Source organism: Paracoccus sediminicola (assembly GCF_027912835.1).
GTDB classification, from domain to species: domain Bacteria; phylum Pseudomonadota; class Alphaproteobacteria; order Rhodobacterales; family Rhodobacteraceae; genus Paracoccus; species Paracoccus sediminicola.
In genome coordinates this window covers 2,926,295-3,040,046 of the sequence record NZ_CP115768.1, presented here as the reverse complement: position 1 = coordinate 3,040,046, position 113,752 = coordinate 2,926,295, and the positions used below count along the sequence as shown (strand labels likewise).

Annotated in this window: 105 protein-coding genes, 2 pseudogenes and 2 riboswitches (2 of these 109 cut by a window edge); of the genes and pseudogenes, 46 read left to right on the top strand and 61 right to left on the bottom strand. The window is 63.9% G+C overall.

All coding sequences use genetic code 11. From position 1 onward, the window contains the following. The 4 genes and pseudogenes from PAF18_RS14890 to PAF18_RS14875 form a co-directional block, all read left to right on the top strand. A protein-coding gene (locus PAF18_RS14890) for a glycosyltransferase family 4 protein (RefSeq protein ID WP_271116471.1) crosses the window boundary here: on the top strand, positions 1-577 show its end. The gene continues 653 nt to the left of window position 1, outside the view; only the last 577 of its 1,230 coding nucleotides appear in the window; the start codon falls outside the window, past its left edge; the stop codon is at positions 575-577. 80 nt (positions 578-657) lie between these two features. After that, positions 658-1,650, top strand: coding sequence for a glycosyltransferase family 2 protein (locus tag PAF18_RS14885; RefSeq protein ID WP_434802263.1), 993 nt, complete (start codon positions 658-660; stop codon positions 1,648-1,650). After that, positions 1,647-3,326: pseudogene (locus tag PAF18_RS14880) on the top strand (DUF5927 domain-containing protein). Before PAF18_RS14885 ends, PAF18_RS14880 begins: the two are co-directional and overlap by 4 nt. Continuing rightward, positions 3,319-4,707 carry a hypothetical protein gene (locus PAF18_RS14875; protein ID WP_271116469.1) on the top strand — a complete coding sequence of 463 codons (1,389 nt, stop codon included), beginning with the start codon at positions 3,319-3,321 and terminating at the stop codon, positions 4,705-4,707. Before PAF18_RS14880 ends, PAF18_RS14875 begins: the two are co-directional and overlap by 8 nt. On the opposite strand, the gene PAF18_RS14870 is transcribed toward PAF18_RS14875, so the two are convergent. From PAF18_RS14870 to PAF18_RS14830, 9 genes are read right to left on the bottom strand one after another with little or no spacing between them, the layout of a single operon-like run. After that, positions 4,698-5,063, bottom strand: a complete 366-nt coding sequence (locus tag PAF18_RS14870) for a hypothetical protein (RefSeq protein ID WP_271116468.1) — start codon at positions 5,061-5,063, stop codon at positions 4,698-4,700. The genes PAF18_RS14875 and PAF18_RS14870 overlap by 10 nt on opposite strands. Before the next feature lie 20 nt (positions 5,064-5,083). Then, the gene (gene flhB / locus PAF18_RS14865; RefSeq protein ID WP_271116467.1) at positions 5,084-6,175 is read right to left on the bottom strand and encodes a flagellar type III secretion system protein FlhB; all 1,092 of its coding nucleotides are present in this window, start codon (positions 6,173-6,175) and stop codon (positions 5,084-5,086) included. Then, positions 6,172-6,891, bottom strand: a complete 720-nt coding sequence (locus tag PAF18_RS14860; RefSeq protein WP_271116466.1) for a flagellar biosynthetic protein FliR — start codon at positions 6,889-6,891, stop codon at positions 6,172-6,174. The genes flhB and PAF18_RS14860 overlap by 4 nt, the downstream gene beginning before the upstream one ends. Positions 6,892-6,924: 33 nt before the next feature. Beyond that, entirely contained in the window at positions 6,925-9,006 is a 2,082-nt protein-coding gene (locus PAF18_RS14855) for a flagellar biosynthesis protein FlhA (protein WP_271116465.1), read from the bottom strand. Continuing rightward, positions 8,996-9,295 (bottom strand): hypothetical protein, encoded by a 300-nt coding sequence (locus PAF18_RS14850; protein WP_271116464.1) that lies wholly within the window; start codon positions 9,293-9,295, stop codon positions 8,996-8,998. The genes PAF18_RS14855 and PAF18_RS14850 overlap by 11 nt, the downstream gene beginning before the upstream one ends. Continuing rightward, a complete protein-coding gene (gene motA, locus PAF18_RS14845; protein WP_271116463.1) occupies positions 9,292-10,158 on the bottom strand; it encodes a flagellar motor stator protein MotA in 867 nt (288 codons plus the stop codon). Before motA ends, PAF18_RS14850 begins: the two co-directional genes overlap by 4 nt. A gap of 8 nt (positions 10,159-10,166) precedes the next feature. Continuing rightward, positions 10,167-10,700, bottom strand: a complete 534-nt coding sequence (locus PAF18_RS14840) for a MotE family protein (RefSeq protein ID WP_271116462.1) — start codon at positions 10,698-10,700, stop codon at positions 10,167-10,169. After that, positions 10,693-11,037, bottom strand: a complete 345-nt coding sequence (locus PAF18_RS14835; RefSeq protein ID WP_271116461.1) for a hypothetical protein — start codon at positions 11,035-11,037, stop codon at positions 10,693-10,695. The genes PAF18_RS14840 and PAF18_RS14835 overlap by 8 nt, the downstream gene beginning before the upstream one ends. Beyond that, a complete protein-coding gene (locus tag PAF18_RS14830; protein ID WP_271116460.1) occupies positions 11,034-11,501 on the bottom strand; it encodes a flagellar basal body-associated FliL family protein in 468 nt (155 codons plus the stop codon). The genes PAF18_RS14835 and PAF18_RS14830 overlap by 4 nt, the downstream gene beginning before the upstream one ends. 111 nt (positions 11,502-11,612) lie before the next feature. On the opposite strand from PAF18_RS14830, the gene fliF reads away from it, so the two are divergent. The 10 genes from fliF to PAF18_RS14780 all read left to right on the top strand — a co-directional run bounded on the left by fliF (position 11,613) and on the right by PAF18_RS14780 (position 21,111). Continuing rightward, positions 11,613-13,211, top strand: a complete 1,599-nt coding sequence (gene fliF, locus PAF18_RS14825) for a flagellar basal-body MS-ring/collar protein FliF (protein ID WP_271116459.1) — start codon at positions 11,613-11,615, stop codon at positions 13,209-13,211. After that, the gene (locus tag PAF18_RS14820; RefSeq protein WP_271116458.1) at positions 13,208-13,756 is read left to right on the top strand and encodes a hypothetical protein; all 549 of its coding nucleotides are present in this window, start codon (positions 13,208-13,210) and stop codon (positions 13,754-13,756) included. The genes fliF and PAF18_RS14820 overlap by 4 nt, the downstream gene beginning before the upstream one ends. Then, positions 13,757-14,014: a FliM/FliN family flagellar motor C-terminal domain-containing protein gene (locus PAF18_RS14815; RefSeq protein WP_271116457.1), complete on the top strand. Its 258-nt coding sequence runs from the start codon at positions 13,757-13,759 to the stop codon at positions 14,012-14,014. It abuts the gene before it with no gap. A gap of 14 nt (positions 14,015-14,028) precedes the next feature. After that, positions 14,029-14,814, top strand: a complete 786-nt coding sequence (locus PAF18_RS14810) for a flagellar type III secretion system pore protein FliP (RefSeq protein WP_271116456.1) — start codon at positions 14,029-14,031, stop codon at positions 14,812-14,814. A gap of 141 nt (positions 14,815-14,955) precedes the next feature. Beyond that, on the top strand, positions 14,956-15,972 hold the full coding sequence (gene hslO / locus PAF18_RS14805) for an Hsp33 family molecular chaperone HslO (RefSeq protein WP_271116455.1): 1,017 nt from the start codon (positions 14,956-14,958) through the stop codon (positions 15,970-15,972). Beyond that, positions 15,969-16,655, top strand: coding sequence for an NUDIX hydrolase (locus PAF18_RS14800; RefSeq protein WP_271116454.1), 687 nt, complete (start codon positions 15,969-15,971; stop codon positions 16,653-16,655). The genes hslO and PAF18_RS14800 overlap by 4 nt, the downstream gene beginning before the upstream one ends. Further along, positions 16,652-17,812, top strand: coding sequence for a CCA tRNA nucleotidyltransferase (locus PAF18_RS14795; protein ID WP_271116453.1), 1,161 nt, complete (start codon positions 16,652-16,654; stop codon positions 17,810-17,812). The genes PAF18_RS14800 and PAF18_RS14795 overlap by 4 nt, the downstream gene beginning before the upstream one ends. Continuing rightward, a complete protein-coding gene (locus tag PAF18_RS14790) occupies positions 17,809-19,695 on the top strand; it encodes an ABC transporter ATP-binding protein (RefSeq protein ID WP_271116452.1) in 1,887 nt (628 codons plus the stop codon). The genes PAF18_RS14795 and PAF18_RS14790 overlap by 4 nt, the downstream gene beginning before the upstream one ends. Positions 19,696-19,724: 29 nt before the next feature. After that, positions 19,725-19,880: a hypothetical protein gene (locus PAF18_RS14785; protein WP_271116451.1), complete on the top strand. Its 156-nt coding sequence runs from the start codon at positions 19,725-19,727 to the stop codon at positions 19,878-19,880. A 4-nt stretch (positions 19,881-19,884) separates the two neighbouring features. Next, positions 19,885-21,111 (top strand): class I SAM-dependent RNA methyltransferase, encoded by a 1,227-nt coding sequence (locus tag PAF18_RS14780; protein WP_271116450.1) that lies wholly within the window; start codon positions 19,885-19,887, stop codon positions 21,109-21,111. Between the two features lie 25 nt (positions 21,112-21,136). On the opposite strand, the gene pncB is transcribed toward PAF18_RS14780, so the two are convergent. Next, positions 21,137-22,450: a nicotinate phosphoribosyltransferase gene (gene pncB, locus PAF18_RS14775; protein WP_271116449.1), complete on the bottom strand. Its 1,314-nt coding sequence runs from the start codon at positions 22,448-22,450 to the stop codon at positions 21,137-21,139. Continuing rightward, the gene (gene pncA, locus PAF18_RS14770) at positions 22,447-23,043 is read right to left on the bottom strand and encodes a bifunctional nicotinamidase/pyrazinamidase (RefSeq protein ID WP_271116448.1); all 597 of its coding nucleotides are present in this window, start codon (positions 23,041-23,043) and stop codon (positions 22,447-22,449) included. The genes pncB and pncA overlap by 4 nt, the downstream gene beginning before the upstream one ends. A gap of 109 nt (positions 23,044-23,152) precedes the next feature. On the opposite strand from pncA, the gene trhO reads away from it, so the two are divergent. The 4 genes from trhO (at position 23,153) to PAF18_RS14750 (ending at position 27,312) form a co-directional block, all read left to right on the top strand. Then, on the top strand, positions 23,153-24,076 hold the full coding sequence (trhO, locus tag PAF18_RS14765; protein ID WP_271116447.1) for an oxygen-dependent tRNA uridine(34) hydroxylase TrhO: 924 nt from the start codon (positions 23,153-23,155) through the stop codon (positions 24,074-24,076). Between the two features lie 261 nt (positions 24,077-24,337). Continuing rightward, on the top strand, positions 24,338-25,264 hold the full coding sequence (locus tag PAF18_RS14760) for an AEC family transporter (RefSeq protein ID WP_271116446.1): 927 nt from the start codon (positions 24,338-24,340) through the stop codon (positions 25,262-25,264). Between the two features lie 2 nt (positions 25,265-25,266). Further along, positions 25,267-26,070 (top strand): crotonase/enoyl-CoA hydratase family protein, encoded by an 804-nt coding sequence (locus PAF18_RS14755; RefSeq protein ID WP_271116445.1) that lies wholly within the window; start codon positions 25,267-25,269, stop codon positions 26,068-26,070. Positions 26,071-26,130: 60 nt separating this feature from the next. Next, positions 26,131-27,312: an acetyl-CoA C-acyltransferase family protein gene (locus PAF18_RS14750; protein WP_271116444.1), complete on the top strand. Its 1,182-nt coding sequence runs from the start codon at positions 26,131-26,133 to the stop codon at positions 27,310-27,312. A gap of 254 nt (positions 27,313-27,566) precedes the next feature. Here the strand turns inward: PAF18_RS14750 and PAF18_RS14745 are convergent, their stop codons facing one another. The 3 genes from PAF18_RS14745 to PAF18_RS14735 form a co-directional block, all read right to left on the bottom strand. Further along, positions 27,567-28,016 carry a DMT family transporter gene (locus PAF18_RS14745; protein ID WP_271116443.1) on the bottom strand — a complete coding sequence of 150 codons (450 nt, stop codon included), beginning with the start codon at positions 28,014-28,016 and terminating at the stop codon, positions 27,567-27,569. Beyond that, positions 28,013-28,540 (bottom strand): GNAT family N-acetyltransferase, encoded by a 528-nt coding sequence (locus tag PAF18_RS14740; RefSeq protein ID WP_271116442.1) that lies wholly within the window; start codon positions 28,538-28,540, stop codon positions 28,013-28,015. The genes PAF18_RS14745 and PAF18_RS14740 overlap by 4 nt, the downstream gene beginning before the upstream one ends. Positions 28,541-28,621: 81 nt before the next feature. After that, on the bottom strand, positions 28,622-29,185 hold the full coding sequence (locus PAF18_RS14735; protein ID WP_271116441.1) for a helix-turn-helix domain-containing protein: 564 nt from the start codon (positions 29,183-29,185) through the stop codon (positions 28,622-28,624). Between the two features lie 158 nt (positions 29,186-29,343). On the opposite strand from PAF18_RS14735, the gene ilvA reads away from it, so the two are divergent. Next, the gene (ilvA, locus tag PAF18_RS14730) at positions 29,344-30,594 is read left to right on the top strand and encodes a threonine ammonia-lyase IlvA (RefSeq protein WP_271116440.1); all 1,251 of its coding nucleotides are present in this window, start codon (positions 29,344-29,346) and stop codon (positions 30,592-30,594) included. A gap of 24 nt (positions 30,595-30,618) precedes the next feature. Here ilvA and PAF18_RS14725 read toward each other — a convergent pair whose 3' ends face one another. Continuing rightward, complete coding sequence (locus tag PAF18_RS14725; RefSeq protein ID WP_271116439.1) at positions 30,619-30,951, bottom strand: Hpt domain-containing protein; 333 nt, start codon at positions 30,949-30,951, stop codon at positions 30,619-30,621. Positions 30,952-31,081: 130 nt separating this feature from the next. Between PAF18_RS14725 and PAF18_RS14720 the strand changes: the two genes are divergently transcribed. Beyond that, the gene (locus PAF18_RS14720) at positions 31,082-32,302 is read left to right on the top strand and encodes an argininosuccinate synthase (RefSeq protein ID WP_271116438.1); all 1,221 of its coding nucleotides are present in this window, start codon (positions 31,082-31,084) and stop codon (positions 32,300-32,302) included. On the opposite strand, the gene PAF18_RS14715 is transcribed toward PAF18_RS14720, so the two are convergent. Beyond that, on the bottom strand, positions 32,247-33,761 hold the full coding sequence (locus PAF18_RS14715) for a reverse transcriptase domain-containing protein (protein WP_271116437.1): 1,515 nt from the start codon (positions 33,759-33,761) through the stop codon (positions 32,247-32,249). The genes PAF18_RS14720 and PAF18_RS14715 overlap by 56 nt on opposite strands. 576 nt (positions 33,762-34,337) lie before the next feature. On the opposite strand from PAF18_RS14715, the gene mog reads away from it, so the two are divergent. Beyond that, positions 34,338-34,880 (top strand): molybdopterin adenylyltransferase, encoded by a 543-nt coding sequence (gene mog, locus PAF18_RS14710; RefSeq protein ID WP_271116436.1) that lies wholly within the window; start codon positions 34,338-34,340, stop codon positions 34,878-34,880. Here the strand turns inward: mog and PAF18_RS14705 are convergent. The 3 genes from PAF18_RS14705 to PAF18_RS14695 all read right to left on the bottom strand — a co-directional run bounded on the left by PAF18_RS14705 (position 34,877) and on the right by PAF18_RS14695 (position 38,805). Then, entirely contained in the window at positions 34,877-36,550 is a 1,674-nt protein-coding gene (locus tag PAF18_RS14705; protein WP_271116435.1) for an ABC transporter permease, read from the bottom strand. The two genes, mog and PAF18_RS14705, sit on opposite strands and share 4 nt — an antisense overlap. Before the next feature lie 43 nt (positions 36,551-36,593). After that, positions 36,594-37,619: a Fe(3+) ABC transporter substrate-binding protein gene (locus tag PAF18_RS14700; protein WP_271116434.1), complete on the bottom strand. Its 1,026-nt coding sequence runs from the start codon at positions 37,617-37,619 to the stop codon at positions 36,594-36,596. A gap of 100 nt (positions 37,620-37,719) precedes the next feature. Further along, entirely contained in the window at positions 37,720-38,805 is a 1,086-nt protein-coding gene (locus tag PAF18_RS14695; RefSeq protein WP_271116433.1) for an ABC transporter ATP-binding protein, read from the bottom strand. 247 nt (positions 38,806-39,052) lie between these two features. On the opposite strand from PAF18_RS14695, the gene PAF18_RS14690 reads away from it, so the two are divergent. Genes PAF18_RS14690 through PAF18_RS14680 form a run of 3 tightly spaced genes read left to right on the top strand, consistent with a single transcriptional unit; the run spans position 39,053 to position 43,873 of the window. After that, positions 39,053-39,517 carry a GbsR/MarR family transcriptional regulator gene (locus tag PAF18_RS14690; RefSeq protein ID WP_271116432.1) on the top strand — a complete coding sequence of 155 codons (465 nt, stop codon included), beginning with the start codon at positions 39,053-39,055 and terminating at the stop codon, positions 39,515-39,517. 25 nt (positions 39,518-39,542) lie between these two features. After that, entirely contained in the window at positions 39,543-40,706 is a 1,164-nt protein-coding gene (locus PAF18_RS14685; protein WP_271116431.1) for an efflux RND transporter periplasmic adaptor subunit, read from the top strand. After that, positions 40,703-43,873: an efflux RND transporter permease subunit gene (locus tag PAF18_RS14680; RefSeq protein ID WP_271116430.1), complete on the top strand. Its 3,171-nt coding sequence runs from the start codon at positions 40,703-40,705 to the stop codon at positions 43,871-43,873. The genes PAF18_RS14685 and PAF18_RS14680 overlap by 4 nt, the downstream gene beginning before the upstream one ends. A gap of 216 nt (positions 43,874-44,089) precedes the next feature. Here PAF18_RS14680 and PAF18_RS14675 read toward each other — a convergent pair whose 3' ends face one another. Then, positions 44,090-44,347 (bottom strand): type 2 periplasmic-binding domain-containing protein, encoded by a 258-nt coding sequence (locus tag PAF18_RS14675; RefSeq protein ID WP_271116429.1) that lies wholly within the window; start codon positions 44,345-44,347, stop codon positions 44,090-44,092. Positions 44,348-44,543: 196 nt separating this feature from the next. On the opposite strand from PAF18_RS14675, the gene PAF18_RS14670 reads away from it, so the two are divergent. The 4 genes from PAF18_RS14670 to PAF18_RS14655 all read left to right on the top strand — a co-directional run bounded on the left by PAF18_RS14670 (position 44,544) and on the right by PAF18_RS14655 (position 48,965). After that, positions 44,544-44,690, top strand: coding sequence for a hypothetical protein (locus PAF18_RS14670; protein ID WP_271116428.1), 147 nt, complete (start codon positions 44,544-44,546; stop codon positions 44,688-44,690). Positions 44,691-44,788: 98 nt separating this feature from the next. Further along, positions 44,789-46,531, top strand: coding sequence for a gamma-glutamyltransferase (gene ggt / locus PAF18_RS14665; protein WP_271116427.1), 1,743 nt, complete (start codon positions 44,789-44,791; stop codon positions 46,529-46,531). A 102-nt stretch (positions 46,532-46,633) separates the two neighbouring features. After that, positions 46,634-48,250, top strand: coding sequence for an FGGY-family carbohydrate kinase (locus PAF18_RS14660; protein ID WP_271116426.1), 1,617 nt, complete (start codon positions 46,634-46,636; stop codon positions 48,248-48,250). A gap of 42 nt (positions 48,251-48,292) precedes the next feature. After that, a riboswitch (FMN riboswitch) is annotated at positions 48,293-48,422 on the top strand. Positions 48,423-48,491: 69 nt separating this feature from the next. Continuing rightward, positions 48,492-48,965: a 6,7-dimethyl-8-ribityllumazine synthase gene (locus PAF18_RS14655; RefSeq protein ID WP_271116425.1), complete on the top strand. Its 474-nt coding sequence runs from the start codon at positions 48,492-48,494 to the stop codon at positions 48,963-48,965. An 81-nt stretch (positions 48,966-49,046) separates the two neighbouring features. Here PAF18_RS14655 and PAF18_RS14650 read toward each other — a convergent pair whose 3' ends face one another. Beyond that, positions 49,047-50,816 carry an L-lactate permease gene (locus tag PAF18_RS14650; protein ID WP_271116424.1) on the bottom strand — a complete coding sequence of 590 codons (1,770 nt, stop codon included), beginning with the start codon at positions 50,814-50,816 and terminating at the stop codon, positions 49,047-49,049. A 386-nt stretch (positions 50,817-51,202) separates the two neighbouring features. Next, positions 51,203-52,882, bottom strand: a complete 1,680-nt coding sequence (locus PAF18_RS14645; protein WP_271116423.1) for an aq_1923 C-terminal domain — start codon at positions 52,880-52,882, stop codon at positions 51,203-51,205. Positions 52,883-53,036: 154 nt separating this feature from the next. After that, positions 53,037-53,232: riboswitch (cobalamin riboswitch) on the top strand. 121 nt (positions 53,233-53,353) lie between these two features. Between PAF18_RS14645 and PAF18_RS14640 the strand changes: the two genes are divergently transcribed. From PAF18_RS14640 to PAF18_RS14625, 4 genes are read left to right on the top strand one after another with little or no spacing between them, the layout of a single operon-like run. Continuing rightward, positions 53,354-55,246 carry a TonB-dependent receptor plug domain-containing protein gene (locus PAF18_RS14640; RefSeq protein WP_271116422.1) on the top strand — a complete coding sequence of 631 codons (1,893 nt, stop codon included), beginning with the start codon at positions 53,354-53,356 and terminating at the stop codon, positions 55,244-55,246. After that, positions 55,240-56,019 carry an ABC transporter substrate-binding protein gene (locus PAF18_RS14635; RefSeq protein ID WP_271116421.1) on the top strand — a complete coding sequence of 260 codons (780 nt, stop codon included), beginning with the start codon at positions 55,240-55,242 and terminating at the stop codon, positions 56,017-56,019. The genes PAF18_RS14640 and PAF18_RS14635 overlap by 7 nt, the downstream gene beginning before the upstream one ends. After that, positions 56,016-56,990, top strand: a complete 975-nt coding sequence (locus PAF18_RS14630; RefSeq protein ID WP_271116420.1) for a FecCD family ABC transporter permease — start codon at positions 56,016-56,018, stop codon at positions 56,988-56,990. Before PAF18_RS14635 ends, PAF18_RS14630 begins: the two co-directional genes overlap by 4 nt. After that, the gene (locus tag PAF18_RS14625; RefSeq protein ID WP_271116419.1) at positions 56,987-57,730 is read left to right on the top strand and encodes an ABC transporter ATP-binding protein; all 744 of its coding nucleotides are present in this window, start codon (positions 56,987-56,989) and stop codon (positions 57,728-57,730) included. Before PAF18_RS14630 ends, PAF18_RS14625 begins: the two co-directional genes overlap by 4 nt. A 9-nt stretch (positions 57,731-57,739) precedes the next feature. Here PAF18_RS14625 and katG read toward each other — a convergent pair whose 3' ends face one another. Further along, positions 57,740-59,920: a catalase/peroxidase HPI gene (gene katG, locus PAF18_RS14620; protein ID WP_271116418.1), complete on the bottom strand. Its 2,181-nt coding sequence runs from the start codon at positions 59,918-59,920 to the stop codon at positions 57,740-57,742. Positions 59,921-60,061: 141 nt separating this feature from the next. On the opposite strand from katG, the gene PAF18_RS14615 reads away from it, so the two are divergent. After that, positions 60,062-60,961 (top strand): hydrogen peroxide-inducible genes activator, encoded by a 900-nt coding sequence (locus tag PAF18_RS14615; protein ID WP_271116417.1) that lies wholly within the window; start codon positions 60,062-60,064, stop codon positions 60,959-60,961. A gap of 6 nt (positions 60,962-60,967) precedes the next feature. Here the strand turns inward: PAF18_RS14615 and PAF18_RS14610 are convergent, their stop codons facing one another. Next, on the bottom strand, positions 60,968-61,756 hold the full coding sequence (locus tag PAF18_RS14610; RefSeq protein ID WP_271116416.1) for a siderophore-interacting protein: 789 nt from the start codon (positions 61,754-61,756) through the stop codon (positions 60,968-60,970). 232 nt (positions 61,757-61,988) lie between these two features. On the opposite strand from PAF18_RS14610, the gene PAF18_RS14605 reads away from it, so the two are divergent. The 4 genes from PAF18_RS14605 to PAF18_RS14590 are packed head-to-tail and all read left to right on the top strand — an operon-like array spanning position 61,989 to position 65,596. Next, positions 61,989-62,891, top strand: a complete 903-nt coding sequence (locus PAF18_RS14605; protein ID WP_271116415.1) for a siderophore ABC transporter substrate-binding protein — start codon at positions 61,989-61,991, stop codon at positions 62,889-62,891. Further along, positions 62,888-63,844 carry an ABC transporter permease gene (locus tag PAF18_RS14600; RefSeq protein WP_271116414.1) on the top strand — a complete coding sequence of 319 codons (957 nt, stop codon included), beginning with the start codon at positions 62,888-62,890 and terminating at the stop codon, positions 63,842-63,844. The genes PAF18_RS14605 and PAF18_RS14600 overlap by 4 nt, the downstream gene beginning before the upstream one ends. Continuing rightward, complete coding sequence (locus tag PAF18_RS14595; RefSeq protein ID WP_271116413.1) at positions 63,837-64,841, top strand: iron chelate uptake ABC transporter family permease subunit; 1,005 nt, start codon at positions 63,837-63,839, stop codon at positions 64,839-64,841. The genes PAF18_RS14600 and PAF18_RS14595 overlap by 8 nt, the downstream gene beginning before the upstream one ends. Beyond that, a complete protein-coding gene (locus PAF18_RS14590; protein WP_271116412.1) occupies positions 64,838-65,596 on the top strand; it encodes an iron ABC transporter ATP-binding protein in 759 nt (252 codons plus the stop codon). The genes PAF18_RS14595 and PAF18_RS14590 overlap by 4 nt, the downstream gene beginning before the upstream one ends. A gap of 39 nt (positions 65,597-65,635) precedes the next feature. Here PAF18_RS14590 and PAF18_RS14585 read toward each other — a convergent pair whose 3' ends face one another. Together PAF18_RS14585 and puuE are read right to left on the bottom strand one after the other, a co-directional pair. Further along, positions 65,636-66,124 (bottom strand): ureidoglycolate lyase, encoded by a 489-nt coding sequence (locus PAF18_RS14585; RefSeq protein ID WP_271116411.1) that lies wholly within the window; start codon positions 66,122-66,124, stop codon positions 65,636-65,638. Continuing rightward, on the bottom strand, positions 66,121-67,536 hold the full coding sequence (puuE, locus tag PAF18_RS14580) for an allantoinase PuuE (RefSeq protein ID WP_271116410.1): 1,416 nt from the start codon (positions 67,534-67,536) through the stop codon (positions 66,121-66,123). Before puuE ends, PAF18_RS14585 begins: the two co-directional genes overlap by 4 nt. A 145-nt stretch (positions 67,537-67,681) precedes the next feature. On the opposite strand from puuE, the gene uraH reads away from it, so the two are divergent. Further along, on the top strand, positions 67,682-68,014 hold the full coding sequence (gene uraH / locus PAF18_RS14575; RefSeq protein WP_271116409.1) for a hydroxyisourate hydrolase: 333 nt from the start codon (positions 67,682-67,684) through the stop codon (positions 68,012-68,014). On the opposite strand, the gene PAF18_RS14570 is transcribed toward uraH, so the two are convergent. The 21 genes from PAF18_RS14570 to maiA all read right to left on the bottom strand — a co-directional run bounded on the left by PAF18_RS14570 (position 67,999) and on the right by maiA (position 90,036). Next, a complete protein-coding gene (locus tag PAF18_RS14570; RefSeq protein WP_271116408.1) occupies positions 67,999-68,922 on the bottom strand; it encodes a LysR family transcriptional regulator in 924 nt (307 codons plus the stop codon). The genes uraH and PAF18_RS14570 overlap by 16 nt on opposite strands. Before the next feature lie 97 nt (positions 68,923-69,019). After that, a complete protein-coding gene (locus tag PAF18_RS14565) occupies positions 69,020-71,176 on the bottom strand; it encodes a malate synthase G (protein ID WP_271116407.1) in 2,157 nt (718 codons plus the stop codon). Between the two features lie 180 nt (positions 71,177-71,356). Then, a complete protein-coding gene (locus PAF18_RS14560; RefSeq protein WP_271116406.1) occupies positions 71,357-72,841 on the bottom strand; it encodes a nucleobase:cation symporter-2 family protein in 1,485 nt (494 codons plus the stop codon). A 319-nt stretch (positions 72,842-73,160) separates the two neighbouring features. Continuing rightward, positions 73,161-73,985: a bifunctional allantoicase/(S)-ureidoglycine aminohydrolase gene (locus PAF18_RS14555; RefSeq protein ID WP_271116405.1), complete on the bottom strand. Its 825-nt coding sequence runs from the start codon at positions 73,983-73,985 to the stop codon at positions 73,161-73,163. A 157-nt stretch (positions 73,986-74,142) separates the two neighbouring features. Then, positions 74,143-75,459, bottom strand: a complete 1,317-nt coding sequence (locus PAF18_RS14550; protein WP_271116404.1) for an alginate O-acetyltransferase AlgX-related protein — start codon at positions 75,457-75,459, stop codon at positions 74,143-74,145. A gap of 42 nt (positions 75,460-75,501) precedes the next feature. After that, positions 75,502-77,337: a carbamoyltransferase family protein gene (locus PAF18_RS14545; protein WP_271116403.1), complete on the bottom strand. Its 1,836-nt coding sequence runs from the start codon at positions 77,335-77,337 to the stop codon at positions 75,502-75,504. A gap of 3 nt (positions 77,338-77,340) precedes the next feature. Beyond that, positions 77,341-77,490: a DUF5989 family protein gene (locus PAF18_RS14540; RefSeq protein WP_271116402.1), complete on the bottom strand. Its 150-nt coding sequence runs from the start codon at positions 77,488-77,490 to the stop codon at positions 77,341-77,343. Between the two features lie 27 nt (positions 77,491-77,517). Then, complete coding sequence (locus PAF18_RS14535; RefSeq protein ID WP_271116401.1) at positions 77,518-77,889, bottom strand: SxtJ family membrane protein; 372 nt, start codon at positions 77,887-77,889, stop codon at positions 77,518-77,520. Positions 77,890-78,080: 191 nt separating this feature from the next. Further along, positions 78,081-79,625 carry a carbamoyltransferase C-terminal domain-containing protein gene (locus tag PAF18_RS14530; RefSeq protein WP_271116400.1) on the bottom strand — a complete coding sequence of 515 codons (1,545 nt, stop codon included), beginning with the start codon at positions 79,623-79,625 and terminating at the stop codon, positions 78,081-78,083. A 152-nt stretch (positions 79,626-79,777) separates the two neighbouring features. After that, on the bottom strand, positions 79,778-80,512 hold the full coding sequence (locus PAF18_RS14525; RefSeq protein WP_271116399.1) for a sulfite exporter TauE/SafE family protein: 735 nt from the start codon (positions 80,510-80,512) through the stop codon (positions 79,778-79,780). A gap of 19 nt (positions 80,513-80,531) precedes the next feature. After that, on the bottom strand, positions 80,532-81,851 hold the full coding sequence (locus tag PAF18_RS14520) for a TRAP transporter large permease (protein ID WP_271116398.1): 1,320 nt from the start codon (positions 81,849-81,851) through the stop codon (positions 80,532-80,534). Beyond that, positions 81,848-82,363 carry a TRAP transporter small permease gene (locus PAF18_RS14515; RefSeq protein ID WP_271116397.1) on the bottom strand — a complete coding sequence of 172 codons (516 nt, stop codon included), beginning with the start codon at positions 82,361-82,363 and terminating at the stop codon, positions 81,848-81,850. Before PAF18_RS14515 ends, PAF18_RS14520 begins: the two co-directional genes overlap by 4 nt. A 32-nt stretch (positions 82,364-82,395) precedes the next feature. Beyond that, positions 82,396-83,421: a TRAP transporter substrate-binding protein gene (locus tag PAF18_RS14510; protein ID WP_271116396.1), complete on the bottom strand. Its 1,026-nt coding sequence runs from the start codon at positions 83,419-83,421 to the stop codon at positions 82,396-82,398. After that, complete coding sequence (locus tag PAF18_RS14505; RefSeq protein ID WP_271116395.1) at positions 83,418-84,722, bottom strand: lyase family protein; 1,305 nt, start codon at positions 84,720-84,722, stop codon at positions 83,418-83,420. The genes PAF18_RS14510 and PAF18_RS14505 overlap by 4 nt, the downstream gene beginning before the upstream one ends. An 11-nt stretch (positions 84,723-84,733) precedes the next feature. Further along, on the bottom strand, positions 84,734-85,573 hold the full coding sequence (locus PAF18_RS14500) for a 3-oxoadipate:acetyl-CoA acetyltransferase (RefSeq protein ID WP_271116394.1): 840 nt from the start codon (positions 85,571-85,573) through the stop codon (positions 84,734-84,736). After that, positions 85,566-86,258, bottom strand: a complete 693-nt coding sequence (locus tag PAF18_RS14495; protein ID WP_271116393.1) for a protocatechuate 3,4-dioxygenase subunit alpha — start codon at positions 86,256-86,258, stop codon at positions 85,566-85,568. The genes PAF18_RS14500 and PAF18_RS14495 overlap by 8 nt, the downstream gene beginning before the upstream one ends. A 1-nt stretch (position 86,259) precedes the next feature. Then, complete coding sequence (gene pcaH, locus PAF18_RS14490) at positions 86,260-86,982, bottom strand: protocatechuate 3,4-dioxygenase subunit beta (RefSeq protein ID WP_271116392.1); 723 nt, start codon at positions 86,980-86,982, stop codon at positions 86,260-86,262. After that, positions 86,979-87,359 carry a 4-carboxymuconolactone decarboxylase gene (pcaC, locus tag PAF18_RS14485; protein WP_271116391.1) on the bottom strand — a complete coding sequence of 127 codons (381 nt, stop codon included), beginning with the start codon at positions 87,357-87,359 and terminating at the stop codon, positions 86,979-86,981. The genes pcaH and pcaC overlap by 4 nt, the downstream gene beginning before the upstream one ends. Beyond that, positions 87,352-88,140: a 3-oxoadipate enol-lactonase gene (gene pcaD / locus PAF18_RS14480; RefSeq protein ID WP_271116390.1), complete on the bottom strand. Its 789-nt coding sequence runs from the start codon at positions 88,138-88,140 to the stop codon at positions 87,352-87,354. The genes pcaC and pcaD overlap by 8 nt, the downstream gene beginning before the upstream one ends. Beyond that, positions 88,140-89,309 (bottom strand): 4-hydroxybenzoate 3-monooxygenase, encoded by a 1,170-nt coding sequence (gene pobA / locus PAF18_RS14475; protein WP_271116389.1) that lies wholly within the window; start codon positions 89,307-89,309, stop codon positions 88,140-88,142. Before pobA ends, pcaD begins: the two co-directional genes overlap by 1 nt. A gap of 88 nt (positions 89,310-89,397) precedes the next feature. Next, on the bottom strand, positions 89,398-90,036 hold the full coding sequence (maiA, locus tag PAF18_RS14470; RefSeq protein WP_271116388.1) for a maleylacetoacetate isomerase: 639 nt from the start codon (positions 90,034-90,036) through the stop codon (positions 89,398-89,400). Between the two features lie 279 nt (positions 90,037-90,315). Between maiA and PAF18_RS14465 the strand changes: the two genes are divergently transcribed. Then, a complete protein-coding gene (locus PAF18_RS14465; protein WP_271116387.1) occupies positions 90,316-91,854 on the top strand; it encodes a VOC family protein in 1,539 nt (512 codons plus the stop codon). A gap of 34 nt (positions 91,855-91,888) precedes the next feature. Here PAF18_RS14465 and PAF18_RS14460 read toward each other — a convergent pair whose 3' ends face one another. Further along, the gene (locus PAF18_RS14460; RefSeq protein WP_271116386.1) at positions 91,889-92,428 is read right to left on the bottom strand and encodes an NADPH-dependent FMN reductase; all 540 of its coding nucleotides are present in this window, start codon (positions 92,426-92,428) and stop codon (positions 91,889-91,891) included. 216 nt (positions 92,429-92,644) lie between these two features. Here PAF18_RS14460 and PAF18_RS14455 point away from each other — a divergent pair, with 216 nt between their 5' ends. From PAF18_RS14455 to PAF18_RS14445, 3 genes are read left to right on the top strand one after another with little or no spacing between them, the layout of a single operon-like run. After that, on the top strand, positions 92,645-93,346 hold the full coding sequence (locus PAF18_RS14455) for a gluconate 2-dehydrogenase subunit 3 family protein (RefSeq protein ID WP_271116385.1): 702 nt from the start codon (positions 92,645-92,647) through the stop codon (positions 93,344-93,346). 3 nt (positions 93,347-93,349) lie between these two features. Continuing rightward, on the top strand, positions 93,350-95,119 hold the full coding sequence (locus tag PAF18_RS14450) for a GMC family oxidoreductase (RefSeq protein ID WP_271116384.1): 1,770 nt from the start codon (positions 93,350-93,352) through the stop codon (positions 95,117-95,119). 12 nt (positions 95,120-95,131) lie between these two features. After that, complete coding sequence (locus PAF18_RS14445; RefSeq protein ID WP_271116383.1) at positions 95,132-96,514, top strand: cytochrome c; 1,383 nt, start codon at positions 95,132-95,134, stop codon at positions 96,512-96,514. Positions 96,515-96,587: 73 nt separating this feature from the next. On the opposite strand, the gene PAF18_RS14440 is transcribed toward PAF18_RS14445, so the two are convergent. Continuing rightward, a complete protein-coding gene (locus tag PAF18_RS14440; RefSeq protein ID WP_271116382.1) occupies positions 96,588-98,069 on the bottom strand; it encodes an aldehyde dehydrogenase family protein in 1,482 nt (493 codons plus the stop codon). A 117-nt stretch (positions 98,070-98,186) separates the two neighbouring features. On the opposite strand from PAF18_RS14440, the gene PAF18_RS14435 reads away from it, so the two are divergent. After that, positions 98,187-99,086 (top strand): NAD(P)-dependent oxidoreductase, encoded by a 900-nt coding sequence (locus tag PAF18_RS14435; RefSeq protein ID WP_271116381.1) that lies wholly within the window; start codon positions 98,187-98,189, stop codon positions 99,084-99,086. A 12-nt stretch (positions 99,087-99,098) separates the two neighbouring features. Here the strand turns inward: PAF18_RS14435 and PAF18_RS14430 are convergent, their stop codons facing one another. The 12 genes and pseudogenes from PAF18_RS14430 to PAF18_RS14375 form a co-directional block, all read right to left on the bottom strand. Next, a complete protein-coding gene (locus tag PAF18_RS14430) occupies positions 99,099-99,779 on the bottom strand; it encodes an aspartate/glutamate racemase family protein (protein ID WP_271116380.1) in 681 nt (226 codons plus the stop codon). Then, complete coding sequence (locus tag PAF18_RS14425; protein ID WP_271116379.1) at positions 99,776-100,711, bottom strand: hypothetical protein; 936 nt, start codon at positions 100,709-100,711, stop codon at positions 99,776-99,778. The genes PAF18_RS14430 and PAF18_RS14425 overlap by 4 nt, the downstream gene beginning before the upstream one ends. Beyond that, positions 100,708-102,042, bottom strand: a complete 1,335-nt coding sequence (locus PAF18_RS14420; RefSeq protein WP_271118150.1) for a TRAP transporter large permease — start codon at positions 102,040-102,042, stop codon at positions 100,708-100,710. The genes PAF18_RS14425 and PAF18_RS14420 overlap by 4 nt, the downstream gene beginning before the upstream one ends. 138 nt (positions 102,043-102,180) lie before the next feature. Then, positions 102,181-102,624, bottom strand: a pseudogene (locus PAF18_RS14415) (TRAP transporter small permease); the annotation flags it as partial. Positions 102,625-102,713: 89 nt separating this feature from the next. Beyond that, positions 102,714-103,682: a TRAP transporter substrate-binding protein gene (locus PAF18_RS14410; RefSeq protein ID WP_271116378.1), complete on the bottom strand. Its 969-nt coding sequence runs from the start codon at positions 103,680-103,682 to the stop codon at positions 102,714-102,716. Positions 103,683-103,829: 147 nt separating this feature from the next. Then, entirely contained in the window at positions 103,830-104,594 is a 765-nt protein-coding gene (locus tag PAF18_RS14405; protein WP_271116377.1) for a class I SAM-dependent methyltransferase, read from the bottom strand. A 557-nt stretch (positions 104,595-105,151) separates the two neighbouring features. Beyond that, on the bottom strand, positions 105,152-106,153 hold the full coding sequence (locus PAF18_RS14400) for an ABC transporter ATP-binding protein (protein WP_271116376.1): 1,002 nt from the start codon (positions 106,151-106,153) through the stop codon (positions 105,152-105,154). 10 nt (positions 106,154-106,163) lie between these two features. Then, positions 106,164-107,186, bottom strand: coding sequence for a Gfo/Idh/MocA family protein (locus tag PAF18_RS14395; protein WP_271116375.1), 1,023 nt, complete (start codon positions 107,184-107,186; stop codon positions 106,164-106,166). Continuing rightward, the gene (locus tag PAF18_RS14390) at positions 107,183-108,022 is read right to left on the bottom strand and encodes a carbohydrate ABC transporter permease (RefSeq protein ID WP_271116374.1); all 840 of its coding nucleotides are present in this window, start codon (positions 108,020-108,022) and stop codon (positions 107,183-107,185) included. Before PAF18_RS14390 ends, PAF18_RS14395 begins: the two co-directional genes overlap by 4 nt. Before the next feature lie 10 nt (positions 108,023-108,032). Beyond that, a complete protein-coding gene (locus tag PAF18_RS14385; protein ID WP_271116373.1) occupies positions 108,033-108,953 on the bottom strand; it encodes a carbohydrate ABC transporter permease in 921 nt (306 codons plus the stop codon). Positions 108,954-109,074: 121 nt separating this feature from the next. Continuing rightward, a complete protein-coding gene (locus PAF18_RS14380) occupies positions 109,075-110,334 on the bottom strand; it encodes an ABC transporter substrate-binding protein (protein ID WP_271116372.1) in 1,260 nt (419 codons plus the stop codon). A 53-nt stretch (positions 110,335-110,387) separates the two neighbouring features. Then, a complete protein-coding gene (locus tag PAF18_RS14375) occupies positions 110,388-111,269 on the bottom strand; it encodes an N-acetylmuramic acid 6-phosphate etherase (RefSeq protein ID WP_271116371.1) in 882 nt (293 codons plus the stop codon). A gap of 173 nt (positions 111,270-111,442) precedes the next feature. On the opposite strand from PAF18_RS14375, the gene PAF18_RS14370 reads away from it, so the two are divergent. The 3 genes in view from PAF18_RS14370 to PAF18_RS14360 are tightly spaced (each overlapping or abutting the next) and all read left to right on the top strand, a layout consistent with a single transcriptional unit that may run on beyond the window. Then, positions 111,443-112,282 carry a glucosamine kinase nucleotide-binding domain-containing protein gene (locus PAF18_RS14370; RefSeq protein WP_271116370.1) on the top strand — a complete coding sequence of 280 codons (840 nt, stop codon included), beginning with the start codon at positions 111,443-111,445 and terminating at the stop codon, positions 112,280-112,282. Continuing rightward, the gene (locus tag PAF18_RS14365) at positions 112,279-113,049 is read left to right on the top strand and encodes a GntR family transcriptional regulator (RefSeq protein ID WP_271116369.1); all 771 of its coding nucleotides are present in this window, start codon (positions 112,279-112,281) and stop codon (positions 113,047-113,049) included. The genes PAF18_RS14370 and PAF18_RS14365 overlap by 4 nt, the downstream gene beginning before the upstream one ends. Beyond that, positions 113,046-113,752, top strand: the 5' portion of a protein-coding gene (locus PAF18_RS14360; protein WP_271116368.1) for an SIS domain-containing protein. The gene runs 319 nt beyond the window's last position; the window shows 707 of its 1,026 coding nt (coding positions 1-707); its start codon is at positions 113,046-113,048; the stop codon falls past the right edge of the window. Before PAF18_RS14365 ends, PAF18_RS14360 begins: the two co-directional genes overlap by 4 nt.

Below are 113,752 nucleotides of genomic sequence, written 5' to 3'. Positions count from 1 at the left end.
CGCGCTGGCCCTGCCCGACGCGGCGCAGATCCCGGCGCAGCTCGACCTGTCGCGCCCCTTTTTCGTTACCATCGGGACGATCGAGCCGCGCAAGAACCACGCGCTGCTGCTCGATGCGTGGGAGATATTAGACGCGCGGCTGCCCGGTCCGGACATGCCGCAGCTTGTGGTGATCGGCCGTCGTGGCTGGCGGAACGAGGCGGTTTTCGCCCGGCTGGATACACTGCCACCAGACAGCCCGGTCTTGGAATGTCCCGGCCTCTCCGATGCAAGCGTCGCCGCATTGCTGGCGCGGTGTCATGCTCTGCTGATGCCGTCCCACGCCGAGGGCTTCGGCCTGCCGCTTACCGAGGCGGCCGGGCGAGGCGTGGCCGTGCTGACGAGCCCGCTACCGGTTGCACGCGAATTGCTGGGCGATCATGCGCAGCTCCTGCCGCCGGACCGGCCCGAGGCTTGGGCCGAGGCGGTAGAGGCGCTTGCCGCCTCGCCACCGCAAAGACACGCGCCGCACCCGGTTCCTAGCTGGCAGGCGCATTTCTCGACGGTCGAAGGCGCGCTGGGCTTTCCGAAACCATAGGGTTTCCGATAGAACGGCCAAAACCGCCCGGGACTGGATAGCGACGATTGGCCTCTCGTATCAGATCACTTCTCAACGCGCTGCGCCTCCGGGCGACACGGCAATGGTGCCTTGGCCGCGCGCTCAGGCGGCGGCGTCAGGTGCAGCCGATAGCGCTGCGCGTCGAAAAGATCCGGCCCGACACGATCCTCTGCTTCGCCACGCTGCGCAATGAGCGGGTCCGCCTGCCCTATTTCCTCGACTATTACCGCCGCATGGGCATCGGACATTTCCTGATCGTCGATAACAATTCAGACGACGGCAGCGCAGCCTATCTGGAAGAGCAGCCCGATGTTTCGCTGTGGCGGACGACGACCAGCTATAAGGCGTCGCGCTTTGGAATGGACTGGCTGAACTGGCTGCTGTTCCGCTATGGTGCCGGGCATTGGTGCCTGACCGTCGATCCCGATGAGTTCTTCGTCTATCCGCATTGCGACACGCGTCCGCTTCAGGCGCTGACGCATTGGCTGAGCACGTCGGGAATCAGATCCTTCCCGGCCATGCTGTTGGATATGTATCCGCAGGGGCGGATCGGGGATCAGCCATATCGCGAGGGTCAGGACCCGTTCGAGATCGCGAATTATTTCGACCCGGCCAATTATATGATCCACAAGAACGGGCTTTATGGAAATCTGTGGATTCAGGGAGGCCCGCGCGCGCGGATCTTCTTCGGCAGCGCACCCGAAAAGGCCCCGGCGCTGAACAAGATCCCGCTGATCAAGTGGCGGCGTTACTACGCTTATGTGTCATCGACCCATATGGCGCTGCCGCGCAGCCTGAACCTCGTCTATGACGAGGATGGCGGCGAAAGCGTGTCGGGGGTGCTGCTGCACGCCAAGTTCCTGTCCACCTTCATCGACAAATCCAGCGAAGAGATGGAGCGGGGCGAGCATTATGCCAACAGCCAGGAATACCGCGCCTATAGCACCCTGTTGCAGGATGACATGATCCTTCTCACCCCGGAATCGCGGCCCTTCGAAGGCTGGCGGCAATTGCAGGATCTCGGGCTGATCTCGCAGGGGAATTGGCCATGACCGCGCCGGCCCGCCTTGGCGTCGTGTTCCTTTGCCATGACGAGCTCAAGGTGGCCGCGGCGATGGTCCGGCTCTGGCATGAAAGCGGCGCGGCCTTGGCGATCCATGTCGACAGCCGCACCGCCGAGGATGATTATAACGCCATGTGCCGCGAGCTGGCCGATCTGGACGATGTGGTCTGGGTGGATCGGCGGCGCTGCGAATGAGGCATGTTCTCGATGGTCGAAGCGACCCAGGATGGTTGCCAGACCTTGCTTGAGGAATTCGAGGACGTCACCCATGTCTATGTGGCCTCGGGAAGTTGCCTGCCTCTGCGCCCTGTGCGCGAGCTTTGCGCCTATCTGGACCGTCATCCCGGCGTGGACTTCATCGAGAGCGTCAGCGCGCAGGATGTCGGCTGGACCGTGGGCGGGCTGAATATCGAGCGCTTTCAACGTTACTTCCCCGTATCCTGGCGCAAATTCCGGCGCAGCTTCGACCTGATCGTCGGTCTTCAGCGCCGTCTGGGGATCAAGCGCCGCCTGCCGCGCGGGGTGGTGCCGCATCTGGGCTCGCAATGGTGGTGCCTGACGCGGGCGACGCTCGATGCGATCCTGAACGATCCGAGGCGCGGGCAATTCGACGCGTTTTTCCGCTGGGTCTGGATTCCCGATGAAAGCTATTTCCAGACGCTGGCCCGGCGCCACTCGACGCGCATCGAAAGCCGCTCGCTCACCCTGTCCAGCTTCGACGACAAGGGGAAGCCCTATATTCTCTATGGCGATCACGCCGAGATGCTGTCCATGTCGCGCTGCTTCGTGGCCCGCAAGATCTGGCCGGGCGCGCGCGATCTGCTGACCCGGTTTCCCGAGGATTTCGGCCCGGACCGGATCCATGACGAACCCGATCCCGGCCGGATCGAACGTCTGATCGCGGCCACGGTGGCGCGGCGCAGGCTTGGGCGGCCGGGGCTTTATATGCAAAGCCGCTTTCCGAAGAAGGACCGTGAGAACGGCAAGACCGCGGCACCCTATGCCGTGCTGCAGGGCTTTACCGATCTCTTCCCCGGTTTCGAGCAGTGGTTGCAGGCGCGGGTGGATGCGGATGTGCATGGCCATCTTTTCGCGCCCGATACGGTCGAGTTCGCGGGCCGCCCGCTTGTCGGACCCGGCGCGCTGTCGATCCACACCGAAACCCGCGACTACGATCCGACAGGCTTCCTGACCAGCCTGATCCGGATCAGCGACCGGCCTCAGGTGGTCCAGTTCGGTCCGCGCGATCTGCAGGAGCTCAGCTGGTTCATGGTCACCGACCCCAATGCGACGATCCGAATCGTCACCGGCGCCTGGGTGGTCCCCCTGATGCATTCCGACATGCCGTTCGACGATGTGCGCCGGATTGCCGCCAAGCTGCAGCGCATCGAGCTGGCGCAGCTCAACATCCTCAAATCGGTCTGGGTCAAGGCCGATGTCGAGATATGGGAGCTGTCCGATTTTGTGGCCCGCCCCGGCGCCATCCTGCAACGTATCGTGCGCGATCTGACGCAGGGCAACTGGCCGCTTTACGATCAGGCTCCGGCGCTTCGCGATCTGGAAGGGCTCGGGCGCTTCCTTCAGAAACTGCGCAACGCCGGGCTGCAACCGCGTTTGATGGGAGAGTTCCCGGCCACAAGCTCGGAACAGGAATGGCATGTCTGATTTCCAAAGCTTCGTGATCTTCGCCGAGATGCGGACCGGCTCGAACCTGCTCGAGGCGACGCTGAATGCGGTCAAGGGCGTCACCTGCTTCGGAGAGGCTTTCAACCCCTATATGATGGGCTGGCCTGATACCGACCAGATCCGCGGCATCTCGATGGCCGAGCGCGACGCCGATCCGCAAGCCCTGCTGGCCGCAATCACCGGGCGCGCGGGGCATCTTTCGGGGTTTCGCTATTTCCACGATCACGATCCGCGCGTCTTCGATGCGATCATGCAGGATCGGCGCTGCGCCAAGATCGTGCTGACGCGGAACCCGGTGGACAGCTATGTCTCGACCGAGCTTGCCCGGCTGACCAATCAGTGGAAGCTGAACCAGACCGAGACCCCGATCCCGGCCAGCATCGCCTATGATGGCACCGCCTTCCGCGAGATGCTGGCGGCGATCGAGGCATTTCAGGGGCGCGTGCTGCATGGTTTGCAGATCAGCGGGCAAACGGCGTTCTGGCTGAACTATGAAGATCTGCGTGATGCCGGGGTGATGACCGGGCTGCTGCAATGGCTTGGCCGTGACGATCTCGAACGGGTCCGTCCGGCCTCGGATCAGGTGCCTCAGAACCCGCGCGAGATGGCCGAGAAGGTGGAAAACATCGCCGCCATGCAGGATGATCTGGCCCGGCTCGATCCGTTCTGCCTGTCTCGTATCCCGACCTTCGAGCCGCGGCGCGGGCCCGCGGTGCCCGGCTTCGTTTCCAGCGGCGCGGGCGGCGGGGCTCTGTTCATGCCGGTCCGCGGCGGGCCGACCGAGCGTGTCACGACCTGGCTGGAAAGCTGCGGCGAAACCGAGCGGGATTTCACGCAGAACACGCTTCGCGACTGGCTGCGCGCACATCCGCGCCATCGCAGCTTTACCGTGCTGCGCCATCCTCTGCGGCGGGCCTGGGCTGCGTTTTCGCATCTTCTGGACGGTCAAGGCTCGGATCTGCACGAGCATTTGCGCGAGATTCACCGGCTCGAACTGCCCCACTCCGCCCGGCTGAGCGATCTGACAGAGCATGATCAGGCGGCGCTGTTCGAACAGTTTCTGGGGGTGCTGCGGCGTGTTCTCAACGGGCAGTCCAGCCTGCGGGTGCTACCGATCTGGGCGTCGCAGACCGAGGTGCTCTCGGGGTTCGCGCGGTTCCTGCATCCCGACTTCATCCTGCGCGAAGCGGATCTGGAGCGGGATCTTGGATGGCTTACCGAGGCGGCCGGGCTACCGGCACCGCAGCTCGGTCCGCCCGAGCCGCTCCCTGACTTTCTCGGCGAAAAGTCGATTCAGCAGGCGGCGCGGGCCGCCTATCTGCGCGATTATCTTCAGTTCGGCTTTACAAATCAGCCGTGACGCTGCGCAGGATTGCGAGCGGCCTCGGCCAGTTTCGTCAACGCCTGAACACGACCGAACTCCTGCACCGCCTTCTGCCGCGCCGCCTCGAAGCCGGGCCGCATCCGGGCCATTTCCGCGTCGAGCGCCGCCATCTCGCGCGCCAGCCGCCCTGCCTCGGCATTTGCCAGACGCGCCTCGGCGATGCTGAACGCTTTTGGCTGGGCAAAGGATGCCGAGAGCCGCGCCTCAGCTGCCGCCTTGCGCGCCACCAGCATATCCATATGTGTGCGAAATGCCGAAAACCGTTTCAATTCGGCGTCCGAGCGGATCTCGGCCAGCTTCGCGAGCCTTTTAAGCCTTTCGGTCTGTGTCACCATCCGCCTCCGCCAGATTGCTACCATCCGCGCCGAGCATTTTCGCGCATGGCTTCGGCAAATCTGATCGCCGCGGCGACCGGAGCGAAATGGTCGCGTTCGATTTCGTCTCCGATCCGCACCGTGCCATGAAGCGCGCGCGCACAGGGTGGGTCGGGCCAGACCGGGACGTCATGCGCCGCCGCCCGCTCGCGGATGCGCAGCGCAACCGCATCGACACCCTTCGCGACGCAGACCGGCGCCCGTCCGCTGCCCCGCTTCCATTCCAGGGCGACCGCGTAATGGGTGGGGTTCACGATCACCACATCCGCCTTTTCGACATCGGCCAGCATCGAGCTGAGGACGATCTCCTGCGAGCGCTGACGCCGCGTCGCCTTCATCTGCGGATCGCCCTCGCTGTCCTTCATCTCGTCCTTGAGTTCCTTCAGAGACATGCGATTGCGCCGCCGAAAGTCGAAATGCTTCCAGCCAAGATCGGCCGCCGCAAAGATCACCGAAACGGCAAGCGCCAACAGCAAGCTGTGGTTCATCACCTCTTTGAGACCGGCGACCCAGCCGGTTCCGCCGTGAAAGGCTGTCAGCAGCGGCAGCAACGCACGGAACAGAAACCATCCGCCGAGGGCCACCGCGGCCGCCTTCGCCGCCGAGATGGCAAAGGTCACCAGCCCGCTCTTGCCGAACTTCTGGGCGGCGTTCTTCATCGGATCGATGCGTTTGAGATTTGGCGCGAGCTTGCTTGGCACCAGGACGATGCCGCGCAGCGCGAAAAGCCCGATCAATACCACCGCGGCAGGAATCGCCATTGAGGCAAGGCACATCACCGCCGTAAACCCCCAGCTTTGGACCGCGCCCCGCAGGAGCCCCCCGGAGACCGCGCCGACCGTCCCGCGCGGTTGCAGGGCCTCCCCCATACCCGTCCAGAGCTGCGACGTCGTGCTCAGCCAGCCTGGCACCGCCCAAGCCGCAGCCATCGCACCCGCCGCACAGGCGCCCAGATAGGCGAGCGCGGCGTTGACCTCCTGCGAGCGGGGAATATCGCCCTTTCCGCGTGCCTTTCGAAGCTTCTGTTCCGTGGCGTCGAACTGCTTGTCGTCGCTGTCATCCTCGCTCATGGCGGTGCCGCCGTGCCAAAGACCGCATTGGCCCACCCTGCGAGGATCGCCGGAGACAGGACCGACAATCCGACCAGAGCAAGCAGGATGATGGCCGGTGCCCCGATGAACACGACCGGCAGCGTTGGCATCACCCGGCTGACCACGCCGGTCAGCAGCTGATAAAGAAGCCCGCCCAGAATGAAGGGCGCCGACAGCGCCATCGCCAGCACAAATGACTGCGCCACCATGCCTGTCAGCGCCTCGGGATCCGCGTCACCCAGCCCCAGCTTGCCGGCGGGAAACAGCGCATAGCTCGACGCGATAAGGTCCAGCAGAAGCAGCGGCAGCCCCAGCGCCATGAGCAGAGCCAGACCCGCCATATGCATCAGATTGCCGATCGGATGCGGCGCAGCCTCTGTCCCGGTACCGATGAGTTGCGACAGTGAGGCCGTTGCGCCGATGGCCGAGGTCGCGACATGCAGCGCCATCGCGGTGATCCGCGCCGGGATCGCGATCATCAACCCCACCAGCATCTCGCGCAGCGCGAGAAGCGCGAAGCTTTCAGACACCTGCTGCATTGTACCGCCCGACCAGGCGAAGGCTGACGGAGCGAGAACCACCGCCACCGCCGCCCGCATTCGCGGCGGAACCAGCCGCTCGGAGAAGACCGGGAAGACCAACACCGCGGCTTGCACCCGCAGATAGGCCAGCAACAAAGGCATAAGCTGCGCCATCAGATCGGCTGGAAGAAAGCCCGTCGCCGCCACTCACGACGCCTCGATCGTGGCCACGAGCCGCACCTCGGCCGAAGGATCGATATCCGCCAAACCAAGCACGGGAAGCTTGACGCCATGTGATTGCAGCATGTCACGCAGCTGACGACGCCGGTGATCTGGCACGGCGATCACCGGCTCTTGTCGCGGATCGAGCGCTGCGAGCTGTGTGCGCAGGCCCGAGATGAGCCGTCGGGTCAGGTCGGTGATTGGAACCTCTGATTGGCCGCGCTGAAGCCCGTTTTCGGCGGCGACCATCTCTGCCTCCCAGGCTGGGTGCAGTTGCACGATGTCGAGTTGCCGCGACTGTCCCATCATCGCCTGTGTGATCTGACCGCGAAGCCGGGGGCGGATCGCCTCGTAAACCGCCTCGGCGCTGCCGGCGCTGCGGCACTCATGCACAGCGTCGAGGATAAGGGTCAGATTGCGAATCGAGAGGCCCTCGTCCAGCATCTGACGCAAGACGCCGAGCAGCAGTTCCGGAGCGACCTTTTCCGGCAGCATATTGTCGAAATATGTTTGATAGGCCTTGGATCGCGCCGGGTCCGACATCTCTTCCATCGCGGCCACGATGCGCTGCAACGCCGTCAGGGTAAGCAGCTCTGGCAGGTTCGACTTCACTACCTCCATCAGATGGGTCGAAAGCACCTCCATCGTGGTGACCACCGTTGCGCCCGACATGGCGGCACTGTCCTGATCGACCGGCTCGACCCATTTCGCCTGCGTGCCGAAGACCGGCTCGGAGATGACAGGGCCACCCAGATGCGACAGCGCAGCCTCGTCACCAAGTGCGAGAACCTGACCCTGCTTCAACGTGCCACGCCCCCGAACGACGCCGTGCACGCGGATCACATAGGCGTCGGGCGGGCAATCGCTGTCATCGGTGATTCGAACCTCCGGCAGGATCATGCCGTAGCTGCGCGCGATATGGGTGCGCAGATTGCCGATCCTTGCCGCCAGGCCCCGCCCCGAATCAAGCGCATCCATCACAAGATCCTGCCCGATCTCGACGCAGATATCGTCCATGTCGATCTCGTCGCCGATCCGGCGCGGCGGGTCGACAGGGGGGACCGGCGCGGGAGTGCCTTCGGCGGGCTCTGCCCCGCCGCGATGTCGGGTGCGCCACGCAAGGACGCCAAGCGCGCCGCCCAGACAAAGAAAGATCAAACTCGGCATGCCGGGCACCGCTGACATCGCGGCCAGCGTGGCGGCCACGACGGCAGGGGCGCGCCAGTCCGACGCCGCCTGACCGAGGATCAGCTTGGCCGTTTCTTCGGTGGCACCACCGCGCGACAGCAGAAGCGCTGCTGCCATCGAGGTGATGAGCGAGGGCACCTGGCTGACCAGACCGTCGCCGATGGTCAGCCGGGAATAGTTTTGCAAGGCGGTGTCTATCGGCAGATCATGCACAAAGACCCCCATCGCGATGCCAACCAGAAGATTGATCAGGATGATGACCACCCCAGCAATCGCATCCCCCTTGACGAATTTCGACGCGCCGTCGAGCGATCCGAAGAAACTGATCTCTCGTTGATCGCGCTCTCGCCTGCGCTTAGCCTCTTCGTGGTCTATGGCACCGCAATTCAGGTCTCCGTCGATGGCAAGCTGCTTGCCCGGCAGACTATCGAGCGCAAACCTCGCCGAGACCTCGGCCATGCGTCCGGCGCCCTTCGTGATCACGATGAAATTCACCGCCGATATCACAGCGAATATAGTCAGTCCGACCATCATCGAATCGCCTGCGACGAAGGTCGAGAAGCCGCTGATGACATGACCGGCAGCGCCCTCGCCAGAATGCCCCTCGGTCAGGATCAGCCTTGTCGAAGAGACGTTCAGCGACAGTCGGATCACGAGCGAAACCAGAAGCAGCACCGGAAAGGCCTGGAAATCGGTCGGGCGTTCTACGGTCGAGGCCATGACGAGGATCATGGTGGCGCTTGCGATGGAAATCGCGATGCCGATATCAAGCAATGTCGCCGGGATCGGGATCACCATCGTGAGCACGATCAGCACCAGACCGGCGGTGATGAGCATGCCGCGCATCCCGGCCGAGGGTTGACGCAGTTCAGTCGGCATTCTGCGCGATGCCCTCCCAAGGCTCGGCATCTGTCGGAGCGGGTCCGTCGAAGACAAGCTCGTCCAGAGCGACAGGGTCTCCGGTCAGCATCCCGCTTCGCCGCAGATAGATCAGCGCCAGCATGCGGTCACTGGCGGAAGGCAGGCGCTCGACATCCAGCAGGAAGGCGGGCGGGAGCGACCGCCCCGACAGAACCAGCCCGTCGATCACGCGGGTCAGTTCTTCGAAACCCTGTCCCTGGGCTCCGAAGCCGATGCTGCCCGACAGCAAAACTGCCGCCAGCATCATGCCGCCCTCTTGATTTCGCGCAAAGCGGTCTCCAGCGACACGAAGCTGGGGCGGACATGCTCAGGCGCTGATTGCCGCCCCACCTCGACACAGAGATTGGTCGCATGCTGCTGCAACCCTGCAACCAGCACCGATTTGATGACATCGTAAAACGCCATGTCGTCCTGACGCACCGCGCTTAGCCGCTGCGCGATCGGGGCGACAAGCCCATAGGCCAGGAACACACCCAGAAATGTCCCCACCAGCGCCGAGCCGATCATCTCGCCCAGAACCTCGGGCGGCTGATCGATAGAGCCCATCGTCTTGATCACGCCCAGAACCGCCGCAACGATCCCGAGCGCGGGAAGCGCATCGGCGAGCGACTGGAGCGCGTGTGGCACGTGCATCTGCTCTTCCTTGATCAGGGCAATGCGTTTCGACAGCATATCCTCGACCTGATACGGATCGTCATAGTTCAGGCTGGCAGATCGCATCGTGTCGGCGATGATCGATACCGCCTCGGCATTGTTGAGGATGCGCGGATAGGTCTTGAAGATCTCGCTGTTCTCGGGGTTTTCGATATGCTCCTCGAGTTCGACGGGGCTGCTGCGGGCCATACGAAGCAGCTGGAAAAGAAGGCATAGCAGGTCTTCATGATCCTGCCCGTGCCAGACCGGCCCCTTGAAAGAGCGGATGAGCGACGGGATCGTCTCCTTGAGGATCGCGCCGCTGTTCGACAGGATATAGGACCCGATCGACGCGCCACCGATGATCATCATCTCGAAGGGCAGCGCATGAAGGATCACCCCCATCTTGCCCCCGGCGAGCGCATAGCCCCCGAAGACCATCAGCAGGGTTAGCACGATGCCGAGCGCTCCGAACATGGCGTCTCCTATTCAGACGAGGCGCTGCGGGCGCCCATATAGGTGGTGAGGATGGCGGCCTTCTCCGGCTCGAGCGCCGAGATGATCCTGGCGCTGGTCTCGGGATGCACCCGCATCAGAAGCTCTGCCGAGAACTCCGCCGGAATATCCGAGAGCACCGCCGCGGCTTCCTTTGGCTTCATCGCCTCATAGACAGCGACGAGCCGCTCGATATCGCTTTCGACCGCCTTTTCGCGGTTGGTGAGCGAGCCGCCAGCGCGTTTCTTGGCGGATTTGAGCCGCTTCAGCTCTACCGCAAGCACGGCGCGTGCCTCGCTGACCTCGGCCCGCTCATCGCGAAGGGCGGCCAGCGCCTTGGCGATCCGGGTCTCGCGCAGGCGATACTCCTCTATCAGCGCGACCACTTCGGGCACATCGCCGCAGCCGCGCAGCATATCGTCGGCGGCGATCGCTGCCGGATCGCTGCCGCCGCCGGACTGGATCGACAGCGCGGCAAAGGGCAGCATGCTGGTGATGATAATGGCCGCGAAAACTCTAATCATCAGCGCTCTCCGATATCGCGGCGCGCGGCCGGAGGCGCCTCGACGTAACCGGCGCGGGGCGCGTCAGCTCTTTCTGAAGCGCCCAATAAGCTTTCTCATTGCGTGCGTCCTCAATCGCATGCGAAAGCGCGTTCGTCGCCTGCTCCGCCTCGGCGCGGGCTCGGCGGATCGCCCCATCGAGACGCGAGATTTCCGAAGTCATCACGGCAATTGCGCCGCCCAGACCGCTTTCAAGATCGTTCAGTCGCTTCAGCCGCCGCGAGAGAATATGACAGTAAATCGACAGCGGCAGCGTTGCGGCCACGCAGATTGCCGACAGGATCGTTGCGAGCGTCATTGAACGGCGAACTCCGTAATGAGCAGCTGGTTGATGACATCGGCGCCGAAAATCATGTCGACCCGCGCGCGCAGCTCGCCCCGAATGATGTCCAGAACGCCGCGCCGGTCGATTGCAGCCGGATCGATGGCGCTGAGAAAGCCGGTGAAACTGTCCAGCACGCGCGGCATCAACATGCGCACCTCGGCCGCTTTCTCCGGCTGCACATCGAGCTTCACGCTGAGGATCAGCTGGCGCTCGCGCCCGGCCATGGGCACGACGATCCGCGGCACATCGACAAAGACAACCTGAGGCGTTTCCTGCACCGCTTCCGCCCGCGGCGAAATTAGATCAAGCGGGCTGATGAAGCCCGCATATCCAGCCCCGAACGCGCCCAGCCCGGCGAGGATCGCGGGCAACATCATGACCAGCACAGGCCGGCCGCGTCGCGCGGGAACATCATCTTCCGAGATCGCATCGGTCATGGTGATTCTCCTCGTTCCTTCCGAGGAAATAACACCCGCCAACTAACTAATAATTAACACGGATCATGCAGAAGGAGGGTCAGGCGGACATCGAATCGACGAGGGGCCGAATTGCAAGAACTGCATGAATTCTGGAAAATGCGCACATCGCGTCAGCGTATGGCGATACTCGGCGGCTTCGCGGCAAGCCTGATACTGGTGCTGGCCTTCGTCGCGTTGGCCGGGCGCATTCCGATGGCGCTTCTTTATTCCGGGCTCGACGATCAGCAGGCCGGGCCGGTGGTCGCGCAGCTTGAACAGGGCAATATCGCCTATGAGCTGCGGGGCGGCTCGATCTGGGTCGATGAACGCCAGCGCGATCGGCTGCGTATGGAGCTCGCCGCGCAGAACCTGCCGAGGCAGGGAGGCGCGGGGTATGAAATCCTCGACCAGATGTCGGGGTTCAGCACCACATCGCAGATGTTCGACGCCGCATATTGGCGCGCCAAGGAAGGCGAGCTTGCCCGGACCATCCTGTCGATCCCATCGGTCCGCAGCGCGAGGGTGCATCTGACCGCGCCGCAGGCACGCGGATATCGGGACCGCCAGCCGGGTGCGGCCTCGGTGACCGTGGTCACCGACGGCACACCGCTCACCCCGGCTCAGGCCGATGCGATGCGGTTTCTCATTTCCTCTGCGGTGCCGCAGCTGACCCCGAGCGCAGTCTCGGTCATAGACAGCGTACGCGGGGTCATCCAGCCACCAGGCGAACAAGCCTCGACCGATCGCGCGACTCGGATGAAGGAAAATGTAGAACGGATTCTGGCGCCGCATGTCGGCTCAGGTAACGCGATTGTCGAGGTCAGCGTGGATCTCGTGACCGAGAGCGAGCAACTGACCGAACGCCGTTTTGATCCGACGCAGCGCGCGATGATCTCGCAAGAAACCGAAGAGCTGACCGACGAATCGAGCATGGCCGGGGCGACGGCGGTCACCGCCGCCTCCAACCTGCCGGAGCGAATGAACCAGGAGGGCGATCAGCAAAGCTCTCAGCGTGCCGAAACCCGGCAGAGGGCCAATTACGAAGTCGGCAGCGTCACCCGCCAGGTCGAGCGTCGTCCCGGAGCGATCCGACGGCTGAGCGTGGCGGTCCTGGTCAATGGCGTGGCGCAGGAAGGCGCGGATGGCGAAACGCAGATCGTCGCCCGCAGCGAGGCCGAGCTTGACGAGATGCGAGAGCTCGTCGCGGCAGCGGTGGGCTTCGACGAAGACCGGGGTGACGAGATCACCGTCAAATCAATGGCCTTCATTGCCGGGACAAAGGCTGGCACGCAGGTCGAGCGGTCGCATGGGCTGCTCGACAGGCTGGCGCTTGATTCTCTGGCCCGGCTTGGCCTGGTGGGACTGTTCGCCATCATGGCTCTCGGTTTGACCATGCGCGCCCTGCGCGGGCGCGGCGCTGCGCGCGAACCGGCGAGGCTGGACACATCCTCGCCGCCCTCCGGCGACGGGTCCGCTGCCGCGCTGCCGGATCTTTCCCCAGTCCAGAATCCTGAGTCCTCGGATATGCCGATGATCTCGATGGCCGCGGCGGATTTTGACTTCGACAGCCCCGGCGGCAGCACCACAGAGCCGGTCGAGCGGCTCAAATCGCTGATGAAGGAACGCCGCGAAGAGACCGTGCGCCTGCTCAACGGCTGGATCGGCGAAGATGAGAGATCCGCGACATGAGCCGGGTGCTTCGATTCGAGGATTTTGCCGCCGCGGAGACAAGCGCCCCGGCAGACGCCGACGCCGCGACACTGGCCGCGGAATATGCGCGCGGCCATGCCGACGGGCTCGCTGTTGGCCGTGAGGGTCAAGTCGAAGACTTGATCTCGGCGCTCCGCATGGCTGCAACGCAGGCGCAGGAGCAGGCGGAGATGCGCGAGCAGGCGATATCCGAGACGCTGGAGGCCGTGACACCGGTTCTCAAGGCGGTCACGGCACTGCTTTGCGCGAAGCCCTCCGCGCTGATCGTCGAGACGGTGATAGGCGAGCTGCAAAGGCTTTGCCGCGCCGGTATCCCGGCAACCTGCCAGATTGCCGGGCCGGTCGAACTCATCGAGAGCTTGCGCAGACGCATCGACTTGCTCGGGCTAGAGGGCATCAGGCTGATACCCGGCGAGATCAATGAAATCACCTTCGAGCATGGCCGGATCGCAATCGACCCGAACGAAATCACACAACGCCTCGACCGTCTTCTCGGCGAGGCTTCAACGGATGAGGAGCGCTGAATGGACATGAATGCGACGGTGATGACCGACAATATCCCGGTAGAGATCTCGGTGCGGATCGGACGGCGGCGGATGACGGTGGCGGAGCTGTCGGCGTTGCAGGAAAACGACATCCTGCCGCTTGACCAGACTGTCGATGACGGCGTCGAGATCTGCGTGGGCGAGCATGTCGTCGCAAGAGGGGAACTCATCGCCGACGAAACCGACGGCGACCGCCTGCTGCTGCGCATCGTTCAGGCAGGCGACGGCGAGGAATGAGGTCCGGCTTGGGCATGGATCGCCACGGAATCGCGCCGCTGCCGGCAATGCTGATCTTCGCTGGCGAGCCCGCACTGGCCCAGGCCCTGCCGCCGGGCGCGGCAGGCGGCAATACCGTGCCGCCTGCCCTCGCGCCGGCAGTAACCGAGAATATCGGCCAGGCGATCTCGGGTATGACTGGCGGTGTCGGCGAAAGCTCGATCCTGATCTTTCTCGGGCTGACGATCCTTTCGCTCGCCCCGGCCATCGCGATCACGGTGACCTGCTTTCCCTTCATCGTCACGGTGCTGTCGATCCTGCGCCAGTCTCTGGGCCTCCAGCAATCGCCACCCAATATGCTGATCGTCAGCCTCTCGCTGTTCCTGACCTGGTTCGTGATGGATCCGGTGCTCAGCGAGGCATGGCAAAACGCCGCCCTACCGCTGCGATCGGGCGAGATTGATATAGCCGAGGCGGCGTCGCGGGCGATCCTGCCTTTCGAGCGTTTCATGTCGGCGCGGGTCGATCCGGCGGTGCTCGACCATCTGCGCGCGCTGGTGCCGCCTGATGCGGATGGGGACGGGCTGAGGCTACTGATCCCCTCCTTCATGTTGACCGAGCTGCAACGCGCCTTCGAGATCGGATTTCTTGTGGCGCTGCCCTTTTTGGTCATCGACCTCGTCGTCTCGGCCGTGCTCATGGCGATGGGGATGATGATGCTGCCGCCCGCCATCGTCTCGCTGCCCTTCAAGCTGGCCTTCTTTGTCGTGGTTGACGGGTGGACGCTGATTTCGGCAGCGCTTGTCAGGGGCTATCAATAAGCGCTTGCTCCATGGCCGGCCGTCCCGCGCGGTCCCCCGCCGGAACGGGCCGCGCCGCATTCCCCCTTGGGATCGCGGCCAGTCGTCCTATATTGGGGCCTGACGCGCGCCGGATCGGCGCCAGAGACCCGAAGGACCATCATGACCGAGATCAACCAGATCGCGTGGGACGACACCGTCCTGCCGTTCCAGCTCGACCGTTCCTCGATCCGGGGCAGAGTCGCCCGGCTCGACGGCGTTCTGGACCACATCCTGTCACGCCATGACTACCCCGCCCCGGTCGCCGCCGCGGTGGCCGAACTGGCGCTGCTGACTGCGCTGATCGGGCCGACCATCAAGCTGCGCTGGAAGCTGTCGCTACAGGTGCGTGGCAAGGGGGCGATTCGCACCATCGCCGCGGATTACTACGCGCCCGAGGCCGAGGGTGAACCGGCCCGCATCCGCGCCTGGGCCAGCTTCGACCCCGAGCGGCTGACCGATGGCGCGCATTTCGATCAGATCGGCGAGGGATATTTCGCGATCCTGATCGACCAGGGCGCCGGCAATCAGCCCTATCAGGGCATTACCCCGCTGGATGGCGGTTCTTTGGCGGCATGTGCGGGTGCCTATTTCGCTCAGTCCGAGCAGCTTCCGACCAGCTTCACACTGTCCTACGGCCCCTCTATGCTGCGCGGTCAGCCCAAAGGCTGGCGCGCGGGCGGTATCATGCTGCAAACGCTGCCGGCACAGCCGATGCAGGACAGCGACGGCCCGGATGAGGTCAGGCTCGTCGAGGCGGCCGATATTCTGCAGGGCGAGGAATCCGAGGATTGGAGCCGCGCCAACCATCTTCTTTCCACCGTCGAGGAGATGGAGCTGATCGGCCCCTCTGTCGCGCCGACCGAACTGCTGGTGCGCCTTTTCCATGAGGAACAGCCTCGCGTTTTCGACCCGCAGCGCGTCGAATTCGGCTGTTCGTGCAGCGAGGACAAGGTGCGTGGCACGCTGTCCATCTATTCGCAGAAAGACATCGCGCATATGACCACCGACGAGGGGCTGGTCACCGCCGATTGCCAATTCTGCGGCGCGCATTACGAATTCGACCCGCGCTCGCTGGGGTTCGAGGCCGAGATTGATGCGGATGGCAACCGCCTGCCGCAGGGTGAAGCGGCGGAATGACCGCGCGCGCCGGGCAGGGTCCGGCGACGTCCAGGGGGCCGCGCAACGCCGCGGTGCCCCTGCCCTCCGCGCGCAAGGGCAGCGCGCCGCGGTCGGGTGACGATTTGCGATCAGCACTGACCGCGGCGCTTGAGCGGCAGACCCCGCCGAGCTCGGATTTCGATTTCGATGACCGCCCCATGCCGCCCGACGCCACGCTGCGCGAGGCTGGCGTGCTCGCCGCGTTTCACGAGACCGATGGGCGGCTTTACCTGACCAAACGCGCCGCGACGATGCGGCATCATCCGGGCCAGGTCGCCCTGCCGGGCGGCAAGCTCGATCCCGGCGATGCCGATGTTGTGGCCGCGGCGCTGCGCGAGGCGCAGGAAGAGATCGGTCTGGACAGCGCGCAGCTTGAGATCCTCGGCACGCTGCCCACCCATCGCACCGTGACGCAGTTCCGCATCACCCCGGTTATCGGCATCGTTCGCGGCGACTTCGAGCCCATCGCCGAGCCGGGCGAGGTGGCCGAAGTCTTTGCCCTGCCCTTTTCGCATATTTCCGACCCCGGGCGGTATCGGCTCGAAGGCCGCATGTGGCGCGGCGAATGGCGCGCCTATCGCGTGGCGCCGTTCGGTCCCTATTACCTCTGGGGCGCCACGGCGCGCATTCTGCACGGGCTCGCCGAAAGGCTCCGCGCATGAAGATCGACGGTGATTTTCTGCGCAGCAACGGGCTTCAGGGCGTAATGCAGATGCTGTCACGCGGCGGCCATCATGCGCTGATCGTTGGAGGCGCGGTGCGAAACGCCGCGCTTGGCCTGCCGGTCGGCGATGTCGACATTGCGACGGATGCACGCCCCGAGCGGGTGATCGAGTTGTCCCGCACTGCGGGGTTCAAGCCGGTTCCGACCGGGGTCGATCACGGCACCGTCACCGTCGTCGCCCACGGGATGGCTTTCGAAGTCACCACCTTTCGACGCGATGTCGAGACCGATGGCCGCCGCGCCGTCGTCGCCTTTTCGCGCGAAGTCGCAGAAGATGCCGCCCGCCGAGATTTCACCATGAACGCGCTCTATGCCGATGCGGAAGGCCAGGTGCTCGACCCGGTCGGCGGTTGGGAGGATCTGCACCGGCGCGAGCTGCGCTTCGTGGGCGACCCCGCGGCCCGCATTCGCGAGGATTACCTGCGGGTGCTGCGCTTTTTCCGCTTTGTCGCCTGGTATGCCGATCGCAGCGCGCCCGGCACCACCGAGGCCATCGCCGCCAATCGGGACGGCCTGTCCCGCGTTTCCGCCGAACGGATCGGGGCCGAACTGCGCAAGCTGCTCGCCGCCCCGGACCCGTCAGATGCGGTGACGCTGATGGTCGAAACCGGGGTCATGGCGCAGATCCTGCCGAATGCTGCGGCACAGGGCGTGGCCGGCCTGATCGCTGCCGAGCGCGCGGTGGGTGTCTGCCCCGACTGGCGTCGTCGCCTCGCCGCGCTGCGTGCCGGAGATTGCACCGACCGGTTGCGCCTGTCACGTGCTGAAAGCGCCTATCTGGGCAGGCTGGCCGCCGCCGAGGGCGACCCGTTGGACGAAATCGCCTATCGCCACGGCGCAGAAATTGCCCGGGACACGGCCCTGATCCGGATCGGGCGCGGCGACGCTCCGCCGCCCGGCTGGGCCGAGCGGATCGCGAATGCTGCAACGGCCCGCCTGCCGATCTCGGCCCGAGACCTGATGCCCGCACTCTCCGGTGCGGCTATCGGGCGCGGGCTTGCGGCGGCTGAGCAGCTCTGGATCGACTCCGGCTTCGCGGCACCGAAACCGGCGCTGCTCGACGCGGCCTATCTGGCGGCAGGGGACGACACATGAATCTGCACGCAAGCTTTGCCAATATGATCGACGCGTTCCGCCCCGCCGAGGGCCCGCCGCCGCAAACCATGATGCGATTCATCCGCTGGGCGCTGAAAGGCGCCGGGCGTGGTCTGAGCGTCGCAGCGGTGGCCTCGGCCGCGAGTGGCGCGGCAGATGTCGCCTCGGCCGTGCTGCTTGGCGCGGTGATCGATTCCGTGACCGGAGCCACACCAGAGACGCTGTGGCAGGCAAGCGGCCCTGTCCTGCTGGGATTCGTGCTGTTCTTCCTGGTGCTGCGCCCGCTGATCCTGGCCTTTTCCACCGCCTCTTCCAGCGTCATCATCACGCCGAATATCCTGCCTCTGGTCCTGTCACGGCTCCATCGCTGGACGATGGGCCAGGCGGTAAGCTTTTTCGACAATGACTTTGCCGGACGGCTGGCGCAGAAGCAGATGCAGACCGCCCGCGCGATCACCGATTTCGCGACCGAGATGGTCAATGTCGTCACCTTTGCGCTTGCCGCTGTGATCGGCTCGGCAGCCTTTCTGATCTCGATCGACGCCTGGGTGGCGCTGGCGCTGTTGCTGTGGCTTGCCGCCTATATCGCGCTGATCCGCTTTTTCCTGCCGCGCATTCGCACCCGCTCGGCGGCACGCGCCTCGGCCCGCGCGGTCGTGACCGGCCAGGTGGTGGACACAATCACCAATATCAAGACGGTGAAGCTCTTCGCCCATGACGATCACGAGGACCGCGCCGCGCTGTCCGCCATGGCCGGCTTCCGAGAGCGGGCGCTTGATTTCGGCGTGCTCTCGACCTGGTTCCGGATGTCGCTGATGACGCTTGCCGGGCTGGTGCCGGTGGTGCTGATCTCGGGCGTCGTGCTGCTGTGGCAGCAGGGACAGGCGACGGCGGGCGACATTGCCGCGACCGGGGCCATCGCGCTGCGCCTGTCGCAGATGACCGGCTGGATCAGCATGGCGCTGATGGGGATCTGGGGCTCAATCGGCGAGATAGAGGACGGGATGAAGACCCTCTCGCCGCCACACACGCTGACCGACGCTGCGGATGCCACGGCGCTTCGCCAGGTCGAGGGGTTGATCCGCTTCGATAAAGTCACCTTCAACTATGGCCGCGAAGACGGGCGCGGCGGCGTGCGCGACATCGATCTGACGATCCGCCCCGGCGAGCGTGTCGGGCTGGTCGGCGCCTCTGGCGCGGGGAAATCGACGCTCGTCGCGCTGCTGCTGCGGCTTTACGATGTCGAGCAGGGGCGGATCCTGATCGACGGGCAGGATCTTCGCGCGGTCACGCAGGAAAGCCTGCGCCGCCAGATCGGGATGGTCACGCAGGAGACCGCGATGTTCAACCGCTCGGCCCGCGACAATATCCGCTACGGTACGCCCAACGCGACCGACGCACAGATCGAGGCCGCCGCAGACGCCGCCGAGGCCAGTGGCTTCATCGCGGATATGCAAGACAATGCCGGCCGCACCGGCTATGACGCCCATCTGGGCGAGCGTGGGGTGAAACTTTCTGGTGGTCAGCGCCAGCGGATCGCGCTGGCCCGCGCCTTCCTGAAGAACGCGCCGATCCTGATTCTGGACGAGGCGACCTCGGCGCTCGACAGCGAGGTCGAGGCGGCCATCCAGGATTCGCTCGACCGGGTGATGACCGGCAAGACGGTGCTGGCCATCGCCCATCGCCTTTCTACCATTGCCGAGATGGACCGGATCGTCGTGCTCGAGGACGGGCGCATTGTCGAACAGGGCAGCCACGAGGAATTGCTGGCCGAAGGCGGCACCTATGCGCGCTATTGGAACCGGCAATCCGGCGGCTTCCTCGGCACCGATGAGGATGAGCCAGCGGAGGGCGGGGTTCACCCCGCAGCGCAAACCGCTTAATCTGCGGGCGAACCCGAAAGGAAGCCGCCATGACGCGCCACCTGATCGCCCTTTCCCTGCTGGTCACGCTGGCCGCCTGCACGGGAACGCCCGAACGCGGGGCGCTCGACGAATTCAACGACACGGTCGGCACGGCGAACCGCACGGCGTCGAATATCCGTATGCTGGACCGGCTGTTGAACTGAGCCGATGACCATCTGGACCGTTGAACGGCTCGGTCGGCATGGCGACGGCATCGCCACCGGACCCGATGGCACCCGCGCCTTCGCAGCGCGCGTGCTGCCGGGGGAAACGATTGAGGGCAGGGCCGAGGGCGACCGCATCCCCGCGCCGAAGATCGTCACAGCGTCGCCCGAACGCGTCCGCGCCCCCTGCCCGCATTACGGAAGCTGCGGCGGTTGCGCCTTGATGCATGGCTCGGACGGCTTCGTGTCGGCGTGGAAATCCGGCCTCGTTACATCCGCGCTCGCAGCGCATGGCATTACGGCACAGATCGCTGGCATCGCCACCTCGTCGCCCCGGTCGCGGCGCAGGGCTGTGATGTCCGGGCGGCGCACCCGCAAAGGCGCCTTGCTGGGATTTCATGGCCGCGCCTCGGATCAGATCGTGGACGTCACCGAATGCCATGTGTTGCGCCCCGCCATCCTTGCGGCCTTGCCGGTGCTGCGCGAGATGGTCGCGGCAGGAGCCTCGCGCGGCGGCGAGATCAGCCTCACCGTCACCGAGACGCGCACTGGGCTGGATGTTGCCGCGACCGGAGGCAAGCCGCTCGACCCCGCGCTGTCCGAGCGGCTGACTGCGCTGATGCGCGACGCCGATCTCGCGCGGCTCGACTGGGACGGCACGCCGTTCACGCGGCGCGCGCCGCTGCTGAAAATCGGGCGCGGGCGCGTCACCCCGCCGCCGGGCGCGTTTCTTCAGGCGACAGCAGAGGGCGAGGCGGCGCTTCTCGGGGTGGTTCGCGAGGCTGTGAAAGGGGCGCAGCGGATCGTCGATCTTTTCGCCGGCTGCGGCACCTTCACCCTGCCCCTCGCCGCAGAGGCCGAGATCCATGCCGTCGAGGGGCTGGCCCCGCCGCTAGGGGCGCTCGACGCGGCATGGCGCAACGCGCCCGATCTGCAACGCGTCACCACCGAGACCCGCGACCTCTCCTCTCGCCCGCTACTGCAAGACGAGCTGTCGGGTTTCGATGCCGCCGTGATCGACCCGCCCCGCAATGGCGCGGCGGCACAGGCTGAACATCTCGCAGCTTCAACGCTCGACCGCATCGCCTGGGTCAGCTGCGACCCGGTCAGCTTCGCCCGCGACGCCGCCACGATGATCGCTGCCGGGTGGCAGATCGGGCCGGTCTATGTGGTCGATCAGTTCCGGTGGAGCCCGCATGTCGAGACCGTGACCAGCTTCACCCGAGCCTGAACCTGCCCCGAACAATCGGCGCGGATCAGACGAAGACCTCGACCCGCTCCTGCTCGCCGACGCCGAAGACCCGCTTGTAACGCTGAATCTGATCGGCTGGCCCCATGGCCTTGGCGGGGTTGTCGGACAGCTTCACCGTCGGACGTCCCTCGGCCTCGACCGCCTTGCAGACGAGGCTCAGCGGGTCCAGCCCGTCGCCATCCACCAGCCCGCGGAAATCATTGGTCAGCAGCGTCCCCCAGCCGAAACTGACCTTCACCCGGCCATTGAACTGATTGTAAAGCTGCTCGATCTTTTCCTCGTCGAGCCCGTCGGAAAAGATCACCAGCTTCTGCGTCGGGTCCTCGCCGCGATCCTTCCACCACTGGATCGCAACCTCGGCATTCTCGGCCGGATCGCCGCTGTCCACGCGGATGCCGGTCCAGCCCGCCAGCCAGTCCGGCGCACCGTCGAGGAACCCTTTGGTGCCATAGGTATCCGGCAGGATGATGCGCAGATTGCCGTCGTGCTCTTCGTGCCAGTCCGCCAGCACGTCATAGGGCGCCTGCTTCAGCGCCTCGTCACTGTCGGCGAGCGCGGCATAGACCATCGGCAGTTCATGCGCATTCGTCCCGATCGCCTCCAGATCGCGGCGCATGGCGATAAGGCAATTCGACGTGCCCGTGAACTTGCCGCCGGGCGCATGGCCCAGCCCCTCGCCCATCGCCTGCACGCACCAGTCCTGCCACAGATAGCTGTGCCGCCGCCGCGTGCCGAAATCGGCGATCTTCAGATCGGGCAGCTTGTTCAGCTGGGTGATCTTTTCCCACACCCGCGTCATCGCGCGGGCATAGAGCACCTGCAACTCGAACCGGCCCATATCCTTGGTCACGGCGCGCGAGCGCAGCTCCATGATGATGGCAAGCGCCGGGATCTCCCACAGCATGACCTCGGGCCATTTGCCCTCGAAGCGCAGCTCATACTGGCCGTCGCGCTTGGTCAGCTCGTATTCCGGCAGTTGCACATTCTCCAGCCACTCCATGAAGTCGGGGCGGAACATCTGGCGCTTGCCGTAGAACGTGTTGCCGCGCAGCCAGGTCGACTCCCCCCGGCTGAGCCTGAGCGTGCGCACCTGGTCCAGCTGTTCGCGCAGCTCGCCCTCATCGACCATATCGGCCAGCCGCACCGATTTCGTGCGGTTGATGAGCTGGAAGGTGACATTCGTGTCCGGCTTGTTGCGGAACACCGACTGGCACATCAGCAGCTTGTAGAAATCCGTATCGAGCAGCGAGCGCACGATGGGATCGATCTTCCAGCGGTGGTTATAGACCCGGCTTGCGATGTCGACATTGGGCATCATATCAGTGTCACTCCTGCGGCGCGCATATTGTCCTGCGCGGCCTTTCTGGACCCGTTCAGGTCGATGGCGCGGGTGGCGTCCTCGATCACGCGCACCCCGAAGCCCAGCTTCGCGGCGTCGATAGCCGACCACGCCACGCAGAAATCATGGGCGAGGCCGACGAAATCGAGGCTCAGCAGCCCGCGCTCGCGCAGATACCCCTCCAGCCCGGTGCGGGTCTGGTGATCGTTCTCGAAGAATGCGGAATAGCTGTCGATCTCGGGGCGATAGCCCTTGCGCACCACCATATCCGCCACATCAACGGCAAGCGCTGGATGAAACGCGGCGCCGGGCGAGCCGATCACGCAATGGCGCGGCCACAGCACCTGGGTGCCATAGGCCATCTCGACCGTGGAAAACGGCTCGGCGCCCTCGTGATTGTCGGCAAAGCTGGTGTGATCGTCCGGGTGCCAGTCCTGAGTCAGCACGACAGCATCGTAATCCGCCATCAGATCGTTGATCGGTGCGATGATCTCGTCCCCTCCCTCGACCGCAAGGCGGCCGCCGGGGCAGAAATCGACCTGCGCGTCGATGACGATAAGAGCTCTGCGCATGGAAAATCCTCCGTAGAGGCTTTGGTAGCAGTTGCGGGGCGGGCGTCAATGCTAGCGATAGCAGCACGCCTTGTTTGACGACTCGAGACGCTGGGGGTATGGCCCGCAAATGCTGATCGTCGCCGCGCTTTATCACTTTACGCCTTTCCCCGAACCTCAGGCCTTGAAGGCGCCTCTGGCGCGCATCGCCTGCGGGCAGGGCGTGCGCGGGACGCTTCTGCTCGCGCCCGAGGGGATTAACGGCACCATCGCCGGCACGCGCCAGGGGATCGACGCCGTGATCTCGCATATCCGTGCCCTGCCCGGCTGCGCAGATCTGAGCTGGAAGGAAAGCACCGCCGAAACCATGCCCTTCGCCCGCATGAAGGTCCGCATCAAGTGCGAGATTGTGACCATGGGCCAGCCCGATGTGGACCCGCGCGCCGCGGTGGGCCGCTATGTCGAGCCGCAGGATTGGAACGCGCTGATCGCGTCCGATGACGTGGCACTGATCGACACCCGCAACGATTACGAAGTCGGGATCGGCACATTCGACGGCGCCATCGACCCCGGCACGGTATCGTTTCGCGACTTCCCGTCATGGTGGCAGGCCAACGCCCACCGCTTCGAGGGCAAGCGCGTCGCCATGTTCTGCACCGGCGGGATCCGTTGCGAAAAATCGACGAATTACCTCATCTCGCAAGGCGTGGAAGAGGTGTTCCACCTGAAAGGCGGCATCCTGAAATATCTCGAGGAAGTGCCAGAAGCACAGTCCCGCTGGCGGGGCGAATGCTTTGTCTTCGACCAGCGCGTGAGCCTCGGTCATGGCCTGCAACAAGGCAGTCATTCGCTGTGCCATGCCTGCCGCCGCCCGCTTTCTGCGGCGGATCGGCAACGACCGGAATACGAGGAGGGCGTGTCCTGCCATCGCTGCCTCTCCGAATACAGCGATGCCGACCGCGCCCGCTTCCGCGAACGCCAGCGCCAGGTGGAACTGGCCGAACGCCGGGGTCAGGATCACATCGGCGCGGATCACGGCAAGCCGCGCGGCTAGGCGCCCGACCCGACCCATCGACAGAACAGAGGGCGTGCATCCGGTGGCCGGCTGACGCAGCGCGGTTCGCCGCGCAATGCCCTGCCGTGCGGTCCCTGCGAACGGCCTCGCGGCGGGGTCGGACGCGGCACCGTAGGCGCAAAGCGGCTTGATACCGCGCCAGCATGTCACCATGGGTTCGCATCCGGCGTGATCTTGCAACTCGTCGCGTCGGATGGTCTTGTCTGGCTCGTCGGGGCTGACCCCCGCAGGACCGGACCTATGCTGGCGATTTTCATCAAGACGCTGCCCTTCTTCATGCTGATCGGCCTCGGCTGGGGCGCCGCCCGGTTTCGAGTCTTCCCGCCCGAAGCCGCCGCCTGGCTGACGAAATTCGTCTTTTACTTCCCGCTCTCGGCGATGCTGTTCCGCTTTGCCGCCACACTCGAGATCGGCCAGATCTGGGACCCGCGCTTCACCGCCGCCTATCTGATCGGCTCGCTGGCGCTGTGGGCCATCGGCATCGCCGTCGCACGGGCGCGCGGTCTGCCTATCTCTGAGGCGGTGATGGAGGCGCATTGCTGCGTCATCGGTAATACCGGCTTTCTCGGCGTGCCGATGCTGGTGGTGCTGATGGGCGACGCCGCCGCCGGGCCGGTGCTGATGATCCTCATCATCGACCTGGTGGTATTCTCGACGCTCATCACCCTCATCATCACCGCCGCGCGCCAGGGGCATCTGCGGTGGTCACTGACGGGAAGGCTGCTCAAGGGGCTGGTGGCCAACCCGATGATCGTCTCGATGTCCGCCGGGCTGATCTGGTCTGCCGCCCGCCTGCCCATCCCCGGCCCGGCGATGGAATTCCTGACCCTGCTATCCGCCGCCGCCACGCCCGGCGCGCTTTTCGCCATCGGGGCGAGCCTCGTCGGCCGCCGGGCCGAACGGCCTGCTATCGCCGTCTGGCTCAGCAGCGCCAAGCTGATCCTGCACCCCGCAGCCGTCGCCGCCGCCTGCTTCGCGCTCGGGGTCGAGCCCTTCGCTGCCGGCGTGATGATCGCCGCATCTGCCCTGCCGGTGGCGGGAAATGTCTATATGCTGGCGCAGTATTTCGGCATCGCCGTGCAGCGCGTCTCTTCGGCGATCCTGGTCTCGACCGCCGCCAGTGTGTTTACCATCCCCGTCATCATGCATCTGATCGAGAAAGGCTGACCATGTCCCGCATTGCCGAGCTGAAACTGGAACATACGCTGCTGGATCTCGACGAGGACGGCATCGCCACCGTCACGCTGAACCGCCCCACCAAGCGCAACGCGCTCAATGCCGCCACCATCGACGAGCTGATCGAGATCTTTCGCACCCTGCCCCGCGCCGGGGCGAGGGCCTGCATCCTGCGTGGCGCCGGCGATCATTTCTGCGCAGGTCTGGACCTGGTGGAACATCACGCCGAAGACCGCGCGCCCGAGGATTTCATGCATCTCTGCCTGCATTGGCACGAGGCCTTCAACAAGATGGAATATGGCGGCGTGCCAATCATCGCGGCGCTGCATGGGCCGGTCGTCGGAGGTGGTCTTGAACTCGCCTCGGCCGCGCATCTTAGGGTGATCGACGACACTGCCTATTTCGGCCTGCCCGAGGGGCAGCGCGGGCTGTTCACCGGCGGCGGCGCGACGATCCGCGTCGCCGACCTGATCGGCAAGTCCCGGATGATCGACATGATGCTGACAGGGCGGCTCTATCGGGGCGACGAGGCAGTGACGGTGGGGCTGGCGAATTACCGCGCCCCCGATAGCCTTGCCAAGGCGCAGGAGATCGCGAGGCGCTGCGCCGAAAACCTGCCGCTGTCGAATTTCGCCATCTGCTCGGCGATCAGCCATATGCAGAACATGTCGCCCCTGGACGCAGCCTATGCGGAATCGGTCGTGGCCGGCGTGGTCAACACGCAGAAAGCCGCGAGCGAGCGGCTCGCCGCCTTCCGCGACGGCAGCGGGCCGCGCATCAAGCCGACGCAGGGTTGATCCTATACAGAGGCGGCGCGCCCGCCTAATCTTCACGCAAATCATCTGGGGGAGATCACAATGTCCGATACCGATATCGTCATCCTGTCCGGCGCTCGCACCGCCATCGGTAGCTTCGGCGGCAGCCTCGCCTCCGTGCCGCCAATCGATCTGGCGGCGACCGTCACCCGCGCCGCTCTGGACCGCGCCGGGGTCGCGCCGGACCAGATCGGAACCGTGGTGTTCGGCCATGTCATCAACACCGAGCCGCGTGACATGTATCTGTCGCGGGTCGCGGCGCTGGACGCGGGCATCCCCGACACCACGCCTGCGATGAATGTCAACCGGCTCTGCGGCTCTGGCGCGCAGGCGATCGTCTCGGCCGTGCAGTCGCTGATGCTGGCAGACGCGGATTTCGCGATTGCCGGTGGCGCGGAGTCGATGTCCCGCTCGCCCTATGCGGTGCCGCAGGCGCGGTTCGGGACGAAGATGGGCGACGCGAAGATGCTGGACATGATGACCGGCGCGCTGACCTGCCCGATGGGGACCGGACATATGGGCGTCACCGCAGAGAACGTCGCAGGCGAGCACGGTATCAGCCGCGAGGATCAGGACGGCTTCGCGCTCGAATCCCAGAACCGCGCCGCCAAGGCCATCGCCGAGGGGCGTTTCGCCGAACAGATCACCCCGGTCGAGATCAGCGCGCGCAAGGGGCCGGTCACCTTCGAAACCGACGAACATCCGAAACAGACATCGGCCGAGAAACTCGCAGCACTGCGCCCCGCCTTCCAGAAAGACGGCTCGGTCACCGCAGGCAATGCCTCGGGCATCAATGACGGTGCAGCGGCGCTTGTGCTGGCCCGCGCCGGGGCGGCAGAGGCCGCCGGGCTGACCCCGCGCTTCCGCGTGCTCGGCTATGCCCATGCCGGGGTCCGCCCCGAAGTGATGGGCATCGGCCCGGTCCCCGCCGTTCGAAACCTGCTGGACAGGACGGGGCTGTCGGCGGGCGATTTCGACGTGATCGAATCGAACGAGGCCTTCGCCGCGCAGGCACTCGCGGTAAATCAGGAACTCGGCCTCGACGCCGCCCGTGTGAACCCGAACGGAGGCGCCATTGCGCTGGGCCACCCGGTCGGCGCCACCGGCGCGATCATCACCGTCAAGGCGATGTACGAGCTGGACCGGATCGACGGCAAACGCGCCCTCATAACCATGTGCATCGGCGGCGGTCAGGGCATCGCCCTGGCGATCGAGCGGATCTGACGGCTGAGCGTTCGCCCCGAGCACGACAAAAGGGCGAATGCCTGCCCGTGGGGAGGTGCCGCAGCAGTCAAGCGAAGCGCTCTATCGCGCCGCCCACATCTCTTCACGGCACTGCAAGACCAACATTGCCACAGCGCCAGCCCGCCCGGACGGGCAGGCGCTCGCCCGGCGGCGAGACGCACCTTATTCCGGATTATCGTCTGGGAGGGAATGTCCGCTTTGAGCCCAGAGTAGACAGTCGCCTTAAATCGCCCCTACCGATGGCGTGACACAATGATAAACACGCCGCAGATCAACAGGCCGGCGCCAAGTGCCGCCGTCATGATCCCCTGAATGGTGACGTCATCGGATCGCGCCATATCCCAAGCCAGCCCAACGATAAGCTGGCTGGCGATAAAGGTGGAAATTGTCGCGGCAGCCCCGAGCTGCTGGTATCCGATGATGCTGGCGAAGACGAAGAACGAGCCCAGAAGCCCAGGGATGACAAACCAGGGACGGAACGCACCGGCGATTTCGCTGACGGCGCCGGGACCAGCCCTCCAGAGCAGGAGAGCGGACAGAAACACCAGGCCAACGGCCGAGTTCATCACCAGCGCGATCAGCACGGTCGATACCGATCCGCTTATCTTCGCCATCAGCAGGTTCTGGATGACCAGCGCCGCACCTGCCGCAACAAGCAGGCACAGGGTAATAAGCGGCGTCATCTCCCTTGCTGAAGATCGGGGATCGTCCGCTGGTCGAGCCTAATCTGCAGAAACGCAAGGTCGAGCCAAGTGCCGAACTTGGTGCCTACTTCCGTCAGCAACCCCACTTGCTCGAAGCCTAGTTTCTCGTGCAACCGGATTGATCCGGTGTTGCCGGCCTCAATCCCTGCGACCATCACATGCTTGCCAATGGCTTTCGCGCGCTGGATCAGGGCTTCCATCAGCGCCTTGCCGATACCACCGCCGCGTGCGTCTGCGCGGACGTAGACGGAATGCTCGACCGTGTGGCGATAACCGTCAAAGGCGCGCCAGTCTCCAAAAGAGGCATAGCCGAGGACATCACCATCGTCTCCCACAGCCACAAGCACGGGATATCCTGCGTGACGCCGATCCGCGAGCCATGCCAGCCGGTTCGCAAGATCCACTTTCGTGTCATTCCAGATCGCGGTCGTGTGTTCGACAGCATCGTTGTAGATCGCCATGACCCCTTCAAGATCATGCTCGTCCGCATCGCGGATTTCCATGATTACGCCTCACTGATCACCATAGTGGATTATTTATCCACTATGGTAGACTGACCGTCAACGAGTCTTTGCCAAGGATCGTCAGCTATCGCGCAGAACGATCACGGCATAGGTGCAGGCTCGCTCACCTTTGTTGCGGAAGATGCAGTCGGTGGGTGGACCCAGATGCAAGCAATCCCCTTGGCGCAGTTCATGATGAACATGCCCTTCGATGAATGTCAGATCCCCTTCCAGAACCCAGATCAGCTGACGGATGAAGGCATAGGCCGACGCGGGCATGGGCACCTCCTTTCCCGCCGGCAGGCTCACCTCTACAAGATCAAGTGGCATGTCAGAGCGTGGGGACACCTGCCGCCGGACATACCCTGTTTCCGGATCGGTCCAGAGGGGTTGGCCGTCCCTGCGCAGAAGATGTCCGATCGATGCTTCGGTTCGCGCCAGTAAGGTTGACATGCTGAGGCCAAAGGCCCCGGACAGTTTCCCGAGCAGGTTCGCGGTCGGGCTGCTGTCCCCGCGCTCGATCTTGTGGATCATGGCGCGCGAAACGGCCGCCCGCTCGGCCAGGTCCGTCAAGGACCAGCCGCGGCTTTCCCGTTCGGCCCGGATGCGGGCACCAAGTCTGCTGTCAATGTCATCGTGCTGCATCGTGCTACCATAGTAGACAGATCAGATCCCCGGCAAGTTCGTGTTGGACACCGAACAATGACCGCTTTGTCCCGCAAAGCCGCCACTCTAGCACCACCCGTCATTGACCTCCTCCCCCCGACATGCCACCCATACGGGCGCTTTCTGCAGGTGCCCGCATGTCAAAATTTACCGCCGATGTCACCGCCGCCGAAACCGCGCTGCGTGACCTTTTCCCGGCCACGCCGCTGCAATTGAACGAGCATCTCTCGGCCCGCTACGGCACCGAGATCTGGCTGAAACGCGAGGATTTGACGCCGGTCCGCAGCTACAAGCTGCGCGGCGCGTTCAACGCGATGCGCAAGGCTATGGCGGCGGGCAGCACGCCGCATTTCGTCTGTGCCAGCGCCGGGAACCATGCGCAGGGCGTGGCCTTTGCTTGCCGCCATTTCGGCGCGCGCGGCACGATTTTCATGCCGGTGACGACACCGAAACAGAAGATCGACAAGACGCGGATCTTCGGCGGAGACAGCGTCGAGATCGTGCTGACGGGCGATTATTTCGACCAGACGCTTGCCGCCTCGCAGCAATTTTCCGCAGAACATGGTGCGGCGTTTCTGTCGCCCTTCGACTCCGCCGATGTGATCGAAGGTCAGGCGACCGTCGCGCATGAGCTGATGGCCCAGCTGCCTGCCGCGCCCGATCTGGTCGTGCTGCCGGTGGGCGGTGGCGGGCTTTCGGCGGGGATGACCAGCTATCTGGCGGAAAAATCGCCAGACACGCGCTATGCCTTTGCCGAACCGCAGGGCGGCGCCAGCCTCAAATCGGCGCTGCGGGCCGGGATGCAGATCACGCTCGACCGGGTGGACAGCTTCGTCGACGGTGCCGCCGTGGCGCGGATCGGCGATTTGCCCTTCGCCCGGCTGCGCGGCTTCGCGCCCGAGCAGGTGGTGACCCCGCCCGAGGACCGGCTCTGCATGACCATTCTCGAGATGCTGAATGTCGAGGGCATCGTGCTGGAACCGGCTGGCGCGCTGTCCATCGACGCGCTTCGCGACCTGCACGAGGCCGGCGCCCTTCAGGGTCGCCGCGTGGTCTGCGTCTGTTCTGGCGGAAATTTTGATTTCGAACGCCTTCCCGAGGTGAAGGAACGCGCGCAGCGTTATGCGGGGCTGAAGAAATACTTCATCCTCCGCCTGCCGCAGCGCCCTGGCGCATTACGCGATTTCCTCACCACGCTGGGGCCGGAGGACGATATTGCGCGCTTCGAATATCTGAAGAAGTCCGCGCGGAATTTCGGCTCGGTCCTGATCGGGATCGAGACCACCGAACCGGATAATCTTACCGCGCTGATGGCCCGGCTGGACGCCGCCGGGTTCACCTATCAGGACATCACCCGTGACGAGCTTCTGGCGCAGTTCCTGATCTGAGTGCAGCCGGATCACCGTCATCGATCAGGCCGCCCCGCTGATCCGGTGCGGTGAGGCAACGAATTCCTTTTTCGACGCCGCATAGCAGTCCATCAGAGCGCCCAGATCCACTTCGCCGACGCGGCCGTTCCGCACCTCGATCTCGTTTTGATGGCACAAATTCGCGAAGCTGCCGAAGCCCAGATTCGACGCGCTGCCCTTGAGGAAATACAGATCGCTTTCCAGCTGCGACGGGTCATCCTGCCGCAACCGCATCACGATGCCTTCGATTTCGTCCAGAAACAGTTCGACCACCGAAGCGAAATGATCCGCGCCGAGTTCGTCATGCAGTTCCGCGACCCGCTTCCAGTCGATCATGATCCATCCCGATTCGCCTGTCCGGAACGAGCATAGCGCAACCCGTTTTCACGAGTGTTAACAGCGCTCCAACCCTTGTGAGATTGGTTAAAACAGCCTAATCGGGGGCGAAATACGAAAGGACTCGCCCATGACCGCGCCGAAGAAAGTCGTGCTTGCCTATTCCGGGGGCCTCGACACCTCGATCATCCTGAAATGGCTGCAGACCGAATATGGCTGCGAGGTGATCACCTTCACCGCCGATCTCGGTCAGGGAGAGGAACTGGAACCGGCGCGCAAAAAGGCCGAACTGCTGGGCATCAAGCCCGAGAACATCCATATCGACGACCTGCGCGAGGAATTCACCCGCGATTTCGTCTTCCCGATGTTCCGCGCCAATGCCGTCTATGAAGGTCTTTACCTGCTGGGCACCTCGATCGCCCGCCCGCTGATCTCGCAGCGGCTGGTGGAAATCGCCCGCCAGCACGGCGCCGACGCGGTCGCCCATGGCGCCACCGGCAAGGGCAATGATCAGGTCCGGTTCGAACTGTCCTGCTACGCGCTCGACCCCAATATCCGCGTGATCGCCCCCTGGCGCGAATGGAACCTCTCCAGCCGCACCAGGCTGATCGAATTCGCCGAGGAACACCAGATCCCCATCGCCAAGGACAAGCGCGGCGAGGCCCCGTTCAGCGTCGATGCCAACCTTCTGCACACCAGCAGCGAAGGCAAGGCGCTGGAGGACCCCGCGGTCGAGGCCCCCGAATATGTCTATCAGCGCACCGTGAACCCCGAGGATGCGCCCGATCAGCCAGAACATATCGAGATCACCTTTGAACGCGGCGACGCCGTGGCCATCAACGGCCAGCAGATGTCCCCCGCGACCATCCTGACAGAGCTGAACGATCTCGGCCGCAAACACGGCATCGGCCGGCTCGATTTCGTGGAAAACCGTTTCGTCGGCATGAAGTCCCGCGGCATTTACGAAACCCCCGGCGGCACCATCCTGCTGGAGGCCCATCGCGGGATCGAACAGATCACGCTGGACGCGGGCGCGGGCCATCTGAAGGATTCGCTGATGCCCCGCTATGCCGAGCTGATCTATAACGGCTTCTGGTTCTCGCCCGAGCGCGAGATGCTGCAGGCCGCCATCGACAAATCGCAGGAGCACGTCACCGGCACCGTGCGGCTGAAGCTCTACAAGGGGTCGGCGCACACGGTCGGCCGCTGGTCCGACCACTCCCTTTACTCCGAGGCCCATGTCACCTTCGAGGACGACGCCGGCGCCTATGACCAGAAGGACGCGGCAGGGTTCATTAGGTTGAATGCGCTGCGGTTGAAGTTGATTGCGGCAAGGAATGGGCGGGTTTGAGGGGGGCCTTCCGTTTAGCTACGCCCGATACAATTGCTGATCTAACCCGTTCGCGCATGAAATCATCAAAAGCTCGAGCCTGCCGCAGTATACGGTCTCCCTTGGCACCAAACGCTGCGGCTGATCTTTTAAGATAGGAGTAGAACGTCCAACTACGATAGTCGCTGGTCAAGTTCGACTTCTTGACCTTGCTGAACCGCTGGGAGAACAGCGCGTAGTCAAAACTTCCGATCAATGCAACTGCGTCTATCTCCGCATTCTTCTCAATGTGCCGCCGCGCATCGCGTTTCGCCGCACCAGCTACCTTGCTGTAGAACCTGGAAATAGTGCTGTCACGTACATAGACACGCCGTCCATCGTACCGGAAACCCAAGTACTCGAATCCATTCTTTGCTGCCTCGTCGGGCCTCTGTTTCAAATGGTGGAACCGCAGCCCGCCAGGCGCTCGCTGGAATTGCGCAACACAGGTCTTGGCGTCTTTGATTCGCAGCTCCGGCCCATGCTTGCGCATCTCAGCCGTGGCGAAGTCGATGGCGGCCCGTGCTTCAGGGCTCCCCCCGGGCAGGATCATCAAAATGTCATCCGAGTAACGCATGTAGCGCCCGTCCCTAGCTCGGGCGTACTCAGCCATCACCGCGTCAAACTCCAACATGTAGAAGTTCGCGATCAGGTCTGAGATCGGCGCACCTTGCGGGACACCATGCGGGAGGACGTTCTTCTGGACGAGCGAGGGACCGTGCTTCGGATCACCGCCGCAAATCTTGGCGCGGAAGTCCGCGTTGGAACATAGCTGCTTGGGCATATCGCGGAAGGGCATCAGAAAGCCCGGGATCATGTGCCCGTTGCGCTCCCGCAGCCCAAAATAGCCAAGCCGCGAATAGACAGAGCGCTGATCAACATATCTGTACTTGGTGATGTTCTTGAAGACCGCGTAGTGGTCCGGCGGCAGTTCTTCGACGCCCAGGAGGTCGCACCAAATGCGCTTGATCCGTTTGTGGTCCAAGTTCTCAAAGTAGCCTTTGACGTCGAGCGCAACCGCCACGCAATCCCCGAGCCGGTCGATTTCATCGAAGGCGTCCTTGGCGAGGTCGATGTTGCATTTCCCGCCGCCCCGCCCCGGCTTCAACACCTGCCGGTACGCTATTGGGCAATCCTCAATGCCCATCTCCCGGAGGCGCGCCTCATATAGGCGGGAGAGTTTCCGTCGGTAGAAGGCAAAGAGGTAGGCGTCTCGCCGCGCGCCGTATCGGATCGGTCGCGTCTTCTTATCTGGCTTGGCCGCATCCGTAGAGCGGTACGGTTGCCATGACTCTTCATAGAGGAAGAAGGGGTAGAAAGAGTTGGCTGCCACCTTCTTCGGGTCTGTGACGAGGCGGCGAATTTCTTTCAGCGTGATCGGCGCATCGAAATGCGGATAGTGCTTGAGGTCCTTGGCGGTGAAATCAAACTCGTCTTCCATCGGCCTCCGCGAGAGGGGGCAAGAGCATCGAGTCAACGCACCGACCCTTAACATCTCCGCCCCCGCCGTTCTGCGGTGTGCGTTCGTCTTCGACGTGGTCGTGTATACTGTGAAGCACCTGGCAATGTGGTATTGCCAAATTGCCGCAAAGCCGCCCGCGTGGCTGGCGAGAGGAGCCCGAATGATCGAACTCGCGTCATGCACCGGCTGCGAAACTGGCCTTGACAGTTTAAACACGTAACTGAAACACCCCCAATCGGGCGCCATATGTTAAAGATGTGAGCGGACTTTAGCCAGTTCAAGACATTGCGTACAAATTTTGGAACCCGCCCGTTACAAGCCATTTTAGCACAACGGGCAGCGACGACCGCCGCCCACGCAAAGCCCGCACACACCAAGTCAAACGCAAAATTCCCGTGCACGCCCTGTGTATAACCTGTGTACGCGCGGTGTACGCTCTGTGCGCCCCGAAATCCCGGCAATTTCAGGCCCAACCCCGCCTCACCCCGCCGCCACGCAACACCCTGCGCACGCTCCCCGTTGCGCTTCGCCGCCGCTCCGGTCAGACTGCGCGGCATGAGTGATCCAACCCGCCCCGCCCGCATCGCCATCCTCACCGTCTCGGACCGCACCGCGTCGGGGGAATATGAAGACAAGGGCGGCCCCGGCGCCGAGGCATGGTTGCGCGAAACCATTGTTTCTCCTGTGAAAATCACCCGCGCCATCGTCCCCGACGGGCGCGAGGGCACTGCCGCGAAGCTGCGCGAGCTGGCCGAATTCGCCGACCTGATCCTGGTCACCGGCGGCACCGGCCCCGCCCCCCGCGACCTCACGCCAGAGGCCGTGTCAGACGTCGCAGAACGCGAATATCCCGGTTTCGGCGAAGAAATGCGCCGCGCCTCGCTGCGCGAGGTCCCGACCGCGATCCTGTCCCGCCAGACTGCCGTAAGTGTCGGAAAAACCTTGATAATCACGATCCCCGGCAAGCCCTCGGCCATTGCCACCTGCCTGAACGCCGTCTTTGCCGCGGTGCCCTATTGCCTCGATCTGCTGGGCGCCGGCCACATCGAAACAGACCCCGCGAAAATCAAGGCCTTCCGCCCGAAGAAGCAGCCCTAGTCCCGCCCGCGCCCGACCCGGGCCAGCAGCACCACCGGCAGCAGCCCGACCAGCACGATCGCCAGCGCCGCCAGCGCCGCATCTTCATAGGTGCCGCGCGCGGCCTCTCCGTAAAGATGTGTTGCCAGCGTCTCGAAGTTCAGCGGCCGCAGCAGAAGAGTCGCAGAAAGTTCTTTCATGCAATCGACAAAGACCAAAAGCCCCGCCGCCGCGAGCGCCCCGCGTGACAGCGGCAGATGCACCTGCCACAGCACGCCGGAAACCCCCTTGCCGAGAGTCCGCGCGACATGGTCATAGCTGCGCGGCACGCGGCTGAACCCGGCCTCGACCGAGCCGACCGATATGGCCAGGAAACGTGCTAGATAGGCATAGCCAAGCGCCGCCCCCGAGCCGATCAGGATCAGACCTGTCGAGATGCCCAGAATCTCTCGCGCGGATGCGGCGATCCAGCGGTCCAGCCCCGCGACCACCACGAGGATCCCGAGCGCCAGCACCGTGCCCGGCATTGCGTAACCGAGCGTCGCCACGCGCTGCGCCACCAGCACGGCGCGGCGCGGGAAGGCACGAGCGGCATAGGCAATCACCACGCCGGAGATCAGAACTGCAGAGGTGGCAATCGCCGAGAGCAGGAAGGTATTCCGCGCCTCGATCAGCAGATCGTCCGACAGCCCGGCAAAGCTGAACCGACGCCATGCCTCGATGGCGAGGTAAAGCGCCGGGGCCAGAAAACCGAGGGCCACGGGAAGCGCGCCGATCAGAAAGGCAAATGCGGCTGCCCGCCCATGCAGCTCGCGCGGTGCGAAGCTGCGGCTCCGCTGAGTGCTGCTGGCGTAGCGCTGGCGGCGGCGCGCCCATCGCTCCAGCGAGATCAGCGCCACCACCAGAACCAGCATCGCCAGCGAGATCTGCGCAGCACCCGGCAGGTCGGAACGGGTCACCCAGGTCGTGTAGATCGAGATGGTCAGCGAGCGGACGCCAAGAAATTCTGACGCGCCGATGTCGTTCAGCGTCTCCATCAGCGCGAGGCTCACGCCGACGGCGATGGCCGGGCGGGCCAGTGGAAGGGCGACGCGACGAAACACCTGTCGCCTTGTCGTGCCGAGCGCGCGGGCGGCCTCGACCAGATTGGCCGACTGGGTCATGAACATCGCCCGCGTCGGCAGATAGACGTAAGGGTAGAGCACGAGGCTCAGCAGCAGGATCGCGCCGGGCATCGACCGAATATCGGGAAGACGGAACTCTCGCGGGCTGTCATAGCCCAGCATGTCACGCACCAGCTCCTGCACCGGGCCAAGCGGATGCAGCAGATCGAGATAGGCATAGGCGACGATATAGGTTGGCACGGCGAGCGGCAGCAGAAGCGCCCATTCCAGCACTCGCCGACCGCAGAAATCATAGGCGGTCACCAGCCAAGCGCAGCCTGTGCCGATCACGGCGACGAGCACCCCGACCCCGGCCAGCAGGGTCAGGGTCTGACTGATCGCATGTGGCAGCACATTCTTCGCCAGATGCAACCAGAGACCCTCCGAGCCGCGCGATGCCTCCCATGCCAGAGCCAGCACCGGAAGCAGGACGAGTGCCGCAATCGCATAGGCCGCAAAGACCCAGACCCTCCCGCGCGTGCGAGAGGGTCCGGCGAGCTCGTGCGTCCCGGTGGCGGCGGCAGTCACCTCGTGCCGCCGCGCGCAGATGATTGCGGGAAGCGGCCACGCATCAGTTGTCGAAGCCGACCTTGTCGACCAGCTCGCTGGCCTGATCGCGATATTCGACGATCTCGGTCAGCGGGACACTGTCAACGGTCAGCTCGCCGAAGGATTCGACCATCGGATCGACCGGCGCGCCGGGCTTGACGGGGTGTTCGTAATTCGCCTCGGCATAGATCTTCTGGGCTTCGTCCGAGACGAGATATTCCAGCAGCTGAACCGCCTCATCCTTGTTGGCGGCGTATTTGGCCACCGCAGCACCGCTGATATTCACATGGGTGCCGCCATCTTCGAAAGTCGGCAGGATCACCTTGATCGCATCGCCCCATTCCTGCTGCTCTTCTCCGCCGGCGCCCGACCGCATCCGGCCGACATAATAGGAGTTCGCCACTGCGATGTCGCAGATGCCGCCGAGGATGTCCTTCGCACCGTCACGGTCGCCGCCGCCGGCCTTGCGGGCGAGATTGGCCTTCATGCCGTTCAGCCATTCCTCGGTCGCCTCGGCGCCGTGATGGGCGATAAAGGCCGAGATCAGCCCGGTATTGTAAGGATGCTGGCCCGAACGAATGCACAGCTTGCCTTCCCATTTCGGGTCTGCCAGCTCTTCATAGGTGATCGCATCGAGATCGAGATCCTTCGCCGCATAGACGACGCGGGCACGGGTCGAGAGGGCGAACCAGTTATTTTCCGGACCGCGCAGGTTTTCCGGGATGGATTCTGTCAGGACTTCGGACTCAACCGGCTGGGTCAGGCCCTTTTCGACGAAGTCGGCCAGCTTGCCGACATCGACCGCCATCAGCACATCGGCGGGGGAGGCTTCGCCCTCGGCCTCGACGCGCTCGGCCAGGCCGTCCTTCAGGAACACGGTGTTGACGGTGACGCCGGTGGATTCGGTGAAGGCTTCCAGAAGCGGCTCGATCAGCCCCGGCTCACGCGAGGTGTAGAGGTTGAGCTCCTGCGCCGAGGCGGCGGAAGCGGCGGAAAGCAGCAGGGTGCTCGCCGCGATGGTGCCATGAAGAGCGGTCGATTTGACCATGAGACGGTCCTCCGATGAATGAATGGTAGGGCCAAAGTGAATCAGCCGGTCCCGAATACGTTTACTTAGTTTTTCAGTCAAGTATTATTCGGGCAGTTGCTCAGAGGGGAAGAACAGTCTCTTCTGCGGAAAATTCATCTTCGAAAACATGTATTTGCGCGCCATTCAACCGCAACCCGACCTTTTCGCCGACCTCCATTGGGATGCGCTCATGGCTGTGCATCCGCAGCGGTTCGAACAGCGGATGAACGCTGATCTCGATCTGCTCGCTCTCGCCGGTGAAGGTTTTCGACACGATCCGGGCAGAGATCCCGCCCCCATCCGGCTCTATCGACAGTGCCTGCGGGCGGATGCAGGCCATGACCGCGGTTCCGTCTGCCACCTTCAGCGCGGCGGGGAAGCGCCCGATCGCGGTCTCGATCTCGCCCGCCCGCCAGATCCCGGCGAGCCGGTTGCACGGACCCATGAATTCCGCCGCGTAGATCGAGCTGGGACGGTCATAAATATCGAAAGGCGTGCCGATCTGCTCGATACTGCCCTGTTTCATCAACACGATCAGGTCGCCCACGGCCAGCGCCTCTTGCGGATCGTGGGTGACGAGGATCGCCGTCGTCCCAAGCTGGCGAAGAATGTCCAGTGTCTCGCGGCGGACCCTCTCTCGCAGCCCCTGATCGAGATTCGAGAAGGGCTCATCCATCAGCAGGATCTCGGGCTGCGGCGCCAGGGCACGGGCGAGGGCCGCGCGTTGCTGTTCGCCGCCGGAGAGAGAATGCGGATAGCGGCTGAGCAGATGCGTGATGCCGATCCGCTCGCTGATCCCGGCGATGCGCGCGGCGCGCTCGGCCCGACCGAGCGCTTGCAGACCAAATGCGAGATTCTCGGCAACGCTGAGATGGGGAAACAGCGCATAATCCTGAAACATGAAGCCGATGCGGCGCGATTCCGGTTCGGTGAAGCAATCCGGCCCGACGATGCGCCGCCCGCCAATCTCGATCACGCCGTCATCGGGGCGGTCCACGCCGGCAATCAGCCTCAGCAGCGTGGATTTGCCACATCCGGATTCCCCGAGCAGGCAGGTGATCCGGCCCGCCGGCACAGTGAGCGACAGCGCCGGTAGCACAGTGCGCGTCCCAAAGCTGCGCGAAACCCCGTCGAGACGAAGCGCATCGGGTTGAGCTGAGGACATATTTCGACTCCGTGCCGTTCGCGCGCGACCCCGCAATGCCGCGCGAGGGCTGTCGGCTGTCTTGACCGCCGATCGGAGGCACATACTACGAGCAGACACCCCATCGCAACGGGGCGCGGCGATTCGCGCCGAATGGGCCGACCCCATGCCGTACACGACGCATCACGTTACGTTCAGTCATTTCTGAACGCACTTGACCCGGCACGACCCCCTTCTTACCTCCGCCACATTCAGAACCGGGCCAGGCATGACAGCGATATCCGACATCAGGGCCGATTTCATCGAGAAGGTGGGCCAGATCACGCAGCGTGAAAACATGCCGCGCATCGCGGGGCGCGTGCTCGGCCTGCTGATCTTCGACGGCAAGCCGGTCGCGTTCGGCGATCTCGCGCAGGAGCTTCAGGTCAGCCGCGGCAGCATCAGCTCGAGCGTGCGGATGCTGGAAGATCGCGGAGTCATCCGGCGTATCGGCCTGCCCGGCGAGCGTCAGGATTTTTTTGAACTCGCCGCGCCGCCCTTCGCCGGATTCCTGGAGGGGGCGCTGAGGCGCATCAGACAGACGCGCCGGGAAATCAATGAAACGCTCGACGCCCTGCCCGACGATGCGCGCGGCCCGCAATGCCGCATCAAGGCCTATAGCGATTTCTACGCAACGATCGGCATGGCCCTTGGCCACGCGCTTGAACAGGATTTGGCCGCTGACCGGGTGTGATCCCGTGGCCTCACCGGAGTTTCCGATGACCGATGACACTACCCAACAGGCGGAACGCCACACGCTTTCGTTCAAAGACGACAAAGGCGCATCCCGCTCGACCTGGATCGCTGGGGCGATCCTGATCGGGATCGTCGGCTGGATGGGCAGCGGCTTCATCTTTCCGTCGAGCGATGCATCCGAGCCGCGCAGCGCGCAGACGGAACCCGCCCCGGTCGCGGTGGCGGTGCAGCCCTCGCGCGCCGAAGAGGTCACGCTGTTCTTTCAGGCCGAAGGTCAGGCCATGCCGGATCGCGACACCGCGATCCGCGCCGAGGCGTCGGGCGATGTTGCCGAGTTGCTGGCCAGCAAGGGCGACGAGGTTGCAAAGGGCGAGGTTCTGGCCCGGCTGACCACCGATCAGGCCGAGGCCGATCTGCGTCGCGCCAGACAAGAGCAGGAGCGGGCGCAGCGGGAGTTCGACAATGCCACCGCCCTGCGCGACCGCGGCGTCGCCACGCAGGACCGGGTGTCGCAGGCCACCGCGACGCTGGCCTCTGCCGAGGCCGCCGTGACGGCCGCCGAAGAGGCGCTTGAGCGGACGAGCATCGTTGCCCCCTTCGACGGGCGGATCGAGACGCTCACACTCGACGAGGGCGAATATATTGCCGCGGGCACCGAGATCGGCCGCATCGTCGACAATCGCCCGCTGACCGTCTCGCTTCAGGTGCCGCAGCAGGCGCTGAACCGGATCAGCGACGGCCAGCCGGCGGAGGTCACCTTCATCACCGGCGAGAAACGCGAGGGCGAGGTCAGCTTTGTCGGCACCTCAGCCGCCAGCGAGACCCGCACCTTCCTGACCGAAATCACCGTTCCGAACGAGGATGGTGCGATCCCGGCGGGCATCTCGGCCGAGATCGTCATGCCGACCGGGACGGAGCGCGCGCATTTCGTCTCGCCCTCGGTCATCTCGCTGAGCGCGGAGGGCGCGACCGGCATCAAGACGGTCGAGGATGGCAAGGTCGCCTTTTACGAGGTCGAGCTGGTCCGCGCCGAAGTGGACGGGCTTTGGGTGGCCGGTCTTCCCGACGAGGCTGTCATCATCACCATCGGACAGGGCTTCGTCCGCGACGGTGAGCCGGTGACCACCAGCGAAGCCGAGACCGAACCGGATGCCGCGCGCGAACTGGCGCAGGAGGCCACCGAGTGAACGGGATCATCGACGCCGCATTCTCGCGCAGCCGGGTCATGATCATGACGCTGGTCATGATCCTCTGCGTCGGTGCCGTGGCCTATGTCTCGATCCCCAAGGAAGCCAATCCCGAGGTGCCGCTGCCCCTCGTCTATGTCTCGACGACACTGGAAGGGATCAGCCCGACCGATGCCGAGCGCCTGCTGATCGAACCGATGGAGACCGAATTCGGTGCCATCGAGGGCTTGCAGAAAATGTCGAGCGAGGCGGCAGAAGGCTTCGCCAGCGTCCAGCTGGAATTCACCGCTGGCGGCGATATCGACGAGGCGCTCGACAAGGTGCGCGAAGCAGCGGACAACGTCGAAAGCGAATTGCCCGACGATGCCGACGACCTGAATATCGTCGAGATCAACACCGCGCTGTTCCCCATCATCACCGTGGTGCTGTCCGGCCCCGTGCCCGAGCGGACACTGAACGCGATTGCCGAAGACACGCAGGATGCGCTCGAAGGGCTGCCCGGCGTTTTGGAAGTCGATATGGGCGGCAAGCGCGACGAGTTCCTTGAGGTGCTGATCGATCCGACCGTGTTCCAGACCTATAATCTCAGCTTCGAAGAGGTCATCAGCACCATTCAGCGGAATAACCGGCTGATCACCGCTGGCGCCATCGAGACTGGCGGCGGCCGCATCGTGCTGAAGGTGCCGGGGCTGATCCAGGGTCTGGACGATGTGATGGAGATGCCGATCAAGGTCAGCGGCGATGCGGTGGTGACCTTCGGCGATGTGGCGACCGTGCGCCGCACCTTCGAGGACCCAACCAGCTTTGCCCGCATCGATGGGCAGCCGGCCATCTCGCTGGAAGTCAAGAAGCGGTCGGGCGCGAATATCATCGACACGGTCGCCGATGTGCGCAGCACCATCGCAACGCTTCAGGCTGACTGGCCCGAGACGTTGCGGGTGAACTATCTTCAGGATCAGAGCAAGGAGGTTAAATCCCTGCTCTCGGATCTTGAGGCCAATGTCATCGCCGCCGTGATCCTGGTGATGATCGTGATCGTCTTCGCCCTTGGTCTGCGCTCGGCGATTCTTGTCGGGCTGGCGATTCCGGGTGCGTTCCTGGCCGGTGTGACGGCGCTTTGGGCGATGGGCTATACGATGAATATCGTGGTGCTGTTCTCGCTCATCCTCGTCGTCGGGATGCTGGTGGACGGCGCCATCGTCACGGTCGAACTCGCCGACCGGCGCCTGCAGGAGGGCGCGACCCGCAAGGAAGCCTATGCCTTCGCCGCAAAGCGCATGTCCTGGCCAATCATCGCCTCGACCGCGACCACATTGTCGGTGTTCTTCCCGCTGCTGTTCTGGACCGGACTCGTCGGCGAGTTCATGAAGTTCCTGCCGGTGACCGTTCTGCTGACGCTGTTTGCCTCGCTGTTCATGGCGCTCATCTTCATTCCCGTGGTGGGCGGGGTGATCGGCAAGCGCCAGCCTCAATCCGCGAGCGCCAAGGAAGCGTTGCATGCAGCCGAGCTCGGCGATCCGCGCCGGATGGGGGGCTTTACCGGGGCCTATGTGCGGCTGCTGCAATGGGCGATCCTGCGCCCCGGCGCGACGGTGATTCTGGCCGTGGCGCTGCTGATGGGGGGCTTTGCGCTTTACGGCCAGTTCGGGCGCGGCCTGTCCTTCTTTCCCTCGGTCGAGCCGGAATTCATGCAGGTTCAGGTGCGCGCGCGGGACAATTTCTCGATCTGGGAGCGCGACACGCTGGTGCGCGAGGTCGAGGACCGGCTGCTCGGCTATGACGAGATCGACAGCGTCTATGCCCGCTCGACCATGAGCGCGGGGCAAGGCGATGAAGAAACCATCGGCACGTTGCAGCTCGATCTGATCGAATGGGACGAGCGCCCGACTGCTGCCGAGATCGGCGAACGGATCCGCAGCGATGTGGCCGATATTGCCGGGATCGATGTGCAGGTGCAGACCGAAAGCGGCGGGCCCACGCAGGGCAAGCCGGTGCAGCTTCAGATCGAAATCCGCGACCCCAAGACGCAGAACGCGGCCGTCGATCAGGTTCTGGGCATGATGGCGGAGATTGGCGGCTTTACCGACGTCACCGATACGCGCCCCCTGCCCGGCGTCGAGGTCTCGATCATCGTGGATCGTGCCGAAGCAGCGCGCTACGGCGCTGATGTGAGCATGCTTGGTCAGTCGATTCAGCTTCTGACGCAGGGCATCACCGTGACCGATTACCGCCCCGACGACACCGATGGCGCGCTTGACATCAGGGTGAGGTTCCCGCGCGACCAGCGTTCGCTGGCGCAGCTCGGCAATCTGCGCGTGCCGACCACAGCGGGGCTGGTGCCGATCTCGAACTTCGTCGCCTTCGAGCCGACCGAGCGGGTCGGCATCGTCCGCCGCGTCGACGAACAGCGCGTCGTCACCATCGAGGCGAATGTCGCGCCCGGCCTGCTGGTCAACGATCAGATCAACTCCCTGCAGGCGGCGCTGAATCAGGGCGACCTGCCTGAAGGAATCTCATATTCCTTCGAGGGCGAAGCCGAGGACCAGCAGGAGGCAATGACCTTCCTGATCGGTGCCTTCATCGCGGCGCTATCGCTGATGGTCATAATACTGGTTTTGCAGTTCAACAGCTTCTATCAGGCCTTCGTGGTGATGAGCGCGATCGTCTTTTCCATCGCCGGGGTGCTTCTGGGACTGGTCGTCACCGGACGGCCCTTCGGGGTGGTCATGGGCGGGATCGCGGTGATCGCGCTCGCGGGGATCGTGGTGAACAACAATATCGTTCTGATCGACACCTATAATGATCTGCGCCGCAGCGGTCAGAACCCGCTCGAGGCCGCGCTGCGCACCGGTGCGCAGCGTCTGCGCCCGGTGTTTCTGACTTCGGTGACGACGGCGCTCGGGCTGATGCCGATGGTGATCGGGGTGAACCTGAATTTCTTCACCCGCGAGGTCGTCTATGGTGCGCCCTCCACGCAGTGGTGGACCGAGCTTTCAAGCGCCATTGCGGGCGGTCTGGTGATCGCGACGATCCTGACGCTGGTCGTGACCCCGGCCATGCTGATGCTGGGCGAACGCCGCAGCGAAAAGCGCGCGGCAAATCGTAATGCCCGGCGCGATGCATCGCGCGGGCCGGATGCGCTTGGGGCAGAGGCGGCTGGGTCCTGAACAGGCCGCGCCCATCCCGGCATCAGCGCGCGGCCAATCGCGGTGAGCTGCGAAAGCGTGCCGCCGCGATAGATATCGCATTTCTCAAAGCACACTGAATTATATCGGGAAGCGATGAACTCAGCCGAATTCACCCCCTCGATGAACTAGCATCATTTCAAAGCTGATTGGCTAGGGGCGGCCGTGCGACTGCTCACTCCTTATCAGAACAGGGTCTCAGCAGAGAATGCTCTGAAAGGAGATATGCTGAACCTTCTCGAGATGCTTATCTTCGGGCGCGGGTATGACATGCCATTTCCTTGCTAGGGCAAGACACAATTCGGGGTTCCATTCAACAAGGCCGGTATCCAACTGCGTGTCGGCCGCGCGGTTCCGAAGGCGCTCGTCGATCACTCCCGGGCCGATCTGATGATCCTTCAGAGTTAATACGGCAATTTCAGTTTCGTCGACCTCACCGACACCTTGGGCGGGCATCCCATTACCTCGCTCAACGAGCGGCATCCCCGCGATACTGGCTCTGCCAAGGCGACGCAGCCCTTGCTAGATGCGATGCCGGCGCACATGGCTTGCTGCCCCTGCCCGACAGTCTTTCTTACTGGATCGGCGCGGGTGCGCCGTCCCGCCGGACACCGCCTCCATTCGGCGAGGGTCCGAAACGGGCGCGCCCGATATGTTGCGGCTGTACGAAGCCTATCGCCGTGACATGCCGCCCGATCTTCTGCTGAAGGGCTCGGGCTATCGCTATGACGGCAGCGCGATCCTGTCGAACCGCCAGCGCAATATCGACGCAGCACTCGCGGATTTCGGCGCCTCCTGAGGCAAGTCCCGGTCCTCTGCGCCCCATCAAGGCGGTTGACCCGGCCTTGATTTGCGGTTGTGCTGACCGCTCAGGGATCAAACTGGAGGAGGTGGAAGATGGCGATTCTGGAAAGCCTGCGCAGGACCGGAGCCGCGGCTCTGGCGCTTGCAGCGACGGCGGCGCTGCCGCTGAGCGCGCAGGAGGTGGCGATCTATTCGGGGATGGACCGGATGCACCCCGTCTGGGCGGAAAACGGCATGGTTGCCGCGCAGGAACGCGTCGCCGCCGAAATCGGCCGGGATATTCTTGAACAGGGTGGCAATGCGATAGATGCGGGCGTGGCGGTGGCGTTCGCGCTTGCGGTGACGCTGCCGCGCGCGGGCAATCTGGGCGGTGGCGGCTTCATGCTGGTTCATGATGCCGAAACCGGCGAGACCCATGCAATTGATTATCGCGAAATGGCCCCGGCAGGGGCGACGCGCGACATGTTCCTCGACGCGGAAGGCAATGCCGACAGCGACAAGTCGCGCTTCACCGGCGCAGCCGCCGGGGTGCCCGGCACGGTAGCCGGAATGAAGCTGGTGCTCGATGAATATGGCAGCATGGAGTGGGCCGATGTGATCGCTCCTGCGATCCGGCTGGCCGAGGAAGGGATCGAGGTGACGCCTGATCTCGCCGACAGTCTCGAAGCGCTGAAAGAGCGTCTGACCCGCTATCCGTCGGCGGCAGAGATCTTCTATAAGGAGGGCGGCGAACTTTACCGTCCCGGCGATACGCTCGTGCAGGCGGATCTGGCCGACACGCTCAAGACGATCGCCGAACAGGGCCCCGAGGGGTTCTATACCGGCGAGGTGGCCGAGGCCATCGTCAGCTCGGTGACCGAGGCGGGCGGCTTCATCACCACCGAGGATATGGCGAATTACGAAGCCGTCCAGCGTGAGCCGATCCGCGGCACCTATCGCGGCTATGAGATCGTGTCCATGCCGCCGCCCTCTTCCGGCGGGATCCATCTGGTGCAGATCCTGAACGCGCTCGAAGCCTATCCGATCGGCGCGCTCGGGGCGAACAGCGCCCAGACGATCCATCTCATGGCCGAGGCGATGAAGCTGGCCTATGCAGACCGTTCGGAGTTTCTGGGAGATACGGATTTCGTCGATGTGCCCATCGATATCCTGACCAGCAAGGATTACGCGGCGGATATGCGTGAAAAGATCGACACGAATTTCGCGACCCCATCCGAACAGATCGCGCCCGCCGATCTCGCGCCCTACGAGTCGAACGAAACCACGCATTTCTCGATCATCGACAAGGACGGCAACGCGGTTTCGAACACCTATACGATCAACTTCTCCTACGGGTCGGGGCTGGTCGCGGAGGGCACCGGCGTGCTGATGAACAACGAAATGGACGATTTCTCGGCCAAGCCGGGCGTGCCGAATGCCTATGGGCTGATCGGCGGCGACGCGAATGCGGTCGAACCGGGCAAGCGCCCTCTGTCCTCGATGACACCGACCATCGTCAACAAGGACGGAGAAGTCTGGCTGGTCACCGGATCGCCCGGCGGGGCGCGGATCATCACCACCGTGCTTCAGGTCATCATGAACATGATCGACCATGACATGAACGTGGCCGAGGCGACCGCCAGCCCGCGCATTCACCATCAGTGGCTGCCTGACGAGCTGCGCATCGAGGAAGGGATCAGCATCGACACCCAGCGCGCGCTTCAGGGAATGGGGCAGAACATCTCGCTTCAAGAGGTGATGGGCTCGACCCAATCGGTCATGCGCGACCCCGAAAGCGGCTATCTTCTGGGCGCCTCGGACCCGCGCCGTGCCGGAGCGGCCACGGTCGGATACTGACGCCGGGACCACCGCGAGCCTATCGGGCCGGAGAGCGATCTCCGGCCCTTTCCATGTTCGCATCACCGCCCTACCCTGCGGCATGGTCAGGCCGGAGGGACGATGACTCAGAAGGCAGAGCCGGGACTTTTCCTGGGCGTGGATGTCGGAACCGGCAGCGCGCGGGCGGGGATATTCGATGTCTCCGGACGGATGCTCGGCACGGCCAAGCGCGACATCGCCATCTGGCAGGACGCGCCCGACATCGCCGAGCAATCCGGCGACGACATCTGGCAAGCGGTCTGTATCGCCACGCGCGACGCGGTCGAGCATGCATCCATCGACCCGGCCCGGATCGCGGGTGTCGGATTTGACGCCACCTGTTCGCTGGTGGTGCTCGGCCCCGGCGGAGCGCCGCTCAGCGTCAGTGCCTCAGGCGACGCGGCGCGCAACATCATCGTCTGGATGGATCACCGCGCGACCGGACAGGCGGCACGGATAAACGCGACCGGCCACGACGTGCTGCGCTATGTCGGCGGAACCATCTCGCCCGAGATGCAGACGCCGAAGCTGCTCTGGCTGAAGGAGAACCTGCCCGAGACTTATGACACTGCCTGGCAGTTCATGGATCTTGCCGATTTTCTCAGTTGGCGTGCCAGCGGTGATGCGACCCGCTCGGCCTGCACGGTAACCTGCAAATGGACCTATCTCGCGCATGAGCAGCGCTGGGATGCGGATTATTTTCACGCCATCGGGCTTGGCGATCTTGCCGAAGACGGTTTTGCCCGGATCGGGCCGCGCGTGTTGCCGCCCGGAACGGCGCTGCGGAAAGGGCTGACGACTGACGCGGCCGCCGCGATGGGGCTGCGCCCCGGCATCGCCGTCGCCGCCGGTCTGATCGACGCCCATGCCGGCGGGCTGGGAACCGTCGGGGCTCAGGGACAGCCACAGAGCAATATGGGATATGTGTTCGGCACATCGTCCTGCACCATGAGTTCCACCGATGCGCCGGTCTTCGTGCCCGGAGTGTGGGGGCCGTATTACGGCGCGATGGTGCCGGGGCTGTGGGTGAACGAGGGCGGGCAATCCGCTGCCGGGGCCGCGATCGAGCGGCTGATCTCTCTGCATCCCGCCGAGATGCAGGCGAGGGAGCTGGCCGTTGAGGCAGGTCAGCCGCTGCCGGTCTGGCTTGCGCATCGCGCCGCTGCGAAGGCGGGCCAGCTTTCAGACAGCGCGGCTCTGGCAAAGGGACTGCATGTCGTGCCGGAGTTTCTGGGCAATCGCGCCCCCTTTGCCGACCCCTCGGCCCGCGCCGTGATTGCCGGGCTGGGCATGGATCAGGGTCTGGACAGCCTGATCGCGCTTTACATCGCCGGGCTATGCGGCATCGGCTATGGGCTGCGCCAGATCCTCGATGCCCAGCGCGCAGCGGGGATCGAGACCGAGCGCATCGTCATCTCTGGCGGCGCGGGACAGCTGGATCTGGTGCGCCAGCTTCTCGCGGACAGCGCCGGCAAACCAGTGCTGGCCGTGACAGCAGAAGAACCGGTGCTGCTTGGCTCGGCAATGCTTGGCGCGATTGCCTGCGGTCGCTTCGGCGGGCTGCCCGAAGCGATGGGGGCGATGTCGCACCCGTCGCAGGTTTTTGCACCCTCAGACGCTCATGCCGCGCTTCACGATGCCAGATACGCCGCCTTCCGCGCCTTGCAGGACGCCGCGCGTAGCGCAAGCGACGCATAGACGAAATCGCTTTGACCGCATCCCGCCCAGCGGCTAATTTCGACCCATTCTCAGGGCGGGGTGAAATTCCCCACCGGCGGTTATAGCCCGCGAGCGCCGTCTTCGGACGGGTCAGCAGATCCCGGTGAAATTCCGGAGCCGACGGTCACAGTCCGGATGAGAGAGAATGGGGCGGGCGGGCCAGCAGGTCCTTCCGTCTTGTGCGCTCTGGGATCTTGTCATGTGGAAAGGACCCAGAGCTGTGACAAAATCCCCCAATTTCGCCTTCATCAAGGCAGGCTGGCATGCCGATATCGTCGATCAGGCGCTGGTCGGCTTCAAGGACAGGCTGACCGAGCTGGATGTTGACGCCGAGGTCGACATATTCGATGTGCCCGGTGCCTTTGAAATGCCGCTCTTGGCGCAGAAACTGGCCGCAAGCGGAAGATACGATGCCATCGCGGCGGCGGCGCTTGTGGTGGATGGCGGGATCTATCGCCACGAATTCGTGGCGCAGTCCGTCGTCAGCGGGCTGATGGAGGCAGGGCTGAACACCGGCGTGCCGGTGCTGTCCGTGTCGCTGACCCCGCATCATTTCCAGCCGGGCGCGGCGCATGAGGACTTCTTCCGCGCGCATTTCGTCACCAAGGGGCGCGAGGCAGCCGATGCTGCGCTTCGCGTGATGAGACTGCACGCGACATTGCACGACGCCGCGCCATCGTCTGCGGCGGCCTGATCGCGCCTTCCGCACCATCGCGACCGACGAAAAAGGCGGGCCCGACGACCGGGCCCGCCCGAATCGCGCCGTGCTGATCCCTCAGGCGATCGCCGCCTTCGGTGCAGCGCCACGGTTGCGCGACATGGCGAACAGCACCGCCGCCGCCCAGATCACCGCGGCAAGCCACCACATGTTCAGCCCGCCGGTCAGCAGCGCCAGACCGATCAGCCCACCCTGCACGACATAATAGCTCATCGGGATCAGCGTCTTGCGGATCAGCTCGCCCTCACGGTCCACAAGGCCGACCGTGGCCGAGGCAGCGACGACATTATGCACGCAGATCATGTTGCCCGCAGCACCGCCCACCGCCTGAAGCGCAACGACAGTGCCCGCGCCCGCCGCGCCAAACCCGATCTGCTCGGCGGTCGAGAACTGGAACAGCGAGAACATCATGTTGCTGATCGTGTTCGATCCGGCGACGAAGGCGCCGAGCGCACCGATCAGCGGCGAGAACATCGGCCAGGCGCTGCCGACCAGCGACGACACACCCTCGGCCAGCCCGATGGGCATGCTGGCCAGGCGCTCCGAGGCCGAGTTCAGAAAGACCTGCACCATCGGCACAGCCAACAACAGCGCCGGCGCCGCCGCGATCATCGCCGTCCCGGACGAGCGCAGCGCCCGCGCATAGTCGCGACCCTTCATGCCGTGCACAAAGAAGGTGAACAACGAGCCCAGGATCAGGATCGTGCCAGGCAGCCACAGGATCTGCACGCTGGAATTGATGCCCGATCCGAAGAGATCCGTGAAGCTCAGCGTGAAGCTCGGCGAGGTGAGGAACGCCTTCAGCGGTGCAATGGTCCGGGTCAGGATCAGCAGCAGTACGACGAAGATATAAGGCGACCAGGCCCGAACCAGCGACATCAGCGGCTGATCGGCGCGGTGGTCCTCGATATCGTCCAACTTGCCGACCCAAGCGTCATCCCAATCCTTCCGGTTCGGAAACTCGAACACGTCATCAGGGATGAAAAGCCCGCGCCGCGCTGCCGGAACGACGATCATCAGCCCGATGATGCCGCCGACGAGAGAGGGGAATTCCGGGCCGAGCAGAGAGGCGATGATGTAATAGGGAATGGTAAAGGCCAGTCCCGCGAACAGCGCGAATTTCCAGATCCTGAACCCTTCCGAAAAAGAGCGGCTGGCGCCGAAGAACCGGGTCAGCATGCCCACCATGATAAGCGGGATGAGGAAACCGATCAGCCCGTGGATCATGGCGACGCGGGCGGCGATCTCGAAAAGATATTCGGTGAACGGCATCGGGTCGATGGCCGTCTCGACCGCCGCTTGTCCCGACAGCCCGGTATTCACCCCGACCAGGATCGGCGTGCCGACAGCGCCGAACGAGACCGGCGTGCTCTGGATGATCAGCGACACCATGACCGCCGCCATGGCCGGGAAGCCGATGGCAACCAGCAATGGTGCCGCGATGGCTGCCGGTGTGCCGAAGCCTGACGCGCCCTCGATCAGCGAGCCGAACATCCATGCGATGATGATCGCCTGCACGCGGCGGTCGCGCGAGATGCTGGTGAAGCCGCTGCGGATCGACCGAATGCCGCCGCTTTCCTCCAGCGTATACAGCATCAGGATCGCGCCAAAGACGATGTAAAGCAGGCTTAGCGCGGTCACCACACCGTTCAGCGTCGCGCCGAGCACCTTGTTGAACGCGGTCCCCCAGATCAGCAGCGCTGACACCGAGGTCACGAGATAGGCGATCAGCATCGAAAACTTGGCCGATTTCGCCAGCACCACGAGCAGCACGAACACCGTCGCAATCGGCAGAAGCGCCACAATGAATGTCAGAAATTCAGGCATGTGTCGTCCTCCAAGAGGGGGCGGAACGGCCCCGGACCAGTCATTTCCGGCACGGCGGAAGAACCGCCCTGACGTCAGCTTCGCCCACCCGACCCCGGTCCGTCGCCGGATCGAAAGGCCCGTTCGGGGTGAGGAGGTCCTGCACGGAACCAGCGGCGCGGTTGCGTTTCCGCCAAGCGACCCCGGACCAAGAATCGCAGGTCATTCCGTCGCACGCCGCCCTGTCGCTCCCCCCGGATGCGCGCCAGCTTGGCGCCACACTATGACGGCGATTCGCAAATCACCAGTGGCTGTCACTCAGCGTTTCGGCGGTTATCTGCAACATGACGATAGTCGGACGGCTCATCGGTCGGTGGGACTGACCCGCCGACCTCGCGCGCTGGCAGTTACTGCGCAGCGACACTTCCCGAGAAGCTTTCGGCGAGGCCGCGCCCGGTCCAATCCTCAAGCGCCGCATCCGAGGCCGCCTGCCGCGACTCGATCCAGGCCGGGTCGCCGCCGAACCGCGCATCGAGCCGATCCATCAACACCCGCGAAAGCCCGTCGCCTGCCGCCGCAGCCGAAGCTGCGAGCCGCCATGCCAGCGCATAGCTGCGGCGGACCTGCTTGCCTTCTTCGTAATCGGCTGCCGCATCTCTCAAGCTCAGCGGAGAGGCAAACATCGCGTCTGGCAGCTCGGTGTCGGCCGCAAGCTGAGCCTCCAGTATCTCGGATGTCGTCAAGCGCCGCTCAATGCTGTCAAGCAGCGCGGTCGCCGCGGGAGCCCCCATCTCTGCGGCGTCGAGAGCTTGGGCATAGCCGGTCTCCGGATCGGTTTCGGCGCTGAGCCGCGCCAATGCCGCGACTGCCTCGGGGTTGTCGCTCAACCCCGACAGGATCTCGGTCGCACGCGTGAGATTGCGCGGGATGCCACGTCCTTCGGCGAAGGCCATCGCCAGTTCCAGCGAGTCGCCTTCGGCTTGCGCATCGGCGAGCAGCGGCACAGCCGGGCTCGGCAGTTCATTCGAGAAACGCGGCTTCAGCACAGCGACCGCATCCTCAAGCTCGATCCAGTCGGTCGTGTCGAAGCTGACCGGGGTTTCGGGCCGGAACTCGACCGTGACGCGGCCCGGCTCGGCGAGAAATCTGGTGAGGGTCTCTGCCAGAGCTTGTTGCGCCGCATGCAATTCCGTCCCGGGCTCGGCGGTGATCAGGGCCTGCACACCCTCCGGGCTTGAGATATCGGGCGGCAGCATGGGCTGTAGACGGTTCCAGACACCCAGATCCTCAACCGACAGATGTGCCGCGTTCAGGGTCGCGCGCAGCCCGATTTCCGGCGTTTCACTCTGATCCGCCCAAGGATCCACCTCGGGGTCGGCGTCGTTGCCCTGCGGCATATCTTGCATGTCGCCGAACTCGTCATCCCCTTCGATCGCGCTCTCCAGAGCACCGGGCACGACAAGAGCTGCATAGTCGAAATCGGCACTGCCGTCGATCCGTGCGATGCCGGGGCTGATCGCCTCTATATTCAGTTTCACCGCGCCGCTGCCCACCACCTGCTGCATATCAATGGCCAGCGTATCGAGCGGAATCCGGTCCGTCCCGGTCACCACGCCGATCATCGCTGCGCGCGGGCCAAAGCAATTATTTGCGATGCTCAGATCGGTGGCGTCGATCCGGCCCTGCATCTCCTCCGCGCCCCAGAATGTCAGACCCGAGAGTTGCAGCCGCCCGAGCGTGATCTCGCAATTCTCATACGGTCCAAGCCCCCTGATCCCAAGATTGCGCAGCACCACCGCCCCGCGCCTGCTGTCGGTTTCGAACCCGTCATAGCGGATGTCGGCGATCATCCGGCCATAGGAGACCCCGGCCCGCAAAAGCGCGCCGACAACGGTAACGGTCGAAAAACCCTGATCGTCTGCCTGTTGTGCGGCGGCTGGGGCTGCGCCGGTCAGCAATGACGCGGTAACGAGGCTGGCAGGCAAAGCGGATTTCCAGCCCGAACGGGTGAAAAAGCCACGCCCACCATGTTCAGTTGCCGCGAATGGCGACTTTTGAGCGATGAAATCGCCAGAGACTAAGCGCATGAAAAAACTCCCTCGTTACAGTCGTTGACAACAGAAACCGGCAAGACGATTCGCGCAAGCCCACAGGCTCCGCCTGCGGCATAATATGCCGCAACACGCGGAACCGGAGATTTTCGCAGAATGATGAAACACTTGACCGGCGCAGGCTCTGCGGTCATTGAGAGCCTGCTCAGGTTCCGGTGCCGTACGCTCCGGTGAAAAGGGAACACGCACGGCATCGCGCCGCAACCGTGGCTGCCCCCGCAACTGTAAGCGGAGAGCGACGCCGATCACGCCACTGGGTCCGCCCGGGAAGGCCGGCGAAGCGACGACCCGCCAGCCAGGAGACCTGCCCGGGCGATCACCCTTTCCGTGGTGCGGGGTGCGCCTTGGAAGCGGCTTGATCCGCAGCGGTGACACTCTCACCCTGCGGGCCGCATCCCGCAGACGCAACTCAGACTACGGGCCGAGGCCCGATCAAGGAGCATGCCGATGCGCCACTCTCTGCTATCGACAACCACATTTCTCAGCTTTGCACTGCTTCCCGGCCTCGCCGCGTCGCAAGAGACCCCGATCATGCTGGACATGATCTATCTCGATGCTGGGCTGAGCCCGCTCGAAGCGCAGGCCTATGGCCGCGCCCACAGCGTCGTCACCCGTGATGAGATCGAGGCGCGCGGCGTCCGCAGCGTGCAGGACGCGCTGCGCGGCCTGCCGGGGCTGGCGGTCAGTTCCAGCGGGGCCAGCAACACCCAGCTTCGCATTCGCGGCGCCGAGGCCAACCACACGCTGATCCTGATCGACGGCGTGCGGGCCTCGGCCGGGGATGAGGAATATTTCCTCTCTGGCCTCGATACTGCGAATATCGAGCGGATCGAGGTGCTGCGCGGTCCGCAATCGGTGTTTTTCGGGGCGGATGCCTCGGCGGGTGTGGTGAATATCGTTACCCGAGAGGCTGAACAGGGCGTCAGCGCCGGCGGCACTGTCGAGATCGGCAATGGCTGGGCAGCATCGCTTCACGCCAGCCGACGCGACGACCGCGGCGGGCTCAGCTTCACCGCGATGAAACGGGACGACGAGGGCTATGACCATTCCGGCGATCAAGGCGATAAGGACGGTATCCGGCGCAACCAGCTACAGTTTTCCTTCGATCGGCAACTGACCGACACCATCCGCGCCGGGATCATGCTGCGCCGCGCCGATGAGGAATACGACTATGACGCTTCCTCGTGGACCGCGACGACTGCCGATGACTACATCATTGACAGCAATGATTTCGCCGAGCGCCACGAGACGGCAGGCAGGATCTGGGCCGAGGCCGAGACCGCCGAAGGCAGGATGCTGCATCGTCTGTCCTACGATCAGACCCGCTTCGCGCTGCGCCAGAACGGCGGCACAGCGGACAAGGCCCGCACCGAGTTTCTGCGCTATCGCGCGATCTACGGGATCGATGGCGCGCATGACACGGCCAGCCAGACCCTCGCCTTCGGGCTTGAGCGGCGCGAGGACGAAAACAGCCTCGCCTCGAATGAAAACCGCAGCAGCAACTCGATCATCGCCGAATATCGCGGTGCCTATGATAACGGTCTGGATGTGCAGCTGGGTCTGCGCCATGACGCGAATGACGTATTCGACGACGCGACGACCTGGTCGCTCGGCCTGTCCTGGCAGCTTCCCAACGCGCCGCTTCGGCTGCATGCCTCGGCCGGAACGGGCGTCGTCAATCCCCGCTATGGCGAGCTGTTCGGCGAATATGGCTCGGTCGGCAACCCGAACCTGCAACCCGAGGAAAACCGGGGGTTCGATCTCGGCGTCGAGGCCACGATCCTCGATGGGCGCGGCACGGTAGATCTCACCTATTTCCATGAGGATCTGGAAAGCGAGATCACCTATGTCTGCGTGCCGACCGCCGACCCATACACATGCGGCACCTTGTCCAATGGCACGAATTACGAGAACCAGAGCGGCACGAGCCAGCGCCGCGGGGTCGAGATCGCAGCCAAGATGCAGGTGAACGACGCGTTCCGGCTTGGCGGCAGCTATACCTATCTCGACGCGAGCGATCCCGGCGGAAGCCGGGAAATCCGCCGTCCGCGCCATACGCTCGGCCTGAATGCAGAATATCTGTTCGCGCAGGGCCGAGGCAGCATCTCTGGCGATGTGACCCATGTGGCGGCCAACGCCGACAGCCAGTTCTTCGGCAGCTATGTCACCAAGGATCTGCCGGATTATACCGTGGTGAATGTCGCCGCCGGATATGACCTGACAGACCGGGTGCGGCTGACCGGCCGCGTGACCAACCTGCTTGACGAGGAATACAGCGAAGTCTGGGGCTATAGCGCACCGGGCCGCGAGGCCTATCTGGGGTTGAGCGCCAGATGGTAATCCGGCTCGCCGCGCTGCTGCTGTGCCTCGCCGCTCCCGGCTGGGCCGCGCCGCAGCGCGTCGTGTCGGTCAATCTCTGCACCGATCAGCTGGCCATGCTGATCGCGGCATCGGGACAGCTTGTCTCGGTGTCGTGGCTGGCGGGGGACGCGACGGTGTCGCTGATGCCGGATCAGGCGCGCGCAATCGGGCTGAACAATGGCGGGGCGGAGGAGATTTATCTCTCGCGTCCCGATCTGGTGCTGGCGGGACCCTATGCCGCGCGGCCCACGGTTCAGATGCTGGAAAGGCTGGGGGTGCGCGTGGAAACGGTGCCACCTGCGTCGTCCATCGCCGGGATCCGGGACAATATCACGCTGATGGGCCGTCTGCTGGATCAGCCTGCGCGGGCGGCGGCGCTGCTGGCGAGCTTCGACGCAGATCTGGCCGCTATCCCGGCGGGCACCGGCAGGCTGGCCACGACCTATGCCGCGAACGGTCTGGCGAATGGCGATGCCGGGCTGTCCGCCGATGTGATGCGCCGCGCCGGGCTGGTGCTGCTGGCTGAAAAGCTGGGCCATCCGGGGGGCGCGCTGCCTCTGGAACAGCTGGTTATGGCCGCGCCCGAGCTGATCGTGACCGGCAGCCGCTACGACACGCCCTCGCGTGCGGAATCCTTGCTGGACCACCCTGCCCTTGCCGCGCTGAGCGCTGAGCGCGTGACCATCGAGGATCGCGACTGGATCTGCGGCCTGCCCGCGGTCGCGAGCGTCGCGGCGAGGCTGGCGGAATGAGGCTGCTCGCCCCGCTCTCGCTGCTCTGCGCGGCGCTGTTTCTGGGCGCGCTGCTGATCGGCCCGGCGGCGCTCGCTCCGGGTGAGAGCCTGCGCGCACTGATCTCGGGCGAGGGCGCGGCGGGGCTGGTCATGCGCGAAATCCGCCTGCCCCGTGCCGTGCTGGCGGCGATGATCGGGGCGAGCCTGGGCCTGTCGGGCGCGGCGATGCAGGGCTATCTGCGCAACCCGCTGGCCGAGCCAGGGCTGATCGGCGTTTCGGCCTCGGCGGCGCTTGGGGCGGTGATCGCCTTGCAGACGGGGCTCGCGACGGTCTTTGCGCTTGCGCTGCCGATGGCGGCGCTGAGCGCGGCGCTGCTGGCGGTCGGGCTCATCGTCGTGCTGGCCGGACCGGGCGGCGGCTCGCTGGCGCTGATCCTCGCGGGGGTGGCGGTGTCGGCCTTCGCCGGCGCGCTGACATCGCTGGTTCTGAACCTCTCGCCCAACCCCTTCGCCGCGGGTGAGATCGTGTTCTGGATGATGGGCTCGCTGGCCGACCGATCATGGCTGCATGTCGCGATTGCCGCGCCGGTCATGGCGCTCGGCGCGGCAAGCCTGTGGCGGATCGGGCGTGGACTGGACGCGCTGACACTGGGAGAAGACGCCGCCGCCTCGATGGGCGTCGATCTGCGCGCGCTGCGGCTGCGGCTTATCTTCGGCGTGGCGGCGATGGTGGGCGCAGCGACGGCTGTTGCTGGCGCGGTGGGCTTTGTCGGGCTGGTGGTGCCGCATCTGCTGCGCGGCGCGGTCGGGGCGCAGCCGGGGCGGCTTCTGTCCGCATCCGCGCTTGGCGGCGCGGCGATGGTGCTGGCCGCCGACATCGCCGTACGGGTGGTGATGCCCGGCCGCGACCTGAAGCTGGGGGTGGTCATGGCGCTGATCGGCGCGCCGGTCTTTCTGCATCTGATCTGGCGGCAGAGGCGGGGGTTATGACGCGGCTTCGGATCGACGGGCTGACCGTGCGGCGCGGCCCGCGGACCACGCTGGATGCCGCCTCAGTGAGCATCGGCCCCGGTGAATGCGTCGGGCTGATCGGGCCGAACGGGGCGGGCAAGACGACGCTTCTGCGCGCGGCGCTCGGCCTGATCCCGGCCGAGGGAAGCTCGACCCTCGCCGCGCTGCCGCCTGCCCGCCGCGCCCTTGCCGCCGCATGGCTGCCGCAGGCGCGGGAGGCCGCGTGGCCGGTTTCGGTCGAAGCGCTGATCCGGCTGGGCCGCATCCCACATCGCCGCCCCGATGCCGATCCGGCGGCCATCGCCACGGCCATCGACCGCATGGGTCTGGCCGCGCTGCGCCATCGCCCGATCACCGAGCTCTCGGGGGGCGAGCAGGCCCGCGCCCTGATCGCCCGCGCCCTCGCGCAAGACACCCCGATCCTGATGGCGGATGAGCCGATTGCCGGGCTGGACCCGGCCTATCAGATCTCGACCATGACGCTGTTCCGCGCCCTCGCCGATGAGGGCCGCGCGGTGATCGTCTCGCTGCATGATCTGGGGCTGGCGGCGCGGCACTGCACCCGGCTGGTGCTGATGGATCAGGGCCGGATCGTGGCGGATGGCCCGCCCGATAGGGTGCTGACGCCCGACAACCTGTCCCGCGTCTTCGGCATCGAGGGCTTCTTCGCCCAGGAAAAAGAGGGGCCGGTGTTCCAGCCCCTCCGCGTTCTGTCATAGATCGGGCGCTTACGCCGCCAGCTTCACGTCGAAACGGTCGGCTTCCATCACCTTGGACCACGCCGCCACGAAATCCTCGACGAATTTCCCGACATTGTCGTCCTGGGCATAGACTTCGGCGTAAGAGCGAAGCACCGAGTTCGAGCCAAAGACCAGATCGGCCCGCGTGGCGGTCCATTTGGTCTCGCCCGTCTTGCGATCGCGCAGTTCGTACAGACCGCCGCCGACCGGGTGCCAGCTATAGCGCATGTCGGTCAGGTTGACGAAGAAGTCATTCGTCAGCTGCCCCTCGCGGTCGGTGAAGACCCCGTGCTTGGTGCCTCCGTGATTGGCGCCCATGGCCCGCATCCCGCCGACAAGCGCGGTCATTTCGGGCGCGGTAAGGCCCAGAAGCTGGGTGCGGTCCAGCATCATCTCTTCGGGCGAGACGACATATTCCTTCTGCGCATAGTTGCGATAGCCATCGGCCAGCGGCTCCATCGCCTCGAAGGATTCCGCGTCGGTCTGTTCGGCGGTCGCGTCGCCACGTCCCGGCGAGAACGGCACGGTCACGTCATGGCCCGCAGCCTTCGCCGCCTGTTCGACCCCGACATTCCCGGCCAGCACGATCACATCGGCAAGCGAGGCGCCCGCCTCCTGCGCGATCGGTTCCAGCACCGACAGAACGCGCTGAAGCTTCGCCGGCTCGTTACCGTCCCAGTCCTTCTGCGGCGCAAGCCGGATGCGCGCACCATTGGCACCGCCGCGCATATCCGAGCCGCGGAACGTCCGCGCGCTATCCCACGCGGTCGAGACCAGATCGGCCAGCGACAGGCCGCTATCGGCGATCTTCTGCTTGACCGCCGCGATGTCATAGCCGGTCGGGCCCTTCGGCACCGGGTCCTGCCAGATCAGATCTTCCTGCGGCACATCGGGGCCGAAATAGCGGTCCTTCGGGCCCATGTCGCGATGGGTCAGCTTGAACCAGGCGCGGGCGAAGGTTTCATCGAAATAGGCCGGGTTCGCCCGGAATTTTTCGAGAATGGCACGATAGGAGGGATCGACCTTCATCGCCATATCCGCATCGGTCATGATCGGCATCTTGCGGATCGAGGGATCCTCGACATCGACCGGCATGTCCTCTTCGGCGATATCCACCGGCTCCCACTGCCAAGCACCGGCGGGGCTTTTCTTCAGTTCCCACTCATGGTCCAGCAACATATCGAAATAGCCCATGTCCCATCTGGTCGGATGCGTCGTCCATGCGCCCTCAATCCCGCTGACCATCTGGTCGCGACCGATGCTGCGCTTCTTGGTGTTCATCCAGCCCAGACCCTGAACCTCGACATCCGCCCCTTCCGGCGCATCGGTGAGGTCTTCCGCCTGGCCGTTGCCGTGGCATTTCCCGACAGTGTGGCCGCCAGCGGTCAGCGCGGCGGTCTCCTCGTCATTCATCGCCATGCGCTTGAAGGTCTCGCGCACATGCTCGGCACTCCGCTGCGGATCGGGTTGGCCGTTCACGCCTTCCGGGTTCACATAGATCAGCCCCATCTGAACGGCGGCGAGCGGGTTTTCCATCGTGTCGGGGGTGGTCACATCGCCGTAACGCTGGTCGGAGGGTGCCAGCCATTCCTTTTCCGCGCCCCAGTATGTGTCCTTCTCAGGATGCCATATATCTTCGCGGCCGAAGGCGAAGCCAAAGGTTTTCAGCCCGGCGACCTCATAGGCGATCGTGCCCGAGAGGATCATCAGATCGGCCCAGGAGATCTTGTTGCCGTATTTCTTCTTGATCGGCCACAGCAGGCGACGGCCCTTGTCGGTATTGGCGTTATCCGGCCAGCTGTTCAGCGGCGCGAAACGCTGGTTGCCGGTGCCGCCACCGCCGCGACCATCGGCCAGACGATAAGACCCCGCCGCGTGCCACGCGACGCGGACGAACATGCCGACATAGCTGCCCCAATCGGCAGGCCACCAATCCTGACTTTCCGTCATCAGCGCGCGGAGATCGTCCTTCAGCGCCTCGATATCCAGCTTTGCCAGCTCGTCACGATAATTGAAGTCCTCGCCCATGGGGTTGGGCTTGCTGTCATGCTGGTGAAGAATGTCGAGGTTGAGCGCATTAGGCCACCAATCCATAACCGAGTTGCCGCCGGAGGTGTTGCCCCCGTGCATGACCGGGCATTTGCCCTGAGGAATGTCGTTTCCGTCCATAAAAGCCTCCGTAGCTGGCTCACCCCGACCGCAGATCGCGGCGGGGCTGGCGCCGCTTGCGCCGAATCCATGCGATGACAGTAGCAGGGCTATTCGATCATGAATAATTGCATTTTCTTACGTCATCGATAAGATCGACTGATGAAATCACTTACCCTCAAACAGCTGCGCTATTTCGAGGCGCTCGCCCGGACCGGCCAGTTCGGCAGGGCCGCCGAGGATTGCGCGATTACCCAGCCGGCGCTCTCCATGCAGATCAAGGAACTGGAATCGCAGCTTGGCGCACCGCTTGTCGAACGCAGTGCGCGGCGGGTGCGTCTGACCACGCTCGGCCAGCAATTCGCCGCACGTGCCCGCGACATTCTGCGCGCGGTCTATGAGCTTGGCGATCTGGCGCGTGCCGATGGCGACCAATTTTCCGGGCCGCTGCGCATCGGGGTCATTCCGACCGTCGCGCCCTATCTGCTGCCCCGGCTGATTCAGGCGTTGGGCCGCCAGTTCCCCGCGCTCGATCCCCAGCCCCGCGAAACGGTCACGCAGCGGCTGATCGAGGATCTGCTGGAGTCGCGGCTCGATATTGCGATCGTCGCCTTGCCCGTCTCCGAACCCGCGCTGCACGAGGAGCCGCTTTTCGAAGAGGAGTTCGTGCTGGTCCGCCCCGCCTCCGAGGAAGGCGCAATGGTGCCTAGCGCCGATCATCTGAAGGAAATGCGACTTCTGCTGCTGGAAGAAGGCCATTGTTTCCGCGATCAGGCGCTGTCCTTCTGCAACCTCCCGCAAGCGCCGCGCGGATTGATGGAAGGAAGCTCGCTTTCCACATTGGTGCAGATGGTCGGCGCGGGAATCGGCGTGACACTGATTCCGGAAATGGCGGTCGAGCTAGAGACCCGCAACGCAGTTGTCTCGGTCGCCCGGCTGTCCCGTCCCCGCCCGAGCCGCACCATCGGCATGGTCTGGCGCAGGTCTAATCCGCTCGCCAACCGATTCGCTCAGATCGCCCAGATCGTGTCTGATACCGGTCGGGCCGGCCCGCGCGGCTGACCGGTATCAGATCTGCGCCGCTGTCCAGTAATTCGACAATCTCATCTGGTGCTCCGCGACCCCGCTGCGTTCGAGCGTTTCGCGAAGACGCGCGATGGTCCCGCGCTCTGCTCCGGCCCAGACAAAGCTGGACGGGCTGATCGGCTCGGCCGCGGCCAGCGTGGCGAGCGCGTCCGTATGCGCCGCTTCCGCCAGATGCCAATTCACCGCCACCGCCGCTTCGGAGGCGAGCGGGATCCGGGCCGATTCGTGTGCGATCAGGATATGCGCGGTTGCGTCCGCGTCTGCGGGAAGCATCTCAAGCCAGTTCGCGATGGCCGGAATCGCGGTTTCATCGCCGAGAAGCAGATAGCGATCGGCCTTGGGCACCACCATGGAAGCCCGCGGCCCGCCGAGATGCAGCCGATCGCCGATCCGCGCCCGTGCCGCCCATGCACCGGCGACGCCATGCCCGTGCAGTACGAAATCCAGATCCAGCCGCCCCGCAGCCGGATCGAATCCGCGCGGCGTGTATTCTCGTGAGATGACCGGCGGGTTCTCCGGCCAATGCAGCCGCCCGTCCCCCTGAACCGGCAGGCTGAGTATCCCGCTCGCAGGGTCGGGCAGGAACAACTTGACGTGATCGTCGGGACCGGGGCTTTCAAATGCCGGAAAGTCGATTCCGTCGCGGGTGAAACACCCCAACTGCGACCCGGCGAGCGATATACGCCGCATCCGGGGTGAGAGGTCGCGGATCGCGATCACCTCCAACGCGCGCAGGGTGATGGAAAATCTGCGAAATTCCGGTTTTGTCATATCAGGCTCCGCTCCGCGGGATGTTTATGCTCCAACTCGGTCCGCCGCGTGTGGGGATCTGACGCAGGACGTCATTTCGCCAATCCGGCAGAACTTCGCCCAAGACAAACATGCGGCAAGACGAAAGACAAATTATTTTACTCAGGTACTGGACCGCCTATGGTCGCGGAGATAGACACGAGCCGTTGTCAGGGGCTCGGCCCCTGAATGTATTGACGCGAAAGGATGCGAGATGCGCCTGATTTCTGCCGCCATATTGACCGCCGTAACCCTTGGTTCTGCCGCCTTCGCCGAGGAGGTCACCGTCACGACCGCGCGCGGCGAAAGCGCGGTTCCGCTGAGCCCCGAAAAGGTCGTCGTCTATGACATCGCGGCGGTGGATACGCTGAGCGCATTGGGGGTCGAACTGGCGGGCGTGCCGGATAATCTCTATCTTTCCGATCTCGACGCAGGCGATGCCGAAGCCGTCGGGACGCTGTTCGAGCCGGATCTGGAGGCGCTGGCGGGTCTCGCCCCCGATCTCATCATCGTCGGCAGCCGGTCCGCCAGCCAGCTTGACGCCGTATCGCAAGTGGCTCCGGCCATCGACATGACCATCGGCACCGATCTGGTCGCGGATGCAGAAGCACGGATCGCCGCCTATGGCCAGATCTTCGACAAGGCCGACGCCGCTGGCAAGCTGACCGCCGAGCTGGACGAAAAGCTCGCCGCGCTCGGGGACGCCGCAGAAGGCGAGGGCAGCGCGCTGATCGTTATGACCAACGGCACCAAGATGGCCGCCTATGGCGCCGGTTCGCGCTTTGGCTGGCTTCATGACGCAACCGGGATGGAGCCCGCGATCAGCGGTCTGGACAGCGATGAGGGTCACGGCAATGTCCTGACCCATGAAGCCATCGCCGAGGCCGATCCCGATTGGATTTTCGTGCTGGATCGCGGCGCGGCGATTGGCGAGGAAGGCCAGAGCGCCGCGGAAACGCTGCGCTCGCCGCTGATCGAGGGCACCACCGCCTGGAAAGAGGATCAGGTGGTCTATCTGCCCGCCGGCGAACTCTACATCGGTGGCGGTGGCTTCGGCTCGCTGACCAAGGTGATCGACGCTTTGACCGAAGTGCTGTCGGGCAGCGCCGGGGCGTGACCCACCCGTTCGGGGTGACACTGGCGGCGCTCGTGCCGCTGACGCTGGCCAGCCTCATGACCGGGGCGGCCAGCGTCGATATTTTCAGCGCGCTGGACGACCCGTGGGCGATGCTGGTGCTGATGGAATCTCGGCTGCCGCGCACGCTGGCCGTGCTGCTGACCGGGGCGGCGCTGTCGGTGGCGGGAATGCTGCTGCAGGCGCTTGTCCGCAACCGCTTCGTCGGCCCGGACACGATCGGCACCGCTGAAAGCGCCGCGCTTGGGCTGCTTGCGGTGACGCTCATCGCGCCCGCCACGCCGATCTGGGGCAAGATCCTGATATCGAGCCTTTGTGCCATGGCCGGCACGGCGCTGTTCGTGGCGCTGATCCGCCGTCTCCCTCCGCGAGAGATCATGCTGGTGCCGATCAGCGGCATCATTCTGTCGGGCGTGATCGGCTCGGTCGTGGTCTATATCGCGTGGCAGGCCGATCTGATGCAATATATCAGCACCTGGCTGATGCTGGGCGAATTTTCGGGCGTGATCGCGGGCCGCTATGAGATGCTGTGGTTCGCCGCAGCCGCAGCCGCGCTGGCCTGGTTCGCCGCGGACCGTTTCGCGATCCTGTCGCTCGGCGAAGAGGTCGCCACCGGGCTGGGTCTGGGCACGCGGGGCATCATGCGTTTCGGGCTGGCCGTGGTCGCAGTGGTGTCGGCGATGGTGGTCACGACCGTCGGGATGATCCCCTTCATCGGGCTGGTCGTGCCGAATATCGTCTCGCGCATTATGGGCGACAATCTGCGGCAGTCCCTTCCCATGGTCGCCGCCGCAGGCGCCGCACTGCTGCTGAGCTGCGATCTGGTCGGCCGGCTGATCCGCTATCCGTTCGAGATCCCTGTCGGCACGGTGATGGGCTTCGTCGGCGCAGGGATCTTTCTCTATCTGCTGTATCGCAGGCCGGCCCGTGTCTGAGGCAGCGCTGCACCGACCGGCGCTTTCCGCGCCGCCGATCCGGTTGGTTGGCGGGCTGGCATTGCTGCTGCTCGCCGCATCGGCAATATGGCTGTTTCAGGGGCTGAGCAGCGGGAATCGCGGCTTCATCCTGCAATTGCGGGCGGTGAAGCTGGGCGCGATGATCACTGTCGGGGCCGGGATCGGCGTGTCGACGGTGCTGTTCCAGACCGTGGCCGGCAATCGCGTTCTCACGCCGTCCATCATGGGGTTCGATGCGCTGTATGTGCTGCTGCAAACGGCGATGATCAGCAGCCTCGGCGCGGTCGGTTTCAGCAGCGTGCCAGAGCTGACCAAGTTCCTTTGTGAAGTGGCGCTGATGTGCCTGCTGGCGATGGTGCTGTTCGGCACGCTGCTTGGCCACGGCACCCGCGATATCGGACGCACCATCCTGACCGGAGTGATCCTCGGCTTCATGTTCCGCTCGGCGAGCCAGCTTCTGGGACGGCTGATCGACCCCAACGAATATGCGGTTGTGCAGGCGGCAACGGTGGTCAATTTCTCGCGCGCCGATACAACGCTGTTGCCGATCGGCGCGGCGCTTTGCGCGGCCGCCGTGCTGGCCGCGCTGAAGCTGTCTCCGCGGCTTGACGTGATGGCGCTCGGGCGGGACACCGCCGTTTCGCTGGGGCTGCGCTTCGCGCCGATGGTGCTGTCGACACTTGGGCTTGTGGCGGTGCTCGTCTCGGTCTCGACCGCACTTGTCGGGCCGATGGCACTGTTCGGAGGCGCGGCGTTTTTCGGGCTGATCGTCACCGGCATCACCCATGGGCTCGTGCGCAGCCACCGCCACGAGATACTGTTGCCCGCAGCCGCGCTGATCGCCGCGAATATCCTCGTCATCGGGCAGATGATCTTCGAACGGGCGCTTGGCCAGCAGACCGCGCTTGGTGTGGTGATCGAGTTCGCGGGCGGGCTGTTCTTTCTCTATCTGCTGCTGAAGGGCCGCATCCGATGATCCAGCTTTCCGGCATCTGCCACGAGATCGGCGCCGCGCCGATCCTTCACGACATTACGGCTGACATCCCGCGCGGCAAGATGACCGCGCTCATCGGGCCCAACGGGGCCGGTAAATCCACGCTGCTGCGGCTGATCGGGCGGCTTGAGCCGTTACAGCGCGGCAGTATCCGCGTGAACGATCTGGACGTCGCTGCGACCCCGACCGAAGAGCTGGCGAAAACCATGGCGGTTCTGGGGCAGCAGACCACCATCGCCAGCCGCCTGCGCCTGTCCGATCTGGTCGGCTTTGGACGCTGGCCGCATCATCGGGGCCGCCCGAGACCACTGGACCGCGCGGCGGTGGCGTCGGCGCTCGACACATTTCGGCTGACCGAGTTGGCAGACCGCTTTCTGGACGAGGTGTCTGGCGGGCAGGCTCAGCGCGCCTTTCTGGCAATGACCTTCGCGCAGGACACGGACTGGCTGCTCCTGGACGAGCCGCTGAACAATCTCGACATGGCACATGCGCGCCAATTGATGTCGCATCTGTCGCGCCTGGTCCGTGAGGCGCAGAAAAGCGTGGTGGTTGTGGTCCACGAGGTCAATTATGCCGCCGCCTGGGCCGATCATATCGTGGCGCTGAAAAACGGTCGCGTCGTGGCCGAAGGCCGCCCGGACGAGGTGCTGACCCACCGGACGCTCAGCATGCTGTATGACACGCCGGTCAATGTGGCACAGCATGACGGGCGCCCTCTGGTTCTGCACCACTACTAGGCGGCGCAACATTCTTGCGCGCAGCCTGCGTGACGCGGCTCAGCCGGTGATGGTCACCGGCGTCTCGAACCAGTGTTCCTCGAGATTGTCGCCCTCGCCGATCCGGTCCACGACCGCGTAAAGCCCCGCCCCGTCAAGCGGGCACAGCACGCCATGCCAGACATTGCGGTGCAGGTTGATCCCCTGCCCTGCACGAGCGATGAAGGCGCGGATCTGTCCCGGCACGCCGCCCTCATCCTCGGCGACCGTCACCAGAAAGCGCGACTGAGACATCGGTATGAAGGCCTGCGAGCCCAGAGGGTGCCGCTCGACCAGTTCAAGCTGATAGGGCATCTCGCGCAGTTCGGCGTTGAACAGGCTGATCCCGGCCCGCCCGCCCTGAAAATCCAGCCGGGCCAGATCGTGATGCCGCCCACATTTGCCCTGGTTGATAAGCTTATCGGGCGGGCCGTCCACCTGCAGCACCTCGCCGAAAGGGGCAAATGCCTCGGCGGTCAGCGCTTCACAGGCCACCGGAGCGCGGCTCATGGCAGCACCTCATTCAGGCGCAATTCGGCGATGCGCTCGACCTGGCGGCAGGCTTCGGCGAATTCGGTGGCCCGATCATTGTCGATGCGGCGCTGAAAAGCGTCGAGGATCCCCGACTTGTCGTGATCGCGCACCGCGATGATGAAGGGGAAGCCGTGTTTCTCGACATAGATGTCGTTGAGCCGCGTGAACTCTGCCCGCTCTTCGTCGGTCAGCGCGTCGAGCCCGGCGCTCGCCTGTTCGGCGGTCGATTCCGCCGTCAGCCGCTTCGCCTGGGCCAGCTTGCCCGCCAGATCCGGATGGGCTGTCAGCACGCCGAGACGTTCTTCTTCGGAGGCAGATCGGAACATCCGGCACAGCGCGTTGTGCAGGCCCGCCGCGCTGTCATGTGCGGGACCGAGTTCCAGCCCGTAAGCCCGCTCGGCGATCCAGGGCGAATGCTCGTAAATGCCGCCATAGCGCGACACGAAACTTTCGCGGTCCATCTCGCTTGGGCGGTCGTAATGCTGCGGCGGGTGGGTTTCGGCCCAGTGCCGGGCGATGTCGATGCGGCGCGGTGTCCAGACACCGTCAAAGCCGGCGATATAGTCGAGAAAGCGTTTCAGCCCCGCCATCTTGCCGGGCCGGCCGATCAAACGGCAATGCAGCCCCACACTCATCATCTTCGGCGCGCCCGCCTCGCCCTCGGCATAGAGCACGTCAAACGCGTCCTTCAGATACTGGAAGAACTGCTCGCCGGTGATATAGCCCGGCGCAGTTGCAAAGCGCATGTCATTGGCTTCCAGCGTATAGGGGATGACAAGCTGATCGCGCCCGCCGATCCGTTTCCAATAGGGCAGATCGTCGTCATATGTGTCGGAGATATAGGCGAACTGTCCCGTTTCGGCGGTCAGTTCGACGGTGTTGCAGCTGCACCTGCCGGTATACCACCCCTCTGGCGGCGTGCCCACGACCTCGGTGTGAAGGCGGATCGCCTCGGCGATGACATCACGCTCCTCCTCGACGGACATGTCGCGGTGCTCGATCCATTTCAACCCGTGGCTCGCGATTTCCCATCCGGCGGACTTCATCGCTGCGACCTGCTCGGGGCTGCGGGCAAGGGCCGAGGCGACACCGTAGATGGTTACCGGAATATCCGCGCCGGTGAACAGGCGATGCAGGCGCCAGAACCCGGCCCGAGCCCCGTATTCATAGATCGATTCCATATTCCAGTGCCGCTGCCCCGGCCACATCGCGGCCCCGGCGATATCCGACAGGAACGCCTCGGACGCGTCGTCGCCATGCAGGATCGAGTTCTCGCCGCCCTCTTCGTAGTTCAACACGAACTGCACTGCGACCTTCGCCCCGCCCGGCCATTTCGGATCGGGCGGATTCGCCCCGTAGCCGCGCATGTCACGAGGATAACGATTCATGAAACTCTCCCTCTTCTCGCTTCCGTTCTAGCGCAGAGCGCGGTGCGGGACTTTCGCATTCTTCCGAAAGCAGCTTAACGTTGCATTCATCATCGCGGAATGGCCAGATGCGGCGGGCAAGATGGATCGCATGAAGGGGACCACCATGGCTGGCTATCTGACGACGCATGTGCTGGACACCGCGAAGGGCACGCCCGCCGCCGGGATGAAGATCGAACTTTACCGGCTGGAGGGTGACACCCGCCAGCACCTGAAAACCCTCACCACCAACGATGACGGGCGGACGGATGAACAGATCCTGCCCGAGGCCGAATTCGCCAGCGGAAGCTATGAGCTGGTCTTCCATGCCGGCGACTATCTCGGCAAGCGCGACTTCCTCGACGTGATCCCGCTGCGCTTCGCCATGACCGAGGCCAGCCACTACCACGTGCCGCTGCTGCTCTCGCCCTATGGCTATTCGACCTATCGCGGCAGCTGACCGGCCTCGCTGACGGCTTTCTGGATGTGATCGACCATGTAGTCGATGAACAGGCGGGTCTTCGGGTCCTGCCTGCGGCGATGGGTATAAAGGCACGCCATCTGCACCGGGACCGGCGGCTCTTTCGGAAGGACCGGGACCAGACGCTTGGCGCGCAGGTGATCGACCACCTCGAAAAGCGGCTTGAGCACGATGCCCATACCGGCAAGCGCCCACCCGGTCAGCACCTCGCCGTGATCGCATTCCAGCGGCCCCTCGACCGGGACACGGCGCACCCCCTCCGGACCTTCAAGCGGCCATTGAAATTCAGGCGCACCGGGAAAGCGCAGATTCAGGCAGTCATGCTTGTCGGCCACCAGATCGGCACTGCTGCGCGGCTGGCCTCGCCGGGCGATATAGTCGGGCGAAGCGCACAGCAGGCGCGGGCAGTCGGCGATCTTGCGGATGCGCAGCGATGAATCCTCGGGCTGGCCGAGGATGAATGCCGCGTCCAGGCCCTCTGCTGTAATGTCCAGCTTGCGATCCGACAGCCTCAGCCGGATACGGATCTGCGGGTAGGCATCGCGGAAACCGGGCACCGCAGGCGCGATCAGCCGCTGCCCGACGCCGAGCGGCGCGGCAATATACAGCGTGCCGCGCGGATTCTCGGTCACATCGCTGATCTCGGCCTCGGCCTCGTCCACCGCTTCCAGGATCTTGACCGCGCCGGGATAGAAGATCTGCCCCTGCTCGGTCGGGTTCAGCATCCGGGTGGTGCGCTGGAACAGGCGGACGCCGAGATGTTCTTCGAGTTGAGAAATGCGGGAGGACGCCACCGCCGCCGAGATCCGCAGGTCCCGGGCGGCCGCCGACATGGACCCGAGATCATAGACGCGAACGAAGGTGCGGATATTGTCCAGATAGGCCATTAGCTTTTCGACAAAACTTGAAACCGTTCCCGCGTTTTCGCACAAAGCAAAACGCCGCGCCAGATGGGGCGCGGCGTTTCATGCGCTGAAGGCACGGTCAGGCGACGTTATGCTTGTCCTTGAATTTCAGGCGATACTCGTGAAGCAGCGGCTCGGTATAGCCCGAGGGCTGCTCGCGCCCCTTGAAAACTAGATCGCAGGCGGCCTGGAAGGCCAGCGAATCCGAGCCGTCGCCCATAGGCAGATAGTTCGGATCGCCCTCGTTCTGGCGGTCCACGATTTCGGCGGCCTTCTTCATCGCCTTCATCACCCGCTCTTCGGTGACGACGCCGTGATGCAGCCAGTTCGCCAGCATCTGCGAGCTGATCCGGCAGGTGGCGCGGTCCTCCATCTGGCCGACATCGTTGATGTCCGGCACCTTGGAGCAGCCGACGCCCTGATCGACCCACCGCACGACATAGCCGAGAATGCCCTGCGCGTTGTTCAGGATCTCGGAATCGATCTCGTCATCGGGATAGAGATTCGACGGCGCAAGCGGGATTTCCAACAGCTCATTCAGCGTCCGGCGCGGCGCCTTTTTCAGGATTTCGTCCTGCCGGTCCTTCACATTGACCTGGTGGTAATGGGTGGCATGCAAGGTCGCCGCAGTGGGCGACGGAACCCAGGCGCAGTTCGCGCCGGATTTCGGATGGCCGATCTTGGCGTCCAGCATGGCTTCCATCCGGTCGGGCATGGCCCACATGCCCTTGCCGATCTGACCCTTGCCCTGAAAGCCGCAGGCTAGCGCGATATCGACATTCCGATCCTCATAGGCCTGAAGCCAGGTCTCGTCTTTCATCTGCGCCTTGCGCTTCATCACACCCGCTTCCATCGAGGTATGGATCTCGTCGCCGGTGCGGTCGAGGAAGCCGGTGTTGACGAAAGCCACGCGATGCCGTCCGGCGCGGATGCATTCCTTGAGATTGGCCGAGGTGCGACGCTCCTCATCCATGATGCCGAGCTTGACGGTGTATTGCGGCAGTCCGAGGATTTCTTCGACGGTCCCGAAGATTTCGTCGGTCAGCGCGACCTCGTCGGGGCCGTGCATCTTGGGCTTCACCACATAGACCGAGCTGGCCGAGTTCAGCTGCTTGCCCTTCAGATCGTGCACCGCCGCCGTCACCGTATACAGCGCGTCCAGCAGACCTTCGGGAATTTCCTTCCCCTCCGCAGTCAGCACGGCGGGATTGGTCATCAGATGGCCGACATTGCGCACGAACATCAATGCGCGCCCCTTCAGCCTGGCCGCCTGCCCGTCCGGGGTGGTATAGTCGATGTCATCGGCCAGGCGGCGCGTCATCTGCTTGCCGCCCTTTTCGAAGGTCTCTTCCAGCTCGCCGTTCATCAGCCCCAGCCAGTTGCCATAGGCCAGCACCTTGTCGGTCGCATCGACGGCGGCAACAGAATCTTCGCAATCCATGATCGCCGACAGCGCGGATTCCAGACGCAGATCCGCGACCCCCGCCTTGTCGGAAGCGCCGATCTGGTCATCACGGTCAATGTCGATGATAATATGCAGGCCGTTATTCACCAGCACGATGCCCTCGGGCACGTCAGCGGCGCCGATATACCCCGCAAACCCCGCCGCATCCGACAGCCCGACCTCACCGCCATCAGTGGTCGCCACGAGCTGGCCGTCCTTGACCGCATAGGCGGTCACATCGCTGTGGCTTGCCCCGTCGAGCGGCACGGACCGGTCAAGAAAATCCTTGGCCCAGGCGATGACCTTCGCCCCGCGATCTGCGTCATAGCCCTGGCCTTCGGGCAGGCTGCCAAGAGCATCAGAGCCATAAAGCGCATCGTAAAGGCTGCCCCACCGCGCATTCGCGGCGTTCAGCGCAAAACGCGCATTCATCACCGGCACGACGAGTTGCGGACCGGAGACCTTGGCGATCTCGGGATCGACATTCGCGGTCTCGATCTCGAAATCAGGGCCTTCCTTCACAAGATAGCCGATCTGGTCGAGGAAATCGCGATACTCTGCCTCGTCCATGGGATTGCTGCGATGCGCCACATGCCAGCGGTCGAGCGCATCCTGAAGCTCTTCGCGCTTGGCGAGCGCGTCGGCATTGCGGCCCGCATAGCGTTTGACCAGATCAGCCAGCCCGGCCCAGAAATCATCGGCAGACACATTCGTGCCCGGCAGCAGCCTGTTCTCGGTGAAGTCCACCAGCTCATCGGCGACCTGGAGCCCTGCCTTCTGATCGTATCCCATTTTCGATGTTCCTCGCTGTCACGCGCGGGGGTCAAGCAGACCGCCGCCTTCTTTCCCGAAGTGAGGGGGACCCTGCCCCGCAAATTTATCAGGACCAATTGACAGCTTTGGGCGGAATGGGCAAGCCGGTGCCGCCCCGAACGGAACGGCACCGGCCCCTGTTTTCCCTTCAGATGACGATCAGTGACCGCCGTCCGACTGCATCGCGGCTTCGCGCAGATCCTCATCTGAAAGCGGCTCGGCACCGTTGAAGATCATGTTCAGAAGCAGCGCCGTGATCGAGGCCAGCAGGATACCCGAGTCGATCAGCGGGTGGATTGCATGCGGCAGATGCATCAGGAAGTCGGGCGCTATCAGCGGGATCATCCCCATGCCCAGCGACACCGCGACGATAAAGGCGTTCGACCTGTTCTCCTTGAAATCGACCGCGGTCAGGATGCGGATGCCGGTGGCGGCAACCATCCCGAACATGACCAGACCGGCCCCGCCCAGAACGACCGTGGGCAGTGCCTCGACAAGAGCGCCCATCTTCGGAACCAGCCCGAGGATAATCATGATGATCCCTCCGGCAACGCAGACGAAGCGCGAGCGCACTCCGGTGACGCCGACCAGACCCACATTCTGGCTGAACGAGGTATAAGGGAAGGTGTTGAACAGCCCGCCGATGAAGGTGCCAAGCCCGTCCGTGCGCAGACCGGCCGCCAGCTGTTGCTGGGTCGGGCGTCGATTGCACATCTCGCCGAGGGCAAGGAACATGCCGAGAGACTCGATCATCACCACGATCATCACCAGAGTCATGGTCAGGATCATGATCGGATCGAAGATGGGCATCCCGAAATGCAGCGGCGTAATCAGCGCGAACCAGCCCGCCGTGTCGACGCGGTCGAAATGCATCAGGCCGAACATCGCGGCAATGATCGCGCCCACGATGATCCCGATCAGAACCGCGATATTCGCAAAGAAGCCGCGCGCATATTTCATGACCAGGATGATTGCCCCCAGCACGACAGCCGCGATCAGAAAATTCTGAGGCGCGGCATAGGCGGGATTGTCGACCGTCGGCGCCAGCACGAGCCCTTCGGGACGGGCCGGCACGCCGTTCAGGCTGGATACCGTGTCCAGCCAGCCCTGCGCTTCGGGATTGACCAGGCGGGGTGCCGTCGGTCCGACCGGCAAGCCGAAGATCCAGTTGATCCCGATCCGCATCAGGCTGACACCGATCACCAGAATGATCGAGCCTGTCACGATGGGCGGGAAAAAGCGGATCAGCTTGGACATTAGCGGCGCGATCAGCATCGAGATGACACCCGCCGCCATGATCGCCCCGAAAAGCATCCGAGCGCCCTCGGTTCCGGGATTGGCTAACGCGATGGACACCATCGGACCCACTGAAGCGAAGGTCACACCCATCATGACCGGCAGTTTGACGCCGAAATAGGGTGTTACCCCATACGACTGAATAATGGTCACAACCCCGCAGACGAACAGATCCGCAGAAATAAGAAACGCAACTTCTTCGGGTTGCAGGCCAAGCGCGCGGCCCACGATCAGCGGGACGGCGATCGCCCCCGCATACATCACCAGCACATGCTGCAACCCGAGGGTAAACAGCTTTGGCGCCGGCAGAACTTCATCAACTGTATTGACCATCATATCTGATGCCATGTCGGACTCCCTGTCTGAAATATCGGCTTTCTTGTTTTTGGGCGGACCCCTCTGTTCCGCCGTCTCGCTCCCTGTTGCCCGCGACTATCGCGGACCCTCTCCCTCCGCGTGTGCGGCCCCTCCGACCGCAACCCGCCTCTGGTCTCTCACCTTACCGCGAGCGCGCAGGCAATTCTTCGAATTCCCGACAACGCGGCCAGGCCGCATTTTCAAATTTTAGTATTATGAAGCAGTCACTTAAGAGGCGACCAGATTTGCTGCACTTTCTTGACGTTCACGAAACTGCTTCGTAATTGTCATGATCGGCAAGGAAACCGGTTCAACGCGAAAGTGCCATATGCCGATTCACATCCTTGTAGAGCAAATAGCGGAACGGCCCCGGACCGCCGGCATAGCAAGCCTGAGGGCAGAAGGCGCGCAGCCACATGAAGTCACCGGCCTCGACCTCGACCCAATCCTGATTCAGCCGATAGACCGCCTTGCCCTCAAGCACATAGAGCCCATGCTCCATCACATGGGTTTCGGCGAAGGGGATCACTCCGCCCGGCTGGAAGGTCACGATATTCACATGCATGTCGTGACGCAGATCGGAGGGCTCGACAAAGCGCGTCGTGGCCCAGGCGTTATTCGTGTCCGGCATCGGGATCGGGTCGTGATCGCGCTCATTCGTGATGAATGCTTCAGGGGCATCCAGCCCGTCCAGTGCCTGATACGCCTTGCGGACCCAGTGAAACCGCACCGGGGCGCTGCCGGTATTGCGGATCGTCCAGTCGCTGCCCGGAGGCAGATAGGCATAGCCGCCCGTCTCCATTTCATGAGCGGTGCCGTCGAGCGTCAGCGTCATCGCACCTTCGACGACAAAGATCACCGCCTGCGCCGCCGGGTCGGTCTCGGGGCGATCACTGCCCCCGCCGGGCTGAACCTCTGCGATATACTGCGAAAAGGTCTCTGCGAAGCCCGAGAGAGGACGGGCGATGACCCAGAACCGCGCATCCTCCCAGAATGGCAGCAGCGAGGTGACGATATCGCTGAACGTGCCCTTCGGGATCACCGCATAAGCCTCGGTGAACATGGCGCGGTCGGTCAGAAGCTGCGTCTGCGGCGGCAAGCCTCCGATCGGGGCGTAATAGCTTCTGTCGGTCATGGCTTTCTCCTGCTGTTCGCGGATCATGAAACAGCCGGGTCTCCGCTTTGCCAAGGTTTTTGGCGGCGCGCGCAGCCTGAAGCATTCATCGGAAGAATTTGACAATCGCGCGGGTCTTGCAGGGCTAGGGTGACCAATACAGCGCGATCACGCACTTCTATTGCGTGGCAAGAGCCGAATGGTTGAGGATTGCCTCTGCCGCGAGCGCCGCACCCTCTGCGTTGAAATGCGCATCCGCCGCATAAAGCGTCTTTGGCGCGCCCTGTTCCTTGAAGACCGGAGTCAGATCGATCACGTCGATCCCGGCACTCTCGGCAGCGTCCTTGACCATGTTGCGCAACGGGTTTTGCACGAAGCCATGCGGGAATACGCCGCCAAACCGGTCGAGCGAAGGAATATAGACCACCACGACACGCCCGCCCCATTCGGCGGAAACATCGCGGGCGCGGACCAGAAGCTGCTCATAGGCGGGGTTCGGCTCCATCGCTTTCGGGTAATGCAGTCCGAGAATATTCGCCGTGTTCTGAAGCGCAAAGAAATTGCGCAGGAAGGCCCGCCCCTCGAAGAAGCTGCCGACCGAGGCGGCGCTGCCCTCCCACCAGCCTGCAATGATCTCGGCGGCGCTGTCGCGATGAGAGTCGGACCACTCGACCGCCCCGAAATCCGCGTAAGGTTCTAGCGCATCGTCAAGCCAGACCAGATTCACTTCTTTCCTGAGATTTTCCCAGTCATTGCCCTCGAAAAACGCCATCAGCGTCACTCTTGGCCGAAATTCGGGCCCATAGCGTCCAAGGACGGCCAGTTCGAACAGCGGCCCCGAGCCACGGCTGGCGGTGTTGACCAAAGACCTTCCCTCGCCGCGTAGCTGATCCACGAAATGTTCACCATCGGGCAGGCAGATCCCTTCGGCGAAGCTGTCCCCGATCACCATCAGATCCACCGGCGCGGACGCCGCCGGCCCCGGGTTGCGGAACCCATAACTGTCCGAATGCGACGTGACCGGACGCCCCGCATCGCTGCACAGCATCATCTCGACATCAGGCATCCCGGCCAGGATCGCGTCGTCAAGAGTCTGGGCCTGCCGCTTGATGTTCATCGCCTTCAGCGTATAGGCAGGCGGCATATAACCTCGATAGGGTTCCAGAGACACATCGGTATCCACCACCCCTGCCACACCCACCTGCTGCGGCAGCAGCTTGACGCTGATATAGGCCTCGAACGCAAATAGCGCGGCGAGCACCGCGCTTGCCGTGACACCGACCATCAGCGCGGTCTCGTCCGACAGCCGGAATGCGCAAAACATCAGCAGCAGCGCAATCGCCAGCGGGCCGATCACATAGCGCAGCAAACGCGGCGTGTCCGAGGCATAGTCGCCGAAGTTCAGCAGCGCATAGACCACCGTCAGCAGGAAATAGGCTGCGGGCAGCAGGCACAGCACCACGGCAGCCTTCCGCAATCGTCGCGAGGTCGTCACTCGATCTCTCCCCAGAGATGTCCCGCCCGGCATCTGCCCGGCTCAGTCCAGTTCGTATTTCTCTTCGTAATTTTCGCGCAAGGCGGCATCCTGTGCCTCTTTCTCCAGCAGGCAGTCGCCGATCACCAGAAGCTCGATATCGGTGCCCATGAAGCAGCGAAACGCGTCGGTCGGGGTGCACACGATGGGCTCTCCCCTGACATTGAACGAGGTGTTCACGACCAGAGGACAGCCGGTCAGTTCCTTGAAACGGGAAATCAGCGCGTGATAGCGCGGGTTGGTCTTGCGATGCACGGTCTGTACCCGCGCCGAGTAATCGACGTGAGTCACCGCCGGAATCTCGGATCGCTTGACGTTCAGCTTGTCGATCCCGAAAAGCGCCTGTTCCTCGGCCGTCATCTGGCGGCGCAGACGCTCCTGCACATCGGCGACGATCAGCATATAGGGGCTGTCGCCGTCCAGCTCGAACCAGTCACCGACATCCTCCCGCAGCACCGAAGGGGCAAAGGGGCGGAAACTCTCGCGATATTTGACCTTGAGGTTCAGCAGCTTCTGCATCGTCTCCGAGCGGGGATCGCCAAGGATGGACCGGCCCCCAAGCGCACGCGGACCGAACTCCATCCGGCCCTGGAACCAGCCCACGGCCTTGCCATCGGCAAGTCCCTGCGCCGTGCGCGCAATCATCTCGTCTTCGTTCAGGGTCGAGAATACCGCGCCGGCCTCTGTCAGTTCACGCGCGATCTGTTCGCTTGAAAAGCTTGGGCCCAGATAGGCACCCTGCATCGCATCGCCTTCCACGACCTCGCGCGGTTTGCCCAGTTCCATATGCCACGCAGCCTGAGCCGCGCCGAGCGCGCCGCCCGCATCGCCCGCAGCAGGTTGAATCCAGAGATTGCGGAACGCCCCATCCCGCAGGATCTTGCCATTCGCCACGCAATTCAGCGCCACGCCTCCGGCCAGACAGAGCGAGTCGATCCCGTGCTCGGCCGCGAGATTGCGGGTGATGCGCAGCATGATCTCTTCGGTGACGGCCTGCACCGAGGCGGCAACATCCATATGGAACTGCGTCAGCTCCTCGCTTTCCGGCTTGCGGACCGGCTGGCCGAGCAGCTCTTCCATCGCCTTCGAGGTCATGGTCAGGCCGGAGGTATAGTTGAAATAGGTCTGATCGAGCCGAAACGATCCGTCCTCTTTCACATCGACCACCTTGTCGAGGATCAGATCCTTGAAGCGCGGCTCGCCATAGGGGGCCAGCCCCATCACCTTGTATTCGCCCGAATTGACCTTGAACCCGGTGTAATAGGTAAACGCCGAATAGAGTAGCCCCAGCGAATGCGGGAAATGAAGCTCCTTCACGATCTCCAGCGCGTTGCCGCGCCCGATTCCGACAGTCGTCGTCGCCCATTCGCCGACGCCGTCTATGGTCAGGACGACGGCATTTTCGAAGGGTGAGGGGAAGAAGGCGCTCGCCGCGTGGCTGATATGATGCTCGGCGAACATCAGCTTGTCATCGCTGAAGTTCTTGTCGAAATTCCGCAGCTCTTTCTTCAGCAGATCCTTCAGGAACAGCTTCTCGCGCAGCCAGACGGGCATGGCCATGCGGAACGAATTGAATCCGCGAGGCACCACCGCAAGATATGTCTCCAACAGCCGCTCGAATTTGAGAAACGGCTTGTCGTAGAAGGCGACGTGATCCACGGCGGACAGCGGGATGCCGCCCGCCTCCAGCACATAGCGGATCGCATTCGCCGGAAAACGCGGATCATGCTTGCGGCGCGTAAAGCGTTCCTCTTGCGCCGCCGCGACGATCTTCCCATCCACAAGCAGCGCCGCAGCGCTGTCGTGATACAGGGCCGAAATGCCAAGTATCGCGGTCACGGATCAGAACAGCGTATAGATGAAGGGCGCAACGGCAGATCCCTGGCTGAGAACGATCAGCGCGCCGAAGACACCAAGAATGATGAGAATGGGGAATAGCCAGAATTTCTTGCGCTCACGCAGAAATCCCCACAATTCGGAAATCAGTGACAATCGTGAACTCCTTACATTCGGCGCGGATCAGTATTGCAGCTTCATGGATTTCGGCGGGTCGTTCCGCCGGATCCAATAGCTTTGCGCATCAGGCTTCATTTCAAGAGCCAGAAGATCCTTGCCAGATACTCTTAACATCATCCCGATGGGGATGAACGCGACCAGGTAGACCAATGCCATGACGATGGGCGCCACGATGGCCCCAAGCAGAATCCCCAGCTTGAACCAGAGCTGATTCGGCACGCGCAGAAGATGGGGCGCCGCAAAGCTCAGAGCCAGAAAGACAGCGGCGATCGCCAGCACAATCCAACGCGGCGAGTCGCCGCCGAGCAGGGGCCACAGCCCGATCAATGCAAAGACAGCTGCGAAGACAAGGCCGAAACCCCGCTCCGAACCCATTTTGACATCAACGTTGGACTGGTGATCACTCATAACGATTCCATAACATGACACGCCATAAATATATCAAGGAAAAGGGAAATTAAAAATTAGTATAAATTGATAGTTCCGTGAATTGTGCCCAATCGCGCCGGATCGGCGGCGTCACGCCGACCTGCGGAACCTTGTCGCGGCGGCGTCCCGAAACCGGCTCAGACGCGGTAATAGCGGATCCCGGCAACGAACCCGTCCAAGCCCGCCACGCGCGCGAAGTGGTGCAGATCGCTCGTCTTGTTGATGAATCCGGCGCCGCGGAAGTTGAGCGATGTGTTACACAACACGCCTGTCCCGGTCCTGTCGCGAAACGCCTTCAGAAGCCGGTAGAGCATAGGGTGCTGATTCGGCGTCACCGTCTGGACCCGTGCCGAGCCATCGGCATGGCGGATCGATCCAAGCGCGGGATCGGTCACCTGATGCAGATACAGCATATGCGGCGAAGGCAGCGGTCCGTCGAAATGCCGCGCGGCATCTTCTGCCAGGCAGACCGGCGACACCGGGCAATCCAAAGGCCGGCCCTTGATGCGGTTAAGCCTCGCGCGCATCTGCGGATCGAAAGGCGCGGCGAGGATCGAACGGTTGCCCAGCGCGCGCGGTCCGATTTCGCAATTGCCCGAGGCCCACCCGATCACATCGCCCGCGACAAGCGAATCTGCAATAACATCGAAATTCAGCTCCGCCCCCTCCAGCCCCGGCACCCCTGCCACGTCATCCTGAAAGGGTTGACCCGCATAGACCGACCAGTCGAGCTTCGCGCGGCCCGTGAAATGCCGCATCGCATCGGCGGCGGTGCCGATGGCGCAGCCCGCATCTCCGGCGGCGGGTGATACGAAAATCCGCTCGCATATCCCCGCGTCCCGCCAGGCAGTGGTCCAGACGCAATTCAGCGCCCCCTCGCCACAGATCAGCAGCGGCAGACCGGGGTCCAGCAACCGCGCCGCGGTGTCCCGGAACCGGCGGAAGATCTCATCCGAAAGCTTCGCCGCAAAGTCGCGGAAACGTGGCGCGTCGTGGCCGATGCCGCGCAGGTCATTGTTCTGCGGCAGGCGTATCGTCCCTTCGGACAAAAGCGCCGCGATCAGCGCATCGGCCTCCGTGTCGGAGGCCCGAGGATCACCGCCAGACGCCACCCCCATCATGCGCCCGAAATCATCAGGGCCGGGAGGCTCTGTCATGTCGCTTCGTGAAGCGTCGGCATAGGCATAGGCGAGCGCAAAGCGATAGCAGGGATGTTCGATTGCCCGACCGAGATGCCGGATCTCAAGCCTTTCGTCGATGCGGTAGAAATCCCCGATGACATCGTCCCAGAGCAGTATGTTGCAGGGCTGCCCCTGCGCAAAAGGCGACATCGCATAGGCCGACCAGAGATGCGCCCGCTCATGGCTTGAGGAATAGAAATCCACCATCTGCCCGAAGAATCTCTTCTTCCCCACGCTCTGCGCTTGCGGGCCGATCCCGAAATACCCCGCACCGCTGGCCGAAGCATATTCCAGCCCGGTCCCCGCATTGCCGCTGAGCGCCAGCACGTCGGGCAGGTCGCTGAACCACTCTGCCCCGTCGATGAAGGTGTCCACAGTGGCCGAGGTGTTCTTGGGAAAGCTGTCCTTCTCGGCCTCGTAGGAAAACAGCAGAGCGCCGGATTCGGCATCGACCGCGGCAAGCGCACCGCCTTTCCCGGACTTGAAGGCAAGTATCTTCACAACATTCCTCGTCACACCCCGCCGCATGGCAGCGTTGTCACAAGTGTCGCACAGGAGGATACCTCTGGGAAGACTACGAAATTTCTGCGTTGCCGCGTCCCCCGCGAGACGCGAGGCACAGAACCAGGACTGAGTCAGATCGGCGCCTGCGATCAGGTTGCGCCGAGGATCAACCGGAGCGCGATCACGAACAGCAACGCCATGATGAGCCGGTCAAACAGCCTCACGCCGACCCGCCGGACCAGCACCGCCCCAAGCGGCATCCCGGCGAAAAGCGGGATGCAGGCGATCACGCTGATCGCGAGGATCTGCCAGCTCATCAACCCAACCCCGATCAGCGAGGGGAACTGAACCGCCGTCATCGCCGTGAACATCGCCGAGATGGTGGGTATGAAACGCTCTCGCGGCAGGCGGACGGCGTGCAGAAAGGTCACGGATATCGGGGCAGAGATCCCCGCCGCACCCTGCAAAAGCCCGGCCGCCAAACCGGCAGGCGCCGCCAGCATCCGCGCAAGCCCATAGCGCAGCGACCAGTCGGGCTTCAAAAGGCGGAAGCCGACATAGAACAGCGCCAGGCTGCCAACGACGATCGACAACAGATCAGCCGGAAGGGCCGCCAAAAGCAGCGTGCCGAAAAAGGCTCCGACGGCGCCAGAGATCACCAGCCGCCAGACAAAACCGCGATCCTCGATATTCTGCCGGTATTGCCAGGCCTGCCAGATATTCGATGCGAGCGCCGGAAGCACGAACAGCGCCACGGCGTGATGGACGCCGAAATAGATCGAGGTGATCGGCACGACGATGACCGGCGTGCCCGCGCCGATCGCGCCTTTCAGGATACCGCCCATCAGGAAGGCGATCATGGCCACCGCCAGCGATTCGATCATCATACCCCTCTGCGCTGCGCTAGCCGAGCAGCCGCACCAGCATCAGCGAGATGCCAGGCACCATCACCAGCACCGCGATCCGGATAAAGTCGCTGATGAGGAAGGGCAAGACGCCCCGGAAACTTTCCATCATCGGCACATCCCGCGCCATGCCGTTGATGACAAAGACATTCATGCCGACCGGAGGCGTGATCAGCCCGACCTCGACCACCACCACGGCGAGGATTCCGAACCAGATCAGCGTCTCTTCGCGCGTCATGCCGAAGTCCAGACCGGCGATGATCGGGTAGAAGATCGGAATGGTCAGCAGCAGCATGGACATCGAATCCATGACGCAGCCCATCAGCATATAGAGCAGCAGGATCGCCAGCAGGACCAGCATCGGAGAAAGCCCGCTCTCGACAATGGCATTCGCGGCCAGCATCGGGGTCTGGGTGGCCGAAAGAAAGGCGTTGAACATCTCGGCGCCGAGCAGGATCAGAAAGATCATGGCGGTGGTCCTGGCCGTGCCCTGCAGGCAGTCCATCAGCCCGTTCAGCCGCAGCCCGCCATGCAGCACCGCCAGAACGAAGGTCCCGAAAGCGCCGATCGCGGCGGCCTCTGTCGGGGTGAACCAGCCGCGATACATGCCGACGATGACCAAAAGGAAGATCAGCCCGATGGACCAAGTCTCGCGGATCGCGCCCAGCTTTTCGGCCCGGCTGGCCGGCTCGGCGGCGGGGCCGGCCTGTGGGTTGCGGCGGACGAACCAGGCGATTGCCAGCATGTAACCCAAGGCCGCCAGAACCCCCGGGACCATCGCGGCGACGAACATCTTGCCGATATTCTGCTCGGTCATCAGCGCATAGAGCACGAGGATCACCGAGGGCGGGATCAGGATACCAAGCGTGCCCCCCGCCGCGACCGAGCCGGTCGACAGCGCCCCTGAATAACCATAGCGCCGCATCTCGGGGAGCGCGACCTGCCCCATCGTCGCGGCCGTGGCCAGAGACGAGCCGCAGATCGCCCCGAACGCCGCGCTGCCGCCGATGGTCGCCATCGCCAGTCCCCCCCTGCGCTGCCCCAGAAAGGCGGCGGCCGCGCGATACAGCGCGCGGCTCATCCCGGCATGGGTGGCGAACTCGCCCATCAGCACGAAAAGCGGGATCACTGAAAGTGAATAGCTCGAGAACTGGTAGAATGTGTTGGTCTTGAGATAGGCCAGCATCGGAACCGTGCCATTGACCAGCCAATAGCCGCCGATCCCGGTGGTCAGCATTGCCACAGCGATTGGTACACGCACCGCCATCAGCGCGAGCAGCACCGCAAACCCCGTCAGCCCGGCGGCAATGCCGCTCATGCCCGCGCCGCCTTGAGATGGCCGATCATCGTATAGAAGGTGGTCACGATCAGCAGCAGAAAGGCCGGGACCATCAAGGCCGCACTCGGCCAGACCGGGAGCCGCAGCACCATGGTCTGCTCGTTATAGCCGTAAAGCTCGGTGACGCCGTGATACATCCGCCAGATCAGCAGGATACCGATCAGCAGATACAGCAGGTCTCCGAACGCCTCGAGAAGATGGTTGGTCCGCGCCCCGGCACGGCTGGTGAAGAAATCCACCAGAACATTGCCGCGCGAGACCTGACACCAGGGCAGGAAACAGGCGATCACCACCGCCGATCCCAGCTCGACCATCTCGAAATCGCCGGGGATGGGGGCGCCGGCGACCGTGCGCAGCGTCACGCTGATGACTGTCATCAGCATCGCCGCCATCAGCACCAGCCCGCCGATCCCGGCCACGATCCGGCACAGCATCACCAGCCATGCCGGCAATGACACGTCAAGCGGCGTTTCGGTGACCTCTTCGCTCATGGCGCCCCCGGGCTTTCTGCGTCCGGCGCGGCTTATTCGGCCCGCGCCTCCTCCATCATCGCGCGCGCATCGTCGAGCATCGCCTGCCCGTCGAGACCTGCTTCGGTCATCGACTCGACCCAAGCGTCGATCGCGGGCTGACCTGCCTCGGCCCATTCCGCGACCTGATCCTCGGGGATGACATGAACCGTGCCGCCTGCATCGATGGCCTGCTGACGCTCTTCCGCCTCGGCGGCGTCAAAGGCCTTTCCGGCCAGCGGGGCAAGCGCGGCGCCGGAATTATCGTCGATCACCTGTTTCAGATCTTCGGGCAGACCGTCATATTTCGCCTTGTTCATCACCAGGGCAAAGACCGAGGTGGCCATGCCGCCATTTTCCTGGCCGAATTCCGTATGTTCCTTCGCGATCTCTTCCAGACGCAACGAGCCGGACACCTCCCAGGGCAGCACCGCGCTGTCGATCACGCCGGTGGACAGCGCCTGTGGCAGCTCCGGCACCGGCATCCCGACCGGTGTCGCGCCAAGCGTCTGCAACAGATCCGTCATCACCCGAGACGGCGTGCGCACCTTCAGCCCGCCCAGATCCGCCAGTTCCTGCACCGGGTCGCCCTTGATGTGGATCTTGTAGGCGGCAGGGGCATGGATCAGCAGCGGATGCACCTCTTCCAGCTCGTCAGCGAGATATTTCTCCTGGTATTGCTGAAGCGCCATGGTGGTTTCCAGCGCGGTTCCGGCGATAAAGGGCAGCTCGAACACCTCGGCCTTGGGGAAGCGTCCGGGCGTATAGCCCAGCACCGTCCAGACGATGTCGACGACGCCGTCACGGGCCTGATCGAAAAGCTGCGGCGGCTTGCCGCCCAACTGCATCGACGGGTAGATCTGCACGTCGATCCGGTCGCCGGACTGCTCCTCGACGGTCTTTTCCCACTGGTTCAGCACGCCGGCCTGGATCGGCGCATCGGCGGACAGGAAGTGATGCACGCGCAGCGTCACCTCCTGCGCGAAAGCTGGGGCGCTCAGCGCGCAGAGCGCCACTGTCGAAATAAGCAGATGTTTCATGTCTGGTCGTCCTCCCTTGGTGATTGCGGCTGCCGCGCAATCTCGGCAGCTTGACCGATATTGACCTCTGGCGCCAGAAGACTGGCCCAGTCGTGATCGGGCCTGACGCGGCTCAGCGCGGCGGCGAGCGTCAGATCGGGCGAGGCCTCCACTTCGCGCAGCGCCTGGGCGACGATGGTCAGCGCCTCTGCCCGCGGCATTTCGCGGCAGAGGATAAACCCGGCGGTTTCCGACATCATCACGCCGCGATCGGCCGCAAAGCCTTGTGCGATGCGGTCTTCGTCGGCGCGCAGTGTCGCCGCCAGATCGAGCGCAATGCGCAGTGAGGCAGCAGCCCGTTCCAGCATGGCCGGAAATACGGACCATTCAATTCCCAGCGCCGAGCCGTCGCGCTCGTTTGCATGGACCATCGCCTGGTGCAGCGTCCCCAGATCACCCGCGTTCAACCTCGCCAGCGTCACCAGCGTCTCGGCCGCGACCGGATTCGATTTCTGCGGCATGGTCGACGACGCCCCGCCGGTTCCGGCGCTGAGCTGCGCCAGCTCGGATTGAGACAGCAGCACCAGATCGACGCCGACCTTGCCGAGCGCGCCGGTCAACATGGCCAGCCAGCCGGCCAGCTCGGCAATATTGTCCCGGCTCGAATGCCACGGCATCTCGGTCACACCGATGCCCAGCCGGTCCGCCATGTCCTGCCGCAGCCTGTCCACCTGAGGCCCAAGCGCCGCCGCGCTGCCCGCCGCACCGAAAAGCGACAGCACCAGCAAGCGCGGCAAAAGCTGCTCGAGCCGCTCGGACTGACGCTGCAACGGCGCCGCCCAGATGGCGATCTTGGCGCCGAGCGTCGTCGGCGCGGCGGTCTGGAACCTCGTATGCGCCGGGATCGGTAGATCGGCATACTTGGCGGCTTTTTCACTCAGCAAGGCAATCAGCCGGGAAAGCCGGTCCCGCAGAAGCGCTGTTGCCTCCGTCAGTTGCAGCACCAGACCGGTATCGACGATGTCCTGAGAAGTCGCGCCGAAATGCACCCATGCGGCGTGAACCCCGACCGCTTCCTTCAGCGCGGCGATCACCGGCTGCGCGGCGATCCCGGCGCGCGCGACACCGGGACCGAGCGCCACCGGATCGGGGCGCAGCGACCCCGCCGCCGCGGCTATCGCACTGGCCGCATCCTCGGGGATGATCCCGAGCCGCGCTTGCGCCTGCGCCAGCGCCGCTTCGGCGCGCAGCATTGCAGCGATGGCGGCGCGATCCTCCAGCAACGCGCCCATTTCGGCATCGCCGAAGAGCGGCTGAAACATCGCCGTCACCATCACGTCGCCCTGAGCCCAAGCAGAGCGCGCGCCTGCGCCGGGGTGGCGACCGGACGGCCATGTCTCTCGCACAGCTCCGCCGCGCGGCGGACCAAAGCGGCGTTGGACGGCGCCAGCCTGTCGCGGTCGATGCGGACATTATCCTCGAGCCCGGTCCGCGCATGACCGCCGGAAGAGATCGCCCAGTCATTCACCACGATCTGGTTCGGCCCGATCCCGGCCGCACACCACGGCACATCCTCGCCAAAAAGCCGCTTGACCGTGCGGACATAGAAATCGAACACCTCTCGATCGACCGGCATGGCATTCTTTACCCCCATGACGAACTGAACATAGGGCGTGCCCGCCAGCCTGCCGTCATCGGCCATCTTCTTCGCCTGAAAGATATGCGACAGGTCGAACGCCTCGATCTCGGGCTTGATGTCGTATTGCAGCATCTCGGCGGCGAGCCAGTCCACCAGATCCGGCGCATTCTCATAGACCCGCGTCGGAAAATTATTCGACCCGACCGACAGCGAGGCCATGTCCGGCCTGAGCGGCAGCATGCCGCCGCGCTCTCGCCCCGAGCCGGATCGCCCGCCGGTCGAAAGCTGGACGATCATGCCCGGGCAATGCGTCTCGATCCCGTCCTTCAGCGCCGCGAACCGGTCGGGATCGCTGGTCGGCTTGCCGTCATCGTCGCGCACATGGCAATGCGCGATGCTGGCCCCGGCCTCGAAGGCCTCTTGGGTGGATTCGACCTGTTCGGCTACCGTGACCGGGACGGCGGGATTGTTTTCCTTGGTGGGAAGCGAGCCGGTGATGGCGACGCAGATGATACATGGTTTGTTGTCAGACATCGAAGAACACCGTTTCCTTGTCGCCCTGAAGCCGGATCGTGAAGCGATAGACCGGCACGCCGTCCCGGTCGCCGTCGCGCGCAGCGATCAGAGTCTCGCGCCGATGCTCCGAATCGATGAGGTCGAGCACCGGGTCCTGGGCATTGGCCTCGGCCTCGTCGTCGAAATAGAGCCGCGTATTGAGCCCGATATTGATGCCCCGCGCGACGATCCACAGATTGATATGAGGGGCCATCGGCGGAGAGCTTTCCATCCGGCCCTGCCACGCGGGATCGGTCTTGCTCAGGCGCCCGGACACGCCGGACTGCATGCGCCTTCGCGACCTGACCCGGCCCGGTTTCACCGTGTCGAACCCCCAGACGCCTGTCTCGAAATCGGTGATGACCCGGCCCCAGCCACGAAAACCCGGCTCGACCTCGCCGCCGCCCTCGGGATGCGCATAGATCCCCTCCGCATTGGCCTGCCACGCCTCCAGCAGAACATCCTTCACCGGGCTTCCCATCCCGTCCAGAACCAGCCCCTCGACGCGGATCTTCTGCCCCTTCGGCTCTGGCCCGGCAATGTCCCAGCCCAGCTCTTCGCGATAGATGTCGAACCCCGCCGCACCCGGAGCCAGCCCGATATGAACATAGGGCCCCGCCGTCTGCGAGGCGGTTTCCTTCAGATATTCCGGTCCGCGCTTCATGTCAGTTCCCCTCCAGCCGGTTCTCGAACAGGGTCGAGCGGCGGCCGCGCAGCACAATGTCGAAGCGATAGGCGATGCTGTCCAGCGGAACTGTCGTATTCATGTCGAGCCTGGCGATCAGCTGGTCGATCGCCTCGGGATCGGGAATCGTGGCCACGATCGGGCATAGCGGGATGAGCGGATCGCCCTCGAAGTAAAGCTGCGTGATAAGCCTCTGGCTGAAGCTGGAGCCAAAGACAGAGACATGGATATGCGCCGGCCGCCAGCTATTGACGAAATTGCGCCACGGATAGGCGCCCGGCTTGATGGTCCGGAACACGTAGTAGCCGTTCTCATCCGTCAATGTCCGTCCGCATCCGCCGAAATTCGGATCGAGCGCGCCCAGATAGCCGTCCTTCTTGTGCCGATAGCGCCCCGAGGCATTCGCCTGCCAGATCTCGACCAGCGTGTTGGGAACCGGACGCGCATTTTCGTCCAGAACACGGCCATGCAGAATGATGCGTTCTCCGACCGGATCGGCATCCTTGGCGTAGTTCTTGATAAGATCGTTGTCGATCGGGTCGATATCGTCGTGGCCGAAAACCGGCCCGGTGATCTCGGACAGGGATTGCTGAAGCGCGATCAGACCGTGTCGGGGAGAGCGCGCCACCGAGGTCTTGTAGTCCGGCGTCAGCGCCGGCGGATGGCGGCGGCGGTCGCGCTGATAATACTCGGCGGGGGTCATGCACTCTCCTCCATCTCCGCATAGGTCTGCTTGGCCAGCTTCAATGCGTGATTGGCGCGCGGCACCCCGGCATAGATCGCGACATGCTGGAACGCCTCGAGCACGTCGCGCTTCGTCGCTCCGGTGCGGGCGGTGGCGCGGATATGCATTGGGATTTCGTCGAAATTCCCCGTCGCCGCCAACAGCGCCAGTGTCAGCATCGAGCGTTCTCGGCGCGAGATCCCGTCGCTCGCCCAGACCGTCCCCCAGGCCGAGGCAGTGATCAGATCCTGAAACGGTTGGTCGAACTCTGTCTTGGTCGCCTCGGCACGGTCGACATGGGCATCGCCCAGCACCTCGCGGCGCACGCGCATTCCTGTGTCATGATGATCAGACATGGCCGATCTCCCTCAGAAAGGCAGTAAGAACAGACGCATAATCCTGCGCAGCCTCGACGCAAGGCAGATGCCCCACCCCGGCGAGTTCGGCATAGCGCGCGCCGGGGATCATCTCGCCCGTGGCCTTGACCAGTTCAGGCGGGGTCGAGCCGTCCAGGCTGCCCGCGATCATCTGGACCGGCAGCGAAAGCGCGCGGGCGTCCTCTCGCAGATCCGCCTCGGCGATCGCTTGGCAGCAGGCGATGTAACCCTCGACGGGCTGCCGCTCCAGCATAAGCTGCCACAGCGCCAGTTCGGGCGAGGCGCGGAAATCGGGCGAGAACCACCGTTCCATCGTCTGCGCGGACACGGCGCGCAGCCCGCCATCCCGGATCGCGCCGATCCGCTCGGCCCACATCGCATCGGTGCCGATCTTCGCGGCGCTGTTCGAAATCACCAGCCCGCGCAACAGATCCGGCCGGCGTGCTGCCAGAGCCTGCCCGATCAGCCCCCCGATGGACAGGCCGACAAATACCACATCGCGCAGTCCTAACGCGTCAATCAGCGCCGCCGCATCATCCGCCAGGTCGCCGATGCCCCACGCTCCGCCCGGAGACGCGCTCAGCCCGTGGCCGCGCTTGTCATAGCGGACCAGCCGCAGCCCTCCCGGCAAATGCGAAACAAGCGCATCCCAGAGCCGCAGATCGGTCCCCAGAGAATTTGCGAACACCAGAGCCGCGCCGTCTTGCGGTCCCTGATCGGCATAATGCAGCCCGATCCCGTTTGCGTCGATCATCTTCATCAATATGGCAGCCCCACGTAGTTTTCGGCGAATGCACGCTGTTGCGCCTCGTTATCGCGCAGAAAGGCGAGCTCGGCCCGCTGCATCTTCAGATCGAAACGGCTCTGATCGGGATAGCGGTGCAGCAGCCCGCTGAACCACCAGCTGAACCTCTCAGCCTTCCAGACCCGCAGTAGCGCGCGCTCGGAATAGCGGTCGATGCCTTCGCCATCCTTATCCTGATAATACTGGACGAGAGCTTGATAAAGATAATGCACATCGCTCGCCGCCGTGTTCAGCCCCTTCGCGCCGGTGGGCGGCACGATATGCGCTGCGTCGCCGCACAGGAACAGCCGCCCCCACCGCATCGGTTCGGTCACGAAGCTGCGCAGCGGAGCAATGGATTTTTCTATGGTCGGACCGGTTTCCAGCCGCTCGGCCGTCTCTTCCGGGATCCGGCGCCTGAGTTCCTGCCAGAAGGCCTTGTCGGTCCAGTCTTCGGGGTGATCCGACAGCGCGCACTGAATATAATAGCGGGAAAGCTGCGCATTCCGCATCGAGCACAGCGCAAAGCCTCGCTCGGAATTGGCATAGATCAGCTCGTGATGGACGGGCGGCGTCTCGGACAGAACGCCCAGCCAGCCGAAAGGGTAAGTCTTCTCATATTCGCGGCGAACTTCCAGCGGAATCGACTGGCGGCTGACGCCGTGAAACCCGTCGCAGCCGGCGATGAATTCACAGTCGATGCGCCTGCTTTCGTCGTGCTGGTCGAAAGTCACATAAGGCGCGTCGCCGTCGGCGTCATGGATCACGACGTGATCCACCTCGAACTCGGTCAGCGCCCCTGCCGCGTCGCGCGCGTCATAGAGATCGCGGGTGACCTCTGTCTGGCCGTAGACGATCACCGGAGTGCCGGTCAGCTTTCTGAAATCGATATGAAACATCTCGCCGTCACAGGCGATCTCGGTTCCGTCATGGACAAAGCCCTCGCGATGCAGACGGTCGGCCACCCCGGCCTCTTCCAGCAGCCGGACCAGCCCGGTTTCCAGCACCCCGGCACGGATACGGCCCAGAACATAGTCGCGGGTCTTCCGTTCCAGGATCACCGCCTCGATGCCCTGCCGATGCAAAAGCTGACCGAGCAGCAATCCCGACGGTCCGCCACCGATGATGACGACCTGTGTGCGCATGGCATCCCCTCCTGTGTATGAGGATTGCACAACTCGGTCGCCACGAGAAACGAGTTCTGCGCGCGACGCAATGCCCGATGGGCGAGAGTCAGATCGCGTCCGGCTGACGTGACGGATGCGCCTCGGCAAATTCCGGCAGCGCCTCGCAAACGGCGCGTATCCGGTTCAGCCGGGGGAAAGCGGCACTGTCCAGCCCGAACCGGTCGGCCGAGAACATCTGCGGCACCAGAAATATATCGGCCAGACCGGGCTGCTCGCCAAAGACGAAATTTCCGCCATGATCCTGCGCGGACGCGATCGCCTCACAAGCTTTCAGCCCCTCTCCGATCCAGTGTTGACACCAGCCATCGACGCCCTGCTGTTCCTGCCCGTGATGCGCCTTGATGTATTTCAGCACACGCAGATTTTGCAGCGGATGGATGTCACAAGCGATGATCTGGGCGAAGGCGCGCATATGGGCCCGCGCCACCGGATCCGCAGGCAGCAGCGCGGTGCCGTCATGGGTTTCGTCCAACCACTCGATGATGGCCAGCGACTGCGCGATCTTGGCCGCGCCGGTGTCGAGCACCGGCACCAGCCCTTGCGGGTTCATCCGGCGAAAGCCTTCATCCGCTTGCGCGCCCTCGCGCAGATTGACGGGGACGAATTCGGGCTGCACCCCTTTCAGATTGAACGCGATCCGGCAGCGATAGGCTGCGGATGAGCGGAAATAGCCGTAGAACTTCATGGCCGTGAATCTCCCTTCTGCATCATGACCGGCGGCGCGGCGGTCCCTCGTGCGCAGCTATAGCGCAGATGCACCATGATGAGAGCGGCCAATTTCGCCCGGACCGAGAGAAGCGCGGTTTCGCCGTCTTGGAATTTGCAACCCGGTGTTCGCCGCGCCGCGCGTTGACGCCGGGCCACGCGGCACCCATCGTTCAGAACAAGCCCCGCCGAAGGGGCAGGCGATCTTGGCGCGACGCGTCGGGGCAGACGCCGACACATCACAAGGCCAGAGGCTGACATGACCAGCGGAATACACCACGTCACTGCCATTACACGCAATGTGCAGAGGAATGTCGATTTCTATGCCGGGTTTCTCGGGCTGCGTCTGGTGAAACAGACCGGCGGCTTCGAGGATGCCGAGCAGCTTCACCTCATCTATGGCGACCAGGCGGGCAGTCCCGGGAGCCTGGTGACATTCCTGGTATGGGAATCGGGCGCACCCGGACGCACCGGGCTGGGACAGGTCAGCGAGGTTTCCTTCGCGGTGCCGCCCGATGCGATCGGCGACTGGATGCAGCGCGCCATGAGCGCGCAGGTGCCGTTTGACGGCCCCTCGCGCGAGTTTGGCGAAACGGTGCTGCGGCTGAAGGATCCGGACGGTCTGATCGTCAAGTTGGTGGGCACCGACATGCCGGCGGCGGCCGCCTTGGCTGACCCGCTCGCGCCGCGGCGTATTCGCGGCGTCACCATCCTCACCGATCAGCCCGAGGCAACGGGCAGCTTCGCCCGGCTTTTCGGCTATCGGCCCGAGCGCAGCGAGGGGAACACACAGCGCATGGCATCGGACACCGACATCCTCGATATCCGGGACGCGCGCGGGTATTTTCCCGGCATTCCCGGCGCGTCGATCTTTGATCATGTTGCCTTCCGCGCTGAGAATGCCGAGGCGGTGCGCCGGATGCGGCTGGAACTGCGCGACGCAGAGGGGATCACGAATGTCCACGACCGGAAATACTTCCTGTCGCTTTACGTTCGCGAGCCCGCCGGGACGCTGTTCGAATACGCGACGGACGGTCCCGGCATGACCGTTGACGAACCGCTCGAAAGCCTCGGTGAGACGCTGATGGTGCCGCCGCAGGATGCCTCTCGCGCGGCCGATCTGGCCGTGATGCTGCCACAATTCGCCCGCCCCGGCGAGGAAAGGATGCCCATGCGCGATCTGCCCTTCATTCACCGTGTTCGCACGCCAGATGATCCCGATGGCAGCAGCATCATGCTGCTGCACGGCACGGGCGGGAACGAAACCGATCTGATGCCGCTCGCGGCGAAGATGAACCCTCGCGCGACGTTGCTCGGGGTGCGTGGCCGCTCGACCGAGGAAGGTATCAACCGCTGGTTCCGACGCTTCGACGCGGTGACCTATGATCAGGCCGACATCGCCTCTGAAGCAGAGGCATTCGCGGCATTCGTCGACGGCGCGATCGCCGGCTATGGGCTTGATGCCGGGCGGCTGAGCTTTCTCGGCTATTCCAACGGCGCCAATCTGCTTGGGGCCGTGATGCAGCTTCATCCCGGCGTGATCCGCCGGGCCATTCTTCTGCGCGCGGTGCAGGCGCTGGACAGCGCGCCGAAGGTCGATCTGGGCGGCACGCAGGTGCTGATGCTGACCGGCACGCGCGACCCGTTTTCACGCATGGCGCCGCCTCTGGAGAAAGCGCTGAACACCGCAGGCGCAGCGCTGGATTCCCGGCTGGTCGAGGCCGGGCACGAGTTGACCGATGCCGATCTGGAGGCGGGTCGCCACTGGCTGGCCGATCACGAGGCCGGGTCAGGCTAGGCCGGGACGAAGCCGGTTCCTGCCGACTCGGGGATCAGAGCGTCTTCACGAATTCCGCGATCAGTTTCCTGAGCTGGTCGCGGGTCTCGCCATCGGTGAGATTGCCGTCCTCGTCGAACTTGTCTCCGGCGCCCGACACCATCAGCTGACCGCCCGTCCAGAGCCGCGTGCGCAGCGTCCTCAGCACCGGCAACCAGGCATTCTGGCCCAGGATCGTGCCGAATCCGCTTGGCGAGGCACCGATCAGCATCACCGGCTTGCCGGTGAAATATTTCAACCCGTCTCCGCGCGACATCCAGTCTATGGTGTTCTTGAAGACGCCGGGAATGCTCTTGTTATATTCCGGTGACACCATCAGCAGCGCATCCGCCGCATCGAGACGTGATTGCAGCCGCTTGACTGCCTCGGGGAGACCATTCGCCTTTTCATCATCCGCATCGTAAAGCGGCACGTCGTGGATCTCGCCGATCTCGATGCTGGTGCCGTCCGGAGCCACGTCGCGCGCCGCGCGCAGAAGGCCTGCATTGAAAGACGCTTTCCGTAGGCTGCCGGATAGTCCGAGAATGGTGGGCATTGCAATCTCCTGCGCATCAGTGGCGATCCGGGCTGTCCTCTGCCGGACCTTCATACGGAAAAACGCCGCTGCCGCAGCCCGGTTTCCGCAAAACTCTGCCGGCCCGGGCAAGGCGCAGATATTCCCAAGTCACCCGCGTCTGGACATAAAGTTTTAACGCGTTAAGCTTTCCGTATTGAAACCGCGCTTCCCACCCGCCACGGCAGGAGCCACGAGATGACTGAACCCCCAGGATTTCCAAGCCGCCGCAGCTTTTTGAAGGCCTCTGCCGCGGGCGTCGCGCTGACCGGCATGGCCGTATCGGCCAAGGCACAGCCCGCCGAGCCGCCGCCTCCGCTGGAGGAATACCAGCCGGAATATTTTAACGCCGACGAATGGGCTTTCATCATGGCTGCAACCGCGCGGTTGATCCCGTCCGAAGGCGACGGCCCCGGCGCGCTGGAATGCCGCGTGCCGGTTTTCATCGACCGTCAGCTGGCCAGCGATTACGGGGCTGCGGATGACTGGTACATGGAAGGCCCGCATGATCCCGACGCCGATCCTCAGCTTGGCTGGCAGACGCCTCTGGACCCGGCGCAGGTCTATCGCGAGGGTATCCTGGCCTTCGATCTCTGGTGTCAGGAACAGCACGGTGCCATTTTCGCCGAGCTGGAGCCAGGTCAGCAGGACGCCGCGCTGACCGCCTTGCAGGATGGCGACATAGAGCTGCAACCGGAGATCCGCGATTTCTGGAGCCTGCTTCTTTCGAATACCAAGGAAGGCTACTTCGCCGATCCGATGTATGGCGGCAATCACGGCATGCAGGCCTGGGTCTATATCGGCTTTCCCGGCGCGCGCGCCGCCTATCGCGAATGGGCGACCCGTCATAACGAGCCTTACCCGCTGGGGCCTGTCTCGATTTCGGGCGAAAGGGCGTAACCCATGGCGCGTGAGGAAAAGAAAAAGGACGTCGTGATTGTCGGGCTGGGCTGGACCGGCTCGATCCTGGGAATGGAACTGGCCCAAGAAGGGCTGGATATCGTCGCGCTCGAACGTGGCCCGGATCAGGAAACGGTGCCGGATTTCAAATATCCCAACATGATCGACGAGCTGCGCTATGGCGTGCGCACCAAGCTGATGCAGCAACCGAGCCAGCAGACCCTGACCATCCGGCGCACGCTGGACGAAACCGCGCTGCCCTATCGCAAGCTCGGCTCGTTCCTGCCGGGAAATGGCGTCGGCGGGGCCGGAACGCATTGGAACGGGCTGAACTGGCGCCCGCAGCCCGAAGAATTGCGGCTGCGCAGCTATGTCACCGAGAACTGGGGGAAAGAGATCATCCCCGAAGACATGCTGCTGGGTGACTACCCGGTGAGCTATGACGAGCTGGAGCCGCATTTCGACCGTTTCGAATATGTCGCGGGCATCTCTGGACAGGCGGGCAATCTGAACGGGCGCAAGGTCGCCGGCGGCAATCCCTTCGAGGGTTGGCGCTCGCGCGATTTTCCGATGCCGCCCATGCCCAACACCTGGGATGCCGAAAAATTTGCCGATGCCTGCCGTGGGATGGGCTATTCGCCGTTCAAGGCACCCTCGGGCATCGCCTCGACCTCTTATGTGAACGAATACGGGATGCAGATGGGGCCGTGCAATTTCTGCGGCTTCTGCGAGCGTTTCGGCTGCTATCAATATTCCAAGTCATCGCCCCAGACGGCGATCCTCGGGGCGCTGAAGCGGCAGCCGAACTTCACCTATCGCACACATGCCGAGGTGCTGCGCGTCGAGATGGCCGGGGATGGCCGCACCGCGCGTGGCGTCACCTATTTCGACGAGGCCGCGGAGGAAGAGGTGTTTCAGCCCGCCGATATCGTGATCCTCGCCTCATATCAGCTCAATAACGTGCATCTGCTGCTGCTGTCCGGCATCGGCGAGGTTTACAACCCGGTCACCGGTGACGGCGTGACCGGCAAGAGCTACGGCTATCAGATGAATGGCGGCATCTCGCTGTTCTTCAAGGAGGAGCACTTCAATCCCTTCGTCGGCCACGGCGCGAATGGCATGGCTCTGGACGATTTCGGAATGAACAATATCGATTTCGGAGCCGAGGGCTTTATCGGCGGTGCCTATTGGCGGGCCGGGACATTCAACGGACAGCCGATCCGGTCCATGCGCCTGCCCGCGGGCACGCCGGGCTGGGGGGCCGGTTGGAAGGCCGGCATCAAGGAGTGGTATGGCCATTCCATGTCGATGGGCTCTCACGGGTCGAACCTGTCCTATGTGAACAACTACATGGATCTGGATCCGACCTATACGGACCGTCACGGCCGCCCGCTGATGCGTCTGACCTTCAACTGGCACGACAATGATCTGCGCATGAACCAGTTCATGAAGGCCAAGATGGAGCCGCTCGCCGCTTCGATGGAGCCGGATTCGATGAGTTCGGGCTTCAAAGGGCCGGGGGCGCAATATGACGTGCGGCCCTACCAGACCACGCATAACACAGGCGGGCACATCATGTCGGCCAATCCGCGCGAGGGCGTGGTGAACCGATATTGCCAAAGCTGGGACGCGCATAACGTCTTTGTCACCGGCGCAGGGAATTTCGTGCAGAACACGCAATATAACCCGACCGGGCTTGTTGGCGGGCTGGCCTATTGGACCGCCGATGCGATCCGCTCTCAATATCTGTCCAATCCGCGCCCGCTCGTCTGAGGAGGCAGAGACATGATTAACTTCCTTCGCTTCCTCGCCCTGCTTCTGCTGGTCGGCATCGTCGCGTTTCTGGCCTTTGTCTTTCTGCCGGTGCGCACCACCGAACCGGTGTCGGCGCTGGCAGATGACTGGCAGCCGGAAGCGGGCGCCGGGGAATACGCTATGTATGCCTCTGACTGTCTGGCCTGTCACACCGCGGAAGATGGCGAAGATTTCGCGGGTGGCCTGCCGGTGGAAAGCCCGATGGGCACGATCTGGTCGACCAATATCACCCCGGACCCGGAAACCGGGATCGGGGGTTACACGCTCGACCAGTTCCGGGCGGTTCTCTATGACGGTATCCGCGCCGACGGGGTGCATCTCTATCCGGCGATGCCCTATGAGAATTACCGCAATCTCACAGAAGAAGATGTGCGCGGCCTCTACGATTATTTCATGAACGAGGTCGAACCGGTTCGCAACGAGGTGCCCGAGACCAAGCTCTCGTTTCCGTTCAATCTCCGTTTTGGCATCCGCGCCTGGAACTGGGCCGCGCTGCGTCACGATCCGGGTTTCACCCCGGCGGGCGTCTCCGAAGCGCAGGATCGCGGTCAGTATCTGGTCGAAGGTCCGGGGCATTGCGCCGCCTGCCACAGCCCGCGAACGGCGCTGATGACGCAGGACGGGATCGCGGCGGGCGACGATAATTTCCTGACCGGCAGCGTCATCAATGGCTGGGATGCGCCCGCCCTGCGCGGCGAAGGCTCTGTCTCACAGCGTTGGAGCGTGCAGCAAATGGCGCAATATCTGGCCACCGGGCGCAACGATCACGCGACGGCGAATGGCGAGATGGGGCTGGTGATCGAGGATTCGCTCCAGCATCTTACCGACGAAGATAACATCGCCATCGCAGCCTTCCTGAAAGGGCTCGATGGGGGCGAGGTCGAGCTGCCCGAACGGTTGATGCCGGAAGGCGTGCAGGCGATCCCCGCGCCAGAAGCAGACGATGCCGGGCAGGAGACCGCGCAGATGCTGGCCTCTGCCTCGCCTGACATGCCGCTTGGGGCGCGGCTTTATCTGGACAATTGCTCGGGGTGTCACTTTGTCAGCGGCAAAGGCGCGCCGGGCATGTTCCCCGCGCTTGCCGGGAACGATCTGGTTACCGGCTCGCAGCCCGGTCCGCTGGTGTCGATCATCCTTGACGGTGCCTCGGTGCCGGGCACGGATCTGCGCCCGATGGAGCTGCGCATGCAGGGCTATGCCGACCGGCTCTCGGATGAGGAAGTGGCCGAGCTTGCCAGCTTCCTGCGCTCGGCATGGGGCAATGAGGCCGCCGCAGTGAGCGCAGACACCGTCGCGTCCTATCGCGACGAGGGTCCAGACCGCGACGATGCGAGTGCCGCCGCGGGCGAGTGATGCCGTGTGCGCAATTCGCAGGAGTGCATCGAGCGGGCGGGATCAGCACCCGCCCCGTGCGCCCCGCACCGGATCAGCCGTGATACGCGGCGACGGTCTTGAGCCGCGTGAAGCCGTATAGCGCCTCGAACCCCTTTTCGCGCCCGTGGCCGGATTTGCCGGTCCCGCCAAAAGGCAGCTCGACCCCGCCCCCGGCGCCATAGTTGTTGATGAAAACCTGCCCGACATTCAGCCCGTGCGCCATGCGCATCTGCCGCCCGCCATCGCGTGTCCACACCCCGGCGACGAGCCCGTATTCCGTGCCATTGGCGATGCGCAACGCTTCTTCCTCATCCTCGAATGGTATGAGAACCTGCACCGGGCCAAAGATTTCCTCCTGCGCGAGCGCGTGATCCGGCGCCACATCGGCGAACAGAACCGGGGCGACGTAATGCCCGCCCTCGGGGGCGTCATCCGCGATACGCCCTTCGGCAGCCACGGCGAGCTCCAGCCGCCCTCGCTCGATATAATCCGAAACGATGCGCTTCTGCTTGGCCGAGACGAGCGGACCCAGATCGCGATTATCCTGCGCCGGACCGACCGTCAGCCCGGCATAGATCTCGGCCATGCGCGTGCGGACCTCGTCATAGATGCCGCGCTGAACCAAGACCCGCGATGCCGCCGAACAGGTCTGCCCGGCGGCCTGCATACAGGCCCCGACAAGCACCGGGAGCGCCGGCTGAAGATCCACATCGTCGAACACGATATGTGGTGACTTGCCGCCGAGTTCCAGCGTGACCGGCACCACGCTCTGCGCAGCGGCCTCCTGGATCAGACGCCCGGTCGTCACTGATCCGGTGAACGAGACATGATGCACACCGCGATGCGACGACAGGGCCGCGCCGACATCGCTGCCAAGCCCTGTCACCACGTTCAGCGCCCCCGCGGGAAGGCCTGCTTCCTCGGCAATCGCCGCGAAGGCCAGCGACGACAGCGAGGCATCTTCGGCGGGTTTCAGCACACAGGCATTGCCCGCCGCCAGAGCCGCCCCGACCGAACGCCCGAGGATCTGCATCGGATAGTTCCACGGAATGATATGCGCAGTCACGCCATGCGGCTCGCGCAGGGTATAGACGGTGAACCCGTCCTGATAGGGAATGGTCGTGCCGTGCAGCTTGTCCGCCGCGCCGCCATAGAATTCCAGATAGCGCGCCAGGGCCACCGAATCGTTGCGCGCCTGCTTCATCGGCTTTCCGACATCGGTGGATTCGATGAAAGCGAGCTCCTCGGCGCGTTCGAGCACGATCTGCGACATGCGCATCAGCATGCGGCCTCTTTCGGCTGCGGGCATCCGGCCCCAATCGCCGCTGAGCGCGATCTCGGCGGATTGCACCGCGTCGTCGACATCAGACTTGGTTGCGTGACCGATATGCCCGATGATCTCGCCGGTCGACGGATTTTCCACCGCGATCCGCCCGCCGCCCTCTGGCGCGCGCCACTGACCGCCCAGAAAGATCATCGTCGGATCGAACCACAAGCTGTCCCGGATCTGCATCGCCGCCCTCTCCTGCGTCATCCTGTTCACCTTCCCCGCTTTAGCCGCCTTTGGCGCCGGGTTCCATCCGCTTGCTCTGGCCCGGTGCGGCGGGTTGCGGTAACGCTGAGGGCGATGTGCATAGGCGGGAGCGTGAAGATGAGCAAACCAAGGGTCGGGTTGATCGGTGTCGGGCTGATGGGCCACGGGATCGCGCGCAACATCCTGGAGAATGGCTGGCCGCTGGCCTATCTGCGGCATGAGGGAAACCAGCCGACCGACGACCTTGACGCCGCGGGCGCGTCCGCTGCCGACACCGCCGCCGCGCTTTCCGAAAGCTGCGAGATTCTGCTGCTCTGCGTGACCGGAACGCCGCAGGTCGAAGATGTGCTGACCGGATCGGGCGGGGTTCTGGCGACGCTGCAGGCAGGCATGGTGGTGATCGACTGCTCGACGGCGATCCCGGAATCGACGGTGGCTCTGGCCCGGCAGGTCGAGTCGACCGGCGCGCATTTCGTCGATGCAGCGATGACCCGCACCCCGAAAGAGGCTGAGGAGGGCCGGCTTAACCTGCTGATCGGCGGTCCGGAAGAGGTCGTTGCTCAGATCATGCCCCTGCTGGAAAGCTTCTCGGAGAACCGCTTCTATGCCGGTCCGGTTGGGGCGGGGCATCGGCTGAAGCTGCTGCATAATTACGTCTCGCTCGGGGCGGCGGCGCTGATCTCTGAAGCGGCGGCCTGCGCGCGCAAATCGGGCATCGCCGACGAGGTTCTGGTCGACTGCCTCCGTCGCGGCGGAGGTCATGGCGCAGCACTGGATCGTATTGCGCCCTATTTGCTCGATGGCGCTGTGGACCAGATGCGGTTTTCGCTGAGCAACAGCCTGAAGGATCTCAGCTATTACAACGCCATGGCCGAGGAACTCGGCACCGCATCCGCGATTGCGCGCGCCGTCCGCGACAGCGCTTCGGATCTGGTCCAGGCCGGTCACGGCGACGAAATGGTGCCGCGCCAGGTCGATTTGCTGGACGCCACCACGGGCCGGCGCGAGCCAGGCTGACGTCGCAGGCGCTCAGCCCGACAGCAACCTCGCCCCGTCCAGAATGCTCAGGACGGGCCGCCCAAGCGCGTGCCGGAGCGCCTCGGCATAGGGCGGAAGATTGCCGCATTCCAGAATCACGACGCCGATCTCGGGGGCGCGCGCGATCAGGGCACGGCCTTCCTCGACGACGAGGCGTTCCATCTGCGCCACGTCGAATCGGACATTCTGCGATGCGCGCGAGGGCAGGAAGGTGTCGGCAAACGCCGCACGATGCTCCAGCCCGGCGATGCGGATCTGGTCGGGATCTATCCCCGCAGCGGCGAGGATCGACGGCCCAAGGCTCTGTGCAGACGCGGTCAGCACACCGACCGGACGGCCCGCGGTCATGTGCAGCGCCAGGGGCACGAGGCAAAGCCCAGAAAGCATCACCGGCACGTTGACCGCCCGGGCGATACGATGCTGCACCGACACGAGAAACCCGCAGCTTGAGGTGATGAGCACGGCACCCTCGGATTCGAACGCGCGGGCAGCCTCGATGAAGCGCGCCACGAAAGCCTCGTCAGGAGGCCCATCGCGCACGATAGCGGCCCCGCTCGCCCCATCGATGACCCGCACCCGCGCGGGAAGATGATAGCTTTCGGGGTTGCCGGAATCTCCCTGAATTCGCGGGAAGCGCGTGTCGAGGCTGAGAATGCCGATAAAACCGGTCATACGCACTCGGCCCTGAGGTCAAGCCCGCGCAGGATCATGGGCGAGCTGTAGATCGGAATCTGTGCCAGTGCCACGAACAGGCTGAAGGTCGGATCATGGGGCAGCGCCGCCAGCATGATTGCGATATTGCGGTTCCCGAAAACGAGACCGATCGCACGCGCCCGCGCGCTCGGAAAGATCCGCCCGGCCAGAAACCGCATCGCCAGATTACCGCCGAGATTGAGCGTCAGCGCCAGACACGCGAGGCCCAGCGCCAGTTCGGGCCGCGCCACGACTTCGCTCAGCACGCCGTCCAATAGCGGGATCAGGAACCCCAGCATCACCAGCGCTGAGACTCCGTCAAGAGCCGCGCCGCTTTCGGCGATACGCACCGGTCCCATGATCCGACGTAGCGCGACGCCCAGGACCAGACCTCCGGCGAGGATGAGTGTCACGTTCCCGGCGATCCGCATCGGTTCAATCGGCAACTCCATCCCTGAGACGGCCAGCCCGACAGGGATCAGCAGCGGGGAGAAAAAGGTCGTCGCAAGCGTCCAGATCAGCGTCAGCCGCGCATCATAGCCGAGCAGCAGCGCGATGTTCGGTGCCGAGGTCAGCGTCGGCGCGGTCGCGAAGGAGACCAGGATCAGCAGCACTGCCGCGCCCCATCCCAGCGCCTGGCCGACGCCGTGCAACAGCATCGCCGCGCCGATATGAAACAGCGCGATGCCACCGAAAAGCAGCAACAGAAAGCGCGGATCGGCCAGGTCGGCCATGATTGCGGGCAGATCCAGCCGGCACAGCGCAAGACCGATCAGCATACTGACCAGAACCGGCAGCACCGGCAGGAAAACCCCGTGCGGCACCGGCAGAAGTGGCACGACGAACAGCCCCGACAGAAGAAGCAAGCGGGCGGATCGTCCGACCCGTTCCAGCCCGGCGCGGATCGTCATCCCGCAGGCGCCCGCTGCATCACCATGTCCGGCAGCCAGGTGGCGAGACCGGGGAAGGCGACGAGGATCGCCACCATCAGCACCATGATGAGGAACATCGGCAGCGCGGTTCGCGCGATATAGCCCATGTCATGCTTGGTCATGCCTTGCAGCACGAACAGGTTGAACCCGACCGGCGGTGTGATCTGGGCCATCTCGACGACAACGACGACAAAGATCCCGAACCAGATCATATCGATCCCGGCACCGCGCACCATCGGCTCGATGATCGCCATGGTCAGCACCACCGCCGAGATCCCGTCGAGGAACATTCCGATCACGATATAGAACACGGTGAGCGCCGCGATCAGCGCGATGGGCGAGAGATCCATCGACCCGATCCATTCGGCCAGCGTCCGGGGCACCCCGGTGAACCCCATGGACAGCGTCAGAAAGCTCGCCCCCATCAGGATCAGCGCGATCATCGCCGAGGTGCGCGTCGCGCCGAGCAGGCTTTCCGAAAAGCTCTGCCAGTTCAGCGAGCCTTGCAGCAGCGCCAGAACCAGCGCGCCGACCACGCCGAAGGCAGCGGCCTCGGTGGCGGTGGCGATGCCGATATACATCGAGCCGATCACCATCACGATCAGCGCGATGACCGGGATCAGCAGCACCGAGTTCCGCAGCGCGCCAAGGAAACCCAGCCGCGGCTCTGGCTCGGCTGCGTCCTGCGGACGCGCAATCGACCACCCGGCGATATAGAGCATGAACATCGAAGCCAGCACGAGCCCCGGCAGAACCCCGGCCATGAACAGGCTGGTGATACTCTCCTTCACCGTCACCCCGAAGACGATCAGCGTCAGCGAAGGCGGAATCATCAGCCCCAGCGTCGCTGCGCCGGCCAGCGTGCCGATAATCATGAATTCGGGATAGCCGCGCTTGCGCAGCTCGGGGATGGACATCTTGCCAACTGTCGTCAGCGTCGCCGCAGATGAGCCGGACACCGCCGCGAACACCGTGCAGCCAACGACATTCGTATGCAGCAATCCGCCAGGCAGACGGGACAGCCAGGGTGCCAGCCCCTTGAACATATCCTCGGAGAGCCGCGTGCGATACAGGATTTCTCCCATCCATATGAACAGCGGGAGCGAGGTGAGCGTCCAGCTTGACGCTCCGGTCCAGATGGTGATCGACATCGAGCTGCCGGGATTGCGCGAGGTGAATCCGATCATGCCCATATAGGCCACACCCATCAGCGCCAGCCCGACCCAGACGCCCGAGCCGAGCAGGAAGAACATGACAAACAGGAAAACGCCGATTTTCAGCCCTGTGGCGTCGCGGTCAAGGCCGGTCATCAGCTGCATCGCGCCATAGACCACCAGCAGGAACGCCCCCAGCAGGATGAGCCGCTGCCGTCGCTTCGCGAGGGCGTCGCGCTCGGGCATTTCGCGGGGCGGATCGATGCCATAGCTGTCTGTCAGCAGAACCTTCAGAAGCGTATCGACCACGGCGATGGCCATGATGCTGACCCCGACCGCCATGGAGAGCTGCGGGATCCACAGCGGTGTGGCGTCCTGCCCCTGAGATACGTCGTTGAAGCGGTGGCTGAGGATCGGCGCCTGTATCGCATACCAGGCAAAATACAGCACAATGGCCGTAGCGATCCCATAGCACCAGATCTCGAATCCGCGCCGCAGATTGCCGCTGCGATCGACGAAAAGGCCGACACGGATATGTTCGTTGTGCACGAAGGTATAGGCCATGCCGAGGAAGGACGAGGCCGCCATCGCATAGCCCGCATAGCTGGCCCCGCCCGGCAGAAGCAGCCCCATCCAGCGGGCCACCATCTGCGCGATCACCAGCAGAAGGATCGCCAGAAGCGACAGCGCCGCCAGCACCCCGGCTCCGGTATAAAGGCCATTCAGGGCAGATCGCATCGTCACCTCGGGCAGTTCAGAAATCGGCGCGCCTGCTCACAGACGCGCCGACAGGATTTTGTTTTGGCCGCAGCCGGATGCTCAGTGCCTCATTCGGCGCGATAGGCGTCGACGATGGTCTGGCCCTTATCTCCGGTGGATTCCAGCCATTCATTCGTCATCTGATCGCCGATCTCGGCCAGATCGGCCTGAAGCTGCTCTCCCGGTTCGGCGACGTTCATGCCGTTCTCGGCCAGCGTGTCAAGGAAACCTCCGGCGAGCGATTCCGCTTCCTCTGAACCACGGGTCTGCGCGGCTTCCGCGGCCGAACGAACGCAATCCTGCACCTCGGCCGGCAGCGCCTCAAGCGCTGCGGTGTTGGCGAAAACCGTATTGCGCGGCAGCCATGCCTTTACATCATAGAAATGGGACATGTCCTCCCAGGTCTTTTCATCCACGCCGGTCGAGCCCGAGGAAATCATCGACGCCACGACCCCGGTCGCAAGGGCCTGTTTCAGCTCGGCCGCCTCGACCTGCGTCGGGACCATACCGGCCAGTTCAGCCACCCGCGCGGTGCTGGAGTTATAGGCGCGGAACTTGATCCCTTCCATCTCCTCGACCGAGTTGATCTCCTGATTGAAATACATTCCCTGCGCCGGCCACGGCACGGAATAAAGCAACGTCATGCCCTGCTCGGCCATCAGCTCGGCCAGGACCGGCTCGGCCGCCGCACGCAGCTTCTCCGAGGCCTCGAACGAACTGGCAAGGAACGGCACCGAATCATAGCCGTAAAGCGCATCCTCATTGGCATGAGCCGACAGCAGGCGCTCGCCGATCTGCGCGTCGCCGGTCTGCACGGCGCGCTTGATTTCGTCGCCCTTGAACAGCGAGCCATTCGGATGGACGGTGATTTCCAGTTCGCCGCCCGTGCATTCGCCGACTTCGGCAGCGAAGGCTTCCGCATTTTCAGTGTGATAGTTATGCGAGGGATAGGCCACCGGCATGTCCCAGGTTTCGGCGGACACCACCGACGCCGCGAGCGCGGCGGCCGTGGCGAAGAGGGGAAGTTTGGCGTTCATCTGAAGTCTCTCTGTTGGTTGGACGTTTGTTATCACGCTCCCCGGATAACGGGGAGTTGACCAAAGTCCTAACATCGTTTCATGGTTTTGCGCCAGTCTCGCGCGAATCTTGCGCGAAAGCGCGCCCCGCTTCCCGACGACGCGCCGTCAGGGTTTCTGCGCGCCCTGATAGTAGGCAATGATGTCGTGCGGGCCGATCGGCGTTTCGGCCTTGCGACCGTAAAAGAACACCCCGCTCGCCCCGTCCTGCGCATAATCGGGCGGGATCAGCCGGTCGAGATACTGTGTCCAGAAAAAGGCCAGTTTGGCGATCTTGCCCGCCTTGCGTGACCGGAACAGGCTGCGCGCCAGATAATCCACCGCCCACATGAACTGCACCCCCGGCCCGCCGCTGGCGCCGGACGCAATAGCGTCGAAGCCGCGGAACAGATAGCGGTGCCCGCTTTCTGTGAAACGGGTGAAATCATAAGGGCCCTCATGGACCTGCTGCATGAATGGGGTCTCGGCATAAACCAGCCCGCCCGGCCGCAGAACGCGACGAATCTCGGCCACCACCTCAGCAGGTTGCAGCACATGCTCCAGCACCGCCTGCACCACCACCGCATCGAAGTGATCGTCTGGCAGAGGCAGGTGGTGCCCATCCGCGATAAACTGGACGTTCGGCGTGTCGTAAATGTCGAAGGCGTGGATGCGGATGTCGGGATGATCGTAAAGCGGCTGCATCCCCTGCCCGACGCTACCGCCGCCGACCACCAGCAAATTCGCCGCTCGGCCAAGCTGTTCAAGATCCGCGATCAGGCGCCGCACATTCTCGGCAGTCGCCTTTTTGTCCGGCGAAAGCAGCTTTTTCACCCGTGCGGTGATGCCGCGATATTCGGTCCGCTCGATCTGGCTGTCCGCTTCGGTGGCCATGATCGCGTCTTCTGACAGGACGGAGTCCGTAAAATCGACCAGAACCGGCTTGCCGCGCATTATGGGATAGCTGTGCCCTCGATCGCAGGAGAGCCTCTGATCTGCCGATCGTGATAGCGCCGCCTTGCAGAGCGGACAGCGCAGGGTTGGCGACAACTCGTCAACGGGCACAAGCATTAACTAATTCCCAAACCAGATTCGCTGGCAAACTGGAGCCAGCTTACCATGTTTTGCAAGCCGCTTTTCCGATATAATCGCGCAAAGCTGATATCGGGCAAGACAGCTTCAGGACATTATCACCAGCGGTGTTTTGAAAAAACAGGATTCCACCGACGCCCCACCCGCAATGGTTCAAAAATTCGCGCTACGGGGTTGGCTCAATAGCTATGGAGTCAGTCAGGCAGCAACTTCCTTCGCAGGAACGGCTCTATTCCGTTGTTCGACCTTTTCTGTTCACCCGGAAGCCCTGTGGATATGTTGCGGCCATCTTTTCATCGCGCTGGCTAGGTGTTTCGGGCCGGCCGGAACCCAGGTCCGGGTCGCCGCGCACAGCCCAGTCAACCGCGAAGTCGCTGACCTTCCGCATCGAAACGGAACGCGCGGGATTGATCCGGCGTGACGAAGACCGTGCCATCGACCGGGTGGTCGTGCTCACCGAACTGGCGCACCGTCAGCAGCCCGTGCAGATCGGTCCGCACATAGGTCAGCGTTTCGCCGCCCAGCTTCTCCAGATGGCTGACCCGGCCCTCGATCTCGCCGCCGGATTCCGAGATCTCCAGATGCTCGGGACGAATGCCGAGCGTGTCGAATTGCAGCCCGAGCGCCTCTGCCTTCAGGAAGTTCATCTGGGGGCTACCGATGAACCCTGCGACGAAAGTATTATCCGGATCGTTATACAGATCCATCGGACGGCCGACCTGTTCGACCTTCCCGGCGCGCAGAACCACGATCTTGTCGGCCAGCGTCATCGCCTCGACCTGATCATGGGTCACATAGATCATCGTCGCGCCGAGTTCGCGGTGCAGCCGGGCGATCTCGATCCGCGTCGCCACGCGCAGCGCCGCATCGAGATTGGACAGCGGTTCGTCGAAAAGAAAAAGCTTCGGCGTCCGCACGATGGCCCGGCCAATCGCGACACGCTGACGCTGCCCGCCTGACAGCTCGGAGGGGCGGCGATCCATCAGCGGGTCGAGCGCCAGCATCGCCGCCGCCTTCTCGGTCGCGGCGGTAATATCTGCCTTGGGCGTGCCGAGCTGTTTCAGCCCCAACCCCATATTCTCGCGCACGGTCAGATGCGGATAAAGCGCGTAGGTCTGGAACACCATCGCGATCTCGCGCTTGGCCGGCGCGACGTCGTTGATCCGCTCGCCGTCCAACAGCACATCGCCAGAGGTCACATCCTCCAGCCCCGCGATCATGCGCAGCAAGGTGGACTTGCCGCAGCCCGAGGGGCCGACAAAGACGCAAAATTCGCCGTCATTCACGCTGAGATCGACACCCTTGATCACCTCGACCTTGCCGAAGGATTTGGTGACATTGGACAGATTCAGAGTTCCCATTTGCGTTCCTTCACAGTTTCACGGCCACGCCGCGGCGCACGCTTTCATCCGCCGCCAGACAGACGGCCAGCGAGCGCACGGCGTCGGTCATATGCCGGCCGAGATCGATATCTTCATTGATGGCACGCGCCACGAAGCTCTGTTCGCGGTCGCACAGCGCCTGATGACCGGGTTCATCGGCCATGCTGAGATCTTCATCCTTGCCGCCGACCCGATGAACCCGCAGCGTCGAGGTCATGGTATGGGTGTCGATATCGTCCGAGCGCGCCGTCTCGGGCATCCGGATCGACACAGCGCCCTTGGGCGACACCACGTCCTTCACGAAGAATGCCGTATCCGACATCATCGGTCCCCAGCCGGCCTCGTACCAGCCGACCGAACCATCGGCGAAGAGCACCTGGAAATGCCCGTAATTATACATCTCCGGGGCGATTTCGTCGCTCAGCCGCAGACCCATGCCACGCACCTCGACCGGGGCTGCATCGGTGATCTGGCACATCACATCGACATAGTGGACGCCGCAATCCACGATCGGAGAGGTGGTCTGCATCAGCGCCTTATGCACATCCCAGCTTGGTCCGCTGGATTGCTGGTTAAGGTTCAGGCGGAACACGTATGGCCCGCCGAGATCGCGCGCCTCCTCGATCAGCCGCTGCCAGCTCGGGTGATGGCGCAGGATATACCCCACCACCAGCTTGCGCCCCGTCGCACTCGCGCAATCGACCACGCGCTTCGCATCCTCTACCGTAGTGGCAAGCGGCTTCTCGACGAAGACATGCGCGCCCGCCTTCATTGCCGAGACGGCGTAATCGGCGTGACTGTCCGAATAGGTCGCAACGCAGACCAGATCCGGCTTCAGCTCGGCCAGCGCCTCGTCAAAATCACCAGAGAGAGGATAGCCCGTCAGCGCGTCTGGCAGATCGGGCGTGCTGCGATTGACCAGCCCGACGATCTCGAATTCGGGACTGTGGTGATAGGCGAGCGCGTGGCTCTGCCCCATCTGTCCCAGACCGGCGACCAGAACCCGGATCATTTGACCGCTCCTGCGGTGATGCCGCGGATCAGTTGACGCGAGAAGATCAGATACAGGACCAGCACTGGCACGATTGCCAGCCCAAGCGCGGCCAGCACCGCGTTCCAGTTGGTTACGAATTGCCCGATGAAGACCTGACTGCCGAGGGTGATGGTCTTGGTTTCCTCGGACGGCGCAAGGATCAGCGGAAACCAGAGATCGTTCCAGATCGGGATCATGGTGAACACCGCGACCGTCGCCATCGCCGGACGGACCAGAGGCAGCACGAGCCGGAAGAAGATCTTGTATTCACTCAGCCCGTCGATCCGCCCTGCATTCTTGAGATCGTCCGAAACGCCGCGCATGAATTCCGACAGGATGAACACCACCAGTGGGATGCCTTGCGCCGTATAGACGAGGATCAGCGCGGTCAGCGTGTTGACCAATCCCGAGGCGACCATCATCTGCAGAATGGCTACCGTGCCGAGCCGGATCGGGATCATGATGCCAAGCGCCAGATACAGCCCCATCATCCGGTTGCCGCGAAAGCGATACTCGGCCAGGGCGAAGGCGGCCATCGCCCCGAACAGCAGCACGAAGAACAGGCTGCCCACGGTGACGGTCAGCGAGTTCAGGAAATACTGCATAAAATCGCCTTGCTGAAGCACCGTCTGATAGCCCACCAGATCGAAGGTCTCGGCATTGGGCAGCGCCAGAGGATCGGCAAAGATCGCGCGCCGCGACTTGAAGCTGTTGACCACGATGACGAAGACCGGGAACAGCGCGATGATCGTATAAAGGATCAGGATGCCATGCGCGGCGACGCTGCGGCTCATGGATTGACGTGCTGAATTCATCTCGTTCTCCTCAGAACTGATAGCGCCGCAGGCGGGTCTGGATGCCGAACAGATAGACGCAGACCCCGACCAGAATGATGCCGAACATCGCGGTGGCGATGGTCGCGCCCATATGGGGATCGCCAAGTTGCAGCTGGAACCCGAAGAACGTGCGATAGAGGAAGGTGCCGAGGATATCCGTGGCATAGTTCGGCCCGGCAAGCGCACCCTGGCTCACATAGATCAGGTCGAAGGCGTTGAAGTTGCCGACGAAGGTCAGCACCGAGATGATGCCGATCGAGGGCAGGATCAGCGGCAGCTTGATCTTCCAGAATTGCGACCAGCCGGTGACGCCATCCATCTCGGCCGCCTCGATCACCTCGTCCGGGATCGACAGCAGCGCCGCATAGATCAGCATCATCGGAATGCCGACGAACTGCCAGACCGAGATCAGCGCCAGCGTGGTCAGCGCATATTCCTCTTTTCCCAGCCAGGGCGCGAACAGCGATTTCAGCCCGACCGCATCCAGCATTCCCGGCGCAATCCCCCAGATCGGGGACAGGATCAGTTTCCAGACAAAGCCCACGATGACGAAGCTGAGAATCGTCGGGATGAAGATCGCCGTGCGATAGAAGGCCGCGCCGCGCAGACGGGGTGACGACAGGATCGCCGCCAGCATGATCCCGATCGGGTTCTGCACCAGCATATGGATCAGGAAGAACCAGCCGTTATTGGCCAATGCGTTCCAGAAGGAATCCGCCCAACGCGGATCGCCGAACAGCGTGGCAAAATTCGCCAGCCCGACAAAGACGCGCTCGCCGGTCTCGGCCAGGCGGAACAACGACAGGTTCAGCGTGCCGATCAGCGGGATGATCATGATCGCTGTATAGACCAGCACCGCCGGCGCCAGAAACACCGCGATATGCCAGCGAAACGCTTTCCGCTGCGCCATGGCTCTTCCTTTCATCCTGAAACAAATATCCTCGGGGGAAACCGCCCGGCCTGGCGGGCGGTCGGGGGCTGAAAGCCCCCTGCCCCGGTGGGGAGGCTGGGCCGTCAGGCCCGAACCGGGGTTATTCCTGCTGCGGCTCGTACCAGGAGGCGAGGCCTTCCTGCAGACGCGCGGCCGCATCTTCGGGCGTCTCGGCGCCGGTGATGACATTCGCCGAGGCGTTCCAGGTCTCGTTCTCCAGGTTCGGGGTTCCGCGCGACAGGATCTGATAAGTAGAACGTATCGTCGGCTCACATTCCTCGCGCCAGGACACGAATTCCTGTGCCACCGGGTCCTCCATCTCGACCGGGGTCGAGTTCATCGCGAAGAAGCCCGGCAATGCATTGGCGTAAAGCGTCGCGAATTCGGGCGAGCCAACCCATTCCAGGAATGTCCGGGCCGCCTCGGGGTTTTCGGTCGCCGCATTCATGCCAAGCGCGATATCCGTGTGATCGCTGATATAGCAGCTGTCACCCTCTGCCGGGACCGGAGGCGGGAAGGCGCCCATCTCGAACATGCCGTCGATCTGCGGGGTAAATACCCCGATCTCCCACGAGCCGGCGGGATAGATCGCCGCACGTCCGAGCGTGAACAGGTTCTGGCTGTCCGGATAGGTCTGTGCCTCGAAGCCGTCTCCCAGATATTCGCTCCACCGGGCGAGCTGGCGGAACGGCTCGACCCATTGCTCATCCGTCAGCTTCTGTCTGCCGTCGATCAGCGCCTTGCGACCCTCCTCGCCCTTCCAATAGGTCGGACCGATATTCTGATAGCCCATCGTCGCGGCTTCCCACTGATCGGCACTGCCCATCGCCATCGGGATATAGCTTCCATCTTCCTTGATCGCATCCAGCACGGCGTAGAACTCGTCGACCGTGGTCGGAACCTCCAGCCCGAGTTCCTCGAAGGCGTTCTTGTTATAGAGGAAACCGTGGATCACCGACGCCATCGGCACGCAGAACGTGGCGCTGCCATCATCAGTCTGCCATGCGGATTTCGCCACGTCAGAGAAATTCGACATCACCGACAGATCTGTCAGATCAGCCAGTTGTCCCTGATTGAACAGTTCGAGCGAGGCATCGAAGGGGCGGCAGGTAATCAGATCGCCTGCCGAACCCGCATCCAGCTTGGAGTTCAGCACCGCGTTATATTCCGCCGGCGCGGTCGGCGCGAAGTTGATCTTGATATCGGGATGCGCCTCTTCGAAAGCCGGGATGATCGTGTTCTGCCAGATGGTCAGATCGTCATTGCGCCAGCTTTCGACGGTCAGCGTGACCTCCTGCGCCGAGGCTGCTCCGCCCAGGACGGTGCTCGCCAAAAGCGCGATGCGAAGGGTTCTAGTCATGTCTCACTCCCTGAATTCGGACCTTCCCGGCCCCTGGTTGATATGGTTGCGCCTCACTCCACCAGCGGGGCCAGATGTCCGCCGGTTTCGGACAGCGCGGCGCGGGCCTGATCCGGCCCCATGCCGCGCGCGACGAGGATCGCCAGCTTGACCACACCGCCCGTAGCGGCGAGCGCCGCCTTGGCAATGGTTTCTGGCACATCGGCAATATCGGCCACGATGCGCGCAGCGCGCGCGATCAGCTTTGCATTGTCCGCGATGAGGTTCACCATATGCCCATCATGAACATGGCCGAGCCTCACCGCAATCATCACCGACATCATGTTCAGCGCCACTTTCTGCGCCGAGGCGGCCCCCATGCGGGTGGAGCCAGAGACCAGTTCTGGCCCGGTATCCAGCAGAACCGGAGCGTCTGCGACGGCCAGCAACAGAGAACCGGGAACATTCGCGATGCCGATGATCGCCGCGCCACGTGCCTTGGCAGCCTCGGCCGTCGCCAGAGCATAGGGCGTTGTGCCGGACGCCGACACGACCACCAGCACATCGTCTTCGCCAAGCGCGATGCGATCGACATCGTCTTGCGCCAGCGAGGCATCATCCTCGACGCTGCCCCGAAGATGCAAAAGCGCCTCGGCCCCGCCGGCAAACAGCATCGGCGTGCGCTCAGGCGGCAATCCGAATGTCCCGGCCAGTTCCAGGCAATCCGCCAACGCCATCAGGCCTGAACTGCCTGCCCCGGCATAGGCCACACGCCCGCCCCGGCGCAGCGCGTCGGCACCAAGCCCCGCCGCCTGATCGATCGAGGACAAGGCCGGCCGCAGCGCACCGAGCGCACCGATTTGCGCGTCCAGCAACATCGACAAAACGCGCGTCGCGGGCTGGGTATGCAGCTGCACGGAATTTGGATGCCGAGCTTCAGTACTGCGCAATGCCATCTGATTCCTCCTTTTGCCCATATAATGCCAAAGCAATACCAATTGTAAACAGAAACTTTGCTGCGCCGTGAGAATAACACATGAAACGGCCAAAATACAGGCATACTGGCCATCGGAAAGATTGCTCTTTTCATTTGGTATTGCTTTGGTATGTTATCCGTATGGAGGCTTCTATGGCTCATTTTCTGGGAATCGACGGGGGCGGAACCGGCTGTCGCGCGGCTTTGGCCGATGCGCAGGGCCGCGTGATCGGGCGCGGCGCGGGCGGTCCGGCCAATATCAACACGAATGTCGAGACAGCCGCGGACAATATTCTTACCGCGACCCGTGAGGCCATCGGTAACAGCGGCGCGCGCCCCGAGAATATCGTCGCCACGCTCGGCCTCGCCGGCGGCACGATGCCGGATGCAATTCGCGGGTTGCAGGCGCTTTTGCCCTTCGCGCGCAGCCAGATCGTCAATGACGCGATCACCGCCGCACGGGGTGCGCTTGGACCGGATGACGGGATACTTGCGGCACTTGGCACCGGGTCGGTCTATGCAGTCCAGCGCAAAGGCCGGATCACACAGCTTGGCGGTCGTGGTTTCCTGCTGGGCGACGAAGCCGGCGGCGCGGTTCTGGGCCGCACGCTCCTGTCGCAGGCCCTGCGCGCGGCGGACGGGTTTTCGCCGATGACCCCGCTGCTGCAAGAGATCCTTGGCGAATATGGCGGGATCGAAGGCATCATCAGCTTCGGCAATCACGCCAGCCCGGCGGATTTCGGTCGGCTCGCGCCTCGCATTGCCCGCTCGGACGACCCAGCCGCCCGGCAGATCTTCGACGAGGCCACCGCGCAGGTCGCGGCATCGCTGGAAACGCTTCAGGATGGCGGCCGGCTGCCGGTGGTCTTTATCGGCGGGCTGGGACAAAGCTATGCGGCCCGCATCGGCGAACGCTGGCCCATCCGCGCCCCGCTTGGAAACGGTGTCGACGGCGCGCTCAGCATGGCCCGCGAGCTGGGTGAGCAGACATGAACAGACTTTTCAGCCCCGCGGATTTCTCGGAGAGCGGTGGCGGTCCGCTTTATCTGCAATTGCAGAAACGAATCGCCGACGCGATTGCCTCGGGCGATCTGAAGCCCGGCGACAACCTGCCGCCCGAACGCGAGATGGCATCGCTCACCGGGCTTTCTCGCGTCACCGTCCGTAAAGGGGTCGAGGCGCTCGTCACCTCGGGTCAGCTGATCCAGAAACGCGGCTCGGGCACGTTTGTCGCGCCGAAGGTCGAGCGTCTGGAACAGGCGCTGTCGCTGCTGACATCTTTCACCGAAGACATGGCAAGGCGCGGCATGCAGGTGGAAAGCCACTGGATTGCGCGCGGGCTTCACGCGCCAACCCCGGAAGAGGTGATGGCGCTCGGGCTCGGGACCGATGATCGCGTTGCGCGGTTGGAGCGTGTGCGCAGCTCGGACAGCGTACCGCTGGCCATCGAACGCGCCTCGCTGTCCGCGGCGATCCTTGCGGACCCGAATACCGTAGAGACAAGTCTTTACGCCGTGCTCGAGTCGCGCGGAAAACGACCGGTGCGCGCTGTGCAACGCATCTCGGCCACGAATATCTCGGGGAAGGATGCCGAGCTGCTCGGCGTGTCGCCGGGCGTGGCAGGGCTGCGGATCGAGCGCGTCTCTTATCTGAGTTCGGGGCAAGTCGTCGAATTCACCCGCTCGATCTATCGCGGCGACGCCTATGACTTCGCCGTCGAGTTGAAACTGGCGCCAGAGCCTGAAAGGACCGCCAAATGACCCAGACACATATGGCCAGAGAGGTGGCCGAAATCCCGCAATCCGTCGCCCGGTTTCTCGACCGCTCGCGCGATAGCGTCGCCGCCTCCGCCGCTGCGCTGCGCGACACCGATCCGGGCGTAATCATTACCGTTGCCCGCGGATCGTCAGACCACGCCGCCGCCTATATGAAATATGCGATCGAGCTGCAGACGGGCGTGCCGGTGGCTTCGGTAGGGCCGTCCATCGCCTCGATCTACAAGCGCCCGCTGAAACTGTCGCGCGCGGCCTGTATCGGCATCTCGCAATCGGGCCGCAGCCCTGACATCGTCGACATGATCCGCTCGGCCCGGGATGGCGGCGCGCTCTCCATCGCTGTCACCAACAATGCCGACAGCCCGATGGCAGAGACAGCGGCGCATTGTCTGGCGCTGAATGCGGGCGAGGAAAAAAGCGTGGCAGCCACGAAGACCTTCGTGAATTCGGTCGTGGCCGGGCTGGCGCTTCTGGCGGAATGGACGCAGGACAAGGATCTTTGCGCAGCGGTCGCCGGACTGCCCGATGCTTTTGCCGAAGCCGCCGGCAAGGACTGGTCGCCCCTGTCCGACCGGCTGGCCAGCGCGAATTCGGCCTATGTGCTCGGGCGCGGTCCCGGAAATGCCATCGCGGGCGAGGCGGCGCTGAAGCTGAAGGAAACCTCGGGCACTCATGCCGAAGCCTATAG

Excerpts from the sequence above, each read along its gene's own strand:
- PAF18_RS14400 (WP_271116376.1), bottom strand. The coding sequence starts at position 106,153 with ATGGGAACTCTGAATCTGTCCAATGTCACCAAATCCTTCGGCAAGGTC.
- PAF18_RS14615 (WP_271116417.1), top strand. The coding sequence starts at position 60,062 with ATGAAATCACTTACCCTCAAACAGCTGCGCTATTTCGAGGCGCTCGCC.
- PAF18_RS14585 (WP_271116411.1), bottom strand. The coding sequence starts at position 66,124 with ATGAGCCGCGCTCCGGTGGCCTGTGAAGCGCTGACCGCCGAGGCATTT.
- PAF18_RS14760 (WP_271116446.1), top strand. The coding sequence starts at position 24,338 with ATGCTGGCGATTTTCATCAAGACGCTGCCCTTCTTCATGCTGATCGGC.
- PAF18_RS14645 (WP_271116423.1), bottom strand. The coding sequence starts at position 52,882 with ATGCGCTTAGTCTCTGGCGATTTCATCGCTCAAAAGTCGCCATTCGCG.
- PAF18_RS14640 (WP_271116422.1), top strand. The coding sequence starts at position 53,354 with ATGCGCCACTCTCTGCTATCGACAACCACATTTCTCAGCTTTGCACTG.
- PAF18_RS14395 (WP_271116375.1), bottom strand. The coding sequence starts at position 107,186 with ATGATCCGGGTTCTGGTCGCCGGTCTGGGACAGATGGGGCAGAGCCAC.
- PAF18_RS14840 (WP_271116462.1), bottom strand. The coding sequence starts at position 10,700 with ATGATTAGAGTTTTCGCGGCCATTATCATCACCAGCATGCTGCCCTTT.
- PAF18_RS14700 (WP_271116434.1), bottom strand. The coding sequence starts at position 37,619 with ATGGTCAAATCGACCGCTCTTCATGGCACCATCGCGGCGAGCACCCTG.
- pcaH (WP_271116392.1), bottom strand. The coding sequence starts at position 86,982 with ATGACCCCCGCCGAGTATTATCAGCGCGACCGCCGCCGCCATCCGCCG.
- PAF18_RS14535 (WP_271116401.1), bottom strand. The coding sequence starts at position 77,889 with ATGGGTTCGGAGCGGGGTTTCGGCCTTGTCTTCGCAGCTGTCTTTGCA.
- PAF18_RS14830 (WP_271116460.1), bottom strand. The coding sequence starts at position 11,501 with ATGACCGATGCGATCTCGGAAGATGATGTTCCCGCGCGACGCGGCCGG.
- PAF18_RS14375 (WP_271116371.1), bottom strand. The coding sequence starts at position 111,269 with ATGGCATTGCGCAGTACTGAAGCTCGGCATCCAAATTCCGTGCAGCTG.
- PAF18_RS14875 (WP_271116469.1), top strand. The coding sequence starts at position 3,319 with ATGTCTGATTTCCAAAGCTTCGTGATCTTCGCCGAGATGCGGACCGGC.
- katG (WP_271116418.1), bottom strand. The coding sequence starts at position 59,920 with ATGGACGGAAACGACATTCCTCAGGGCAAATGCCCGGTCATGCACGGG.
- PAF18_RS14555 (WP_271116405.1), bottom strand. The coding sequence starts at position 73,985 with ATGACCGACAGAAGCTATTACGCCCCGATCGGAGGCTTGCCGCCGCAG.
- PAF18_RS14635 (WP_271116421.1), top strand. The coding sequence starts at position 55,240 with ATGGTAATCCGGCTCGCCGCGCTGCTGCTGTGCCTCGCCGCTCCCGGC.
- PAF18_RS14670 (WP_271116428.1), top strand. The coding sequence starts at position 44,544 with ATGTTGCGGCTGTACGAAGCCTATCGCCGTGACATGCCGCCCGATCTT.
- PAF18_RS14570 (WP_271116408.1), bottom strand. The coding sequence starts at position 68,922 with ATGGCCTATCTGGACAATATCCGCACCTTCGTTCGCGTCTATGATCTC.
- PAF18_RS14815 (WP_271116457.1), top strand. The coding sequence starts at position 13,757 with ATGGACATGAATGCGACGGTGATGACCGACAATATCCCGGTAGAGATC.
- PAF18_RS14390 (WP_271116374.1), bottom strand. The coding sequence starts at position 108,022 with ATGAATTCAGCACGTCAATCCATGAGCCGCAGCGTCGCCGCGCATGGC.
- PAF18_RS14610 (WP_271116416.1), bottom strand. The coding sequence starts at position 61,756 with ATGACAAAACCGGAATTTCGCAGATTTTCCATCACCCTGCGCGCGTTG.
- PAF18_RS14505 (WP_271116395.1), bottom strand. The coding sequence starts at position 84,722 with ATGTTTCAGCCGCTCTTCGGCGATGCCGAAATGGGCGCGTTGCTGGAG.
- PAF18_RS14660 (WP_271116426.1), top strand. The coding sequence starts at position 46,634 with ATGACTCAGAAGGCAGAGCCGGGACTTTTCCTGGGCGTGGATGTCGGA.
- PAF18_RS14500 (WP_271116394.1), bottom strand. The coding sequence starts at position 85,573 with ATGTCTGACAACAAACCATGTATCATCTGCGTCGCCATCACCGGCTCG.
- PAF18_RS14630 (WP_271116420.1), top strand. The coding sequence starts at position 56,016 with ATGAGGCTGCTCGCCCCGCTCTCGCTGCTCTGCGCGGCGCTGTTTCTG.
- PAF18_RS14440 (WP_271116382.1), bottom strand. The coding sequence starts at position 98,069 with ATGACGCAGGAGAGGGCGGCGATGCAGATCCGGGACAGCTTGTGGTTC.
- PAF18_RS14685 (WP_271116431.1), top strand. The coding sequence starts at position 39,543 with ATGACCGATGACACTACCCAACAGGCGGAACGCCACACGCTTTCGTTC.
- PAF18_RS14605 (WP_271116415.1), top strand. The coding sequence starts at position 61,989 with ATGCGCCTGATTTCTGCCGCCATATTGACCGCCGTAACCCTTGGTTCT.
- pobA (WP_271116389.1), bottom strand. The coding sequence starts at position 89,309 with ATGCGCACACAGGTCGTCATCATCGGTGGCGGACCGTCGGGATTGCTG.
- ggt (WP_271116427.1), top strand. The coding sequence starts at position 44,789 with ATGGCGATTCTGGAAAGCCTGCGCAGGACCGGAGCCGCGGCTCTGGCG.
- hslO (WP_271116455.1), top strand. The coding sequence starts at position 14,956 with ATGACCGAGATCAACCAGATCGCGTGGGACGACACCGTCCTGCCGTTC.
- trhO (WP_271116447.1), top strand. The coding sequence starts at position 23,153 with ATGCTGATCGTCGCCGCGCTTTATCACTTTACGCCTTTCCCCGAACCT.
- PAF18_RS14820 (WP_271116458.1), top strand. The coding sequence starts at position 13,208 with ATGAGCCGGGTGCTTCGATTCGAGGATTTTGCCGCCGCGGAGACAAGC.
- PAF18_RS14715 (WP_271116437.1), bottom strand. The coding sequence starts at position 33,761 with ATGGAAGACGAGTTTGATTTCACCGCCAAGGACCTCAAGCACTATCCG.
- PAF18_RS14445 (WP_271116383.1), top strand. The coding sequence starts at position 95,132 with ATGATTAACTTCCTTCGCTTCCTCGCCCTGCTTCTGCTGGTCGGCATC.
- PAF18_RS14510 (WP_271116396.1), bottom strand. The coding sequence starts at position 83,421 with ATGAAACATCTGCTTATTTCGACAGTGGCGCTCTGCGCGCTGAGCGCC.
- mog (WP_271116436.1), top strand. The coding sequence starts at position 34,338 with ATGAGTGATCCAACCCGCCCCGCCCGCATCGCCATCCTCACCGTCTCG.
- PAF18_RS14735 (WP_271116441.1), bottom strand. The coding sequence starts at position 29,185 with ATGCAGCACGATGACATTGACAGCAGACTTGGTGCCCGCATCCGGGCC.
- PAF18_RS14590 (WP_271116412.1), top strand. The coding sequence starts at position 64,838 with ATGATCCAGCTTTCCGGCATCTGCCACGAGATCGGCGCCGCGCCGATC.
- PAF18_RS14785 (WP_271116451.1), top strand. The coding sequence starts at position 19,725 with ATGACGCGCCACCTGATCGCCCTTTCCCTGCTGGTCACGCTGGCCGCC.
- PAF18_RS14650 (WP_271116424.1), bottom strand. The coding sequence starts at position 50,816 with ATGCCTGAATTTCTGACATTCATTGTGGCGCTTCTGCCGATTGCGACG.
- pcaC (WP_271116391.1), bottom strand. The coding sequence starts at position 87,359 with ATGTCTGATCATCATGACACAGGAATGCGCGTGCGCCGCGAGGTGCTG.
- maiA (WP_271116388.1), bottom strand. The coding sequence starts at position 90,036 with ATGAAGTTCTACGGCTATTTCCGCTCATCCGCAGCCTATCGCTGCCGG.
- PAF18_RS14625 (WP_271116419.1), top strand. The coding sequence starts at position 56,987 with ATGACGCGGCTTCGGATCGACGGGCTGACCGTGCGGCGCGGCCCGCGG.
- PAF18_RS14370 (WP_271116370.1), top strand. The coding sequence starts at position 111,443 with ATGGCTCATTTTCTGGGAATCGACGGGGGCGGAACCGGCTGTCGCGCG.
- PAF18_RS14380 (WP_271116372.1), bottom strand. The coding sequence starts at position 110,334 with ATGACTAGAACCCTTCGCATCGCGCTTTTGGCGAGCACCGTCCTGGGC.
- PAF18_RS14750 (WP_271116444.1), top strand. The coding sequence starts at position 26,131 with ATGTCCGATACCGATATCGTCATCCTGTCCGGCGCTCGCACCGCCATC.
- PAF18_RS14740 (WP_271116442.1), bottom strand. The coding sequence starts at position 28,540 with ATGGAAATCCGCGATGCGGACGAGCATGATCTTGAAGGGGTCATGGCG.
- PAF18_RS14435 (WP_271116381.1), top strand. The coding sequence starts at position 98,187 with ATGAGCAAACCAAGGGTCGGGTTGATCGGTGTCGGGCTGATGGGCCAC.
- PAF18_RS14795 (WP_271116453.1), top strand. The coding sequence starts at position 16,652 with ATGAAGATCGACGGTGATTTTCTGCGCAGCAACGGGCTTCAGGGCGTA.
- PAF18_RS14725 (WP_271116439.1), bottom strand. The coding sequence starts at position 30,951 with ATGATCGACTGGAAGCGGGTCGCGGAACTGCATGACGAACTCGGCGCG.
- PAF18_RS14855 (WP_271116465.1), bottom strand. The coding sequence starts at position 9,006 with ATGCCGACTGAACTGCGTCAACCCTCGGCCGGGATGCGCGGCATGCTC.
- PAF18_RS14520 (WP_271116398.1), bottom strand. The coding sequence starts at position 81,851 with ATGAGCGGCATTGCCGCCGGGCTGACGGGGTTTGCGGTGCTGCTCGCG.
- PAF18_RS14560 (WP_271116406.1), bottom strand. The coding sequence starts at position 72,841 with ATGGCATCAGATATGATGGTCAATACAGTTGATGAAGTTCTGCCGGCG.
- PAF18_RS14455 (WP_271116385.1), top strand. The coding sequence starts at position 92,645 with ATGACTGAACCCCCAGGATTTCCAAGCCGCCGCAGCTTTTTGAAGGCC.
- uraH (WP_271116409.1), top strand. The coding sequence starts at position 67,682 with ATGGCTGGCTATCTGACGACGCATGTGCTGGACACCGCGAAGGGCACG.
- PAF18_RS14410 (WP_271116378.1), bottom strand. The coding sequence starts at position 103,682 with ATGAACGCCAAACTTCCCCTCTTCGCCACGGCCGCCGCGCTCGCGGCG.
- PAF18_RS14460 (WP_271116386.1), bottom strand. The coding sequence starts at position 92,428 with ATGCCCACCATTCTCGGACTATCCGGCAGCCTACGGAAAGCGTCTTTC.
- PAF18_RS14800 (WP_271116454.1), top strand. The coding sequence starts at position 15,969 with ATGACCGCGCGCGCCGGGCAGGGTCCGGCGACGTCCAGGGGGCCGCGC.
- PAF18_RS14755 (WP_271116445.1), top strand. The coding sequence starts at position 25,267 with ATGTCCCGCATTGCCGAGCTGAAACTGGAACATACGCTGCTGGATCTC.
- PAF18_RS14860 (WP_271116466.1), bottom strand. The coding sequence starts at position 6,891 with ATGGCGCAGCTTATGCCTTTGTTGCTGGCCTATCTGCGGGTGCAAGCC.
- pcaD (WP_271116390.1), bottom strand. The coding sequence starts at position 88,140 with ATGAAGATGATCGACGCAAACGGGATCGGGCTGCATTATGCCGATCAG.
- pncA (WP_271116448.1), bottom strand. The coding sequence starts at position 23,043 with ATGCGCAGAGCTCTTATCGTCATCGACGCGCAGGTCGATTTCTGCCCC.
- PAF18_RS14430 (WP_271116380.1), bottom strand. The coding sequence starts at position 99,779 with ATGACCGGTTTTATCGGCATTCTCAGCCTCGACACGCGCTTCCCGCGA.
- PAF18_RS14675 (WP_271116429.1), bottom strand. The coding sequence starts at position 44,347 with ATGCCCGCCCAAGGTGTCGGTGAGGTCGACGAAACTGAAATTGCCGTA.
- PAF18_RS14745 (WP_271116443.1), bottom strand. The coding sequence starts at position 28,016 with ATGACGCCGCTTATTACCCTGTGCCTGCTTGTTGCGGCAGGTGCGGCG.
- PAF18_RS14780 (WP_271116450.1), top strand. The coding sequence starts at position 19,885 with ATGACCATCTGGACCGTTGAACGGCTCGGTCGGCATGGCGACGGCATC.
- PAF18_RS14790 (WP_271116452.1), top strand. The coding sequence starts at position 17,809 with ATGAATCTGCACGCAAGCTTTGCCAATATGATCGACGCGTTCCGCCCC.
- PAF18_RS14365 (WP_271116369.1), top strand. The coding sequence starts at position 112,279 with ATGAACAGACTTTTCAGCCCCGCGGATTTCTCGGAGAGCGGTGGCGGT.
- PAF18_RS14720 (WP_271116438.1), top strand. The coding sequence starts at position 31,082 with ATGACCGCGCCGAAGAAAGTCGTGCTTGCCTATTCCGGGGGCCTCGAC.
- ilvA (WP_271116440.1), top strand. The coding sequence starts at position 29,344 with ATGTCAAAATTTACCGCCGATGTCACCGCCGCCGAAACCGCGCTGCGT.
- flhB (WP_271116467.1), bottom strand. The coding sequence starts at position 6,175 with ATGAGCGAGGATGACAGCGACGACAAGCAGTTCGACGCCACGGAACAG.
- PAF18_RS14450 (WP_271116384.1), top strand. The coding sequence starts at position 93,350 with ATGGCGCGTGAGGAAAAGAAAAAGGACGTCGTGATTGTCGGGCTGGGC.
- PAF18_RS14385 (WP_271116373.1), bottom strand. The coding sequence starts at position 108,953 with ATGGCGCAGCGGAAAGCGTTTCGCTGGCATATCGCGGTGTTTCTGGCG.
- PAF18_RS14525 (WP_271116399.1), bottom strand. The coding sequence starts at position 80,512 with ATGATCGAATCGCTGGCGGTGGCCATGATCGCCTTCCTGATGGGCGGT.
- PAF18_RS14495 (WP_271116393.1), bottom strand. The coding sequence starts at position 86,258 with ATGAAGCGCGGACCGGAATATCTGAAGGAAACCGCCTCGCAGACGGCG.
- PAF18_RS14425 (WP_271116379.1), bottom strand. The coding sequence starts at position 100,711 with ATGACGATCCGCGCCGGGCTGGAACGGGTCGGACGATCCGCCCGCTTG.
- PAF18_RS14515 (WP_271116397.1), bottom strand. The coding sequence starts at position 82,363 with ATGAGCGAAGAGGTCACCGAAACGCCGCTTGACGTGTCATTGCCGGCA.
- pncB (WP_271116449.1), bottom strand. The coding sequence starts at position 22,450 with ATGATGCCCAATGTCGACATCGCAAGCCGGGTCTATAACCACCGCTGG.
- puuE (WP_271116410.1), bottom strand. The coding sequence starts at position 67,536 with ATGAATCGTTATCCTCGTGACATGCGCGGCTACGGGGCGAATCCGCCC.
- motA (WP_271116463.1), bottom strand. The coding sequence starts at position 10,158 with ATGTTCGGAGCGCTCGGCATCGTGCTAACCCTGCTGATGGTCTTCGGG.
- PAF18_RS14420 (WP_271118150.1), bottom strand. The coding sequence starts at position 102,042 with ATGACCGGCCTTGACCGCGACGCCACAGGGCTGAAAATCGGCGTTTTC.
- PAF18_RS14850 (WP_271116464.1), bottom strand. The coding sequence starts at position 9,295 with ATGATGCTGGCGGCAGTTTTGCTGTCGGGCAGCATCGGCTTCGGAGCC.
- PAF18_RS14690 (WP_271116432.1), top strand. The coding sequence starts at position 39,053 with ATGACAGCGATATCCGACATCAGGGCCGATTTCATCGAGAAGGTGGGC.
- PAF18_RS14465 (WP_271116387.1), top strand. The coding sequence starts at position 90,316 with ATGACCAGCGGAATACACCACGTCACTGCCATTACACGCAATGTGCAG.
- PAF18_RS14565 (WP_271116407.1), bottom strand. The coding sequence starts at position 71,176 with ATGGGATACGATCAGAAGGCAGGGCTCCAGGTCGCCGATGAGCTGGTG.
- PAF18_RS14810 (WP_271116456.1), top strand. The coding sequence starts at position 14,029 with ATGGATCGCCACGGAATCGCGCCGCTGCCGGCAATGCTGATCTTCGCT.
- PAF18_RS14695 (WP_271116433.1), bottom strand. The coding sequence starts at position 38,805 with ATGTCCTCAGCTCAACCCGATGCGCTTCGTCTCGACGGGGTTTCGCGC.
- PAF18_RS14405 (WP_271116377.1), bottom strand. The coding sequence starts at position 104,594 with ATGGCCACCGAAGCGGACAGCCAGATCGAGCGGACCGAATATCGCGGC.
- PAF18_RS14835 (WP_271116461.1), bottom strand. The coding sequence starts at position 11,037 with ATGACGCTCGCAACGATCCTGTCGGCAATCTGCGTGGCCGCAACGCTG.